109 protein-coding genes, 1 tRNA gene and 1 other RNA gene (2 of these 111 running past the window's edge) are annotated in these 115,343 nt (G+C 43.8%); 30 read left to right on the top strand and 81 right to left on the bottom strand.

All coding sequences use genetic code 11. The features are described 5' to 3' along the window. Positions 1-1,107, bottom strand: partial view of an ISAs1 family transposase gene (locus tag EQU50_RS04965; protein ID WP_130153184.1) — the 5' portion only. It extends 42 nt beyond the left edge of the window; 1,107 of the gene's 1,149 nt are visible here — the first part of the coding sequence; its start codon is at positions 1,105-1,107; its stop codon lies beyond the left edge, outside the window. Positions 1,108-1,444: 337 nt separating this feature from the next. Here EQU50_RS04965 and EQU50_RS04960 point away from each other — a divergent pair, with 337 nt between their 5' ends. Beyond that, positions 1,445-2,260: an RMD1 family protein gene (locus EQU50_RS04960; protein ID WP_130154038.1), complete on the top strand. Its 816-nt coding sequence runs from the start codon at positions 1,445-1,447 to the stop codon at positions 2,258-2,260. Between the two features lie 41 nt (positions 2,261-2,301). On the opposite strand, the gene EQU50_RS04955 is transcribed toward EQU50_RS04960, so the two are convergent. Further along, positions 2,302-2,883: a hypothetical protein gene (locus EQU50_RS04955; RefSeq protein WP_130154037.1), complete on the bottom strand. Its 582-nt coding sequence runs from the start codon at positions 2,881-2,883 to the stop codon at positions 2,302-2,304. A 366-nt stretch (positions 2,884-3,249) separates the two neighbouring features. On the opposite strand from EQU50_RS04955, the gene EQU50_RS04950 reads away from it, so the two are divergent. Further along, positions 3,250-4,656 carry an ABC-F family ATP-binding cassette domain-containing protein gene (locus EQU50_RS04950; protein WP_130154036.1) on the top strand — a complete coding sequence of 469 codons (1,407 nt, stop codon included), beginning with the start codon at positions 3,250-3,252 and terminating at the stop codon, positions 4,654-4,656. Here the strand turns inward: EQU50_RS04950 and EQU50_RS04945 are convergent. Then, complete coding sequence (locus EQU50_RS04945) at positions 4,653-5,705, bottom strand: glycosyltransferase family 32 protein (RefSeq protein ID WP_130154035.1); 1,053 nt, start codon at positions 5,703-5,705, stop codon at positions 4,653-4,655. The genes EQU50_RS04950 and EQU50_RS04945 overlap by 4 nt on opposite strands. Positions 5,706-5,948: 243 nt before the next feature. Next, positions 5,949-7,739, bottom strand: a complete 1,791-nt coding sequence (locus tag EQU50_RS04940; protein ID WP_130154034.1) for a PHA/PHB synthase family protein — start codon at positions 7,737-7,739, stop codon at positions 5,949-5,951. 207 nt (positions 7,740-7,946) lie between these two features. On the opposite strand from EQU50_RS04940, the gene EQU50_RS04935 reads away from it, so the two are divergent. After that, positions 7,947-8,144: a hypothetical protein gene (locus EQU50_RS04935; RefSeq protein WP_130154033.1), complete on the top strand. Its 198-nt coding sequence runs from the start codon at positions 7,947-7,949 to the stop codon at positions 8,142-8,144. A 77-nt stretch (positions 8,145-8,221) separates the two neighbouring features. Further along, positions 8,222-8,485: a hypothetical protein gene (locus EQU50_RS04930; RefSeq protein ID WP_130154032.1), complete on the top strand. Its 264-nt coding sequence runs from the start codon at positions 8,222-8,224 to the stop codon at positions 8,483-8,485. 350 nt (positions 8,486-8,835) lie between these two features. On the opposite strand, the gene EQU50_RS04925 is transcribed toward EQU50_RS04930, so the two are convergent. After that, positions 8,836-9,411 carry a transglycosylase SLT domain-containing protein gene (locus EQU50_RS04925; RefSeq protein ID WP_130154031.1) on the bottom strand — a complete coding sequence of 192 codons (576 nt, stop codon included), beginning with the start codon at positions 9,409-9,411 and terminating at the stop codon, positions 8,836-8,838. Then, on the bottom strand, positions 9,404-9,961 hold the full coding sequence (locus EQU50_RS08600; protein WP_130154030.1) for a NifU family protein: 558 nt from the start codon (positions 9,959-9,961) through the stop codon (positions 9,404-9,406). The genes EQU50_RS04925 and EQU50_RS08600 overlap by 8 nt, the downstream gene beginning before the upstream one ends. A 336-nt stretch (positions 9,962-10,297) precedes the next feature. On the opposite strand from EQU50_RS08600, the gene EQU50_RS04915 reads away from it, so the two are divergent. Continuing rightward, the gene (locus EQU50_RS04915; RefSeq protein ID WP_130154029.1) at positions 10,298-11,404 is read left to right on the top strand and encodes a hypothetical protein; all 1,107 of its coding nucleotides are present in this window, start codon (positions 10,298-10,300) and stop codon (positions 11,402-11,404) included. A gap of 332 nt (positions 11,405-11,736) precedes the next feature. Continuing rightward, positions 11,737-13,191 (top strand): hypothetical protein, encoded by a 1,455-nt coding sequence (locus EQU50_RS04910; protein WP_165380342.1) that lies wholly within the window; start codon positions 11,737-11,739, stop codon positions 13,189-13,191. Between the two features lie 11 nt (positions 13,192-13,202). Here the strand turns inward: EQU50_RS04910 and priA are convergent, their stop codons facing one another. Next, the gene (gene priA, locus EQU50_RS04905; protein ID WP_130154027.1) at positions 13,203-15,206 is read right to left on the bottom strand and encodes a replication restart helicase PriA; all 2,004 of its coding nucleotides are present in this window, start codon (positions 15,204-15,206) and stop codon (positions 13,203-13,205) included. 23 nt (positions 15,207-15,229) lie between these two features. Between priA and fsa the strand changes: the two genes are divergently transcribed. After that, complete coding sequence (gene fsa / locus EQU50_RS04900) at positions 15,230-15,883, top strand: fructose-6-phosphate aldolase (RefSeq protein WP_130154026.1); 654 nt, start codon at positions 15,230-15,232, stop codon at positions 15,881-15,883. Position 15,884: 1 nt separating this feature from the next. Then, entirely contained in the window at positions 15,885-18,443 is a 2,559-nt protein-coding gene (gene acnA, locus EQU50_RS04895; protein WP_130154025.1) for an aconitate hydratase AcnA, read from the top strand. A gap of 14 nt (positions 18,444-18,457) precedes the next feature. On the opposite strand, the gene EQU50_RS04890 is transcribed toward acnA, so the two are convergent. The 46 genes from EQU50_RS04890 to EQU50_RS04665 all read right to left on the bottom strand — a co-directional run bounded on the left by EQU50_RS04890 (position 18,458) and on the right by EQU50_RS04665 (position 58,551). After that, positions 18,458-20,383, bottom strand: coding sequence for a hypothetical protein (locus tag EQU50_RS04890; protein WP_130154024.1), 1,926 nt, complete (start codon positions 20,381-20,383; stop codon positions 18,458-18,460). A gap of 33 nt (positions 20,384-20,416) precedes the next feature. Further along, on the bottom strand, positions 20,417-25,108 hold the full coding sequence (locus tag EQU50_RS04885; protein WP_130154023.1) for an inverse autotransporter beta domain-containing protein: 4,692 nt from the start codon (positions 25,106-25,108) through the stop codon (positions 20,417-20,419). A gap of 332 nt (positions 25,109-25,440) precedes the next feature. After that, positions 25,441-25,833 (bottom strand): 50S ribosomal protein L17, encoded by a 393-nt coding sequence (gene rplQ / locus EQU50_RS04880; protein WP_130154022.1) that lies wholly within the window; start codon positions 25,831-25,833, stop codon positions 25,441-25,443. Positions 25,834-25,867: 34 nt separating this feature from the next. Then, positions 25,868-26,887, bottom strand: a complete 1,020-nt coding sequence (locus EQU50_RS04875) for a DNA-directed RNA polymerase subunit alpha (protein ID WP_130154021.1) — start codon at positions 26,885-26,887, stop codon at positions 25,868-25,870. Between the two features lie 44 nt (positions 26,888-26,931). Further along, complete coding sequence (rpsK, locus tag EQU50_RS04870; RefSeq protein ID WP_130154020.1) at positions 26,932-27,324, bottom strand: 30S ribosomal protein S11; 393 nt, start codon at positions 27,322-27,324, stop codon at positions 26,932-26,934. Positions 27,325-27,343: 19 nt separating this feature from the next. Next, positions 27,344-27,721 carry a 30S ribosomal protein S13 gene (gene rpsM / locus EQU50_RS04865; RefSeq protein ID WP_130154019.1) on the bottom strand — a complete coding sequence of 126 codons (378 nt, stop codon included), beginning with the start codon at positions 27,719-27,721 and terminating at the stop codon, positions 27,344-27,346. Positions 27,722-27,743: 22 nt separating this feature from the next. After that, positions 27,744-28,391, bottom strand: a complete 648-nt coding sequence (locus tag EQU50_RS04860) for an adenylate kinase (RefSeq protein WP_130154018.1) — start codon at positions 28,389-28,391, stop codon at positions 27,744-27,746. A 5-nt stretch (positions 28,392-28,396) separates the two neighbouring features. Then, entirely contained in the window at positions 28,397-29,737 is a 1,341-nt protein-coding gene (gene secY, locus EQU50_RS04855) for a preprotein translocase subunit SecY (RefSeq protein ID WP_130154017.1), read from the bottom strand. Between the two features lie 25 nt (positions 29,738-29,762). Next, a complete protein-coding gene (gene rplO / locus EQU50_RS04850; protein ID WP_130154016.1) occupies positions 29,763-30,224 on the bottom strand; it encodes a 50S ribosomal protein L15 in 462 nt (153 codons plus the stop codon). Between the two features lie 24 nt (positions 30,225-30,248). Beyond that, positions 30,249-30,461, bottom strand: a complete 213-nt coding sequence (gene rpmD / locus EQU50_RS04845) for a 50S ribosomal protein L30 (RefSeq protein WP_130154015.1) — start codon at positions 30,459-30,461, stop codon at positions 30,249-30,251. 30 nt (positions 30,462-30,491) lie between these two features. Then, positions 30,492-31,067, bottom strand: coding sequence for a 30S ribosomal protein S5 (rpsE, locus tag EQU50_RS04840; protein WP_130154014.1), 576 nt, complete (start codon positions 31,065-31,067; stop codon positions 30,492-30,494). 13 nt (positions 31,068-31,080) lie between these two features. Then, positions 31,081-31,440 (bottom strand): 50S ribosomal protein L18, encoded by a 360-nt coding sequence (rplR, locus tag EQU50_RS04835; RefSeq protein ID WP_130154013.1) that lies wholly within the window; start codon positions 31,438-31,440, stop codon positions 31,081-31,083. 1 nt (position 31,441) lies between these two features. Then, on the bottom strand, positions 31,442-31,975 hold the full coding sequence (gene rplF / locus EQU50_RS04830) for a 50S ribosomal protein L6 (RefSeq protein ID WP_130154012.1): 534 nt from the start codon (positions 31,973-31,975) through the stop codon (positions 31,442-31,444). A 9-nt stretch (positions 31,976-31,984) separates the two neighbouring features. Continuing rightward, positions 31,985-32,383, bottom strand: coding sequence for a 30S ribosomal protein S8 (gene rpsH, locus EQU50_RS04825; protein WP_130154011.1), 399 nt, complete (start codon positions 32,381-32,383; stop codon positions 31,985-31,987). Between the two features lie 4 nt (positions 32,384-32,387). After that, positions 32,388-32,693, bottom strand: coding sequence for a 30S ribosomal protein S14 (gene rpsN, locus EQU50_RS04820; protein ID WP_130154010.1), 306 nt, complete (start codon positions 32,691-32,693; stop codon positions 32,388-32,390). Positions 32,694-32,706: 13 nt separating this feature from the next. Beyond that, a complete protein-coding gene (rplE, locus tag EQU50_RS04815; RefSeq protein ID WP_130154048.1) occupies positions 32,707-33,246 on the bottom strand; it encodes a 50S ribosomal protein L5 in 540 nt (179 codons plus the stop codon). A gap of 15 nt (positions 33,247-33,261) precedes the next feature. Beyond that, entirely contained in the window at positions 33,262-33,597 is a 336-nt protein-coding gene (rplX, locus tag EQU50_RS04810; RefSeq protein WP_130154009.1) for a 50S ribosomal protein L24, read from the bottom strand. 1 nt (position 33,598) lies between these two features. Next, positions 33,599-33,967: a 50S ribosomal protein L14 gene (rplN, locus tag EQU50_RS04805; RefSeq protein ID WP_130154008.1), complete on the bottom strand. Its 369-nt coding sequence runs from the start codon at positions 33,965-33,967 to the stop codon at positions 33,599-33,601. Positions 33,968-33,997: 30 nt separating this feature from the next. Next, on the bottom strand, positions 33,998-34,234 hold the full coding sequence (gene rpsQ, locus EQU50_RS04800) for a 30S ribosomal protein S17 (protein WP_130154007.1): 237 nt from the start codon (positions 34,232-34,234) through the stop codon (positions 33,998-34,000). A gap of 10 nt (positions 34,235-34,244) precedes the next feature. After that, complete coding sequence (gene rpmC / locus EQU50_RS04795; RefSeq protein ID WP_130154006.1) at positions 34,245-34,436, bottom strand: 50S ribosomal protein L29; 192 nt, start codon at positions 34,434-34,436, stop codon at positions 34,245-34,247. 20 nt (positions 34,437-34,456) lie between these two features. Next, positions 34,457-34,867: a 50S ribosomal protein L16 gene (rplP, locus tag EQU50_RS04790; RefSeq protein ID WP_130154005.1), complete on the bottom strand. Its 411-nt coding sequence runs from the start codon at positions 34,865-34,867 to the stop codon at positions 34,457-34,459. Positions 34,868-34,883: 16 nt separating this feature from the next. Then, the gene (gene rpsC, locus EQU50_RS04785; protein ID WP_130154004.1) at positions 34,884-35,561 is read right to left on the bottom strand and encodes a 30S ribosomal protein S3; all 678 of its coding nucleotides are present in this window, start codon (positions 35,559-35,561) and stop codon (positions 34,884-34,886) included. A gap of 4 nt (positions 35,562-35,565) precedes the next feature. Continuing rightward, the gene (rplV, locus tag EQU50_RS04780; RefSeq protein ID WP_130154003.1) at positions 35,566-35,913 is read right to left on the bottom strand and encodes a 50S ribosomal protein L22; all 348 of its coding nucleotides are present in this window, start codon (positions 35,911-35,913) and stop codon (positions 35,566-35,568) included. A 15-nt stretch (positions 35,914-35,928) separates the two neighbouring features. After that, positions 35,929-36,204, bottom strand: a complete 276-nt coding sequence (rpsS, locus tag EQU50_RS04775) for a 30S ribosomal protein S19 (RefSeq protein WP_130154002.1) — start codon at positions 36,202-36,204, stop codon at positions 35,929-35,931. A 12-nt stretch (positions 36,205-36,216) separates the two neighbouring features. Beyond that, positions 36,217-37,038 carry a 50S ribosomal protein L2 gene (gene rplB / locus EQU50_RS04770; protein WP_130154001.1) on the bottom strand — a complete coding sequence of 274 codons (822 nt, stop codon included), beginning with the start codon at positions 37,036-37,038 and terminating at the stop codon, positions 36,217-36,219. Between the two features lie 4 nt (positions 37,039-37,042). Beyond that, complete coding sequence (locus tag EQU50_RS04765; RefSeq protein WP_130154000.1) at positions 37,043-37,351, bottom strand: 50S ribosomal protein L23; 309 nt, start codon at positions 37,349-37,351, stop codon at positions 37,043-37,045. Continuing rightward, a complete protein-coding gene (rplD, locus tag EQU50_RS04760) occupies positions 37,348-37,968 on the bottom strand; it encodes a 50S ribosomal protein L4 (protein WP_130153999.1) in 621 nt (206 codons plus the stop codon). Before rplD ends, EQU50_RS04765 begins: the two co-directional genes overlap by 4 nt. Before the next feature lie 20 nt (positions 37,969-37,988). Further along, positions 37,989-38,633 (bottom strand): 50S ribosomal protein L3, encoded by a 645-nt coding sequence (gene rplC, locus EQU50_RS04755; RefSeq protein ID WP_130153998.1) that lies wholly within the window; start codon positions 38,631-38,633, stop codon positions 37,989-37,991. Between the two features lie 11 nt (positions 38,634-38,644). After that, a complete protein-coding gene (rpsJ, locus tag EQU50_RS04750; RefSeq protein ID WP_130153997.1) occupies positions 38,645-38,953 on the bottom strand; it encodes a 30S ribosomal protein S10 in 309 nt (102 codons plus the stop codon). 11 nt (positions 38,954-38,964) lie between these two features. Then, positions 38,965-40,155 (bottom strand): elongation factor Tu, encoded by a 1,191-nt coding sequence (gene tuf, locus EQU50_RS04745; RefSeq protein WP_130153525.1) that lies wholly within the window; start codon positions 40,153-40,155, stop codon positions 38,965-38,967. Between the two features lie 20 nt (positions 40,156-40,175). After that, complete coding sequence (gene fusA / locus EQU50_RS04740; RefSeq protein ID WP_130153996.1) at positions 40,176-42,251, bottom strand: elongation factor G; 2,076 nt, start codon at positions 42,249-42,251, stop codon at positions 40,176-40,178. 17 nt (positions 42,252-42,268) lie between these two features. Then, on the bottom strand, positions 42,269-42,739 hold the full coding sequence (rpsG, locus tag EQU50_RS04735; protein WP_130153995.1) for a 30S ribosomal protein S7: 471 nt from the start codon (positions 42,737-42,739) through the stop codon (positions 42,269-42,271). Between the two features lie 37 nt (positions 42,740-42,776). Next, positions 42,777-43,148 (bottom strand): 30S ribosomal protein S12, encoded by a 372-nt coding sequence (rpsL, locus tag EQU50_RS04730; RefSeq protein ID WP_130153994.1) that lies wholly within the window; start codon positions 43,146-43,148, stop codon positions 42,777-42,779. Positions 43,149-43,316: 168 nt separating this feature from the next. Then, positions 43,317-47,471: a DNA-directed RNA polymerase subunit beta' gene (gene rpoC, locus EQU50_RS04725; RefSeq protein WP_130153993.1), complete on the bottom strand. Its 4,155-nt coding sequence runs from the start codon at positions 47,469-47,471 to the stop codon at positions 43,317-43,319. A 37-nt stretch (positions 47,472-47,508) separates the two neighbouring features. Continuing rightward, positions 47,509-51,678, bottom strand: coding sequence for a DNA-directed RNA polymerase subunit beta (gene rpoB, locus EQU50_RS04720; protein ID WP_130153992.1), 4,170 nt, complete (start codon positions 51,676-51,678; stop codon positions 47,509-47,511). Positions 51,679-51,950: 272 nt separating this feature from the next. After that, positions 51,951-52,322 carry a 50S ribosomal protein L7/L12 gene (rplL, locus tag EQU50_RS04715; RefSeq protein ID WP_130153991.1) on the bottom strand — a complete coding sequence of 124 codons (372 nt, stop codon included), beginning with the start codon at positions 52,320-52,322 and terminating at the stop codon, positions 51,951-51,953. Positions 52,323-52,367: 45 nt separating this feature from the next. Further along, positions 52,368-52,874: a 50S ribosomal protein L10 gene (rplJ, locus tag EQU50_RS04710; protein ID WP_130153990.1), complete on the bottom strand. Its 507-nt coding sequence runs from the start codon at positions 52,872-52,874 to the stop codon at positions 52,368-52,370. A gap of 285 nt (positions 52,875-53,159) precedes the next feature. After that, entirely contained in the window at positions 53,160-53,846 is a 687-nt protein-coding gene (gene rplA, locus EQU50_RS04705; RefSeq protein ID WP_130153989.1) for a 50S ribosomal protein L1, read from the bottom strand. A gap of 6 nt (positions 53,847-53,852) precedes the next feature. Then, on the bottom strand, positions 53,853-54,281 hold the full coding sequence (rplK, locus tag EQU50_RS04700) for a 50S ribosomal protein L11 (protein WP_130153988.1): 429 nt from the start codon (positions 54,279-54,281) through the stop codon (positions 53,853-53,855). Between the two features lie 97 nt (positions 54,282-54,378). Further along, positions 54,379-54,918 (bottom strand): transcription termination/antitermination protein NusG, encoded by a 540-nt coding sequence (gene nusG, locus EQU50_RS04695; RefSeq protein ID WP_130153987.1) that lies wholly within the window; start codon positions 54,916-54,918, stop codon positions 54,379-54,381. A gap of 37 nt (positions 54,919-54,955) precedes the next feature. After that, positions 54,956-55,252, bottom strand: a complete 297-nt coding sequence (secE, locus tag EQU50_RS04690) for a preprotein translocase subunit SecE (RefSeq protein ID WP_130153986.1) — start codon at positions 55,250-55,252, stop codon at positions 54,956-54,958. Continuing rightward, a tRNA-Trp gene (locus EQU50_RS04685) sits at positions 55,225-55,301 on the bottom strand. The genes secE and EQU50_RS04685 overlap by 28 nt, the downstream gene beginning before the upstream one ends. A gap of 94 nt (positions 55,302-55,395) precedes the next feature. Beyond that, positions 55,396-56,166, bottom strand: a complete 771-nt coding sequence (locus tag EQU50_RS04680) for a hypothetical protein (protein ID WP_130153985.1) — start codon at positions 56,164-56,166, stop codon at positions 55,396-55,398. A gap of 115 nt (positions 56,167-56,281) precedes the next feature. Then, complete coding sequence (greA, locus tag EQU50_RS04675; RefSeq protein ID WP_130153984.1) at positions 56,282-56,758, bottom strand: transcription elongation factor GreA; 477 nt, start codon at positions 56,756-56,758, stop codon at positions 56,282-56,284. 95 nt (positions 56,759-56,853) lie between these two features. Beyond that, entirely contained in the window at positions 56,854-57,627 is a 774-nt protein-coding gene (locus EQU50_RS04670) for an NAD kinase (protein WP_130153983.1), read from the bottom strand. Beyond that, entirely contained in the window at positions 57,628-58,551 is a 924-nt protein-coding gene (locus tag EQU50_RS04665; RefSeq protein WP_165380341.1) for a zinc ABC transporter substrate-binding protein, read from the bottom strand. It abuts the gene before it with no gap. A 67-nt stretch (positions 58,552-58,618) separates the two neighbouring features. Here EQU50_RS04665 and EQU50_RS04660 point away from each other — a divergent pair, with 67 nt between their 5' ends. Then, positions 58,619-59,878, top strand: coding sequence for a M16 family metallopeptidase (locus EQU50_RS04660; protein WP_130153981.1), 1,260 nt, complete (start codon positions 58,619-58,621; stop codon positions 59,876-59,878). Then, positions 59,857-60,840, top strand: coding sequence for a septal ring lytic transglycosylase RlpA family protein (locus EQU50_RS04655; protein ID WP_130153980.1), 984 nt, complete (start codon positions 59,857-59,859; stop codon positions 60,838-60,840). Before EQU50_RS04660 ends, EQU50_RS04655 begins: the two co-directional genes overlap by 22 nt. Before the next feature lie 41 nt (positions 60,841-60,881). Here EQU50_RS04655 and EQU50_RS04650 read toward each other — a convergent pair whose 3' ends face one another. Continuing rightward, positions 60,882-61,427, bottom strand: a complete 546-nt coding sequence (locus EQU50_RS04650; protein ID WP_130153979.1) for a hypothetical protein — start codon at positions 61,425-61,427, stop codon at positions 60,882-60,884. A 210-nt stretch (positions 61,428-61,637) separates the two neighbouring features. Here EQU50_RS04650 and EQU50_RS04645 point away from each other — a divergent pair, with 210 nt between their 5' ends. Both EQU50_RS04645 and EQU50_RS04640 read left to right on the top strand, forming a co-directional pair. Continuing rightward, entirely contained in the window at positions 61,638-62,912 is a 1,275-nt protein-coding gene (locus EQU50_RS04645) for a D-alanyl-D-alanine carboxypeptidase family protein (protein ID WP_130153978.1), read from the top strand. After that, positions 62,912-63,793: a TIGR01459 family HAD-type hydrolase gene (locus tag EQU50_RS04640; protein WP_130153977.1), complete on the top strand. Its 882-nt coding sequence runs from the start codon at positions 62,912-62,914 to the stop codon at positions 63,791-63,793. The genes EQU50_RS04645 and EQU50_RS04640 overlap by 1 nt, the downstream gene beginning before the upstream one ends. A 5-nt stretch (positions 63,794-63,798) precedes the next feature. On the opposite strand, the gene EQU50_RS04635 is transcribed toward EQU50_RS04640, so the two are convergent. Then, the gene (locus EQU50_RS04635) at positions 63,799-65,172 is read right to left on the bottom strand and encodes a hypothetical protein (RefSeq protein WP_130153976.1); all 1,374 of its coding nucleotides are present in this window, start codon (positions 65,170-65,172) and stop codon (positions 63,799-63,801) included. 187 nt (positions 65,173-65,359) lie between these two features. On the opposite strand from EQU50_RS04635, the gene murJ reads away from it, so the two are divergent. The 3 genes from murJ (at position 65,360) to tsaD (ending at position 68,279) form a co-directional block, all read left to right on the top strand. Continuing rightward, positions 65,360-66,898, top strand: coding sequence for a murein biosynthesis integral membrane protein MurJ (gene murJ / locus EQU50_RS04630; protein ID WP_130153975.1), 1,539 nt, complete (start codon positions 65,360-65,362; stop codon positions 66,896-66,898). A gap of 91 nt (positions 66,899-66,989) precedes the next feature. Next, entirely contained in the window at positions 66,990-67,214 is a 225-nt protein-coding gene (locus EQU50_RS04625; protein ID WP_130153974.1) for a hypothetical protein, read from the top strand. A gap of 42 nt (positions 67,215-67,256) precedes the next feature. After that, positions 67,257-68,279 carry a tRNA (adenosine(37)-N6)-threonylcarbamoyltransferase complex transferase subunit TsaD gene (tsaD, locus tag EQU50_RS04620; protein WP_130153973.1) on the top strand — a complete coding sequence of 341 codons (1,023 nt, stop codon included), beginning with the start codon at positions 67,257-67,259 and terminating at the stop codon, positions 68,277-68,279. A 19-nt stretch (positions 68,280-68,298) separates the two neighbouring features. Here tsaD and EQU50_RS04615 read toward each other — a convergent pair whose 3' ends face one another. Together EQU50_RS04615 and EQU50_RS04610 are read right to left on the bottom strand one after the other, a co-directional pair. Beyond that, positions 68,299-69,063 carry an ABC transporter ATP-binding protein gene (locus EQU50_RS04615; protein WP_130153972.1) on the bottom strand — a complete coding sequence of 255 codons (765 nt, stop codon included), beginning with the start codon at positions 69,061-69,063 and terminating at the stop codon, positions 68,299-68,301. A gap of 2 nt (positions 69,064-69,065) precedes the next feature. Continuing rightward, positions 69,066-69,842: an MlaE family ABC transporter permease gene (locus tag EQU50_RS04610; RefSeq protein WP_130153971.1), complete on the bottom strand. Its 777-nt coding sequence runs from the start codon at positions 69,840-69,842 to the stop codon at positions 69,066-69,068. 432 nt (positions 69,843-70,274) lie between these two features. On the opposite strand from EQU50_RS04610, the gene EQU50_RS08515 reads away from it, so the two are divergent. After that, positions 70,275-71,132 (top strand): hypothetical protein, encoded by an 858-nt coding sequence (locus tag EQU50_RS08515; protein ID WP_242508822.1) that lies wholly within the window; start codon positions 70,275-70,277, stop codon positions 71,130-71,132. Next, the gene (locus tag EQU50_RS08445) at positions 71,027-72,115 is read left to right on the top strand and encodes a CBM20 domain-containing protein (protein ID WP_420886600.1); all 1,089 of its coding nucleotides are present in this window, start codon (positions 71,027-71,029) and stop codon (positions 72,113-72,115) included. Before EQU50_RS08515 ends, EQU50_RS08445 begins: the two co-directional genes overlap by 106 nt. Before the next feature lie 20 nt (positions 72,116-72,135). Here the strand turns inward: EQU50_RS08445 and EQU50_RS04595 are convergent, their stop codons facing one another. Together EQU50_RS04595 and EQU50_RS04590 are read right to left on the bottom strand one after the other, a co-directional pair. Beyond that, positions 72,136-72,723, bottom strand: coding sequence for a lysophospholipid acyltransferase family protein (locus tag EQU50_RS04595; RefSeq protein WP_165380340.1), 588 nt, complete (start codon positions 72,721-72,723; stop codon positions 72,136-72,138). A 139-nt stretch (positions 72,724-72,862) separates the two neighbouring features. Next, positions 72,863-73,651 (bottom strand): PhzF family phenazine biosynthesis protein, encoded by a 789-nt coding sequence (locus EQU50_RS04590; RefSeq protein WP_130153969.1) that lies wholly within the window; start codon positions 73,649-73,651, stop codon positions 72,863-72,865. 327 nt (positions 73,652-73,978) lie between these two features. Here EQU50_RS04590 and ffs point away from each other — a divergent pair. The 3 genes from ffs to EQU50_RS04575 all read left to right on the top strand — a co-directional run bounded on the left by ffs (position 73,979) and on the right by EQU50_RS04575 (position 76,076). Next, an RNA gene (gene ffs, locus EQU50_RS04585) (signal recognition particle sRNA small type) lies at positions 73,979-74,076 on the top strand. Positions 74,077-74,102: 26 nt separating this feature from the next. Then, complete coding sequence (dnaX, locus tag EQU50_RS04580; RefSeq protein WP_130153968.1) at positions 74,103-75,731, top strand: DNA polymerase III subunit gamma/tau; 1,629 nt, start codon at positions 74,103-74,105, stop codon at positions 75,729-75,731. Positions 75,732-75,752: 21 nt separating this feature from the next. Then, positions 75,753-76,076 carry a YbaB/EbfC family nucleoid-associated protein gene (locus tag EQU50_RS04575; protein ID WP_130153967.1) on the top strand — a complete coding sequence of 108 codons (324 nt, stop codon included), beginning with the start codon at positions 75,753-75,755 and terminating at the stop codon, positions 76,074-76,076. A gap of 19 nt (positions 76,077-76,095) precedes the next feature. Here the strand turns inward: EQU50_RS04575 and EQU50_RS04570 are convergent, their stop codons facing one another. Both EQU50_RS04570 and hflX read right to left on the bottom strand, forming a co-directional pair. After that, the gene (locus EQU50_RS04570; protein ID WP_130153966.1) at positions 76,096-78,147 is read right to left on the bottom strand and encodes a hypothetical protein; all 2,052 of its coding nucleotides are present in this window, start codon (positions 78,145-78,147) and stop codon (positions 76,096-76,098) included. Between the two features lie 87 nt (positions 78,148-78,234). Beyond that, on the bottom strand, positions 78,235-79,602 hold the full coding sequence (gene hflX / locus EQU50_RS04565) for a GTPase HflX (RefSeq protein WP_207216310.1): 1,368 nt from the start codon (positions 79,600-79,602) through the stop codon (positions 78,235-78,237). A gap of 88 nt (positions 79,603-79,690) precedes the next feature. Here hflX and EQU50_RS04560 point away from each other — a divergent pair, with 88 nt between their 5' ends. Continuing rightward, a complete protein-coding gene (locus tag EQU50_RS04560) occupies positions 79,691-80,635 on the top strand; it encodes a serine/threonine-protein kinase (protein WP_130153965.1) in 945 nt (314 codons plus the stop codon). A 41-nt stretch (positions 80,636-80,676) separates the two neighbouring features. Here EQU50_RS04560 and EQU50_RS04555 read toward each other — a convergent pair whose 3' ends face one another. The 6 genes from EQU50_RS04555 to rpmH form a co-directional block, all read right to left on the bottom strand. After that, positions 80,677-84,339 carry a tetratricopeptide repeat protein gene (locus EQU50_RS04555; RefSeq protein ID WP_130153964.1) on the bottom strand — a complete coding sequence of 1,221 codons (3,663 nt, stop codon included), beginning with the start codon at positions 84,337-84,339 and terminating at the stop codon, positions 80,677-80,679. A 354-nt stretch (positions 84,340-84,693) separates the two neighbouring features. Then, positions 84,694-85,344, bottom strand: a complete 651-nt coding sequence (gene yihA / locus EQU50_RS04550; protein WP_130153963.1) for a ribosome biogenesis GTP-binding protein YihA/YsxC — start codon at positions 85,342-85,344, stop codon at positions 84,694-84,696. Next, positions 85,344-87,080: a membrane protein insertase YidC gene (gene yidC, locus EQU50_RS04545; RefSeq protein WP_130153962.1), complete on the bottom strand. Its 1,737-nt coding sequence runs from the start codon at positions 87,078-87,080 to the stop codon at positions 85,344-85,346. Before yidC ends, yihA begins: the two co-directional genes overlap by 1 nt. Positions 87,081-87,123: 43 nt before the next feature. After that, the gene (gene yidD / locus EQU50_RS04540) at positions 87,124-87,429 is read right to left on the bottom strand and encodes a membrane protein insertion efficiency factor YidD (RefSeq protein WP_130153961.1); all 306 of its coding nucleotides are present in this window, start codon (positions 87,427-87,429) and stop codon (positions 87,124-87,126) included. After that, positions 87,410-87,856 carry a ribonuclease P protein component gene (gene rnpA / locus EQU50_RS04535; RefSeq protein WP_130153960.1) on the bottom strand — a complete coding sequence of 149 codons (447 nt, stop codon included), beginning with the start codon at positions 87,854-87,856 and terminating at the stop codon, positions 87,410-87,412. The genes yidD and rnpA overlap by 20 nt, the downstream gene beginning before the upstream one ends. An 18-nt stretch (positions 87,857-87,874) precedes the next feature. Further along, positions 87,875-88,009, bottom strand: coding sequence for a 50S ribosomal protein L34 (gene rpmH, locus EQU50_RS04530; protein WP_130153959.1), 135 nt, complete (start codon positions 88,007-88,009; stop codon positions 87,875-87,877). A gap of 213 nt (positions 88,010-88,222) precedes the next feature. Between rpmH and lepA the strand changes: the two genes are divergently transcribed. Beyond that, positions 88,223-90,031, top strand: a complete 1,809-nt coding sequence (gene lepA, locus EQU50_RS04525; RefSeq protein WP_130153958.1) for a translation elongation factor 4 — start codon at positions 88,223-88,225, stop codon at positions 90,029-90,031. Between the two features lie 26 nt (positions 90,032-90,057). Here lepA and EQU50_RS04520 read toward each other — a convergent pair whose 3' ends face one another. Genes EQU50_RS04520 through EQU50_RS04510 form a run of 3 tightly spaced genes read right to left on the bottom strand, consistent with a single transcriptional unit; the run spans position 90,058 to position 92,877 of the window. Further along, a complete protein-coding gene (locus EQU50_RS04520; protein ID WP_130153957.1) occupies positions 90,058-91,017 on the bottom strand; it encodes an efflux RND transporter periplasmic adaptor subunit in 960 nt (319 codons plus the stop codon). Positions 91,018-91,020: 3 nt separating this feature from the next. After that, positions 91,021-91,713 (bottom strand): ABC transporter ATP-binding protein, encoded by a 693-nt coding sequence (locus EQU50_RS04515; protein ID WP_130153956.1) that lies wholly within the window; start codon positions 91,711-91,713, stop codon positions 91,021-91,023. 9 nt (positions 91,714-91,722) lie between these two features. Beyond that, on the bottom strand, positions 91,723-92,877 hold the full coding sequence (locus EQU50_RS04510; RefSeq protein WP_130153955.1) for an FtsX-like permease family protein: 1,155 nt from the start codon (positions 92,875-92,877) through the stop codon (positions 91,723-91,725). A gap of 105 nt (positions 92,878-92,982) precedes the next feature. Here EQU50_RS04510 and EQU50_RS04505 point away from each other — a divergent pair, with 105 nt between their 5' ends. Both EQU50_RS04505 and EQU50_RS04500 read left to right on the top strand, forming a co-directional pair. Next, positions 92,983-94,068 (top strand): methionine ABC transporter ATP-binding protein, encoded by a 1,086-nt coding sequence (locus tag EQU50_RS04505; RefSeq protein ID WP_130153954.1) that lies wholly within the window; start codon positions 92,983-92,985, stop codon positions 94,066-94,068. Next, the gene (locus EQU50_RS04500; RefSeq protein ID WP_130153953.1) at positions 94,062-94,703 is read left to right on the top strand and encodes a methionine ABC transporter permease; all 642 of its coding nucleotides are present in this window, start codon (positions 94,062-94,064) and stop codon (positions 94,701-94,703) included. The genes EQU50_RS04505 and EQU50_RS04500 overlap by 7 nt, the downstream gene beginning before the upstream one ends. Before the next feature lie 9 nt (positions 94,704-94,712). Here EQU50_RS04500 and EQU50_RS04495 read toward each other — a convergent pair whose 3' ends face one another. Then, positions 94,713-96,041: an MFS transporter gene (locus tag EQU50_RS04495; protein ID WP_130153952.1), complete on the bottom strand. Its 1,329-nt coding sequence runs from the start codon at positions 96,039-96,041 to the stop codon at positions 94,713-94,715. A 446-nt stretch (positions 96,042-96,487) separates the two neighbouring features. Here EQU50_RS04495 and dksA point away from each other — a divergent pair, with 446 nt between their 5' ends. After that, complete coding sequence (gene dksA / locus EQU50_RS04490; protein WP_130153951.1) at positions 96,488-96,916, top strand: RNA polymerase-binding protein DksA; 429 nt, start codon at positions 96,488-96,490, stop codon at positions 96,914-96,916. A gap of 18 nt (positions 96,917-96,934) precedes the next feature. Here the strand turns inward: dksA and thrS are convergent, their stop codons facing one another. From thrS to cmk, 6 genes are all read right to left on the bottom strand, one after another. Continuing rightward, the gene (gene thrS / locus EQU50_RS04485; RefSeq protein ID WP_130153950.1) at positions 96,935-98,845 is read right to left on the bottom strand and encodes a threonine--tRNA ligase; all 1,911 of its coding nucleotides are present in this window, start codon (positions 98,843-98,845) and stop codon (positions 96,935-96,937) included. Positions 98,846-99,008: 163 nt separating this feature from the next. Further along, positions 99,009-99,740, bottom strand: coding sequence for a 4-hydroxy-tetrahydrodipicolinate reductase (dapB, locus tag EQU50_RS04480; protein ID WP_130153949.1), 732 nt, complete (start codon positions 99,738-99,740; stop codon positions 99,009-99,011). Then, a complete protein-coding gene (locus tag EQU50_RS04475) occupies positions 99,727-100,485 on the bottom strand; it encodes a class I SAM-dependent methyltransferase (protein ID WP_130153948.1) in 759 nt (252 codons plus the stop codon). The genes dapB and EQU50_RS04475 overlap by 14 nt, the downstream gene beginning before the upstream one ends. Continuing rightward, on the bottom strand, positions 100,425-101,054 hold the full coding sequence (locus EQU50_RS04470; protein ID WP_130153947.1) for a class I SAM-dependent methyltransferase: 630 nt from the start codon (positions 101,052-101,054) through the stop codon (positions 100,425-100,427). The genes EQU50_RS04475 and EQU50_RS04470 overlap by 61 nt, the downstream gene beginning before the upstream one ends. A 123-nt stretch (positions 101,055-101,177) precedes the next feature. Then, positions 101,178-101,684 carry a hypothetical protein gene (locus tag EQU50_RS04465; protein ID WP_130153946.1) on the bottom strand — a complete coding sequence of 169 codons (507 nt, stop codon included), beginning with the start codon at positions 101,682-101,684 and terminating at the stop codon, positions 101,178-101,180. Positions 101,685-101,902: 218 nt separating this feature from the next. Further along, on the bottom strand, positions 101,903-102,595 hold the full coding sequence (gene cmk / locus EQU50_RS04460) for a (d)CMP kinase (RefSeq protein ID WP_130153945.1): 693 nt from the start codon (positions 102,593-102,595) through the stop codon (positions 101,903-101,905). A gap of 160 nt (positions 102,596-102,755) precedes the next feature. Between cmk and plsY the strand changes: the two genes are divergently transcribed. Further along, the gene (gene plsY / locus EQU50_RS04455; RefSeq protein ID WP_130153944.1) at positions 102,756-103,358 is read left to right on the top strand and encodes a glycerol-3-phosphate 1-O-acyltransferase PlsY; all 603 of its coding nucleotides are present in this window, start codon (positions 102,756-102,758) and stop codon (positions 103,356-103,358) included. Between the two features lie 10 nt (positions 103,359-103,368). After that, complete coding sequence (locus EQU50_RS04450) at positions 103,369-104,607, top strand: multidrug effflux MFS transporter (RefSeq protein WP_130153943.1); 1,239 nt, start codon at positions 103,369-103,371, stop codon at positions 104,605-104,607. Positions 104,608-104,626: 19 nt separating this feature from the next. Here the strand turns inward: EQU50_RS04450 and EQU50_RS04445 are convergent, their stop codons facing one another. From EQU50_RS04445 to EQU50_RS04435, 3 genes are all read right to left on the bottom strand, one after another. Then, positions 104,627-105,157: a CBM20 domain-containing protein gene (locus EQU50_RS04445; RefSeq protein ID WP_130153942.1), complete on the bottom strand. Its 531-nt coding sequence runs from the start codon at positions 105,155-105,157 to the stop codon at positions 104,627-104,629. 45 nt (positions 105,158-105,202) lie between these two features. Continuing rightward, complete coding sequence (locus tag EQU50_RS04440) at positions 105,203-106,963, bottom strand: alpha-amylase family glycosyl hydrolase (protein ID WP_130153941.1); 1,761 nt, start codon at positions 106,961-106,963, stop codon at positions 105,203-105,205. Positions 106,964-107,070: 107 nt separating this feature from the next. Next, positions 107,071-107,661 (bottom strand): superoxide dismutase, encoded by a 591-nt coding sequence (locus EQU50_RS04435; protein ID WP_130153940.1) that lies wholly within the window; start codon positions 107,659-107,661, stop codon positions 107,071-107,073. 500 nt (positions 107,662-108,161) lie between these two features. On the opposite strand from EQU50_RS04435, the gene EQU50_RS04430 reads away from it, so the two are divergent. Continuing rightward, a complete protein-coding gene (locus EQU50_RS04430; protein WP_165380339.1) occupies positions 108,162-109,253 on the top strand; it encodes a hybrid sensor histidine kinase/response regulator in 1,092 nt (363 codons plus the stop codon). A gap of 18 nt (positions 109,254-109,271) precedes the next feature. Here EQU50_RS04430 and secA read toward each other — a convergent pair whose 3' ends face one another. After that, the gene (gene secA / locus EQU50_RS04425; RefSeq protein WP_130153938.1) at positions 109,272-112,007 is read right to left on the bottom strand and encodes a preprotein translocase subunit SecA; all 2,736 of its coding nucleotides are present in this window, start codon (positions 112,005-112,007) and stop codon (positions 109,272-109,274) included. Positions 112,008-112,226: 219 nt separating this feature from the next. Between secA and EQU50_RS04420 the strand changes: the two genes are divergently transcribed. Both EQU50_RS04420 and EQU50_RS04415 read left to right on the top strand, forming a co-directional pair. Beyond that, complete coding sequence (locus EQU50_RS04420; RefSeq protein WP_130153937.1) at positions 112,227-114,194, top strand: peptidylprolyl isomerase; 1,968 nt, start codon at positions 112,227-112,229, stop codon at positions 114,192-114,194. A 79-nt stretch (positions 114,195-114,273) separates the two neighbouring features. Beyond that, positions 114,274-115,343 carry the start of an NADP-dependent malic enzyme gene (locus tag EQU50_RS04415; protein ID WP_130153936.1) on the top strand. Its footprint extends 1,216 nt past the window's final position, so only the first 1,070 of its 2,286 coding nucleotides appear in the window; its start codon is at positions 114,274-114,276; its stop codon lies beyond the right edge, outside the window.

The following is a 115,343-nucleotide window of genomic DNA, read 5'->3' as shown; positions in this document are numbered from 1 at the left end:
TAAGTATTTGTTGTCCCAGCCTGCTACCTTCCGTCGACAGCTCACCCCTCGTTTATTCGTTTTTTCTTGCTTGAGTAGATTCAAAGCAATACGTCTCATGACAGCCAAATTCTTGGCCGCGTGGCCAACATGCACCTGGTTATGGTCTTCCCTAAAACCTACATCCAAAGACCAGTGCAGGTTAATTTCTATGTTCCAGTGTTTTCTGACAGCAACCATAAACTGATCAATATTTTCATAGGCTAAACTTGTTAGAAAGTAGCGGGTACTACGCTCAACCTGATTATTAGTTGTGCGTGTTGTTTCAAGCATGCCAACACCCTTTAACCCAGGCCAACGAAGTTGAAATACTGCCGGATCGCGTGCTGATACTAATGTATAGCGACGTGTTTCTATGCGACCATGATCATGGATCTTCTCTACTTTCCGTCGATTAAGCATCTTCTTGTACTGACGTGATTCTCCTATATGGAAAATTGCCTTGACCATTTCATGAAGCTTCGGTTGATTATCTTTTAGAGCTAATACGTAGTCTGCACCTTGAATTAAGATCTCTTCAGCAATTGACTGCTGACAACCCATGGCGTCAATGGTGACTGTACTACCAGTAACATCAATCATCTTGAGTAATTTTGGAATGGCTGTAATTTCATTGGATTTTTCATCCGTTTTAACTTGCCCTAAAAGAAGACTTTGATTGCTTGCCCAGGCACTTACAATGTGTAGGGCTTTTTTCTCTTTTCTTCTGTTGCCAGAACCCCGTAGCGTTTTTCCATCAATAGCAATAATCTCAGAATTAACATCGATAGAGAGTGACTTGATCCATGCATAAAAGCAGGATTCAAATTGCTCTGGGTCAAGTATGGAAAACACACGGCCAAAAGTATCATGAGATGGCACACCATTAGGCAGCTCGAGAAATGTTGATAACCAATCGTATTTGGCTTTGCCAAATTCACTAATATCAACCCAGTTATCAGCGCCACAAATTGTGGCCAATATTGTTATTACCAAGATATCGTGCAATTTGTGAAGCTTGTTGTGGTTATCAATACGAGGATCGGCAAGAGGTTCAAAATGTTTGAGGAAAGTATCTGATAACTGCATCCCTGTTTCCTTTTTCTTTATTGAGAAAAAAGAATAATAACAACGGATAGAACAGCAGAAAAGCCGAATAAAAAATTAGGAAATAATTTTTAGAATACTAAACTAATTTTCAGTGCAATCGCCATGACTAAATCTCCTACACACAACCTTATATATTGCCTATCCTTAATTTTTTCAAGTTGAATTTTCATTTTCACAGAATATTCCGGAAATAATACATAGAATTTTTTAAGTAAATTTTAGGAAAATCTTTTTTTCATCACATCCCCTTGCTTTTTCCCCCCATAGTTCACCATAATAGAGCCAAAGAAAAACCAATTCCATAGACAGGCTGGTTATGCGCTGTTCCTCTTACTGTACAGCAGAGAATTACAACATTGATGACTTTTCCAGGTACCTACGGACCGAGGGACTGGACCCAAAATTCTACGATAATGTTATTCATGTTCACAAAGACCACGACACAGAAGATGGTTCAAAGTCGACCGGAGAGATTTTTTATTTCACGTATGGTTGCATCGTATTTTGGAATTTCAGCGAAGAAGAAGAGCTTCAATATGTCCAAGATCTAAAGCCCTATGAACAAAATCCCCTGCCCGATTATATCTATGAGGCGTCGCATTTTGTTTATGGTTCCGAGACAACCATTAATGAAGAAGACGATGAAATTGTGTTAGACAGCGACGATGTATTAATTAAATTATCCATGGCCCATGGTTTATCGCAGTCTGTAAAACTTGATGTTTTTGAAAACTCCATTGAAGCCACCATTCAGAATACCCGCAATCTGCCAGCCGAATTGGCTGCAAAGGGAAAGATCTCTTTATCGCGCAAGAAAATATCGCAAAAAATTGGCGCCCTGTTTGCTGAACGCAATTCGATTAACCTGCACAGCGATATCTTGGATACCCCTGAATTTTTTTGGCGCCGCCCCCGGTACGAGCCCTATTATCACATGGCCTCGCAGTATATGGACATCACGACACGGCTTGATATTTTGAATCGTCGTTTGGACGTCATTCACGAATTATATGACATCTTGTCGAATGAACTGAAACATGCCCACTCCTCACGGTTGGAGTGGGTCATTATCCTTTTGATCGTCAGCGAAGTCGTCATGCACATTTTGAAAGACTTCTTAAAGTGGTTTTAGGGTAGGCGCCCCCTTAACCCCCTCATCCCCCTGGTCGAACTTCATAAGGGAGAATGAGGTGTGGGGGCTCCCTCGGCCTTGGGTAATTCTAAACGTGTTTCGACACCTGATGCCTGAACCTGTGGGAAATCTTTAATGGGCTCATCTAACGCTTCTGCAAAACAACTCGTCCCGAAAGCATTTTCAGTAAATTTTATAATATAAATTTTACCATAACTAAGATTGTTGGCTGTCCCCAAAGGTCCGCCAACGTCAGCCTCCCCCGTCACTGAAAACAGATTAACATCACGTCCCAAGATTTTTTTCTCAACGACAATCTGGATGAATGAATTTGGTGGCAATTTCAGGCTCATAAAGCCAGCTCTTCTTACATCTGTAATCCGATTATTTGAGTTTACCGAAGGATCGTCCTCGATTAACTGGGGTTTAAAGAGAACAACAATAGGGGTTTTATTTTCATTACGAACATACAGCAAAGCTGTTTCAGAATTGAGTTTGATAACGGGGTTAGAAGAAGGTGTTGGTTGGGATGGGCCCATCGATGTTGAATATGCCCCACCAACAGCGGCGCTGCTTATTTGCAATGCCAGCAATAAAGAGAGGCCTAAAGTAGTTTTCTTCATGATATTCTCCTGGTATTTAAGATCGACCAAACCCTACCTAAAATAGACAAATTTAGATATGCGTAAAAAAAATATATTTCTTATTTAAATTTTAGAAAAACTGAAGTTCCGCTTTTTTTAAAAGCCTTGTTTTTGAATGTTTGAGATACTGTAAGGCCTTTCCCACGCAAACCACTATCCTACATCCCATTCTATTCGAAACGTTCTAAAATGTGGAAATTTGCAGTCCGATGCAGTACAATCAGAATTTTTTCAAGTCATAATATTAGGTTTATAGGTATCATGAAAATTATCTCTCAATAACGCCCTGATTCAAAGGGCGACACGTTTTTCAAACTCCCTTTTGATTATTTTGAGAGAATATTTATGACCCATAAACTGATTGAATTCGTCAACGTTGGCCTTTCCTTTCCCCACAAAACCTGTTTTGAAAACTTCAATACGACCATAGTCTATGGCAGCCGCATTGGCATTATCGGCCAAAATGGCAGTGGTAAATCAACCTTGCTGAAAATGCTGCAACGGTTCACAGAACCGACCGATGGTCATATCAAGGTTCCGGATGACGTGCGGACCGGTTACGTAGCTCAGGTCATCGAGGATTATGAATCCCTTAGCGGGGGGCAACGTCTCAATGCGGCCTTAACCCAGGCGCTGGCAATTGACCCCACACTGTTGCTTTTGGATGAACCCACAAATCATCTGGATCGCAAAAATCGGCAATCATTGATGCGCATGCTGCGTTCGTTTCCAGGTACGTTGGTTGTTGTCTCTCATGATACAGAATTGCTTCACCGTTGTGTTGATGCGCTGTGGCATATCGATAATGGTCGGGTTCATATTTTTTCGGGCAATTACGAGGACTACAGACGTGAAATCAGTATTAAGCGGGGAGCTATTGAAAAAGAATTATCGTCTCTCGATCGCCAAAAGAAGGAAGCGCATCAGGACTTGATGAAAGAACAGGAACGGACAAAGAAAAGTAACCAACGGGGGGAAAAGTCTATTCAAGATCGGAAATGGCCTACGATTGTTTCTGATGAAAAGGCTCGACGGGCGATTGAAACGTCTGGAAAGAAAAAAAACGCCATTCGAGATAAAAAACAAGGTCTGACCGACAGGCTTTCTGAACTGCGTCTGCCGGAGATTCTGAAACCAAAGTTTTCTTTAACTGCGGCAGATATAGGGGATCGAACCATCGTATCGATTAACGAGGGAAGTGTGGGTTATGATGCGCCCATTGTTGATAACATCACCGTGTCCCTTTTTGCCGGAGACCGGCTGGCTATTGTGGGCGATAATGGCAGCGGCAAATCAACCCTGATTAGGGCCATTTTGGGGGATGCGCGGGTTACGAAATCTGGACAATGGCATATTCCCAAACGTGATGATATCGGTATTCTTGATCAGCATTATGAGACTCTTGACCCTCAAAAGACAGTATTGGGTATGATCCATGATTTGGCGCCAACCTGGTCTCATGCCGATATCCGCCGTCATTTAAACGATTTTTTATTTCGCAAGAATGAGGAAGTAAATGCTTTGGTTTCAAGCTTGTCGGGTGGCGAGAAAGCAAGGCTTAGCCTGGCTCAGATCGGGGCCAAAACACCAAAACTGTTAATTTTAGATGAAATGACCAACAACATAGATCTGGAGACACGTGACCATGTTGTTCAGATATTGAAGGGGTATCCCGGCACCCTGATTGCTATCTCTCACGACGATGACTTTTTGAAGGCCATCGGCGTGGAGGCGTATTATTGTTTGAATTAAGCTGCCACTTTCAGCTCCATGATGTCTAAAGTTGATTCAGTAAGTGGTTTGTTGCCACTTTTTTCTCTGCCTAACCAAGAGCCTGCGTGGTTAATTTGAACGATGCTTTTTGAACCTTCTGGCACCAAAAGGAATCTATCTTTGGGTGTGCTAAACACATCAAACAACGTCATAAAATGGGCACCGGAACCCCATATTTGAGATTTCCAGTCCTGCTTGCTTGTTAGGTTTTTAATTTGTTTTGGCATTTTGGGTAAACGCTTTAAATTATTAAAAAATATTTCGGCTATAGTATCAAATTGACGGTAACCAAAAAATGTTTGATCTATGTAAAGGCCATTGTACCAAAATATATACGTATACTTATTTAAAAAAGGTTCCAGATCCGTTAAAAAATCTGCGCCTAGGTCTGAATAAAGCCCCCCATATAAATAAATGACTTCTTGCCTTGCTATATCGCTGGCCAGGCAGAACTGTTTATCTTCATAATAGGCATCAAATATGTGTTTCACCTTCATTTTTGCATAAATTTCTTCTAACTCATGAATGACTATCGGGACCTCAGATGCCTGTAAAGTTTGAATGGTTTGGGGAATTTTGTTTTTATTTATGCACCAAAAATGATGAGTCCACGCCTTAGATTGAAGTTTTTTAAGGCTTTTAAGATAAATGCCCAACCTTTCTGTGGAAGCCTCAACGGGACTGTCCGCGGATGTTATCCATATACGATGAGTTATGAGGGGGATCCCCTCCTCTATCTCTGGTTCAGGGGAATGAAACGCCTGCTTCATTTTTTGGCTTATGGAGGCTCTTTTTGCTTCGCACTCTTCTTCTGAAACACCATACAGTTCATTGGCAAGAACCAGAGAAAAGTTATTGTTTCTATCGTTAAAACCATACGTGTCGACTGAAGCGCCGCTGTTATGCTCGTTGCCTTTTACAATCGTGTAGGGTCGTTCTACAATCCAAGAAAAATCTTGGCATTTTGTTGAAGATGACGGTGCCGCAGAAGTTGAGCTGGAAGCTTCAGATTCAACATCATGTCCCATATTTGATGCATGAAGTATAGAACACGATTTTAGCAGTATTAAAAATAAATAGATTTTTTTCATAAGAATCTCGCATTTTTAGAGGACGTTTGATATTTTAGAAGAAGATATTTGATTCAAAGATCTAAGAAACCTAAAAATCGAATACATAGTAAAATTTATTTAAAATTAAATCAATTTTTAGGCAAATACAAGGTATTCGTTTAGAGAGTTTTTATGCAAAGGCAGCGTCGGTTAAATAGACTAGCTTTTCACAGGCGCATAAAAATCCCAAAATCCGGCTATGGGATTCACCTTCAAGTCAGGCGCCTTTTGCAGGGCATAACGACCCGGAGCGTCTTCTAAAGAAGGGCTTTTGATGTCTTTTGGCAACAACGTTCTCTGACCCAAATACGGTGTTAACCATTCTTGCCATTCTTTCCACCATGATCCTGCGTGTTTTGTCGCCGTGTGCAGCCATTCCTCGGCACTGATGGTGTGTGGGGTTTCATTCGTCCAATAACCATATTTTTGGCCGGAAGGGGGGTTAATAATGCCCACAATGTGGCCAGAGCCACCCAATATGAAACGACTGTTTCGTAGTTTTTGAAATGCAGGGAAAGCAGCCTTCCACGGCACAATATGATCTCTTTGGGTTGCGACAATAAAGAATGGATTAGTGATGGTTTCAATATCGATACCGACTTTCCCCAAATGGTATTCATTCGACTTCATCAAGGCATTGCCTAAAAAGAACTCTTTCAAATATTCCAAATGCATTTTAGCTGGCAGGTTAGTCGTGTCGCTGTTCCAGAAAAGAAAATCTAGGGGTGTTGGTTTTTTCCCCAACAGGTAGCTGTTGATATAATTTGGCCAAATCAGCTCATTCGCTCGCAAGCTTCTAAAGATTTGCATCATGGCTTCGCCGGCCAGTCCACCTTGTTTTTTTAAGGTTTTCTCTAAAATCTGGATTTGCTCTTTGCTGACGAATAAGGATAAGTCCCCCATTTCGCGAAAATCAGTCGGCGATGCCAAAAGAGTCGCACTGGCAATGGATGTATTTCCCTTTTTTTGGTAATAGCCCATCAGGGTCAATAAGGCCACGCCCCCGACACAAAATCCAACAGCATTAACCTTCGGAACATGAGTCGTGCTTTTGATTTTCTCTATCGCTTTATCAATTCCCTTTAGCAGATAATCTTTTAGCCCAACAGAGGCATAAGAAGCATCAGGATTAACCCATGAAATGACGTAGACAACATGACCTGCATCAACGTTCCATCTAATAAAAGATTTCTCCGGTTGCAAATCAAAAATATAAAATTTATTGATCCATGGGGGAATAATAAGGACGGGGGTTTCATAATAAGGCGTCTTAGGCGGCAGGTATTGAATCAGCTGAAATATTTCATTTTCAAAAATCACCTTACCTGGTGTGGTCGCCAAACTCTCGCCAACTTTAAAAGCACTTAAATCAGTCAAGGCTGGCAAAGCAGGGCCTTGATGCTTTTGCTGATCCTTCAAGTAATTTTGAAATCCTTTGACCAGATTTTCTCCCTTTTGCTTGACTGTTTCCCTTACCACCTCGGGGTTGGTAAAGGGAAAGTTACTGGGCGAAAGGGCGTCCAAAAAATTCTTTATATAGAATTGCAGCTTTTTACGGCTTTCGGCGTCTAAGTCTTCATGTTCAAAAAGGTTTTGTACATAATCGCTGTACAGAAGATAACTTTCCTTAAGGTAATAAAACATAGGATTGGTTTGCCATTCAGGGTCCTGAAAGCGCCTGTCCAATGGCGGCGTTTCCGGCGGCAGAGGGTTATCGTTTTGGAAAAATCCCCCCATCGTTTTCGTGAATATTGTTTCAAGATTTTCAAAATATTGCTTTTGAATATCGTTCCAACAGATATCCTTCTGCGTGGCTGTTTTGGTGTCTTCTTGACATGCATTTGTTATGGTGTCCCATAAGGATGTGCAGGAACCTTTTTGCTGTTGTTCCAGAAATGTTTTCCAAATCTGATTATGAAATGCTTGGATGTCCTTAAGGTGTTTTTTCATAATAACGCTATTTATGGATAAACTTTAGAAGTATTATACTAAATTTTTACCTTAAAGGGGGAGCTAATTTCGTCAGATTGTTTCTTTATCATTTTTCATAGGTGCAATTTGAACGTGTTTCTATAGTCGGCTGATAAGTCGCTTAACATAATATTAATAAAGACATAATAAAATTATATATAATGTTAATGAAAAAGAAGCGTCATTATGAATTCAATTTATAGAATCATGGGTATTATGATATTCTGTGCAACGGCAGGGGCGCATGCGTCCACCGTCTCGATAGAAGGTGTGGACTATGATGTCTTAGATGTTAGTGGTGGGTTCCCCACCGGAAAAAATGGAGGCGTTATCATTACATTAGCCCGCCCAGCTCGGAATGGGGATTCTCAGGAGGGTATCTGACGCTTCTGAAGGACGATCACACACAATCGGGGTGGCAATTATTTACCACCGGCGGACCGAATTATATATTTCCCCGGATGTCTAGCGGTAATTACACGCACGTTATCGCGCCTCAGGCGGCGAATCGGGCCCTCTATGCCAATTTGGAACGAAGTACAATTTTAGGTTCTATGCCGAATGACGCAGAACGGCCAGTGACCACATTAACTGCGGGAGAATTGCATTTTTCTCCGACCTGCCCTCGAAACCCCTATGAGGCCGTAGCACGGGCATTATTTGTTAGCAGGCTTAGCGACTGGGATACCGAAAACCACCTTAAAGAACAAGGTCTGGGCAACTGAATGGCAAGCATTGTGGGCGACATACCTCAACTATTTGTCGAGTTACCCTCCCTATAGTTATATGGGGGATGCAAGCCGCCCAGGTTATTTTCCTGCTCCGCCAGTGGGGGCGATAACGCGAGAGATACTATCTGCCGTTCCTGAGCGCTACCTAACGCCAGAGGGATTCAGAAGCCAACAAAGGAAAGGGCTTGTCCCGCCTAGTATATGCACACAACTTTTTGATAAATGAGGGAATCTGCGTAAATATCTTGAAATGGCATGACCATTGATGCATGCAGGAATAATGAAGAGGCTTAAAGCAAAAGACAAATTGCGATCCTAATAGCCCCTTTATTGATTGTAACGACTTAATTACAAGCCTGCTCCCAGGCTTTAAAAACTTTCCGTTGGTAAGGCAGATTGTGGTACGAAGACCCTGAATGGTAAAAACGAATCGCCTCGGCCCATGACCCATAACGGTCGTAGAGATGTTTTATAAGCTTAGCGGCATAAGCAATGTTGTGGTAAGGCGTTAGAACATCTTCCAACTTTTTAAATTTTCGCCCATGGGACTGAAGATTAATCTGCATATATCCCACATTAATATTTTTGACCCCTTGATCTTTTAAGGTCTGAATAAACTGAAGGGCTTTTTCTTTTGTCCGAAAATGATGGGCGCGGCCCCGTGCATTAACCGCCCACGGTGCTTTTCCTGATTCGACTCTGGCTATTGCCGACAATAACTTTCCAGGTATACCGTGCTTTTTCTCAAAGAATGCCACAATTTCCTGGCAATTATGCGAATGAATCAAAGTGTCTTCAGCCGTGGGGTTTTTGTGTGCGGTCTTCAGAGTTGGACCATGGATGGCTGAGTATCCCTGGTTGCTGATAGAAAATAATCCTATCAAACCGATACTAAAGCGTAAAAAAAATGTCTTAGTCACTCACTTGCCTCACTTCCAAAACTTCGGGCACATAATATTTCAACATGTTTTCAATTCCTGATTTGAGGGTGGCCGATGAACTGGGACACCCGGAACAGGCACCTTTCATCCGTAAATAAACAACACCTTCTTCAAACCCTTCAAACGTAATGTCGCCACCATCTTGGGCGACGGCCGGCCGTATGCGGGTCTCTAATAATTCGCAGATTTGGACAACCAATGGGTCGTCAGAGACGACAGCTGAGGTGGAGGACGCTTCAAATGTTTGATGGATAGGCAAGCCATTGACGAACGCCTCCATCAATGTGCCCAAGATTAAAGGTTTTAAAACGAACCAATCTTCGCTGTCTTGCTTGCTAAGGGTAATAAAATCAGACCCAAAAAAAACGTCTTGCAATCCATTTATCTGCAACAGCCTTTCAGCTAAAGGGGAGGTTTTGCAATCATCGCCCTTTTTAAAAGACAAGGGTGGTTGTTCCCCCATTACTTCCCGACCCGGTATAAACTTTAAACTGTTGGGGTTCGGTGTTTCTTCAGTTTGGATAAACAGAACAAATCCTCCTTAGTTAATTCGGACACATAAAAATCCTAGACCATTTTATTTTTTTTGTCAAATTTGGCCCCTTTCACGAACGCAGTATATGGTTTTCGGTCAGCCCTGGAATATCGCATCTCCAAAGACCGCAGTCTGTTGCCATCGATAATCCACCCCCCAGGACGCCCAAAGATCATGATTTTTGAAATCTTAGGTATCTTTTCTCTACAACGCATAAGGCTCCTCATCTCTTCGTTTTTTCAAATACTTTAGATGTAGAATCAATATTGACATTATTAACGAACTTAATTATGAATCTTATATAATCAAAAAATGGAACAGATCTAACAAATGGAAAATAAAATATCTACATTGTCATTTTTTTTACTCTCTGCCTTTTCAATCTCTACTGTTTTAGCTTCAAGTGGTGATATAGGGGGCGATGGCAAGAAGGTTACCACTTCTACATCATCATCATCATCTTCTTCTGCTATTAAATTTGAAGAGCCAGCTTCACGCTTTTCCACCCCGAAGGAAATGCATGATTACGGACAGCATCTTCATAATTTAGTGACGCGCTCTACAACTAGACAAGATTTCCAAAAGGTCATTAGATTTGCTGATGTGGATCCTGTTGTGAATACGAGTTGTACTTACTATATATCTGACATAGAAGCCTATGCGTTTAATCGCACATTTGCTTTAACAAGTTCGCATCTAAGACTTTCTCAAATGGAAGAGAATTTTTTAGTGCAAGTTACTATGTTGAATAACGCCCTCTCCTATGCGTGGGGGTATTGCTGTCATCAACTAACTAATATTTGGTTTGTATCAGGCCAAGAAGGAGAACCCGATGAGAGCATAAAAGTAAGCTTTTTGATCGGGAACGCCATAAAGACAGGTTTTCAGACGTCGGTTCCTACGGCAAAAGACCGTATTACTTCTCATCACGTTGCAATTACCTCTCTCCAGGGACAGATCTATTATGCCATTGGAGAACTTCTTATTCAGACTAGAACATCGGAAGAATTAACAGCTTTTTTCGAAAAAAATTCTTACTTGAAAAATCTACGCGGGTTCGTTCGGTTTATGGGGCCAGGAGTTTCTGAAGGTGCTCCCATTGCCTCAGAGGAGGGGCATGCCATACAGCGCCTCTTATTTGACAAAGCTATCGAGTCTTTCAGAGAGAGCATCCGATTTGCAGAAAAACCCCTTGTCAGCAACGATGGTAATGTTAGGTTTGCTGCAATTGGTGCACTCAAGGAAGAGGCGCAAAAAGATCTGGTTACAACATTGTTCAACCAAGTAGAAGTGTTAAGGCATATAAAGGGTGGAGAGGAAGTTAATCAGTACATGGAGCAAGCTGAAAAATTCTGTACGCAGTTAAGACAGTCCAACTCAAAGCATGCTCAATATGCACAAAGGTTATATGAATACCAGCTCTCTAAAATGAAATAGTACGCACTCAAAAGTGAGGGTTCGAATTGCTTAAATCGTTTTAGATAAACGAGCTTTAAAGAGAAACATGTAACGAATCAGCTTGAACCCCACTTTTCTCCAACTCCCCTCCGCACGGTCCTGGTATACAACCTTAACGCAAAAGTCGACTTCCCTCCCCCAAGGACGCCCAAAGATCATGATTTTGAAATCTTAAGCATCTGTTCTCTACAATCCATAAGAATCCCTTTAATTAATCTTTTTTTAAATCTTTTATGTAATAATTCAAATTGTAAAGTTTTTTTTCCAAAAGGTTTGGTATGCATTTTTTGTGTTTTTGTATGGTGATATGTGTGTTTTCGACTACCTATGCAGGCAGCGTGGAATTGGGATTTGTTGAAAATCAGTCTATTCATGACGCCCTTAAAGTTGCAAAAGCCGCCGGCGATAGAACACCATCCTTAACTCTTTCAACAGACACCCAAACCGAAGAAAAAAGCAGTGATCTATCCTCTTTTACATCGCTTACGATTCTTGGGCAAAAACCCGATGGCACCGTCATAAGACCAGTCAATACGTCAGATGTTCTTGGCAGGCGTGCTTTCAGCATTCTATCTTCTTTAACCTTTTCCACTCTTGCACTTTCTCACATAAAATTAAGGGGTTTTATAATTAATTCCGAATCAGATGCGGACTTTAACTCACCTTCCTTAACCGTGTCTATTGATGGCCCTGTAACGTTTAGAGAAAATGAGGGTTACCTTTGCGGAGCCATTCATTCTAAATCCCCATTGTCCCTTTCTGGGATTGGTCCTGCCACATTTACACAGAATAAAGCAAGTCTAGGAGGCGCCATTTATTCTGGGGGTTCCTTGACTATTTCCTGCCCTGCAGATTTTAATTGGAACAGCGCTAAACAAGTCGGCGGAGCCATTCGGGCTGAATCCGTCACCTTTTCCGGCAACCATCCCGTGAGTTTCACAAGAAACAATAGCATTAATAATCATGGGGGAGCCATTTATGCTGAATCAATAGACTTTTCAGGAACTAGGTTTGTGACTTTTACAGGGAATATGTCCATCTCTGGAAATGGTGGAGCAATTTGTGCCAATGCATTGATACTGAAAGATGCCCAGTTTTCAGAAAACAAGGCAACCAAAGGGGGAGCTGTATTTATTTGTGGTGGTTCATTAATTTACACAACCAGCTCCCTAACCAGACTCAATCCAACAGAATTACCACCTGTTATTGGCGATAACGATTTGGCCTGTGAGTCATTATTGAACTTAGTCTCCATTTTTACAAAAAATGGACCAAGTTCCCTGGTCTTAAACACAAACAACAGCGAATGGAACGGACACACTGTCATCCAAGAAGGACATTTCATTGTAGGCGATACAATAGATTGTGATGGTGCGGTATGGGGTGCAAATGGCGCAAATACTATTACCATAAAAGGAGACGCCAGAATGGGAGGCTTTGGGACCATTAATGCCAACAAAGTCACTTTTGAAAACGGGAGTGTTTGGTGTTTATTTTTTGGAGGAGATAAGGTTGGGAAACTGAACGTTCAGGGAGCCTTTACACTTCCGACTGGCATAGACGTGAAAGAAACGAAGGAAGAAACTTTTCCAACCGATGGCGTCATCGTCGCAACTTATGGAACTTTGGCTGGTGATTTAAACTTCCTTAATATGCAGCTTATTGATGCAAATCTGATTCTAGAGAGTCAGGTTATTGACTCGCAGTCAAAGCGGCTGGTCTTAAAACAGTTCTGTGTACCTCCGACCACCACCATTAATTCCTAAAACGAACTTTCTCACATAAAAGAATAAGGGTCTATATCCACACTCACACGAACACTGCCTGTTGCTTTTTTAAGAGACGGATGACTGAGCCACAGCTTCAGAAAAGGTTGTAAAGCCATAGCCTGCGAGGATTTCAGCAGGAATCGCCAGCGGTAACGACTTTTCACACGAGCAAGGGGAGCTGGAACGGGGCCCAAAACGGTCACATTATCGGCGTTTGGGGCCAGTCGAGCGAGAGTTTTAGCGTATCGTTCAACTGTCATTTCGTCTAGACCTGAAACGACAATTGCGGCCAGGTAACCATAGGGCGGGAACTGTTGGGCTTGACGCTGGTGCAGCTCACACGCATAAAAATCGTCCCGCCTGTGGTTTTGAACCGAAAGAAACAAGGGATGATCTGGATGATAGGTTTGTAAAACAACACGACCCTGCTTTTGTTCACGACCAGCACGACCAGAAACCTGATGCAACAGCTGATACGTTTTTTCACTGGCCCTTAAATCCCCCCCATTTAAACCCAAATCAGCATCAAGAATGCCAACCAACGTTAGTAAAGGGAAATGGTGCCCCTTGGCCAAAACTTGCGTGCCAATCAAAATATCAATTTTAAAGTTTTTGATATCATCAATAATAGTTTGGATCGCCTTGGGGGTCGATAACTGGTCACTGGTCACAACTTGGATGCGGGCCGATGGGAAAGTTTTTCTAACCGCCTCCTCTATCCGTTCCACACCTGGCCCACACGCCACAAACGAATCCTCCGTCTGGCAAGTTGGACACACAGGCGGCAGATTTTGTGTAAAACCACAATGATGACAACTCAGTTGGCCTTTATGCTTATGCTGCACCAACCACACCGAACACCCCGGGCACAAAAACCGATGACCACACCCCCGACAAAGGGTTAAGGGGGCATACCCCCGTCGATTCAAAAACAAAAGAACCTGTTCCTGATTGGAAAGACACTGCCTGATGTTGGTGACAAGCGGAGCCGACAACCACTGGTTACGGGATTGGCCCCGCATATCAACAATCTCAACCAGAGGCAGGGTCGCCTCTGCAAAGCGCCCCTTCAAAATCAAAGGGTGATATTTGCCTTTATCGATATTAGACATGGTCTCTAACGCTGGCGTAGCGGACGCTAACACGATGGGAATTTCTGATAACCGCGCCCTGACCACCGCCATATCACGCGCATGATAATGATTTTGTTCTTGCTGTTTGTAAGAATCGTCATGCTCTTCATCAACAATAATGAGTTGAAGATTTTGAAAGGGCAAAAAAAGAGCCGACCGGGCACCAACCACCACCACAGGTTGATCCTTTAAAACCTGCTGCCACGTCTGGCGTTTGTTTTTAACCGTCACGTTTGAATGCCAAAGCTGTGGCTCAAACCCAAAACGCCGTTTGAACCTTTCCAACCACTCGTTGGTCAAGGCAATTTCAGGTAACAAGACCAAAGCCTGACCTTGGTTCTTTAACACGTGTTCGATGGCGTTCAGATAAACCTCAGTTTTCCCTGACCCAGTCACCCCATCTAAAACAAAGGGAATAAACGTTTTCGCGCCTTGAATGATCGCATAACTGGCTTGTTGTTGTTCAACAGACAACGTCACGGTGTGGTCAAAACTATAAGCCGGGGTTGGTAACTCTTCTGGTTTTTTAAGGACTTTTAGAAACTCAGCAGGTGGCAGGGCCAATACCATCTTTAAAACTGACCCTAAGGGAATCAAAGTATAATTCGCCACCCAATAAATAAAATCCAAACTGGTTTCCGGCAATTGAAAGGGCAAAATGGTTCCAATATCTTTGACCGTCCCTTCAAAGGTGGAATTTTCCGAGATCGACCAAACCACGCCCAAAATTTCCCGCCGACCAAAGGGAACCATCACGACTTGCCCCCGCGTAACCCCTGCCCCCTCTGTGGAATAGGTGAAAGTTTGATCAAAGGGGCCCGTTGTTAAAACTTGGACTTGCATTTTTGTCGAAAATTGGTTGCTATCTGTTAATAACATACAAGGAAAAAGGCCAACAAACGATGAAGTTTTTTTTAGACACCGCCCACATAGAAGACGTAAAAGAATTGCTGCCCACTGGTTGGGTCGACGGCATTACCACCAACCCATCCCTGATTGCCGCCAGTGGACGCAAATTTTTGGATGTGATTGCTGAGATGTGCGATCTGATCGAAGGCCCGGTCAGTGCAGAGGTGGCTGCCACCGATTACGCAATGATGCTGACTGAAGGACGCCACTTGGCAAAAATTTCAGGGAATGTGGCGGTGAAACTGCCGTTAACAATGGATGGATTAAAGGCATGTTACGCGCTGACACAGGAAGGAACCATGGTCAACGTCACCTTATGCTTTTCAGCAGCCCAGGCCCTTTTAGCAGCGAAGGCCGGCGCAACCTTTGTTTCCCCCTTTGTTGGGCGCCTGGATGACGTCGGGCACGATGGTATGGCCCTTATTCAAGAGATATGCCAGATTTATGCCATGCATTCGTTTGATACTGAGGTCTTGGCCGCCTCCATTCGCCACCCTCAACATGTCATACAGGCTGCCCAACGAGGCGCCGACGTTGCCACCATTCCCCCAAAGGTTATTCACCAACTGTTGCATCATCCCTTGACCGACAAAGGTGTGGAACTTTTTACGAGTGATTGGAAAAAAACGGGTCAGAGTATTTTGTAAAATGTCAGACCAAAGCTTTACCCTAAACAACAAAACGTACACGTATTACGCTTTAACAGACGCAGCGCCGATCGATAAAGTCCGGGAACTGCCGGTCTCTCTCAAAATCCTGTTAGAGAATTTATATCGTCATGGCCATAAGGATATAGAGGCACTGATTGATGGGCTTTCCAACAAAATTAAGTCTGACATCTCGTTCTATCCCAGCCGCGTCTTGATGCAGGATTTCACAGGCGTGCCGGCCATCGTTGACCTGGCGGCGCTGCGTGATGCCGCAAAAAAACAAGACCTTGATCCCCATAAAATCAACCCCCAGATCCCCGTCGATTTGATTATTGACCATTCGGTCACCGTTGAAGATTTTGGAAATGATCAGTCATTTGGACGGAATGTCACGCGGGAGTATCAACAAAACCTTGAACGATACCGTTTTTTGAAGTGGGGTCAGGCAAGCTTTGAAAACTTTCGTGTGGTTCCCCCAGGTACCGGCATTTGCCACCAAGTGAATCTGGAATATTTGGCCCAAGTTGTGTGGCAAAAGCCTCAGCCTGATGGCACGATTCTTCTCTACCCCGATACCTTGGTTGGAACGGACAGTCATACCACCATGGTCAACGGCTTATCCGTTTTGGGATGGGGTGTGGGTGGGATCGAGGCCGAGGCTGCTATGCTGGGTCTGCCGCTTTCTTTACTGATGCCAACTGTCGTGGGTGTTCACCTGAAGGGGCAGCTGCCCCCCGGATCCACAGCCACCGATTTGGTTTTAACCCTGACCCAGCTTTTGCGCCAAAAGGGTGTAGTTGGGAAATTCGTTGAATTTTATGGTCCAGGGCTGAATCATTTAACCCTGCCCGATCGAGCCACGATTGCCAATATGTCGCCAGAGTTCGGCGCCACGTGTGCCTTTTTCCCAATCGATGATGAGACGTTAAACTACCTAGCCTTAACGGGACGCAATCAAGAGCATATCGCCATAGTCGAGGCCTATACTAAGGCCCAAGGATTGTGGCACGACCCTGAATGCGAACCCTTATTTGATGAGACCTTGGAAGTTAATCTGGCGGACATAGAACCCAGTGTGTCAGGACCCAAACGTCCCCAAGATCGTGTGCCTTTAAGCCAGGTTCCGGTCATAGCGCAACAAATGACACCCCCCTCTTCTGCCGAATCCCCCCTCAAAAACCACGATGTCGTCATCGCCGCCATCACCAGTTGCACCAACACCTCTAACCCCGTTGCCATGATTGGGGCTGGTCTGATGGCCCGAAAAGCAAGGGCTTTGGGTTTGACGCCTAAACCTTGGGTTAAGACATCCCTGGCGCCCGGTTCAAAAGCCGTCAGCGATTATCTGCAACAAGCCGGCTCGATGCCTGACCTGGAGGCCCTGGGTTTTTATCTGGTTGGATACGGCTGCACCACCTGCATTGGTAACTCTGGCCCCTTAAGTCCAGACATTACGAAAACCATCGAAGAAAACGATCTTACCGTCAGCAGTGTGCTTTCGGGCAATCGCAATTTTGAAGGGCGCATCCATCCGTTGGTGAAGGCCAATTACCTGGCGTCACCCATGCTGGTGGTTGCCTATGCCTTGGCCGGCACGACGTTGGTTGATCTAACGCGCGACCCGTTGGCAGATGGCGTTTATCTAAAGGATATTTGGCCCACCTCACAAGAGATTCAAACCCTTGTCGACCAGTGCCTAACCCCCGAGTTATTCAAAAGAAACTATGAAAACGTTTTCAACGGCGACGATGTTTGGCAGGCAATATCCATTCAAAACTCAGTGACGTATCCGTGGGATGACAACAGCACCTATATCAAGCGCCCACCTTTTTTGGACGCCCCATTGCCCACAAGGGAAGATATTCATGGTGCGCGCATCTTAGGCATATTTGGCGACAGCATCACAACCGACCATATATCACCGGCCGGCAGCATTCGCCCCCACAGTCCAGCAGCAGAATACCTGTCAGGGCGAGGCGTCGCGGAATCTGATTTCAATTCCTATGGATCGCGTCGAGGGCACGATGAAGTGATGGCCCGTGGGACCTTTTCCAACGTTCGCCTGCAAAATGAAATGGTACCTGGCAAGACCGGTGGGTTCACGGTCTATGACGGCCAGGTTGTCACGATCTTTGAGGCGGCCCGTCGTTATAAGATGACCAACACACCATTGGTGATTATCGCCGGCCGTGAATATGGCAGCGGATCGTCGCGCGATTGGGCGGCCAAAGGGCCCGCTTTGTTGGGGGTCAGAGCCGTCATAGCAGAAAGTTTCGAGCGGATTCACCGGTCCAATTTGGTGGGTATGGGAATTCTGCCCTTAGAATTTGCAGAAGGTTTAACCAGGCACAGATTGAATTTGGACGGGACTGAGTCGATATCGATCGAGGGTGTTGGAGCCCTGACTGTGGGTGCGCTTTTGCAGATTAGCGTGCACCACGAAAACGGCAACGAGAGAATCTTTACAGTAAAATGCCGCATTGATACCTCAGATGAACTGAGTTGTTTTAACCAGTGCGGCATTCTTTGTAGTGTGTTGGGGCAGTTAAAAGAATAGCTGCCCTTTGGGGGTTACATGATGGCGCAGTTACTACCGCCTGTAAGCTGTTTCCTCGGCGCACTCGATAAAGTAGGTTGAGCTTGCGGAATTGCGAACAACGACCTATCAGCCCATGCTCCAAAAGCTTGGCTCACAGTATTTCGTCCTTTCTTTTTAATTCTAACAATTACCATACTTTCGTCAGTTGTTAATTCAAGACGCGGATCTGGTAGATTAAAATCTTTAAAGTAGTAATCCATACTTTCTATCATGTCTCTTGAGTCAATTAACGCTTCATCGAGAATTTTAGTTATGAAAGGATTTTTCTTTTTTTCTATTTGACATTTAATATGTATAGTATAGGCAACGTTGAGTGTTTCAAAAAGAGAAGCGTTTACCGCATTCAGATTTTCTAAATGAGCCTTAGCATCTTCAACCGGAGTCTCCGAATTTGAATCGGTCACAGTTTGTGGAGTGCGATAAGTAGGTTTCAATATAGTTGAAAACACATTTTTTTTAGTTAGAGATTCAGCATAAATCTTCATTTTAGCTTCCTCTGTTTCAGTTAATGAAACCGCCCTTAAAATGTTACCAAATAGGATCTGATTTCTTTTATAAAATTGCAGTAAAGCAGATAAATTTTGACTGGTGACAATTGAGTCCCAAACACTCTCCTTTAAATAATCCCGTAATTGTATGAACCTTATAACCGTTGTTGACCCTCCACCCATTGTAACATTAAAGTTCCCAACAAACTTAGTGAACTTGATTTGGTCGTTAGTCTGGCTGCCACCCAAGTTTAATTGGACTCCCCTGAACTGAGTAATTTCATCCATGTTTGGAACTAAAAAGTAAAAAATACCTCGTTCTGAGCCCGGGTAAATAAGCAACGGGTCAGCATGTCCAATAATCAATTTATCATTGAAATTCTGTAAAGCATCTTGGACAACCCCTTTTTGAACCATCAACTGCGCAAGATCATTATATGTCGGCGCTCTCAATAAAGATTCAAGAAGGCTTTGATTCAATTTCTGAATATCACTCAGCAATTTTTGATCAATAGTAATGATTTTCATACTTCCATCTATGGTAGCAACAATCATTTCTTTTTTAATTATCTCTTCAATCTTAGCTGTGACGAATTTTTTTTCTTCAATAGCTTTTTGAATCTTCGCCTCAGCCACACTTCTAATATTTTCCACATCATTAATTGTCTCTTTTACTGTTTCATCAACAATTTGATTAACAACTTCAGCTGTAAGAAAATTTTGTAATTCCTCAGGTTTAATGATTATTTTTACCGTATCCTTCACAACTGCTTTTTTAATCGCTGCCGGGCTCTTTGAAGGATATAAAGCCTGAGTTTGGTCAATTTTGTGTTTTATGTACTCTTCATCAAAGGTCCCCTTATCCAGAACCTGATCCCGTATTACTTGCAATATTTTATGATTGAAATCGCCTCTTTCAAGGACTCCTTGGACCAAAGCTTTGGCGTGAGGATCCTCAAATGTGTCCTTTCTTTGCACTGCGTTTGTTAATTGGGTTTTTAAGGCTTTACGAGCTTGTGATATAAAAGCCCTTGGAAAATGCTCTTTATGAAGAGCATTCATGGGTCCTTCTAGTCTCATGACCTGTGCACCTGAAGGTACACATACCGCATCTGTTCGAGAATCAGATTCTACTCGTCCATTAGTAGACCACACAACAACCTGTCCATCATTGTGATTATAATTGTTTTCCTTGTCCATTTCATCGTCAACAGAAGCATGACTGGATGATGACGCTCTTGAATGTGAACCCGTCATTTTTTTTTGCGGGCTTCCATTTAAACCAGATGCCCTCCTCTTAGTAGGAGAAAGAGAAGTTTTTTCATTCAAAACACCCCCATCTGAGGCGTTTAATTCAACACAAGAAAATAAATGAGACGCGCTTAAGAAATAGAATAATAATTTTTTCATAACATTCACCTTTAAATAATATTAATTTTTCTTTTATTGTTTGAAGCCAATCAATCCTGCCACTTTGCCAAAAAATCCTTTTCGTTGAGAAGGGACCCTAACTTCTGTTTTTTCTTCCTGCTGCTTTGCAAGGTTTATGGAATTGTGCGTTTGCTGTTCTAAAGTATTTTCTAAAAAACTTGTAGGGACACGCGGAAGGCTATTTACCTTTTGTTCATCTGATCCATCAGAACCATGAGGCACAACTATATCTTCATCATCATCAACAACTGAAATTTGCACACCTTGATCTCGATCTTGATCCAACCCCTGCTGAGCCATGACATTCTGCAGGGAACTCGTCGGAACACGAGGAGGCCCCTTTTGTTCTGTAGCCCCAGGACTCCTTGGAACCACTATGTCGTCGTCTTCTGAGTCATTATCACTTCCTGAATCTTCATCGTCATGATCACTATCCGAATCATCATCTGAACCAGCAGCCTTTTTAGCTTCTTGCAATGCTGCGGCTGCCCGGTGTGAATCATCCGCTATAGGTTGGTGATGGCTAGAACTAGCGCTCCCCGCGCCATCAGAAGAGTCACTATCCACCGCATCTTCCAGTTCAGCCAACTCCGCCTCACGTTCTTTACTCTCTCTGTCTAAACGGATTCTTTCTTGTTCAGCAGCTTGCTGCCTATGAAGGGTTTCTTCCCTCTCTGCAGCCTGGCGTGTTTCGTCTAGTTTTAGCTCGGCTTGTTTACGAGCATCCTCTTCACGAGCCTGCTTCAGCGTTCTCTCCTCAGTTTCCTTCTTTGCCGCCGCTAAGCGAGCCTGATCAGCAGCCTTATTCTTAATCGCTTCCTCAGTTTGTTGATTTGCCAACTCAACTATGCGAGCCGCCGCTGCTTCCTGTGCGACCTTTTTTTCATTTTCCAGTCGAATCGCTTCCCTAGCTTTAGCGTTCTGGGCGGCTGCGATCACCGCCTTATCGGTGTCTGTATGATCGACTTCCATCTTATTTAAAGCTGTTACAGCAGTCTCAGCCGGGTCCCCAAAAACCAACTTTCTTCTATGTGGCTCTTGCATTTGTCTGACAGGCGGCGGGTTGTTTTCTTGATCAACTTCTGGACTGTCGCCTTGCCCATCAGATGCATTCATATTTGCAAACACACCATGTACGGATGCTGGAAGGTGAGTACCTCTTGGCGATTTGACGGGTGAGCTACTAACGGCAGGGGACAAGGCCCCCCTTTTGGGAGTACGGGGCTTTTGACTGACAGAAGACTTCGGCAGCGTGTCCCCGCCATTAACAATCGCGTTCAACCCTTGATCAGCAATGTGCGCATTTTGGACCACTGTCAGCTCCCTGACACGATCTTCGGGTCCAACAAACGGGGCGGAGTTGGGAAGCTGGGAAGATCTAACCTTGTAAATGCCCTTGACTTTTTTCTGGGAATCGGTTTGAGCCATGCCCTCAACAACTGTGACTAGTTTCCTTTTTACCTCAGGCGTATTGGGTGCAGATTTGGAAGCGTGTTTCTTTTTTTCTCTCTCGGATTTATTACGAAGAGCACTTGTAACTTTCTCCTTCTCAGCAGCTTCAGCCGCAACACGATTCGATTCAAGGGCATCCCTCTGATTGTCAGATGCCAATGCCGCCGCTAATGCCTCTTGTTCCATTCTCTCACGAACTTCCGCCTCAGTCCTATCAACTCCAAGAACCCGAGCTTCCTCAGCTACATCGCGTAACTGACTCGCATCCCTTGCATCCTCAAGTGCAACCCGAGTCTGCTCCTCCGCATCCCTCTTCCTGCTAGATGCCATCGCATCTTCATAGGCACCACGGGTCAACTCTTCAGCATCTCTCCGCTCGCTCGCAGCTAGAGCAGCTTGATGTGCTTGGTCTCGTAGAGCATTCTCAGCTTCTGCCGCCTTCAACTCAGCCAACTCTTGACGTGCTTGATGTCCTCTTACCGCCGTCTGAATCGTCGTCGCTGCTGCACCTTGAAGTGCCTGCTCCTTCCGAACCTTGTATCCTTTAAACACACTCTGAATCGTCGTCGCTGCCTCTGCCTGACGAGCCGCCTCTTCTTGTGCAAGCCTTATACCTTCTAAACGCTTCGCTTCTTTCAAGGTCGCCAACTCTTGCTTCGCTGCCGCAATCGCCTTCGATCCCTTCCAACCCTTCACCAGCTGACCAGCAACCTCTAACTTCTTCGCTGCATCCGCCTGACGTGCCGCTTCCTCTGCCGCAATACGACTAGCTTCTTCTCGTACTGTCTTCTCTGCTGCTACTCTCGCAGCTTCTTCAGCTATCCGAGCCGCTTCAAACTTCTCTTTCTCAATCTGAGCCACACGAATCTTTTCTTGTTCTGCTTTTCTGGCGCGGGCAGCCTTTTTCTTAATGTTCTTCTGACGAATTTTCTCTTTCTTCTTTTCTTCAGCAGCCTTCTGTTCAGCCTCTAGCTTTTGACGAGCCGCTTCTTCCTGCTGACGAACTTCCTCCACCTGACGAGCCAACTCAGCTAAACGTACCTGTTCAGCTTCAACTCGTGCAGCTTCTTCTCGTTTTGCTTTCTCTTGAGCCGCTACCCGAAGAGCCAATTCTTCCGCTTCTCGTTTCAGACGTTCTTCTGTCTCTTTACGTTCGCGTTCCAACTTCTCTTTCTCAAGCTGAGCTACACGTGCTGCTTCTTTCTCACGAGCCTCAGTCTCTAAACGAACCCGGGCTTGCTCAGCCGCAATACGAAGAGCCAAAGCTTCAGCTTCCAGCTTCTCTTTCTCAACTCTCTCTGCCACAATACGAGCAGCCGCTACTCGAGCCACCTCGGCTAACTGAGCCTTAGCAACTTTATTCCCCGCGACAGAAGCTAGTTCAGCATCACGATCTTCCTTCTGTTTCGCAACGAAAGCCGCTTCCTGATCTTCTCTTCGTTGCTTCTCCGCTTTCAAAACGGCAAGTTTCGCCTTAGCGTCTGCAACTGCCTGCACACCTTCACGAACCTTCTTGAGTTTTTCAATCGCCTCTGCCTGACGAGCCACTTCTGCTAAACGAATGACCTCTTTACGATCTGCTTCTGCCCTCTCTTCAGCAGCCTTCTTCTCAGCTGCAACTCGAGCCGCTTCCACCCTTGCAGCCTCTGTCGCTACACGAGCCTCTTCCTCCAAGCGAACTTTCTCAGCTGCCACTCGTGCTTCGGCAGCCTCTTTTTCTTTTGCTACCCGAGCTGCTTCCACTCTCGCAGCCTCTTTTACCCGCTCTGCTTCTTCTCGTTTTGCTCTCTCTTCAGCCGCAATACGAGCTACTTCTGCTCTCTCATCAGCCGCCTTCTTCACTGCTGCTACCCGAGCCGCTTGTTCAGCCACCAGTATGTCTTTCTCAATCTCAACTGCGCGAGCGGCCTCAGCCGCAGCACGAGCGGTTGCTTCTCGTGATGTCTTCTCTGCTGCTACCCGATCTTCCTCTGCCGATACGCGAGCTACTTTTTCTTTCTCATCAGCATCCGTCGCTTCAGATTTAAATCTCTTCAGCTCTCTCAATAATTCAGGCACTGACGGGCGGCTTTTTTCAGCTCTCTCCTCTAATACAACACCCTCTCCATCGGCTGGTTTACTAAGAAGGCTTTTTTCTAAATCATTGCGATGTTTCTCATATTGAAAATCATAAGGATGTTCGTAGGTACCATCTGCCATAGGTGGGGCACTTCCAGCACCCCCTTCGGGGATTTTACGCTTACGTCTGGAAACTGGGTCAGACTTAATCTCCCGCAAGCTATCCCCTACAAACAACAACCCCGCTTCGTCTTGTACGAATACAAGATCATCTTTGAGAACATCTTCCCTCTTCTCTATCACTTCATGACTGGAACTTTTAGTACTGGTCACGATGTCAATATCGCGCATGGGCTGCTCGGTCATGCGTCGATCAAGATCTGACAAAGGGGGTGCTTTTGTGTCTTTCTCTCCCAAAGGGATTCTGAATGATACACCAATAAAGCCAGCACTTTTTCTGGTTTTATCGTGACTTCCTTCCAACTGAAATGAGACGTACTTGTTTAAATCCAAATTTGCACGAGCCCTGAATCCATTAATCGACGGCGCGCCCGCCCTTCCCTGAAAGTGGTAATAGGCGCCATAAAGGCGAAGGGCCTTGAATCCCGGCATTGAACGACCAATTTCAAGGTCAAGTCCTTTTAAGGCAACCTCTCGCTTTTTGGTGATTGTCAAAGTCTTATCAACAACAAGAAACTGAGTATGGCCCCTAAAATACGTACTGCGAGATTCCGTATTCACTTCCCGGCTCTTTTCAACCTCTTTAACCGTATTCTCTGGCAAGTAAGCATTGATGCGATAGTCCCAGGTCTCGCTCATCGCTTCTAAACCAAAGGTCAGCTGGTTAACCTTATTGGACAGCTCTGTATGACGAAAGTCATAAAAACCATAAAAACCCAGGATGAACTGATTATTCTCGCTGAACCAACGCTTGCCCAAACCAAAGTTGCCTTCTTTCGCCGATCTGGAATCGGCAACAAAACGCAAATCAAGATAAATTAAATCCGTCAGGCTTTGAGCGACAGGAGAGAACAAAGAAATCTGACCTATACGGCGTTGATTACCATACTTCCCGCCTAAATGCAGAGCAGGTTGCCATTTCTTAGCAGCAGCCTCGGCAGAAATTCCGTCATCCGCAGAGAACGCGATTGTGGCTACCGTTAAAAGACACAGTTTTTTAAAGTCGCTGACCAAGGGGTTTTTATTCCTTATTTTAGAAACGCATCTAGTTTTACAAAATCTCAAACAACATTTTAAACAAAATTTACTATAAAGGTCTATAAATTTAAGTTTTATTTCAATTGCAAACTAAAATAATCCTATCTGCTGGGAAAAATCAATTATTATTATTAAAAAATTTACCCTTAATTATGAGAAAAAAAAGTTTTTCCCCCCATCAAAGCGCATAAAATAATTCTCGTGAAGACCATGGTCTCCATAAGTCACCTAAATTAGGGATAACATAAAAAAAAGGATGCCCTCAAAGCATCCTTTCTCTGTAACAAATGTAATTATTAGTATTGAAATTAAACTTCTAATTCCTTCGAAACTTGAACTGTCGGATCGAAATCAACAAACTCAATCACAGCCATTGGTGCATTATCACCATAACGAAAGCCAGATTTCATAATGCGTGTATATCCCCCTGCTCGATCTGCAAACCTTTTTGAAAGGGAATCTATCAGTTTAGAAACGCAGACCTTATCTTGAATTTGCGATATTGCCTGGCGGCGTGATGCTAATGTTCCCTTTTTACCCAGGGTTATCAACCTTTCCACGATAGGCCTTAATTCTTTAGCCTTAGGAAGGGTTGTTTTAATTTGTTCATGTTGAATAAGAGCCTGGGCCATATTCATGAAAAGGGCTTTGCGGTGCGAACTTGTCCGATTCAGCTTACGGCCCGAAATCTTATGTCTCATTTTGTATCCTACTTTTTCTTCTTAATAATTCATTTTAATTAAAGGGATCTTCAAGGGTTTTGGCCAATTCATCAATGTTCTCTGGCGGCCATGTCGGTATGTTCATTCCGAAACCAAGACCCATTTGACCAAGAACTTCTTTAATTTCATTCAAAGACTTACGCCCAAAGTTTGGAGTCTTCAACATATCGTTTTCAGACTTTTGCACCAAATCTCCGATGTAGAAAATATTCTCATTCTTCAAACAGTTGGCTGAACGAACTGACAACTCTAATTCATCGACCTTTTTCAACAAATTGTGGTTAAACGGCAATTCGTCTTTTGCCTCACGCTTTTCATGAATCTTAGGTTCATCAAAATTAATGAACTGCTGAAATTGATCTTGTAAAATTCTTGCTGCATAACCTATTGCATCATCTGGCTTAATTGAACCATCTGTTTTAATACGCATTGTCAATTTATCATAGTCTGTCCGTTGACCAACACGGGTTTGCTCAACCTTATAAACAACTTGCTTCACTGGACTGAAAATCGAATCAATAGGAATAAGTCCAATCGGTTTGTCTTCATAAATATGCTGGGATGCCAGCACATAAGATTTCCCGTTTTGAATGACCAATTCCATATTCAATTGAGCATCTTTTTCAAGTGTGCATATCACAGCTTCTGGATCCAAAAGCTCAACATCAGCCGTTGCCTGTATGTCTTTAGCTCTAACGATTTTAGGACCAACAACAGAAATGCGAACTTTTTTTGGCAATTCTGAGTGAAGCTTCACACCAATAGTTTTTAAGTTTAAAACTATATCTGTTACATCCTCAAGGACACCCGGGATAGCTGAGAACTCATGCAAAACACCCTCTATCTTAACAGATGTAATTGCAGACCCCTGCAAGGAAGATAACAAAACTCGTCTTAAAGCGTTACCCAAAGTCATTGCAAAACCTCTTTCCAAAGGTTCAACAATAATTTCGGCTTCTCTTAGATTGGCATCTAAATACTTTACGTTTAATTTGTCGGATTTAATCAACGTCTGCCAATTCATTTCAATCACATTAGCACCTCATAGTTAAGCTTTATAGTGGGACTCGTGTTTTCTTACACGCGTCGGCGCTTTGGAGGGCGGCAACCATTATGCGGAACTGGGGTTACATCACGAACTGAGGTTATATTAAAACCAACTGATTGTAACGCTCTCAATGCCGTTTCACGTCCTGATCCTGGACCCTTAACAATTACGCTAACAGTTTTAACACCATGTTCTGCTGCCTTTTTTCCAGCTTCTTCCGCTGCTATCTGGGCAGCGTAGGGTGTTGATTTCCGCGACCCTTTAAATCCCATCATTCCTGATGAACACCATGAAATCGCGTTTCCTTGTTCATCACTAATCGTAACAAGTGTATTGTTAAATGTTGCATTGATATGCGCAACCGCAGTTACAATATTTTTTCTTTCTCTACGCTTTATGCGTCCTGCAGACTTTTGTGCCATAAATCATTAACTTCCTTGTTTATTTCCCAACCATCTTTTTGCCAGCAATTGGAACTGCCTTACCTTTACGTGTTCTTGCGTTCGTATGCGTTCTTTGACCTCTAACAGGAAGGCCTCGACTATGACGCATTCCGCGATAGCAACGCAGGTCCTTCAAGCGCTTTATGTTCATCGAAACTTCTCGTCTCAAATCACCTTCAACTTGAAAACCGCGATCGATGACTTCTCTAATCTTGATGACCTCTTGATCAGTCAGCTCATTGACTCGCTTCTCGATATTCACATTTGCTTCGGCCATAATTTGTTGAGCGCGATAATTGCCAATACCAAAAATATAGGTCAAAGAAATGACCGCTTTTTTCTGGGTTGGTATGTTTACACCTGCAATACGTGCCACGTTTTTTCTCCTTAAATGTGACTTAAAACCGGTTAATGACTGACACTATTTGACTCTTCACATTGTCTAAATTTTGCGATGAATCAATTTCAATCAATAGACCCTTTTCTTTATAATAATTGATAAGCGGATAGGTGCTTTCGTAATAAATCTTTAAACGCTTTTCGAGACTTTCCTTACTATCATCCTCACGTGATACAAATCGCTTACCACCGCAGGTATCACAAATTCCTTCTACCTGAGGCTTGTTGTTTTTTTCGTGATACACCCGCCCACAGTCAACACAATTAAATCGACCTGTTATTCTATCCACAAGTGCATCCTCTGCAATTGAAAAACTAACAACACAATCAATTTTTAAATTCTGCTCATCAAGAACATTATCTAATGCCTTGGCCTGAACCAGGGAACGCGGAAATCCATCAAATAGTACATCCCTTGTCTCTGCTTGTTCAAGGCTTTTTTTGATAATATCCAATATTATTTGGTCATTAACAAAAAGGCCGTTGTTGATTGTCGAAGCTATCTGCAAACCAAGTTGACTTTGGGAATGCACTTCTGTGCGGAGGAGATCGCCTGTCGACAAATGACAAAAACCATGGGTATCTTTTAAGAATTGAGACTGGGTGCCCTTCCCACATCCCGGGGGGCCCAAAAAAACCAAGATCATAAAGTTTACTTACCTTTGAGCTTTGATTTTTTAATAAGACCTTCATATTGGTGCGCAACCAAATGGGATTGAACCTGAGAGATCGTATCAATTGTAACACTTACCACGATAAGCAAACTAGTCCCACCAAAATAAAAGGGTAAAGAGACCCGCGAGAGTATTAGTTCAGGCAACACACAAATTGAAGCCAGATACAAAGCACCCACAGCCGTCAATCTTGTCAAAACGTAATCCAAATAATCTACTGTCTGTTGACCAGGCCTAACACCAGGAACGTAGGTACCCATCTTTCTTAAATTCTCCGCTGTTTCTGCAGGATTAAACATGAGGGCGGTATAAAAGAAAGCGAAGAAGATAATTAATGATACGAATAAGGCGATGTAGAGAGGATGTCCATGACTAAATACCCTAGCAAAGACTGCCCACCATGAATCGGGGTCTGGACTAGAAAATCCAACAATTGTAGCAGGCAAAAGCAATAAAGATGATGCAAAAATCGGTGGAATAACACCCGCACTATTCAGCTTTAAAGGCAAATGGGTACTCTGCGAAACAGCCGGCATATTAGCCGACACTTGACGCTTTGGGTATTGTATAGGAATTCTTCTTTGCGCCTTTTCCATAAAGACGATATAGCCGATAACTAATGCAATCATAGATAAAATTGAAATGATGACGATAGCGGAGAGCGCCCCTTGGCGACCCAATTCAAATGTATTAAAGACGGCTTGGGGCAAGTTTGCTACGATACCTGAATAAATGATAAGCGAAGTTCCATTCCCAATACCACGTGAGGTTATTTGTTCACCCAACCACATTATGAAAAGAGTACCACCTGTTAATGTAACAACGGTAGTCAATCGAAATATAAATCCAGGATCGATAACAGCTGGGCCTGTGTGACCGGTAATTTTTTCCAAACCGGCAGCAATACCAAATGCTTGAATGCAGGCTAACAAAACTGTCCCGTATCGTGTGTATTGATTCAATTTACGCTTTCCGCTCTCACCCTCTTTCTTTAGGGCTTCCATGTGAGGGGAAACAGATGTTAACAACTGCACGATGATGCTGGCAGAAATGTAAGGCATGATGTTCAGTGAGAAAATTGTCATACGACCAATCGCACCGCCGGAAAACATATCAAGAATTCCCAATATGCCGCCAGAATTGTTACGAGCAAACTCAGCAATAATTAAAGGGTTAATACCGGGAAGTGGAACGTAAGTACCAATACGATAGATAACCAAAGCGGCCAGTGTAAACCAAATTCGTTTTTTTAAATCTTCGGCCTTTTTGAAAGATGAGAGACTAATACTTGCCGCTAATTGTTCTATTGCAGAAGACATTACAAACCTGTTCTAAAAATATTTTTTACTCAATGACGAGAGAACCACCAGCTTTTTCAAGCAATTCTTGGGCATTTTTGCTGGCACGGGTGACGGCAACCTTAACTGGTGACTGCAGAACACCATTCGCTATCAACGAAACCCCTTCGATATGTTTCGGCATATAGCGATGCTGAATCAACAAGGCTCTATCAATCTGACCGCCTTCAGGCAAAAGACCCTTCGAGACGATGTGGTTGATCTTGTTAAAATCAATTTCATACATAGACATTCTGTGGATGTTAACGAAACCACGTTTCGGTAAACGTCTGTATATCGGTGTTTGCCCGCCTTCAAATCCATTAATGGCCACGCCGCTACGTGCAGTTTGTCCTTTACCACCTCTCCCGGAGGTCTTTCCAAGACCAGATCCAATACCGCGTCCTAAAACCTTTTTACCAACGCGGGCTCCAAGATTGTCTTTAATAGTATTTAATTGAAATTCCATTTTTTGATCCTTAACCAAAAAAAATTACTCTGAAACGATTCGTACCATGTGTGTAAGCTTAGACAATAACGCCCTAACGGTTTGATTATCCTCAAGCTCTCGTATAGAATTCACTCTGCCTAGGCCTAATGACTTTAAATAAAGCCGTTGACGTCCATCACGACGAATCGCACTTCCATACTGTTGTACTTTTAACATTGTTTTCACAATTTCAGTCGTCTTTTTTTTCGTTGCCATTATAAAAAACTCTATTCGTCTTGTTTATGATTAGCTGTTGGCGTCAGTAAGTTCTAATGACCCTGCACCTGCCTTAGGAGTATCACGACGCGCAACAATATCACTTAGCTTTTTCCCAAGTTTTGTTGATATTTGACGGGGTGAACAAACTGACTTCAAGGCCTCGATTGTCGCCCGCACCACATTGTGATAATTGGGCGTCCCAACCGACTTACTAACGACATCATGCAAGCCCAAAGCTTCAAAAACGGCACGCATCGCACCACCAGCAATAACACCAGTTCCTGCGGAAGCTGTCCTTAAAAACACACGACTGGCGCCAACACGCGCATGTACGTCATGGTGTAATGTTCTTCCTTCACGAAGTGGAACACGAATCATTGCTTTACGGGCCTTCTCAGAAGCTTTTCTAACTGCATCTGGAACTTCACGCGCCTTACCATTGGCATAGCCTACACGGCCACGCCCATCGCCAACAACTACAAGAGCTGAGAAACGCATGGTTTTACCACCCTTAACAACTTTTGTAACACGTCTTACGCTGACGAGTTTTTCAACGAGTTGTTGGTCTTCTTTTGAATTTTCGTTTGATGAAGGTCTTGCCATTTATTCGTTAATCCTAAAATTTTAATCCATGTTCGCGCGCTGCTTCTGCTAACGCTTGAATACGTCCATGATACAAAAAACCTGAACGGTCAAATGCGACTTCAGTTATACCCTTTTTTAGTGCTTCCTGGGCAATAAGTTTACCAACTAAAGTAGCAGCCTCTTTGTTAGATCGTGATTTGAGTTGCTTTGCTTCCTCACTTAAAGTTGAGGAACAAGCAAGTGTCTTAGATTGGTTATCATCGATTATCTGGGCATACATATTCTTATTAGTACGATGAACAGTTAAACGTAACTTATCAGGTGAAACTTTTTTTAGTTTTGTACGCTGACGATCTTTTCTTTTATTGCGTAATTCTGCAGATGTTGTCATCTTACTTCTTCTTTCCTTCTTTTCTTACGACAAACTCATTCTGTCGAATCATACCTTTGCCTTTATATGGCTCTGGAGGACGATGTGAACACAGAACAGCGCCAATTTGACCAACTCTCTGTTTAGAAGCACCCGTTATAGCAATACTAGTTGGCTTTTCACATTTAATTGTCAAATCAGAGGGTATATCAAACACAACATCATGGCTAAAACCAAGTTGCATCGTCAACTTGCTCCCGGCAACAGCCGCCTTATATCCTACACCAACCAAATCAATATTAAGTGTAAAACCGTTATCGATGCCTTTTACAATATTTTGAACATTGCGTTGTGTCGTGCCCCATATTCTTCTCGTAGAAGTCTGCTCATTTGCAGGGACTAACTTTATTCCATTATCAGTTTTTTCCAATAAAATAACTTCAGGAAGAGAATATTCTCCAGCACCTAACTTTCCCTTGAAGGAAAGAGTTTGCCCAGCCTGAGACCAGGTCACTGAGTTTGGAACAACGATTTCGCTTTTACCGACTCTTGACATCTTATAATCCTAAAATACAGAACAAATAACTTCGCCACTAACGGATAACTGACGTGCTTTAACATCAGACATCACACCCTGGGAAGTCGAAAGTATATTAATACCTAAACCATTATAAACATGTGGCAAATCTTTAATGGAAGAATAAACCCTTCTACCAGGTGTTGAAACACGCTTAATGTTACGAATTACAGGTGCACCTTCATGATATTTGAGCTCAACCTTTAAGGTTGGGTGCCCTCTGTCATCAATATCTTTGGTGTATCCTCGAATGTATCCTTCTTCGAGCAATACATCTAAAACTCTGGCGCGAGCCTTCGAAGCAGGAGAAAGCACAGATGTTTTACCTATCATGTGTGCATTTCTAATTCTTGTTAATAAGTCGCCAATGGGATCTAATATCGTCATTTTACTACCAACTTGATTTAACTAAACCGGGTATCAACCCTTGTGAACCTAACTCTCGTAAAGCTATACGAGACATTTTAAATTTTCTATAAAAACTACGTGGACGACCAGTAACCTCACAACGATTTCTCACACGTACAAGCGCTGTATTCCTTGGAAGCTGAGCTAGTTTATGAACAGCTTGTATGCGATCTTCAAATTCAGTTGCTTTGTCACTTATCACTTTTTTTAAACTCGTCCTCAACAGGCTCTTCCCTGCTGCCAACCGTCTTTTCTTATTATTGTTTTCTATAGCGCTTCTCTTAGCCATACAATCCTCTTATCTAATTGGCAAACGGAAAATTCATTGCTTTCAAAAGATGAAGCGCTTCTTCATCAGTCTGAGCAGTAGTACAAACAGTTATGTCCATTCCACGAATCTTATCAACTTTATCGTAGTTTATCTCTGGAAAGACTATCTGCTCTTTAATTCCCAAGGAATAGTTCCCCTTACCATCAAAACTGCGCCTAGACAATCCCCTAAAGTCACGAACACGAGGCAGACCTATATTTATCAAACGATCAAGAAAATCGTACATACGATCTTTTCTAAGAGTAACCTTAGCTCCAATGTTCATACCTTCTCTTAATTTAAAAGAAGCTATAGATTTTTTCGCCTTGGTCAATACAGGTTTCTGACCAGCAATAGCTGTCATATCATCAACAGCAAACTGAATTTTTTTGCTGTCCTGAGTTGCCTCACCCACGCTCATATTAATAACAATCTTAGTAACCCTGGGGGTACGAAATTCATTACTAATTTCTAAATCCTTCATAAGTTGGGATTTAATGTGAGTCTTATATTTTTCTTTTAAGCCAGTCATCATACTCTCAATTTATTAAGGCTTTAAATTATTATTCAAAACTGTTCCGGACTTTTTAAAGTATCGGACTTTTTGACCATCGTGAATCTTAAACCCAACCTTTGCTGGCTTTCCGTCAGACGGGTCTACCAAAGATAAGTTTGAGATATGAATGGGAAGATTTTTTTTTGTGGGACCCCCAGGATTCGTTGAGGAAGGCTTATAGTTTCTTGTAACTACATTAATACCCTCTACAGTTGCTTTTGCATCATCCAAAACAACCTTTAGTATATATCCCTGTTTCCCTTTATCTTTTCCTGCAACAACCTGAACAAGGTCACCACGCTTAACTTTAAATTTAGGTTGTGTCATCTTATATAACCTCTGGGGCTAAAGAAATAATTTTCATATAACCGGAAGATCTTAGCTCTCTCGTAACAGGGCCAAAAATACGACTTCCAATGGGCTCACCTTGCTTATTTATTAACACGGCTGCGTTTTGATCAAATTCTATGAAGGAACCATCTATTCTTTTAATCGCCTGCTTTGTTCGTACAATCACTGCGCGATGAACGTCCCCCTTTTTAACCTTACCACGTGGCATAGCATCCTTTATTGAAACAACTATAACATCACCTACTGATGCATATCTGCGCTTAGAACCACCCAAAACCTTGATACACAAGACCTCTTTGGCTCCTGAATTATCTGCCACATCTAAGCGACTTTCAACCTGTATCATCTCTTAAACTCTCTTTTATTCTTAAACTTATTAAGCAGGCTGCTCAGAAACAATCCATTTTTTTGTTTTTGAAATGGGCTTTGATTCAATGATGCTAATCATGTCTCCTGTTTTATACTTATTATCAGGATCATGGGTCGCATAGCGGCTGTGTTTTTTTATATTTTTCTTATACAGGGGGTGCATAACGTTTTTTTCTACACGAACGATAAGTGTTTTATCACCCTTATCACTAACAACAATTCCTTGCAAAATACGACGAGGCATGAATCTTCCCTTAAACGGTTTTAATATGTTTTATCTTTGTTTGAATACGGGCAAAGTCACGCCTACATTCGCGAATTCTAGCGGAATTTGTCAACTGACCAACCTTGGCCTGTATACGTAAATTCAGCATCTCTTTTTTAATATCCAAAGCTTTTTGATAAAGCTCAGATATTGTTTTATTTGCAAGTTCTTGAAATTTCACTTCTATAAACCTTAATACAACTAAGCCATTCGTTTCACAAATCGTGTTCCAATGGGCAACTTGGCAGCAGCTAACTCGAATGCCTTTTCTGCCACATCTGCTGCCACTCCGTCAAGCTCAAACATGACACGTCCTGGCTTTACACGACAAACCCAAAACTCAGGCGAACCTTTTCCACTTCCCATACGCACTTCTGCAGGCTTTCTGGAAACAGGAACGTCAGGAAAGATACGTATCCAGACTCTACCAACACGCTTTATATGACGTGTTATAGCTCTTCTTGCTGCCTCAATCTGGCGCGCTGTAATACGCGCAGGTTCGACAGCCTTTAAGCCGTAGGTTCCAAAGCTAACAGTTGTTCCTGACTTCGCCAGGCCGTGAATACGACCTTTAAAAGCTTTTCTAAATTTTGTTTTTTTAGGTAATAACATAATAATCTCAAAAAATCTAGCGATTTAATACGTAATCGTTTGTCTTCTTATCTTGGGCCATAGGGTCATGCTCTTTTATCTCACCCTTATAAACCCAAACCTTAATCCCACACGTTCCATAAGTGGTCTTGGCAGTACCAACACCATAATCTATATCAGAACGCAGTGTATGCAAGGGCACACGACCTTCACGGTACCATTCCATGCGCGCAATCTCGGCACCGCCTAATCGACCAGAGCAATTAACACGAATTCCAAGTGCGCCAAGCTTCATAGCTGATTGCATAGCTCTCTTCATGGCTCGTCGAAATGACACACGTCTTTCAATTTGCTGTGCAATTCCCTCAGCAATAAGGCGGGCATCCAACTCTGGCTTTCGTACTTCAATAATATTGATAACTACCTCAGCCTTTGTCATTGTTGACAGTTTCTGCTTGAGCTTTTCAATATCAGCACCTTTTTTACCGATCAGCACGCCTGGTCTCGCTGTATAGATATTAAGGCGAGCCTTTTTAGCTGACCTCTCTATAACGACCTTTGCAATACCTGCCTGGGACAAGGTGGTGTGAACATAATTCCTAATAGCCAAGTCTTGGTGCAATAGGTTGGCATAATCCTTACCTGCAAACCAACGTGAATCCCACGTTTTATTGATACCTAATCGCAGTCCAATGGCGTTAACCTTTTGACCCATAACCCTAAACCTCTTTTTCGGAAACTTTGATACTTAAATGACTAAAAACCTTATGGATAGATCCGGCTTTCCCTTTGGCTCTCGCTTGGAACCTTTTTAATTTGATACCAGGACCAACAAATGCCTCACGCACATACAACCGATCAATATCCATATTATGGTTATTTTCAGCATTCGCTATAGCTGAAAGCAAATTCTTTTTTACGTCTTTTGCAGAACGCTTAGGAGAGAAAGTTAAGTACGCAATTGCTTTGTCAACTTTCATACCACGAATTTTGGCCGCTAACAAATCTAACTTTCGCGGACTTACGCGAATTGACTTTAGAATAGCTTGCGCTGTCTTAGTTTCCATTATCTTAAACTCACTTTAACGTTTAGCTTTTTTGTCCGCACCGTGACCATTGTAAGTCCTAGTGGGGGCAAATTCACCTAATTTATGACCAACCATATTTTCTGATACCAAAACAGGTATAAACTTATGACCATTATGAACGCCGAAAGTAACACCCACAAATTGTGGAATTATTGTGGAACGCCTTGACCAGGTTTTAACCACATCTTTCCGTCCAGAGGCTAATACTGTCTCGGCTTTCTTTAACAAATATCGATCGAAAAAGGGACCTTTCCATACAGATCTTGGCACTTAACTCTCCGTTTATTTACGTCTTCTAATAATTGATTTATCTGTACGCTTATTATGGCGCGTCTTCTTACCTTTTGTGGGCTTACCCCATGGGGTCACAGGATGACGACCACCTGAAGTTTTACCCTCACCACCACCTAATGGGTGATCAACTGGGTTCATCGCAACACCACGAACAGTCGGTCTAATACCCAACCAACGCATGCGACCAGCCTTACCATAAGAGCGATTCTGGTGGTCAGGATTTGACACAGAACCGATCGTTGCAGTGCATTCACCTTTTAATAAGCGAACTTCTCCCGAAGACAACTTAACAATAATCTGACCAGCATCTCTGCCCATAATTTGCACATAGGAACCTGCAGAACGAGCTATCTGACCGCCCTTACCAAGTTTTAATTCAACGTTGTGAACAATGGTTCCCAAAGGGATATTCTTCAACATCATCGAATTACCAGGCTTAATATCAGCTTTTTCGGAGGCAATAATTTGATCACCAACTTGCAATTTTTGCGGCGCCAAAATGTAGCTAAAATCATCTTCTTGGTATTTAATCAAGGCAATAAAGGCGCTTCTGTTGGGATCATACTCGATTCGTTCAACAGTACCTACCATGTCCAATTTATTGCGTTTAAAATCAACCAAACGATAACGACGCTTATGTCCGCCACCTTTATGCCATATAGTTATACGACCTGCGTTGTTGTGTCCACTTTTTTCACTAATACCGACTGTCAAAGCTTTAAAAGGTTTCCCCTTCCAAAGCCCACTTCGGTCAATATTGACGAGCTGTCTTTGCGAAGCTGTAGTGGCTTTATATTTTTTTAGAGCCATTTCATTACACTCCTGAACTAATGTCTAACTTTTGACCGGGGGCCAGACTTACCATCGCTTTTTTAAGGTCATTCTGCACACCTTTGCGACCCTTAAAAACTCGGGTCTTACCTTTTCTAATCAGCGTGTTAACGGCAACAACTTTAACTTTAAACAAGTTCTCTACTGCCTGCTTAATTTCTGTTTTCGTCGCATCCAGCGCAACAGCAAAAAAGTACTGTGACTTTTCTGTTAACATATTGGACTTTTCAGTCAACAAAGGATAGCGAATAACATCATAGTCGCGGAAGGTATTTTTTATCATAGGTTTCATTTCAATCTCGCTTCCAGGCTTTTAACTGCAGCCACTGTCAAGACAACCTTATCCTTGCGGAGTATGTCATAAACGTTAGCGCCGATCTGTGGCATGATGTCTAATTTATCTAAATTGGCAATCGCCTTTAACATGTTCCCATTAACCTGATCTGAATCTATCAGTAAAGCCGATGAACCATTCAAGTATGCAAAATGCTGCAACGCCAATTGAGTTTTCGTATTTTCGAGACTCAAGTCTTCAACAATAATTAAATTGCCACTTTTGACTTTTGCCGACAAGGCCATTTTTAAGCCCAGCTTACGAACCTTCTTTTGCAAATCATACCCATGATCGCGAACAACTGGCCCAAATATGATTCCACCGCCGCGAAACTGTGCACCACGCTTGCTTCCGTGACGTGCACCACCTGTACCTTTTTGGCGATACATTTTCTTGGTCGTACCACGGACATCGCCTCTTTCTTTAGTCTTGTGTGTTCCAGCTTGGCGTCTTGCCAACTGCCAGGTTACCACACGAGCCAAAATATCTTGGCGAGGCTCTAAACCAAAAACTGTTTCTTCAAGATCTATCTCTGAAGCAGAATTTTTATTATTTGTTACTACTGATAATTTCATTTCTTAAAACCACACACTGCTTAGATCGCTGATTGCTTCTTAATCGCGTCACGGATATAAAGGAGACCTTTTTTTGCCCCCGGGACACTTCCCTTTATGAAAAGCAAACCACGTTCGCTATCGATTGAATGGATGCTCAAGTTTAACTTTGTGACACGTCTTGCACCCATGTGTCCAGCCATTTTTTTGTTCTTGAACACTTTTCCTGGATCTTGGCGTTGACCGGTTGATCCATGACTACGGTGACTAACCGAAACACCATGGCTTGCTCTTAAACCGCCAAAGTGATGACGCTTCATAGCACCAGCAAACCCCTTACCAATGCTCACACCTGTAACATCCACAAACTGGTTTGCAGTAAAATGGTTCACATCAAGTTTCTCGCCAACCGCTAACAAGTTAGCTTCATCGACTCGAAACTCTTTCAGCAGCTTGCATGGTTCAATTTCTTTTTGGGCAAAGTACCCTCTCAGTGGCTTACTAACCTTGTTAGCTGGCACTGCACGGGCCCCAATCTGAACTGCATTATATCCATCTACTGATTCTTTTCTCTGCGCGATGACCGTGCAAGGCTCTACTTTCAACACGGTAACCGGAATTTGGGTGCCATTTTCTTCGAAAATCTGCATCATTCCGATTTTTTCTGCAATTAATCCTGTTCTCATTTCATTTGTTCCTACAATTTAATTTCAACATCTACCCCAGATGCCAGGTCTAACTTCATCAAGGCGTCTACAGTTTGCGGCAACCAGTCCACTATATCTATCAATCGCTTATGGGTACGAATTTCAAATTGCTCACGCGATTTTTTGTCAATATGCGGCGAACGGTTTACCGTAAACTTTTGGTTACGTGTGGGAATGGGAATTGGGCCTCTCACCCTTGCTCCGGTCCGCTTTGCCGTATTAACAATTTCCTTCACCGATTGATCAAGCAATCGATGATCATAGGCTTGCAACTTAATTCTTATGTTTTGAGTTTCCATTATACTTTCTCTTATTTCACGATTTGAGAGACGACGCCCGCACCAACAGTACGACCACCTTCACGAATGGCAAAGCGTAAGCCTTCATCCATCGCAATCGGGGCAATCAATTCAACAGTCATCGCAATGTTATCACCAGGCATTACCATTTCAACACCTTCTGGCAAATATACCATGCCCGTTACATCCGTTGTCCTGAAGTAAAACTGCGGACGATAGTTCGTAAAGAATGGTGTATGACGACCACCCTCTTCTTTTGTCAAAATATATGCCTCGGCCTTAAAGTTCGTGTGCGGCGTGATCGATCCAGGCGCTGCCAAAACTTGACCCCGTTCCACATCTTCACGTTTCGTACCGCGTAACAAAGCACCAATGTTGTCTCCAGCTTCACCCTGATCCAACAGTTTACGGAACATCTCAACGCCAGTCACAACCGTCTTCACTGTCGGCTTCATGCCAACAATCTCAGCTTCTTCACCAACCTTAATCACGCCCCGTTCAACACGACCTGTCACAACAGTCCCACGACCAGAAATCGAAAAAACATCTTCAATCGGCATCAAGAATGGACGATCCTTCGCCCGTTCTGGCTGCGGAATAAATGAATCCACTGCTTCCATCAATTTCAATATCGCTTCACGACCCATCTCGGGATTCCGATCTTCCAAAGCACACAACGCTGATCCACGAATCACAGGAATGTCGTCACCAGGGAACCCATAGCTTGTCAATAGTTCACGAATTTCAAGCTCAACCAAGTCGGCTAATTCTGCATCATCAACCATGTCGATCTTGTTCATAAATACGACCAAAGCCGGAACACCAACCTGACGCGCTAACAAAATATGTTCACGTGTCTGAGGCATCGGACCATCAGCAGCGCTTACAACCAAAATCCCGCCGTCCATCTGAGCCGCACCAGTGATCATGTTCTTTACATAGTCAGCATGTCCAGGACAGTCAACGTGAGCATAGTGACGGTTCGCCGTCTCATATTCCACGTGAGCGGTGGAAATCGTAATACCTCGAGCCCGCTCTTCTGGAGCCTTATCGATCTGGTCGTATGCCGTAAAAGTGGCCCCACCAGTCTCTGCCAATATCTTTGTAATTGCTGCTGTCAAACTCGTCTTACCGTGGTCAACGTGCCCAACCGTCCCTATGTTGCAATGCGGCTTTGTCCGCTCAAACTTTGCCTTCGCCATATCTAAACCCCTTTAAAAAATTAGGAAACTTTTGCTTTTATTTCATCGGCCACATGTTGTGGAACTTGTTCATAATGATCAAATACCATCGAAAACTGTGCACGTCCTTGGCTCATCGAACGCAACGTATTAACATACCCAAACATGTTGGCCAAAGGAACCATAGCATTAATCACACGTGCATTCGCCCTTTGATCCATACCAGTAACCTGCCCTCGTCGACTATTCAAGTCTCCGATCACGTCTCCCATATAGTCTTCAGGCGTCACTACCTCAACCTTCATAATTGGCTCCAGCAACTTTGGCGCACATTTTCCAATACCTTCGCGAAACGCTGCCCTTGCTGCAATTTCGAAAGCAAGTGTGCTTGAGTCGACATCGTGGTAAGCACCATCTGTCAGCGTTGCCTTAAAGTCAATCATTGGAAAGCCAGCAACGACACCTGTTTCCAAAGCAGATTGTAAACCTTTAGTTACACCTGGGATGTATTCCTTTGGAACAGAACCACCTACGACCTTATTCTCAAAAACGAATCCTGAACCTGCTTCTAACGGTTCGAAAGTAATCTTGATACGAGCAAACTGACCAGCACCACCCGATTGTTTTTTGTGCGTATAATCAATTTCTGCCAGTTTCGTAATTGTTTCACGATAGGCAACTTGCGGGGCACCAATATTCGCATCAACCTTATATTCACGTTTTAGGATATCAACTTTAATTTCCAGATGAAGCTCACCCATACCTTTAATGACAGTCTGACCAGTTTCTTGATCACTAGTCACCCTAAAGGAAGGATCCTCAGATGCCAAACGCGCTAAAGCCACGCCCATTTTTTCTTGATCTGCTTTAGTTTTTGGCTCAATTGCAATTTCAATAACAGGCTCTGGGAATTCCATTCTTTCAAGAATAATTGGCTTAGTTGGCGAACACAACGTCTCACCTGTTGTGGTATTTTTTAATCCACACAAAGCAACAATGTCACCAGCTCCTGCTTCTTTAATATCTTCACGATTATTTGCGTGCATTAGCAACATACGACCGATACGCTCATTTTTATCGCGGATGGAGTTCAGCACAGTTGTACCTGCTTCCAGTTTGCCAGAATAAATTCGAACGAAGGTGATGGAGCCGACGAATGGGTCAGTCATGATCTTAAAGGCTAAGGCCGCAAGAGGCTCAGCATCATCATATTTGCGTACAATCTCATTCTCACTATCCACTTCCGTACCTGTCACACTTCCAATATCTGCAGGTGACGGCAGGTAAGCGACAATCCCATCCAACAAAGGCTGAACGCCTTTATTCTTAAACGCACTTCCACACAAAATTGGGACGAACAAACCCTTTAACACTCCCTTACGGATACAGCTTCTGATTTCTTCGGCTGTTGGCTCCTTGCCATCAAGGTACGATTCCATAATAGCGTCATCAGCTTCAACAGCCATATCAAGCAATTGAGCCCGGTATTCCTGTGCTTTTTCTTTTAGGTCTGCAGGAATTTCAACAACATCAAATTTGGCCCCCAGGCTCTCATCACGCCATATGCTGGCATTCATTTCAACCAGATTAATGACGCCAACAAATTCGCTTTCAGATCCAATGGGTAACTGAATAACAAGAGGCCGTGCCCCTAAACGATCGACGATCATATCAACGCAACGATAAAAATTTGCACCAACACGATCCATCTTGTTCACAAAACAAATACGCGGAACTGCATACTTATCAGCTTGACGCCAAACCGTTTCAGACTGAGGCTCAACACCAGCAACACCATCAAAGACAGCCACTGCACCGTCTAGGACTCGTAAACTACGCTCAACCTCGATGGTGAAATCAACGTGACCAGGGGTATCAATAATATTGATTCGATGATCATCCCAAAAACACGTTGTCGCAGCTGAAGTAATGGTAATACCGCGTTCCTGCTCTTGCTCCATCCAGTCCATGACGGCCGTGCCTTCATGAACTTCACCAATCTTATATGATTTACCCGTGTAATAGAGCACACGCTCAGTCGTGGTTGTTTTACCGGCATCAATGTGAGCCATAATACCAATGTTGCGATATTTATGGAGAGGCGTTGTTCTCGACATACTTAATAATTCCTATCTTACCAACGATAATGAGCGAAAGCGCGGTTGGCTTCTGCCATCTTATGCGTATCTTCACGTTTCTTTACGGCTGAACCACGGTTATTAGAGGCATCACTTAATTCAGAGGAAACACGTTCCTCCATTGTCTTCTCAGTCCGCTTACGTGCCGCATTGATCAACCAACGAATCGCCAAAGCCTGCGAACGATCAGGCCTTACTTCTGTCGGAACCTGGTAAGTTGCACCACCAACCCGTCGTGACCGAACCTCAAGGGCTGGACGAACGTTTGTCAATGCTTCGTGGAAAATATCAATGGCATTTCGACCGCCTCTACCGTGCACACGTTCCATGGCACCATAGATTATACGCTCTGCCACAGACTTTTTACCTTCATACATCAGGCTATTGATAAATTTCGTTAAAATAATATCGCCATATTTGGCATCAGGGAGAACTTCTCTCTTCGTGGCGGCGCGGCGTCTTGACATACTTTATCCTCTAACTCTACAAAAGATCATCGTTAACTTACTTAGGTTTCTTAGCACCATATTTGGAGCGGGCTTGCTTACGGTTTTTAACACCCTGGGTATCCAAGCTACCACGAACAATGTGGTAACGCACACCCGGCAAGTCCTTAACGCGTCCACCGCGAATCAAAACGACAGAGTGCTCTTGAAGGTTGTGACCTTCACCAGGAATATAGCCCGTGACCTCAAATCCATTAGTTAGTCTAATACGAGCAACTTTACGTAACGCCGAGTTTGGTTTTTTTGGCGTCGTCGTAAATACACGCGTACAAACACCCCGCTTTTGAGGGCAACTTTCTAACGCTGGAACCTTGTTACGGACCGGCTTCGACTCGCGGGCTCCGCGAATCAACTGATTAATTGTTGGCATTCATTTCTCTCTAGAACCTAAAAATTTAAAACACGCCCAACATACTTCGAGATATTGATTCGAAATACGAAGGATATAACTTTCTATGGCAAACTAACTCACTGCATCAAAGGCGATTCTAGTTTCCCACCAGAATCAAGTCAAGTTTTTCCTGTGGCAAACGTTATTCTAACCAATTTCACCCCCCTCTAACAACTGAGGTTTCGCATTATCTATGATTTGTTTATCCCGCGATAAGGCGACAGCCCTTAATTTGCTAACAATACTGCCTGTACCAGCTGGAATTAACCGTCCCACTATCACATTCTCTTTCAATCCAACCAGATCATCAAGTTTACCTGAAACAGCCGCCTCTGTTAGAACACGTGTTGTTTCTTGGAATGAAGCTGCCGATATAAACGACTTCGTATGCAACGAAGCTTTGGTAATCCCCTGCAAAACAGGAATACCGGTAGCTGCCCGCTTACCTTCGGCCTCTATGGCCTTATTAACACTCTCGAACCGTGAACGATCAACATTCTCTCCAACGATCAGCTGGGTATCTCCTGAATCCTGAATCTCGTACTTCTGTAACATCTGGCGAACAATAACTTCAATGTGCTTGTCGTTGATAGGAACGCCCTGCAAACGATAAACCTGCTGAATTTCACTAACCAGATAAGTAGCCAAAGCCTCTACGCCCAAGATTCTTAAAATATCGTGCGGCACTGCATTTCCATCGACCAATAATTCACCGCACTTGACTGAATCACCTTCATGAACGGTAATATAACGCCCTTTGGGAATTAAGTATTCCATCGGTTGCATTGTCTCGTCGGCAGGCATAATAAGAATGCGTCGTTTTGTTTTGTAATCTTTTCCAAATTCAACACGACCGTCAAATTCCGCAATAATTGCTGCATCCTTAGGATGACGCGCCTCAAACAATTCTGAAACTCTTGGCAAACCACCGGTAATGTCGCGTGTTTTTGTCGTTTCCCGTGGGATACGAGCAATAATATCACCCGCTGCGGCAGTTGAACCATTCGCAAGGTTGATAATAGTATCAACAGGCAAAAAGTAGCGAGCCTCTAAACCATTCTCCAAAATTACAGGGTTTCCTTTTTCATCGCGTATGCTGATCATAGGACGTAAGTCACCACCCCGTGATTGCTGTTTCCAGTCAACAACGACTCTATTCGAAATACCCGTTGATTCATCAACAATTTCACGAATTGACTGACCTTCGACCAGATCCACATAATGAATGATTCCATTCTTTTCTGTCAAAACGGGAATTGTATAAGGATCCCATTCTACCAAACGATGTCCTGGATTGACCTCTTCATTTTCCCGAACCAGAACCTTGGCTCCATATGGGATACGGTGCCGACCTCGTTCACGACCAAGATCATCGGCCAAAACAATTTCGCCATTTCTAGAAATGACTACCATGTTTCCTTGACTGTTTTTAACAACGACAAGATTTTTATAGACAGCCTTTGCTTGATAGGCTGACTCTATGCTTGATTGCTCCGCCCCTCTTTGGGCCGCCCCACCAATATGGAAGGTACGCATTGTTAACTGGGTTCCAGGCTCACCAATTGATTGCGCTGCAATAACACCCACAGCCTCGCCAATGCTAACCATAGTTCCGCGAGCAAGGTCGCGCCCATAGCATTTGCCACAAATTCCAACAGCACTTTCACAGGTTAAGACTGATCGTATCTTCACTTCGTCAATGCCAACGGCTGCAACTTCGTCCAAAATATCTTCGTTAATCAACTGGCCATTCGCAATAATGACACGACCCGTTTGTGGTTCAACGATATCTTCAGCCATGCAACGACCCAAGATTCGGTCATTCAAACTGACCAAGGTATTGGCCCCTTCCACAACAGAACGCATCATCAGCCCACGTTCTGTTCCACAATCCTCTTCTGTGATGATGCAATCTTGCGCCACATCAACCAAGCGTCTTGTCAAGTAACCAGAGTTTGCTGTCTTCAGGGCTGTATCGGTTAATCCTTTTCGCGTTCCATTGGTAGAAATAAAGTATTCTAGGACGTTTAGTCCTTCTTTAAAGTTAGAAATAATCGGCGTTTCAATAATGTCACCTGATGGTTTTGCCATCAAACCACGCATACCAGCCAACTGTTTCATCTGCGCGACAGATCCACGTGCCTTGGAGTGTGTCATCATGTAAACCGAGTTGATCGGCTCGCCGTCTTTTGGTTTTGACATGGCTTGCATCATCGCTTCAGCAACCTTGTCTGTGCAACGATCCCATGCATCGACAACTTTGTTATATTTCTCACCCTGCGTGATCAAACCATCCAGATACTGCTGTTCATACTCGGAAACCATCACTTTTGTTTGGTTGATAAGCATATCTTTTTCAACAGGAATAACTAGATCGTCTTTTCCGAACGAAATTGCACCCTTTGTCATATAGGTGAAACCAAGCCCCATAATGCGGTCAACGAATATGACGGTTTCCTTCTGACCGCAATGGCGGAAAATTATATCAACTAGATTGCTTATCTCGTTGGATGTAAGAACTTGATTTACCAAATCAAAGGGGACCTTAGGATGCTTTGGTAACAGCTGCCCCAGTAACAAACGTCCTGGTGTCGTTTCAACGCGCTTGTTATGAACAGCACCGTCCTCTGTATAGTAGGCGACCCTACCATGAACCTTTGTATGTAGCTCGACAACTTTTTCTTGCAAGGCGTATTCAACTTCTGCCGTATTAGCAAAAACAGCCCCTTCGCCTTTCAAACCATCACGCTGAATCGTCAAATAGTAAATTCCCAAAACAATATCTTTGGATGGAACGATGATAGGACGACCATTGGAAGGGCTTAGTATGTTGTTTGTAGACATCATAAGAACGCGCACTTCAAGCTGCGATTCCAAAGACAAAGGAACGTGAACCGCCATCTGATCACCGTCGAAGTCCGCATTAAATGCCGCGCAAACCAATGGATGAAGCTGAATCGCTTTCCCTTCGATAAGAATAGGTTCAAATGCCTGAATACCCAAACGGTGCAACGTAGGTGCCCGGTTCAACATAACGGGATGTTCACGAATTACTTCTTCCAAGACATCCCAAACCTCGGGGCGCTCCTTCTCAACCATGCGCTTGGCAGCCTTAAGTGTACTTGCCAGACCATACCGTTCCAGGCGTGAGTAAATAAATGGTCTAAATAACTCCAACGCCATCTTCTTTGGCAAACCACATTGATGCAGCTTCAACTCTGGCCCAACGACAATTACAGAACGACCAGAATAGTCGACACGTTTTCCTAAAAGGTTTTGACGGAAACGACCTTGCTTACCCTTTAACATGTCCGCCAACGACTTCAAAGGACGCTTATTGGCACCCGTAATGGCCCTGCCTCTGCGACCGTTGTCAAACAGGGCATCGACCGATTCCTGTAGCATACGCTTTTCGTTACGTACGATAATATCGGGAGCCCGCAATTCAATAAGTCGTTTTAAGCGGTTGTTACGATTGATGACGCGGCGATATAAATCGTTCAAATCACTGGTCGCAAATCGACCACCATCCAAAGGAACCAATGGACGCAATTCAGGTGGAATAACAGGAATTACATCAAGAATTAGATGTTCCGGCTTTGTTTTTGATTGCAGAAATGCTTCAATCAACTTAAGACGCTTCACCATCTTTTTACGACGAATGTCAGACGTTGTCTCAACCAACTCGTCGCGCAGTTTTTCACTTTCCTGCTCTGGCTTTATCCGCGCCAACATTTCTTTCAAAGCTTCAGCGCCTATATTGGCGCAAAATGCCTCTTCCCCATACTCATCCTGGGCGTTCATGAAATCTTCTTCAGACAACAACTGATGCATCTTAAAAGGTGTTACCCCAGGATCCGTAACCACATAACTTTCAAAATAAAGAACTTTTTCAATGTCCTTTAAAGCCATATCCAACAGCATGCCGATGCGGCTTGGCAAAGACTTGGTAAACCAAATGTGGGCGACAGGAGAAGCCAATTCAATGTGCCCCATCCGATCGCGACGAACTTTACTTAAGGTCACCTCAACGCCGCACTTTTCACATACGACGCCACGGTATTTCATACGCTTGTATTTACCGCACAAGCATTCATAATCCTTAATGGGACCAAATATACGGGCGCAAAACAATCCATCGCGCTCAGGTTTAAAAGTACGATAGTTAATTGTTTCTGGCTTTTTCACTTCACCAAAAGACCAAGCACGAATCTGATCTGGATTCGCGATCGAAATCCGAATTCCATCAAACCCAGGGGCAATTTCAGGGGCTGCAAACCTTTTTTGAATATTACGATTCATATATTAACTCTTTCTCCTGAGTGCATTAATTGGGTAATTAGCTTTTCAACTCAAAACTTAAGTTCAAACCAAGCGAACGCAATTCCTTAACAAGAACGTTAAATGATTCGGGAATACCAGCTTCCATATTGTCATCACCACGCACGATCGCTTCATAAACTTTCATACGACCCGACACATCGTCTGATTTAACGGTCAACATTTCCTGCAAAGTATATGCAGCACCATATGCTTCCAATGCCCACACTTCCATTTCACCAAAACGCTGCCCACCAAACTGGGCTTTACCACCCAAAGGTTGCTGGGTCACCAAACTATAAGGTCCAATTGAACGCGCATGTATCTTGTCATCAACCAGGTGGTGTAATTTCAGCATATAGATGTAACCAACTGTCGCTTTACGATCAAACGCCTCACCTGAACGACCATCATACAAAGTAACCTGGCCACTTGTATCCAATCCAGCTTTTTTAAGCTGATTTTCAATATCTTCCAAACCAGCTCCGTCAAAAACTGGCGTTGCCATGGGCACACCTTTGCGCAAATTCGTGGCCAATTCAACCAAGTCATCCTCATTCAGTTTCTTGATGTCAGACCTATCTTTTTCATCCTCGTAAGCATCGCCAATTGTCTTCCTTAAGTCTTCCAGTTTGGCATTCTGATTGCGATAATCAGTTAACATCGAATCTATACGTTTGCCAAAACCTGCAGCTGCCGCACCCAAATGGGTCTCTAAAATTTGACCCACGTTCATACGAGACGGCACACCCAAAGGGTTCAAAACAATGTCTACTGGCGTTCCGTCTTCAAGATACGGCATATCTTCCAAAGGAACAATTTTTGACACCACACCTTTGTTCCCATGACGTCCAGCCATTTTGTCACCGGGCTGCAATTTTCTTTTCACAGCAATGAAGACCTTAACCATTTTCAAAACACCAGGCGGAAGCTCATCGCCCCGTCTTAGTTTGTCAACTTTGTCTTCAAATACGGCGACCAAACGAGAGATACTCGCATCAAACTGCTTCTTAATAGCCTCCAGCTCAGTCATGATGGTTTCATCATCAATAACAATTTGACGCCATTGAGAATGGCCAAATTCTGCCAGCAAATTCGCATCAATTATCGAACCAGACTTCATTCCCTTAGGTCCTGCGACAACTTTGCGTCCAAAAAGTTTTTCTTGAAGACGTTGATGAAAACCCCGCTCTAATATGGCTCGCTCTGCGTCTCTGTCCTTAGCCAAACGCTCAATTTCTTGGCGTTCAATTGCAATGGAACGTTCATCACGATCAACACCGCGTCTTGAAAAGATTCTAACTTCAACAACGGTCCCTGAAACGCCAGGTGGAACCCGTAACGAGCTATCGCGGACATCTGAGGCTTTTTCGCCGAATATTGCGCGCAATAACTTTTCTTCCGGTGTCATTGGCACTTCGCCTTTTGGCGTTACCTTACCAACCAGAATATCCCCAGGCCCAACTTCAGCACCGACGTAAACTACACCGGCCTCATCAAGATTTCTAAGGGCTTCTTCACCGACGTTAGGAATATCACGGGTGATGTCTTCATTACCAAGTTTCGTATCTCGCGCCATGGTCTCGAATCCATCAATATGAATCGATGTAAAGACGTCATCATGGGCAATGCGTTCAGAAATAAGGATTGAGTCCTCAAAGTTATATCCTTGCCAAGACATAAATGCGACTAGGGTGTTACGACCTAAGGCTAATTCACCAAGATCAGTAGCAGGTCCGTCTGCAATTACGTCCCCTTTTTTAACGATGTCACCCTTCTTAACCAAAGGCTTCTGGTTAATACAGGTACTCATGTTAGAACCTTGGAACTTCATCAGGTTATAGATATCAACACCAGCGTTCCCTTGTTGAACTTCACCCTCATCGGTGACGTGGACGACAATACGCCTTCCATCAACCTGCTCAACAACACCAGAATGCTTGGCTATAACACTTGCGCCAGAATCTTGGGCTACAATGTGTTCCATGCCTGTTCCGATTAAGGGCGCCTCTGTCTTTATCAAAGGTACGGCTTGGCGTTGCATGTTCGATCCCATTAAGGCACGGCTGGCGTCGTCATTTTCCAAAAAAGGAATCAGCGATGCCGCAACAGACACCAACTGTTTTGGAGAAACGTCAATTAAGTTAACCTCTGACCGTGAAACAATGCCAAATTCACCAGAACGCCTGCAGGTGACGAACTCATCAAGGATATTACCTTGCTTATCCATCTTAAGACTTGCCTGAGCAATCGTGTGACGAACTTCTTCCATAGCCGTTAAATAAACAACCTCCCTAGAAGCTTTGCCATCGGCAACTTTGCGGTAAGGGCTTTCAATAAACCCGTATTGATTCACGCGTGCATACGTAGCCAAAGAGTTGATCAGACCAATATTCGGTCCTTCAGGCGTCTCGATAGGGCAAATTCTTCCATAGTGGGTTGGATGAACATCTCGCACTTCAAAGCTTGCTCTATCTCTTGACAAACCACCTGGCCCTAATGCTGACAAACGACGCTTATGGGTAATTTCCGACAAAGGATTTGTCTGATCCATAAATTGCGATAACTGCGAAGATCCAAAAAATTCACGTATAGCTGCAGCTGCTGGCTTAGCATTGATCAAGTCATGAGGCATTACTGTGTCAATATCAACAGCCCCCATTCTTTCACGAATGGCACGTTCCATTCGGACAACACCAACACGGTACTGATTTTCTAATAACTCACCAACAGATCGAACCCGACGGTTCCCAAGGTTGTCGATATCATCAATCTCACCACGTCCGTCTTTTAGCTCAAGCAAGATCTTAATAATTTCAACTACGTCTTCTTTTCTCAAAGTCCGAACAGCATCGGAAGTCTTTAGTCCTAAACGCGCGTTCATCTTAACGCGTCCTACTGCTGATAAATCATAGCGCTCAGGGTCAAAAAACAATCCTTTGAACAGAATCTCACCACCTTCAATGGTCGGTGGTTCACCCGGGCGCAAGGCACGGTAAATGTCCATCAAAGCTTCTTCGCGGTTATGATTACGATCCGCCATCAATGTGTTTAGCAAGTAGGCACCGACATTAATATGGTCGATTGCTAAAACAGGCAATTCAGTAATGCCAATTTCTTCAATAGCGATCAAATTATCTTTTGTAATTTCGTCGCCGGCTTCTAAATAGATTTCACCTGTTTTTTCGTTGATGTAATCATTGGCAATATAATGACCTACAATTTCTTCGGGAGAAATTTTGATTTTTTCTAGGCCTTCCGAAGAAAGTTTTTTTGTAAGGCGGGGGGTCATTTTGGTGCCAACCTCGGCTACAACTGCTCCGGTATTAGCATCAATCAAATCTGTTGTTAACTTAACGCCCTTCCACTGCTCAGGCTTGAAATCAGTCACCCAACCTGTTTTTGTTTTAGCATAAGTGATAATGCCATAAAACGTGTTCAGAATTTCTTCACGTGACATTCCAACGGCAGAAGGACCTGAACCCAAAGCTTTGGATTTCTTATCAGCTAGTTTTGCACTATGCTCGCCCTCTAAGGCCATCAGAAAAGTTGTCACAGGCAATTTACGCCTACGATCAACTCGAACGTACATCGTATCTTTTGGATCAAATTCAAAATCTAGCCATGAACCACGATAAGGTACAATTCGTGCTGCAAATAAAATCTTGCCTGAAGAATGTGTTTTTCCACGGTCATGGTCGAAAAACACCCCAGGACTGCGATGCATTTGGGAAACGATAACGCGTTCAATCCCATTAACAATAAATGTGCCCCGATCTGTCATAAGGGGGATATCACCCATGTAAACATCTTGTTCTTTAATGTCGCGAATGGACTTGGAACCGGTATCAGTGTCTACATCCCAGACTACCAATCGAAATGTAACCTTCAGTGGTGCTGCAAAGGTTAAACCCCGTTGACGACATTCTTCCTCGTCGTATTTAGGAACATCAAAACCATATCGGAAAAATTCCAACTGAGATTTCCCAGCATAATCTTTAATCGGGAAAACCGACTTAAAAACTTCCTGCAGACCCACATTATGGCGTGCCTCTGCCGGAACATCCCTTTGCAAAAAATTTTCATATGAAGACTTTTGCAAAGCTATCAAATTGGGTAAAGGTGCTACCTCTTCAATTCGCCCAAATGACTTGCGAAATCTTTTTCGTCCCGTATACGATCTTGACATCGATACATTCTCCCAGTGCGCTTATATTTAAAATGATAAAAGCTTCCCAGATATTAGGAAGCAGTAAGGCCATTCTGTTGACCACAACTCTTGGTTCTTTGCTCTTTGAATCTGAATATTGGGCATAGTCTCCAAGGCGCGTCAAAACATCATATTATTAATATTTCCTAGATACTAGACGGCTTACGGACAGACAACAACAACAAAGTGTTGACAAAATTGATATTATTGCCTGTCTCTTTTTAATTCACCCAAAAGTGAGGTGTAATAACTTATTTTACAGAAGCTTTAGCGCCTTCTTTTTCTAACTGAGCTTTAATTTTATCAGCTTCATCTTTTGATACGGCTTGCTTAACAACTTTTGGCGCACCTTCTACCAAATCTTTGGCTTCTTTCAGACCCAAACCGGTAATAACGCGAACTTCTTTAATCACGTTAATTTTGTTAGGGCCCGCTTCGTCCAAATAAACGTCAAACTCTGTTTTAACTTCCGCAGCTTCAGCAGCAGCGGCAGGGGCTGCAACAGCAACGGCAGCAGCCGCACTAACACCCCAGGTTTCTTCCAACAACTTTGAAAGCTCAGCAGCTTCCATAACTGTTAATTTTGACAATTCTTCTACAATTTTCTCTAATTTATTAGCCATTTAAAACTCCAATTTTATCAAATTTAATAACGTACAAATTCTGAATCACACTGCGCCCTTGGCTGACAGAACACGAGCAAGCCTTGCGGCAGGCTCCTTGGCAAGAATGGCAAGTTTGGTAGCAGGGGCCATAACCAATGCTATCAACGTGCTACGTAGTTCGTCCAAAGAAGGCAAAGTTGCTAAAGCTTTAACGGCAGCTGGCGACAAAAGCTGTCCGTCCATAAATCCACCGATAATCACTAACTTATCGTTTTTTTCAGCAAACTTAGCTGCTGCCTTAGCAGCTCCAACTGGGTCTTGCGAAAACGCAATTGCCGTTGGCCCTTTAAACAAAGAACTCATCCCTTCCAGGGGTGTGTCTTTAACAGCTATCTGAGCCAGAGTATTTTTCAAAACCTTAAATTCAGCCTGTGCTTCTCGCATTTGACGACGCAGGGTCGTTGCTTCTGCCACGCTTAAGCCAAGCTGCTGTGTGACCACAACAACCTTAGCCTGCTGCAGGGCTTCTCGCATGTGAGATACCAGCTCTGTTTTCTGAGAACGGTCCATTTTACTCTTCTCCTTTAACAATATAAGCAAGCCGAAACTTACTTCGAGGAGGTCATCCCCTCTTTATCGTCACAGAAGGAACGAATTGGCTTTTTAAATGGATAATAAATAATCGCACCCAAAAATACTTTTCCCCTTCTGTCTGTGCAGGCAGTGAAGCTTTACAAACTTCCTATTAAACTGCTTGATAGCAGAACCTACAGTCTTTGACACAGTTGCCTTGTGCCATACAGGCAAAAAGCAACCGAAGCAGCGGGGCATTAACCCCGCTGAATTTCTAAATCTTTAACCTTCTAACTGAAAGCTAACACCAGGCCCCATAGTCGAGCTAAGCGTCATCTTTTTAATATATGTTCCTTTGGCTCCAGCTGGGCGGGCTTTCGTTACAACATCAACAAACGCTTGAATATTTTCAATCAGAGCTTTGTCATCAAAGCTGGCACGACCAACACCTGAATGCACAAGCCCAGCCTTCTCAGTGCGGTACTCAACCTGACCACCTTTAACTGCCTTGATCGCCGTTGCCAAATCCAGGGTTACTGTACCCAATTTGGGATTTGGCATTAAACCACGTGGCCCTAGTATCTTACCGACGCGACCAACCAACCCCATCAAGTCTGGCGTTGCGATACAACGATCAAACGGCATATTGCCTGCTTGAATCATTTCCATCAAGTCTTCAGCACCAACGATATCGGCACCAGCTTTCGTTGCCTCTTCGGCTTTTGGCCCTTTGGCAAAAACAGCAACCCGATAGGTTTTTCCTGTTCCATGAGGCAACTGAACAACGCCGCGAATGTTTTGATCTGCTTTTTTCGCATCCACATTCAAATTCATGGCAACCTCGATGGTCTCATCAAATTTTGCCTTGGCATTTGCGCGAACCAGCTTAACAGCTTCACTTAAATTATATGTCTTCTCGCGGTCAAAGGTTTTGTATGCCTCTTTTAATCTTTTAACAATCTTAGCCATGTTTTATTACCCCACCACTTCCAGGCCCATCGATCGGGCTGAACCAATAATCATCTCGCACGCGGAATCCAAATCATTTGCATTCAAATCTGCCATTTTCGTTTTGGCGATCTCTCTGATTTGATCCATTGTTACTTTACCAACGGTACCACGACCAGGGGTTTGGATACCCTTTTGAATGCCCGCAGCCTTTTTTAGAAAGTGCGTATTGGGTGGTGTTTTTGTTACAAATGAAAACGTCCTGTCTGCATAAACTGAGATTACGACCGGAATCGGCGTCCCCGGCTCAATGCTTTGAGTTTGCGCGTTAAACGCTTTGCAAAATTCCATAATGTTCAATCCGCGTTGACCCAAAGCCGGACCAATCGGTGGTGATGGGTTGGCCTTACCGGCAGCAACCTGTAACTTAATGTAACCTGTAATTTTCTTTGCCATTTAAATCCCCAGACAACTTGTTAAAACTGAGTTTGTGGTACGGTGTGGTGCACCTCCCACAGTTTATTAAAGTGAGGACTTCTCCTCACCGCGACCATTATTGCTTTTCGACCTGACCAAATTCCAGTTCAACTGGTGTTGGGCGACCAAAAATCATAACGGAAACTTTTAGACGACCTTTTTCGCCGTCAATTTCTTCAACTAAACCTGTAAATGAGGTGAATGGCCCTTCACATACACGAACCTGCTCACCAACCTCGAACCGCATTGTATGTCGTGGTTTCTCGGTGGAATCTTGCACCTGCTTCATGATGCGATTTACTTCTGCCTGACTAATAGGCATAGGCTTACCGTTGGCACCTAAAAAGCTGGAAACCTTGTTTATGCTACGCACCAAATGCCAGGTCTCATCATCCAAAACCATTTTAACCAAAAGGTAGCCCGGCAAATAGTTTCTTTCTGAACTGACTTTGGCCCCGCGCTTAATCTCGACAACCTCTTCAGACGGAACCAGCAGCTCTTCGAAACGATCACTTATGCCTTTTTTAGCGGCCTGTTCCTCGATGGCTTGGACAACTTTCTTTTCAAAACCAGAGTAAACATTAACCACATACCATCTTGCTGAGCCCGCCGTCATACTATTACCCTTAATACCGTTCTCTTGCATTTTCTGTTCAACCAATAATCCAATGCAAAGCACGATAGATAATCTGGTCGACAATCATAAAATAGATAGCAGCAATAATAGCAAACACAAAGACAATTGTTGTTGTCAAAGAGGTTTCTTTACGACTGGGCCATGTGACCTTGCTGGCTTCTTCGCGAACTTCACCAATAAATTGCGGAGCTTTTTTCAGAAAATTCTTGTTTTTTGCGGTCGTTTTCAAGGTCACCTCTATTTTTTTATTTCTAGCCGTCTGAATATTAGCGCACAAAATTACTTTGGCAGGAGTGGAGGGGGTCGAACCCACAACCTTCGGTTTTGGAGACCGACGCTCTAGCCAATTGAGCTACACTCCTAAAGTCCTAGACCATAATACTTAGCGCATTTATGGTAAATCTGTCCAGACAAATTAACATTAGAACGCACAGGTGCTTGGAAAAAGCACGGGCATCATTTCAGTCGATAAGGAACTGGACTTGAACTTTTAATGAAACATTTTTCCCCAAAGCCATTCCAGCTCGTTGCTTTTATTTCAACATGGAACTTTTTACCTTTAAAACTCGACTTCATTCGTCCAATCACTTCCAGGTCTTCTATCACCCGTCCCCCGGAATAGGACACGGGCAAGGGCCAAGGAAAATAATACGTCTTAGTGCTCCATACCTCTTTAACACAACTGGCTGCTGTGCTTGAATCAGATGAGCTGCTACATGAACTAAGCTTAGCCCTGTGTGATTCCACCTCATTTCCCCCTGAAATCTTTAGGTCACGGTACTCAATATTATTATCATCATCAATCAGTTCGTAATGCTTAACTAGAATCTCAACAGAGAAATCGTTGGAAAGTGTTTTTGCTTTTTCGGACCAGCTCTCAAAATCGGGTTGATTAAGAACCCCAGAGAATTGATTCATAACGCGTTCTAAGCCATGCGAACACAGACCTGCAGGTGGACGTGTGTCAGGCAAAGGAACATGAGACCCATAACCCAAAGCACTTCGAACCGATTTGATACACAACGGCACTAAGTTACTACAAACCGCCAGTGAACCGGCACATACAAGCAATTTGGGCAGACTGAAGAACTGCCTTGAAGAACCTCTACTCGGCTCTTGCATGTCAGGCCGATTATCCCTACTGTAGCATGGACTTGTTGAAGCAATCAAAAAACTCAGCAAAATGCATAAAAAACTTTTTTTTCTATAAATCAAACGAACAAACATACGCTACTCTTACGCTTTTTCCTCGATGAGGGCTTTAAATATGATTCAAAACATTACCAAATATGACCTGAGCCCCTTTGACAAAGGAGTAAACTCGTAGCCAAAAAAGGTAAAACTAGAGGTATTGAACTTTTTGAATGTGATAGGCCTTACCACCATTCGGCGTTGCCACCTCGACACTCTCCCCTTTTTTCTTCCCAATAAGGGCACGAGCCAACGGAGACGTAATGGACAACAATTGTTTGCGAATATCAGCCTCGTCACTGCCCACAATTTGGTAGTTGACGGTTTCGTCCGTATCTTCATCTTTCAATGTCACAGTGGCCCCAAATTTGATTTCATCACCCGAAATCTGACTGACGTCAATAATTTCAGCGTGACCAACCTTACTTTCCAATTCCCCCAATCGACCCTCGATGAATCCCTGGCGTTCCTTAGCAGCATGGTACTCCGCATTTTCCGATAAATCCCCGTGTTCACGAGCCTCAGAAATCGCTTTAATAACAGCTGGGCGTTCAACATTCTTCAAATGCTGAATTTCATTTTGTAACATTTCAAACCCACGAAGGGTCATGGGGATTCTTTTTTCCATTTTTTGTCCATTTGTTGCAAGCTTGACTTACACTAAGCGATTCTTAATCATATTCAAAATAAGAATTTATTGCCAAATATCTTTTAGAAAGTGGTTCAAGGGCTCTTGAATTGTTCTTTCAAGATTCTTTCTTCTAAATTATGACCACGGTCGAATAACAGTAGGTAGTTTAATCCTAAATCTTGACAAATATCAACCCTATTTACCTTAGACACAGTTTGGTCGTCCGCCGTCGCACTAACAAACCGTCTATCTGACTCTAAAATTTCCAGGCAAACTTGTACCGTCTGAGGCAATAAAGCCCCCCGCCATAGACGGGGACGAAAGGCGCAAAGCGGCGTCATGGCAATCAGAGAAGACCCCAACGGCAAAATAGGCCCCTGAGCCGAAAGATTATAAGCCGTGCTGCCGGCAGGCGTGGCAACGATAAGACCGTCCCCAACAAATAACGGCAACCGCTCTACATTGTTAATAATAATCCGAATTTTGGCCGCCTGGTGGGTTTCCCTTAATAACGAAACTTCATTGATAGCGTGATGGATAAAAACCCCTTCAGCCGAATAAGCCGTCATTTTTAAAGGATGCAGAGGCGTTGACACAGCCTGCTCCACGCGTTTCAATAGTTGATGGGGACTTGAAGGTTGATCATTCATCAGAAAACCGACGGTTCCGCAATTAATACCATAGGCTGGTTTATTTAAAGGCTGATAAGTATGCAAGGTACGCAGCATAAAGCCATCCCCTCCCAATACCACTAGAATATCCGCATCCTCGGGTTTTGCATTATTACACAGGGGACTTGTGGCTAAGAGGGCTCCCAGTGCCTGAGCCTTCGGTGTCGGGGCGACAATGAAAGCCAGCTTTTTCATTTACGACAACCCTTTTAAAAGATCGGCAGCCAATTGACGCATCATAACAAAATAAGCCCCCGGTCCATCAGATGTTCCATACCCGATATAATCGACACTTTCATATTTTAACCCAAAGGTTGTTGCTAAGTTTTTGGCCAAATCTGGATCAAATCCCGGTTCGGTAAAGACACACCCAGGACGTTGTTCTGGCGAAGTTGTCGTTAGCCATGCTTTTAGACGCAAAAAATCCTGTGCATTGGGTGGCGAGTCAGGTTCAGCCACAAGGCTAGCGGCCATCTTCACACCAAAATACTTGTCAAAATATTGCAATCCATCGTGATAAATTAAATATTCCCTGCCCTGTATAGGGGCAAGCAACAGCTTAAGGTCGCTTTCTAATGCTGTAAGTTGGACAAGAAATTCTGATAAGTTTTTTTCGTAAATAGCTTTGTTAGAGGGATCAAGCTGAATGATAACCTGCGCAATTGTTTGGGCAATTACCTTGGCATTGTCTGGATCTAACCAAATGTGGCCATCTGTCAAGGAATGACTATGCCCTTCATGGTCATGATTATGAGAAAGTCCCTGACAGCGATAGGGGTAAAGCGTCAAACCAGGACTTTGACTTAAAGTCACTGTTTTCTTTGAGTCGACCTGCTGCTGTAAAGAATTCTGCCAATGAGATTCATACTCTGGTCCAGTCCAAATCATCAAGTCAGCCTGTTGCAAAGCTTGCAGCTGCTGCGGCGTTAAGGACTGGGTGTGCGGGGATTCTTGCCCCTTCATTAACAGGCCAGGCTCTAACACGCCCTGACAAATAAAAGCTGCAATGCTGTGGATAGGCTTTATAGAGACTTGTATATTAAGCTTTCCGGCCGCTTTAGCCGATAAAGGCCACAAAAAAAACCCCATTAGAATTAAATATAAAAAACGCTTTAGCATAAAAACCATTTTATGTATTGTTAAGTGTTCGTGTCACGCATCTTATCTTTAACATCAGGTTTTTTTTATGTCGATCCAATTAACCACTCTTGAGAATGGCCTTCGCGTTATCAGTGATTTTATTCCCCAGGTGGAGACGGTTTCTTTGGGCGCATGGCTTAATGTTGGAACACGCCATGAAATAGCACCTATAAATGGCATCGCTCATATGCTGGAACATATGGCTTTTAAGGGAACAACGCGTCGCACAGCTGTTCAAATTGCGACCGAGATTGAGGCCGTCGGCGGCTATTTAAACGCCTACACCTCCCGCGAAACCACGGCCTATTACGCCCGTATTTTAAAAAATGATGTGAATTTGGCGGTGGATGTCTTGGGCGATATTTTGCAAAACTCGACCTTTGATGCCGTGGAATTTGCCCGTGAACAATCGGTTGTTTTGCAAGAAATTGGCCAGGCGAATGATACCCCCGACGACATTGTTTTTGATTACTTTCAAGAGACTTGTTACCCAAACCAGCCGATGGGCCGACCCACTTTGGGCAAGGCAGAGATTGTTCAAAACTTAACGCCAGAGCTTGTTCACGACTATATGAAACGACACTATGGCACCCAGCAGATGGTCTTCGCCGCGGCTGGTAATATTGACCATAACCACCTGGTTGATCAGGTGCGCACGCACTTTTCATCGTTAAAGCCGAACGGACTGATTGATATGGAAGCGGCCACCTATAAAGGGGGCGATTATCGCCTAGATAAAGATTTGGAACAGGTCCATTTGGTTTTGGGTTTTGAGGGCCTTCCCTATCAACACCCCGATTATTACACGCTGTCCGTCTTATCGACATTGTTGGGTGGAGGCATGTCATCTCGCCTGTTCCAAGAAATTCGGGAAAAACGGGGCCTTGTTTATTCAATTTATGCGGCCACCTCAAGTTACTGGGACAGCGGCCAATTCACCATTTATGCGGGCACTGGCGAAGACGAAGTCAAAGATTTATTGCCGGTCATGTGCGAAGAACTATGCAAGGCGCCGAAAACACTGACCAGTGTTGAGATTGATCGGGCGAAAGCCCAACTAAAAGCTTCCCTTATGATGGGGCTGGAGAGCACTTCAAACCGCTGCGAACGATTGGCCAACCAATTGCTGATCCATGGTCGGACGTTGTCCCCTCAAGAAATTGTTCAGTCCATTGATGCGGTCGGTATGGAGGACCTAAGCCGCGTTGCGACGAAGATTTTCCGATCAGCCCCGACGCTTACAACCCTAGGCCCCATTAAACACGTTTTACCTTTTGATGCGCTATGCAACCAACTGCAGTATTAAGCCTTTTGGTCCTTTGCCTGGCGTTATCAGGTTGTGGCGGCAATAATATCGGCCATAAACATCCCGTCACAGGCATTTGTAAGTCATGTAAGCCTTATTTTGTAAGGGGATCTTGGCATCACCCCCAAGCCCACTATCATTATGACGAAATTGGGTTGGCTTCTTGGTATGGACCTGGATTTCACGGAAAACCCAAACCTTATGGCGAATTGTTTAACCAACACTCCATGACCGCGGCCCACAAAACCTTGCCCCTGCCCACGATCGTGCTGGTCACCAACCTAGAGACAGGCAAAACCATCAAAGTGTTGGTCGACGACCGTGGCCCCTTTGTTTATGAAGGGCGCATCATCGATTTGTCCATGGGATCCGCCAAGGCTTTGGGTTGTTACAACAAAGGCATAGGAAAAGTGCGCGTTCAGGCTCTGGTCGAGGAAAGCAAAGCCCTATCCAGTTACTTAACCCGTTATGGCCCATCGGGGCGTGACCCATCGGGACGCACTTGGTGGGAAATCTATGAACAGGAAATTGATGGTCGCCATGGTGATGAGGTCGCCAGCGGCCCCTCCCCCATTCCCCCACCAGAAGCCATTCCGCCCAAGGCACAAAGTGTTGCAACGCCAGCGTCCCCCCCACCGACTTTACCGGCCAAACTAGCCCCTTCTCTTGACAACCTTTTAAAGGATACGGCCCCATATGCACCCGCCAAGCAGAAAAAATCTGCATCCGCAACAACCCAAACTTACGTTCAGGTTGGGGGAGATTTTGTACAAAGAAAAAATGCCGAGGCGCTTTTGGAATCCGTCATCCTCCATTATCCTGCAAAAGTCATAGAAATTCACCTAAAGGGCCAAAAATTCTATGCTGTTCAGGCTGGTCCATTTCCTGACCAAAAAACCGCGCAGGAGGCTTTAAAAAAGTTGGATGAGAAAAGCCAGCTACACTCGATCGTGACTGGGTAAAGCGCCCTCCCATTTGAGAGAAGGGGGGCTAAAAACCAACCTTAAAACGTAATGCCATTTTCCAACATGATTTTCTTGGCGAATTCACAGTCTTTCTTAAGCCCGAAAGCCCCCAACCAGGCCCCGGCTACCACCAGATAATAATAGGCGTATTCGTCATGTTCTTTGGCGAACCTAAGCGCTGCAGATACATCTTTATCAAAGGAAAAATGACCCGTCATCATCCCCTCTATTTTTTTCAAAATGGCCCACGAAGCTTCCGTTTCCTGTGACTGCTCAATCATATTTCTAGCCGCAGCGTCACCATTTTTTGTTAGCAAAGCCGATAATTTTTTGTCTAGCTCCAACCAACAGTCTTCGGCCATTGATGTTTCATTCAGACCCCTCAAAATTTCTCCCCATTTTCGATTCAACGCAAGGGCTGTTGACCATTCTGATGTAAAGGCAAAAGTAACCGTTCGTCTTAAGGCTTGGGGGTAAGGGTTGCTATGAGGGGTGTTATTTTGGCCAGAATTTATATCAGCACCATTTGCTGAGGTCCACGGAACTGAGAGCAAAAATAGCAAAATACATGCTAAGGATTTCATGGTAAAAACCAAGCGTTCATAAAAAATAGACCTTTGTGCCGAAACACGCCTCATGTCATCAGATGGAAATAACTATCATCAACAGATTAGTGCGAAAAACATAAAGAAACCGTTAAAGCCCCTTACTCAAAATCTTGCTTTCTTATTCCCTCCCGCCTTCTTATCAGCTAAATTGAAGCCATAAAAGTTTGTGTCTTTCGGTTTTGTTGAATGAAAAAATGTTTCAAGTTTACTTTCCTTTCTGTTCTGTTAGCCTTATGGGCGACTGATCTTTTGGCAGCCCCTCAAAACAAGCCTGCCAAAACGTCCAAAACCACAAAAAACTCACCATCCCCAAAACAACCAATCGTGAAGGAAGAGGTTGGCAAGGCAGATTTCCCAAGCACCATAGGGCTTCCCGAAATTGAGGTGAAAGCCAAACAAGCCATTTTGATTGATGACCAAACGGGCACTGTCCTGATGGAAAAAAATGCCGACGATTTGATGCCGCCTGCTTCAATGACCAAGATCATGACAGCCTATTTGGTAGTTGAAAAAATCAAGGCTGGCGTTATTCAACCAGAAACCCTTATGACCGTCGGCAAAGAAGGCTGGCGCACCGAAGGGTCATCGATGTTCTTGAACATTAACGATCAGGTCTCGGTATTGGATCTTTTGAAGGGCGTTATCATTCAATCTGGAAACGACGCCAGCATTGTCTTGGCCCAGGGCCTTAGCGGATCAGAGGAAACCTTTGCTGCCGAGATGACCCAACGTGCCCATGCCTTAGGGGCGACCCACACCACCTTTAAAAACACAACAGGTTTACCACACCCAGACCATAATACAACGGCCCGTGATTTAATCATCTTGGCTCAACACGCCATTCATGATCACCCCGATTATTACAGTTTGTATGGTGAAAAAAGTTTTACCTATGGCAAAATCACCCAAGGCAATCGAAACCCTTTGCTGTACAAAAATATTGGCTGTGATGGCATTAAAACAGGTCATACAGATGCATCAGGATACGGCATGGTGGCATCTTGCGTGCACGACGGGCGCCGTTATATCCTCGTTGTGAATGGGCTGCCGTCAATGCAGGCCCGCGCTGACGAGGCGACCAAACTGATGAACTGGGCCTTTCATACTTTTGCCAGTGTCACTATTTTTAAAGCCCAAGACCTGGTTGAACAAATTCCCGTTTGGTATGGTCAAGAAAATACGTTGCCCCTGACCGTGGAAAAAGACGCTGTCGTCTTGATTCCCCATCTGGCTAAAAAAGATTTAAAAATCAAAGTATCCTATCAAACGCCGCTAGAGGCCCCTATTCAAAGAGGGACCGTAATGGGCAAAATAACTATCACCTCCGCCGCCTTGCCAAAACCGATGGAATTCCCCCTTGTGGCCGCCATCACCATTGAAAGAGCCGGGTTCTTTAAACGCATCAAAGATTCAATGACATATTTGATCTGGGGTATCCCCAAACAAGAAGGGAAAATCTGATGACGACACAACTTTCAAACTTTAACGGCCTTGCCGACACGTATGATCTGTTCCTGTTTGATTTATGGGGTGTTGTTCATAACGGCAAGGAACCGTTTTTGAACACCTTGGCATGTTTAAAAGATTTGAAAGACCAGGGAAAATCTGCGTTTTTATTGTCTAACAGTCCCCGTTTGGCGCAGCCAACGGCTGATCGGTTAACCCAAATGGGTATCCCCGCTGATTATTACCAAGGGGTCCATACCTCTGGCACAGACTGCCATAAAGCCCTGAGGGATCGCCCCGATGAGTTTTATAAATCCTTAGGAGAAAAGCTTTTCCATATAGGGCCTGGGACCTATACGCCCATTTTTGACACTCTCGATTACGTTTCCGTCCCTATCCTTGATCAGGTGGATTTTGTTTTAATCAGCGGCACGGTGGATTGGGTTGAGACTTTGGAAGAGTATGACCCCTTGCTGAATGCCGCCTTGGCCCGCAACCTGCCGATGGTATGCGCCAACGCGGATAAACAGGCCATTCATGGCAACGATCGGGTTTTGTGCGCCGGCCTGTTGGCGGAGATGTATGCCGAAGGCGGAGGCACCGTTCGAATCCATGGTAAGCCAAACCCAATAATGTATGAAAGGGCCCATGATCTGGCTCAACAGCAGTTGGGAAAAACTATTAAGAAGGACAAGATCCTTATGATTGGAGATTCATTAGCAACGGACATTAAAGGCGCCAACGCATACGGCATCGACAGTTTGATGGTTTTGACGGGCGTTCACGGGGCAGCGCTATTGCCGCATTGGAATCAGAAAGATACCTTTCAATCGCACCTGTCGGCCTTAACCACCACCTATCAGACAACGCCAACTTATGTGGTGGCCCAGCTTTAGGGGGTTTACATCCAACATTTGTAAGAGGCTGAATTCACATCCAAACGGTTCTTTTCCTCATGGGCTTTGGCCCTGATGTATTCAAACAAACTGGCTATTGAGTTGTCTCTTAGAACCAACCGGGTCACATGACGGTTTGCGGATAATAAAAAGGTGCTGCGTCCATGGGCATAAGACACATGTGATTGAGAAGACGCAAGAGTCAAAACTCCAGGCTTATCATGTTTGTAAAAAGCATAAATATTCAATGAATTAAGATAGGCTATAAGGTCAGCATAAGTAAGCCATTCTCCACCAAAGTTTGTTTTGAAAAGAAATTTATTAGTTTCTCTGCTAACTATTTCTTTCGCAGACGAAGAGGTTAATGTTTTTTTTAACGATTCCTTTAACTCTTTTAATTTTACGTCTGAAGTACGACTTTTAGAACTTTCAATTCCTAATTCTATTAAATATTTACTACAGTCCGGCGCACTATTTATGACTGAGCAAGCAATATCTCGTTCCGGCAATAACCATACATAGAAATCATAAGCGATGGAACTTTTCACTAAATCATCCAGCCTTGGATCACTATCCATGTTATCAACAATCTGTTCACCAAAATCGCTTCGGCCAAAATAACCATAAGGTCCTTGGCATCCATAAAATTGGCACGCACCATCAGGACTGATGGCATAGGCATCAAAGATATAATTTCCTGGTTTTAAAAAGGCGGACGCCTCAAAAGGGATGCCTTTAACAGTGTTCGAGCGAAAAGCTGCGTCTATGTGCTCTTGTGTTATCGTAACAGTAAACTGGGGGCGCTTTGGCTCTCCAGCTCTTTCCGCTTTACGGGTTTCAACCAAAGCAAATTTTTCTACCGCCAGATACGGGCGGACGTAAGCAACCCAATCGATTTGACGTAAATTTTTCTGAAAAATATCTTTCATCCAGGCAGGCATATGACGACTATTGGCGTCTCTGCCCAACAGCACAGAGATATCTGTTTGATCAAAAACGGGATTCTCTGCCAGCAATTGTGACGTGCGGGCTAAACAAAAAATCCAGCCATAATGAATTTGTTCTCTTTCTGACAGACTGCTCGGCAATCCATAAGCTGTTCTGCTGAATTTAAAATCGTAGGCACCGTCGATCAACATGGCCGCTGTTTCGGTGTTCACGATGGCTTCAATAATCTGCGCCCTTTCCTCAGCCGTCGCGTCTCTTTCAAGGGGACGTCCACTTAAACTGTGACGAAGCTGTCCAACTTCCCCCACAGCGTTGCTAACGCTTCTAACACTTTTCAACTGCTGACTTTTAACATGCAGCTCTTGAACTACAGTCTGTGCATTGACAAAATTTATATTAAAGAGAAAAAGAATGATTAAAATAAAAGCCATTTTCAAAAACCTATAACGAAGTATGCTTTACATATGGCTGATATTTTTTCGTTGTCAAGAAGAACGTATACGTTTGACTGTTCTAAAACTGATAGGCAGCAAGAAAAATACATTCCCCCATCACAATCCACTTGATTCCTTTTGAAACTGGATTATCCTGGGGTCCTTAGACTTAAGGAAACTCGTCATGAATCTGATACGGGCGGCAGCCACAGTGGGCAGCTACACAGCGATAAGCCGCGTTTTTGGCCTAATACGAGAGATTTTATTGTCTCATATCTTGGGTGCAGGCACCCTTGCCGATGCCTTTGTTGTTGCCTTTAAATTCCCCAATTTCTTTCGTCGTTTCTTTGCCGAAGGTGCCTTTAATGCCGCCTTTGTCCCGCAAATAGCAAGACGTTTGGCCAATAACGATGAGCAACTAGGACGGGCTTCGGCGAAAGATTTGGCACAAAAAGTCTTCTCATGCCTGGCATGGTTTTTATTCGTTTTTGTTTTGGTGGTGGAGCTGACAACACCCTACCTGATCCCGCTGTTAGCACCAGGTTTTGCAACCACCCCCGAACGCCTAGATCTGGCCATACAGTTCACCCGCATCACTTTTCCCTACATTTTATTTATTTCATTGTCCGCTTTGTTGGCGGGGGTTTTGAACTCCCTTCATCATTTTGCAGCCGCAGCGGCGGCACCCATTTTATTAAATTTGATGATGATTTCAGCCTTAATCCTGTACCCATACACCAATCTTGAACCAGGGACTGCGCTTTGTTGGTCTGTTTTTCTGTCGGGTTTAGTTCAATTCGGATGGCTTTATTGGATATGCCAGAAATTGGATTTTAAGTTTTGGCTTCAGTGGCCCCAGATAACCGACGATGTTAAAAAAGTTTTAAAGCTGATGGTCCCCGGCACCATTGGCGCTGGCGTCATGCAAATTAACTTGTTTATCGATATGATGCTGGCATCCTTATTGCCGACCGGATCGTTATCGTACCTTTATTATGCTGATCGCCTAAATCACCTGCCGTTATCGATTTTTGGCGTGGCAATTGGCACAGCCCTGTTACCATCCCTTTCAAAATGCTGGCGTCAAGGTGACGTTAAAAGGGCTTACCACCAACAAAACACGGCCTTGAACTTTGCCCTACAATTAACCATTCCGTCCACCATCGGCTTGATTGTGTTGTCTTACCCGTTGATTGATTTGATTTTCGGCCATGGCCATTTTTTGGTCTATGATGTTCAACAAACAGCCCCTGCCCTAGCCGCGTTCGCCTTTGGCTTGCCAGCCTACGTCATGGGTAAGGTTTTTGTGACCACCTATTTTGCGTGCGAGGATACCTCCACCCCTGTTAAAATAGGCCTGATTTGTGTAATAACTAATTTAACCTTAAACCTAATGTTCATGCCATTTTTTAAACATGTAGGGATGGCGATGGCAACTTCTTTGGCAGCCTGGGTCAACACCTTTTTGTTGGCCTTTTTCCTGAGAAGACGAAATTTATTCAGTTTTCCCAAGATCTTATTCTTGAACACACTAAAAACGACGGCCGTATCACTTTTGATGGGCGCCCTTTTGTTTTACAGCCAACATTGGGAACTCACCAACGCTTTAAAATCCATCTCTCGCATTTTAGAAATAGGGGTTTTGGTGGGCGTTGGGGCAGGCTTCTACTTGGCGATCGGCTACAGCGTTGGCATTCGACCTTTGAATAGTCTGAAATCTTAGTTCGCTTCCTCTTTTGTAATTGTGAAAAAAGGTTGGTGAGGAAAGTCTTTACACAGTATCCTTGTATCTGTTAACCAATCAAGGTTTTGCCATGAACACACATTTCGATATTCCGAAACCGTTAATAAACGCTTTAACTGAAGTATCACAACGTCTACACAAAACTGAAACAAAGGTTTTGATTGCAGCGTTAAAAGAGTATTTAGAAGATCAGGAAGAAGCCTTTGACAGATGGGTAAAAAGTGGGAAGAAGACCATTTCTTTTGAAGAAGTAATGAAAGACTGCGGACTTGATGCAAAAGACCTGGACGCTTAGCTTTACGCCAATTATTGCATGGAACGAAAGTTTTAGACTCTTATGAAAATTTTAGGTATCGAGACAAGTTGCGATGAAACGGCCGTGGCTATTGTACAGGCTCACGCCGATCCGGCCCAGCGTATTTTAGCCAACGTGGTCTTTTCCCAAATTGAGCAACACCAAGACTATGGAGGCGTGGTCCCAGAACTGGCGGCCAGGGCACACCTGGAATACCTGTCGCCCACGTTGCAGCAGGCCTTGAAACATGCCCATTTAAGTTTAGAAGATATGGATGCCATCGCAGTCACGGCCGGACCAGGCCTGATTGGCGGTGTCTTGGTTGGATTAATGACGGCAAAGGCGCTTGCCATGGCCCTTCGTAAACCTTTTCTGGCCATTAATCACCTGGAAGGCCACGCATTAACGCCGCGCCTCAGCCATGACGTCCCCTTCCCTTATTTACTGTTGTTGGTCTCTGGGGGGCATTGCCAGTTTGTCGAGGTTCAAAGTCTAGGCCGTTATCGCGTTTTAGGCTCCACCATTGATGATGCGGCGGGCGAAGCCTTTGACAAAGTGGCGCAATTGATGAATTTTGACTACCCCGGAGGACCCGCCCTAGAGAAAGCCGCCCAACAGGGCAATCCCAAACGATTTGACTTACCCCGCCCCTTAAAAGGTCGCCCGGGGTGCGATTTGTCATTCTCCGGCCTTAAAACGGCAGCTCGCATGGTATTTCAAAATTTTCCCCATCCGACACCGCAAGACATAAATGACATTGCCGCCACCTTTCAGCTGGCCGTTGTGGACAGCCTTATAAACCGAGCCGAACACGCGATCCAGATGCTTTCAGCCCCTGTCGATCATTTCGTGGTAGCAGGTGGTGTGGCGGCCAATCAAACTTTACGGGGTCAGCTTTCGACTTTATGCGGACGACAAGGCTTAACCTTTGTGGCCCCGCCCATTTCTTTATGCACCGATAACGCCGCTATGATTGCCTGGGCGGGACTTGAAAGATTTTCTTTAGGGTATACCAGTGATTTGGGAATCGGCCCAAGGCCCCGTTGGCCGCTGACGGATTTGTAATTACCCTCTTAAAGACCGGTTAACCATCCGTAAAGGGGCCATGGGGCAGGCCGTGGATGAATTGATTCACATAAGGGTTATCGGTCGCATCCATTTCAGCCACAGTTCCTGTCCAAACCAATTTACCCTGGAATAAAAGACCTACACGATCCGCAATTTTGCGAAGACTGTTCATATCATGGGTAATCGTGACCGCGCTGGCCCCTAATTTGCGGACACAGCGGACGATTAGATCGTTGATTGTGCTGCTGACAATCGGATCAAGGCCCGTTGTGGGCTCGTCAAAGAAAATAACATCAGGGTTGGTCGCAATCGCACGGGCAAGGGCCACCCGCTTTTGCATACCCCCCGATAATTCGGCCGGGAAAATATCAGCAACGTCTGGCGATAGATCAACAGCCTCTAATTTTTCCAGAGCAATTTTCCGGGCCTGGGATTTTTTCATGCCCCCACCCTGCACCAACCCAAAGGCCACATTCTCAGCCACGGTCATGCTGTCAAACAAGGCACCGCCTTGAAACAACATACCGATGTGGGTCAATAATTCCTGGCGCTGGGACGCTGATAACCGACTGATGTCTTGCCCTTTTAAATAAATTTTTCCACTGTCAGGTGACAAAAGCCCAAGAATGCATTTAATCAAAACCGATTTACCGCTGCCCGATCCCCCAATAACAACAAAGGATTCACCAGGGGAAATGTCCAAATCGATGCCGTCAAGGACGACTTTCGATCCAAAACTTTTTTTTAGGTTTTCAACGCGAATTAAAGAATTAGAAGTCATAATTAATGATCAAACAAAAAAATTGTGAGGGCATAGTTAAAAAACAAAATCAAGATCGACGCTGACACAACCGCATTGGTGGTTGCCCGTCCCACACCTTCAGCTCCGCGATTTGAATAATAGCCGTGGTAACAGCCCATCAAGCTGATAATCAACCCAAAGCAAGAGGCCTTGATCAACCCTGATTGCACATCATCCCATTCCAAAAATTTCCAGGTTTGGTCTATATAATTAGCCGAGTTGAAGCCAAGCTTGTAAACACCCACGATATACCCCCCCATGACGCCGATGATATCGGCTATAAGCACTAAAATGGGTAACATCGTCATGCCCGCAATCAGGCGGGGAAGAACCAGATATTTTAGGGGGTTCGTTGACAAGGTTGTTAAAGCATCAATTTGTTCCGTCACACGCATAGTTCCAATTTCGGCCGCCATCGCCGCACCAATGCGCCCTGCAACCATTAATCCCGCCAAAACAGGTCCCAATTCCCGCGTCATGGATAAAACAACAACCGTGGCAACTGCCCCCTCCGCTGAAAAACGTGAGAAACCGGTGTAGCTTTGCAACGCCAAGACCATGCCGGTGAAAATAGCCGTCATGCCCACCACAGGAAGTGAGAAATATCCGATATTGATCAGTTGGTTGATAAACTGACGCCCATACCAAGGAAAGCTGAATCCCTGACGCAAAGCCCGCAGGAAAAACAACGTGATATGACCACACAGATAAAGCATCGCAAGGGTGGCTTGTCCAATAGATATTAAAGCGGTTAGCACAGAAGGAACTTTTCTAAGGTTAAAATATCAACCCTACTATAAACGCAGCAACACCATTTCTTAAAGGAGAAAAAACTGCTGCAGCAATTCGCGGAGCAAATTAGATGCTGTGAAATTAAAAATATGGGTGCATAGGCGTTTTCTCAATCGACAGTTAAGATCAGGGAAGTAAATCAGAGAAACCTCTCACCTTTTGGGATTTCAAACCAATTTTGTTTTCCCCATCCCATTTTATTATCATTAATCATTTTCCAGATATGGCCGTTTCCCTGCGATTTTTGGCTGTCCGAGAGTTGCTGAAACTGCTGCCTCCCTTAGCCCTTAAATGTTAAAAAAAAGCTTAATTTTTATTAAATTTTTTTATATTAATCTTTTATTAAAAAACATTTGGTAATATAAATATATAAAATCAATTTTTTAGGAGTTTTTGATATGAAATTGTCTTATATTTGTCTAGGCCTTTATGCAGGAATAGGCGTTCTTACACAAGGTCATGCAGCAGGCACTGTGATCTTGGATGATGAAGCCTCTAGGTATACAAGCATTAGTGCTGCACTGGCTAAAGCTAAAACGAAAACACCCACCCTAAAACTTACGGTCGATCATAAGGAAGCCGGAAACATCGATCTTTCCACCTTTAGCCGAGTAACTATTGTTTCTGACTCCACCACAAACAGAACCATAACTCCTTCAGGAAAAGGGCTTCCTCTTTTTAAAGATGCCGACACCTACCCATTGACTCTGACACTTTCTGATGTGACCGTAACTGAATTTTCAGATGCTCGTGAAGGTTATGGAGGGGATATTGATGCCGGCACTGTCAATATAACCGTCGGCCCTGGGGCCGTAGCCTTTACAAAAAATACAGTTTCTAACGTAGACTATGCGGCAGCATTAGGCGGTGCCATAAACGGGGGAGACGTAATCCTTTCAGGCGATTCCAACCTTAACTTCATGGGCAACACCGTCAACGGTTCAGGTGGATGTGGGGGGGCTGTTAATGCGGACGGTTCTTTAATCTTTTCGGGCAGCAAAACCCAAACCGTCACCTTTGACGGAAATACTGTGAATGGTATTGGTGTCGCCGGAGGAGCCATTAGCGCCGGCAGAATAACAGGTACGGCCAAACACAACTTGTTTTTGTTGACAATACCATTACGGGCCGTGGCGCAGGAGGGGGTGCTATCTATGCTAATACGCTTACTCTTTCCAACCCAGCAACCTTTAGAAATAACAAGGCTACGGGGATTGGTTCCACAGGGGGCGCTATTTATTCTAATCGTGCCGTGACGCTGACCAACACTCAATTTACCGGAAATTCGGCAAGCCTAGGGGGGGCGGTGTTCATACAGGATCCTAAAGTTGCCTTCACTTATACTGTCAGCGATGCAAACCCAGTTATACTGAACCCAGCAAAATTGCCTGCCCAAAAAGGTGACAACGACTTGGCTTGTGCCGATGCTTCCGTCCAGTTCATCAAAAATGGATCCGGAACGTTGGTTGTGAATACTAACAACACAGGTTGGAAGGGAAGCACGACCATCTACGCCGGCACATTTTTTGTTGGTCAAGGCACATCAACTGCCGGAACCCGTTATCCCAATCCCACATGGGGGAATGCAGGCTCAAAGGCCCTCTTTTCGGTTGAAACCGGCGCTACTTTCGGAGGATATGGCACCATTAACGCGGCTAGATTGACTTTTAACCCCAACAGCACGTGGGATTTGTCTGCGACAAACCCTTCCAGCTTTTTGACCGTAAATGGGGGGCTTACCCTTGACTCCGCCATGAATTTTGACCCACTAACACCACTCAGCTCCTTTCCGCCTGCTGGTTATACCGTGGCAAGTTATTATGACCTAATTGTTGGCACCACACGCACCACAAGCCCCCAAGTCTTAACAACATTCAACGGAAAATTGGGAACTGGCCTCCAGCTGAGTCATACTGGTACATCAGCACCCTATAAGCTCGTCCTTAAAAAAATCACCACTGTTAGCTTTACGGTACAAAATGCTGAAACCGCTTTGGGACAAAACCTCTACCTGGTTGGTTCTACGCCAGAATTGGGAAGCTGGAATCCTGCCAACGCGCTTTTGATGTCACCCAGTTCTTACCCAACATGGACAATATCCGTTCCTATTTCAGGAGACCTTTCTCAATCAAGCTATAAATTTATTAAACAATACGGTAAGACAGATAAAAATCCACAATGGTTGGGTGGAGATAACCTGACGCTTGGATCCACGATGTCAAGTCATAACTGGCAATAACGAAAAGAGGACCCCTTCCTTTAAATCAATTTCTCACATGCCGATTCTATATCATTTTTCAGGCGTGCCATAAATTCCTCCCTCTTTAACCCAGGGAGGATAGGGGGCAAGAATTCGATGGTCACTTGCCCCGATCTTTTAATCCAAGACCGACGTCCCCACAACAATCCTGAATTCAAGGCAACGGGTAAAACAGGAATATTTAAATCGGAATAAAGAAGGCCGACACCCGGTTGATAGGTACCAGGTACACCTGGAGAAGTTCGAGTCCCCTCTGGGAAAATTAGAATTGACTGATTCTGTTGAACAGCCTGTCGAGCTTGAGTCAACAAAGTCTTAATACTTTGCCGTCCCGCTTGGCGGTCAATAAAAATCATATTTGATTTCTTAAGGTATAAACCAAATAACGGAACCTTCCTCAGTTCACTTTTCAAAACAATTGTAAAGGAATCAAAAAAAGTCCCCAACGCTATGGTCTCCCAAGCTGATTGATGTTTACAGGCCACAAGACAAGGCCCCAGTTTTAAGGCTGCCTGCAAATGTTCCGCCCCTTTCACTTGATGGGTTAATCCAACAATATTCTTTACAAGGAAAAGAAGTAATTCCATTTGCCCCTTTAAAATTTTCACCCCAAAACGCCTTGGATTTATGAAAAGAAAGGGCAGACAAAGTGACAAATAAATAATGCTGCAACCATAAAGTGCGGCATCAAAACAAAGAGATCGTAACCGTTGCATAAAAATCCTTTTATATCCTGAGGAATCCTTCAGAAACCGTAACAGCCTGCCCGCCAATAAGGACCCGATCGCCCACCAAAGAAACCTTTAACACCCCACTACGCGGGGAAGCCTGATGTGCAAGCAACGTATTTTTGTTCAAGATTTCCGACCAAAAAGGAATCAACCGACAATGGGCCGATCCGCAAACGGGATCCTCTGGAATGCCAACTCTTGGTGCAAAATAGCGGGACACGAAATCATAAGGCGCGTTCCCCAAGGCCGTCACAATCACAGCTCGACAGTCTATTTGTTCTATTATCGATAAATTAGGTTTTAACCTTATAACGTCCTTCGCCTCGCGCAACACCACCAAATAAACCGTCTCGTCCCTATGAACAGATTGAATGGTTATTCCCTGCAAAGCTTCTTGAAGCATATCAGGCAAGGAGCAAGGCGTCACTGGGCGAAGGGGAAAATCCAAATAAATCCACCCATCAGATTTCTTTTCTGCCTTTAAAATCCCACCCAAAGAATCAAAAGTTAAAGTTTGTGAATCCGTTCGTCCTTCTTTCCATAAAGTATGGGCCGCCGCCAAAGTGGCATGGCCGCAAAGGGGAGCCTCGTCCCGGGGGGAAAACCAACGAATATGAAAATGATCATCCGCCTTTTGCGTCACAAAAGCAGTCTGAGACCAATTCATCTCGGCCGCAATGGCTTGCATCAATTGGGTTTTTGGAAAATGGTCGACAAGACAAATTCCAGCTGGGTTCCCTTGAAAAGCTATTGCCGTAAAGGCATCAACAAGCCAGATTTTCATAAATAAAACAAGTAACGAATTGCACAAATACTGATTCAAAATTCGTATCATAGCCGGTGTTTCCAGGCTATCTTTTTTATCAAGTAAATACTGTACCCCTTTCAAACGATTTTGCCGGTTTTTCTGTTTGATCTTTTCCCCATAAACGGCGGCCCAAAAGACTTAAATAGAATGGCTATTCCAGGCTTTCTCGCCTTGTTTCTGGAAAAAACCTCTTTCATAAAAATCCCGCAAAATCATTCGAATTGGGTATATCGGCAGCCAATGTTTTTTTGCACAACAAACAGAAAAACTCGCAAAACCATTAGAAAGTGGTATAGTGCCTTTGGAAGATTGGTCATAGACAAGGGCGTTGTGAACCCGGTCAGGTTCGGAAGAAAGCAGCCGCAGCAATTCCCCCTTGGGTTGTGATTCAGTCTTCCACTCACTTTTAACTGTATACTATTTTTTCATGATTGCTGGTTACCGTGTTCTTGCCCGAAAGTATCGCCCCACAGTCTTAGGTGACTTGGTAGGCCAGGATCTGCTTGTTCAAACCCTGGGCCAAGCCATCCATCACAACCGATTGCCACATGCGTTTTTGTTGCATGGCATCCGTGGGGTTGGCAAAACAACCACAGCCCGCATTATGGCCCGGGTTCTGAATTGCCTGAACAATCACACCGAAACGGGTAAATCAATTGATGCCTGTGGACAATGTGCATCATGCAAAAGCTTGACCGATGACCGTCATTTGGACGTCATAGAAATTGACGCAGCCAGTCGTACCGGCGTTGATGATGTGCGCGAAATTATCGATTCAAGCCGTTACAAGGCGGTAACGGGCCAGTACAAAATATTTATCATTGATGAAGTTCACATGTTGTCGAAAAGTGCCTTCAACGCACTCTTGAAAACTCTGGAGGAGCCCCCGCCTCACGTTAAGTTTATTTTCGCCACCACAGAAATTCGAAAAATTCCCGATACAATTTTGTCCCGGTGCATGCGGTTTGACTTAAAGCGAATTGAACCCAAATTGTTGGTTGATTATTTGAAGAAAATCGCTGGTCTAGAGGGGTTTGTTTTGGAGGAGGAAGCGGCTTTCTCGCTTGCGCGAGCCGCCGATGGGTCCATGCGCGATGGGCTGTCATTATTGGACCAGGCGATTGCCTTAAGTTTTACAGACAATCGATCTGATCGCATATCGGCTCAAACAGTCTATAACATGTTGGGCCTTGCTGACCGCCAGCGTTTATTTAAATTGTTGGGGGCAGTCTTAGAGGGGCAGCCGGATGTCACGTTACAGCACACAGCCGATTTGTTGCATGATGGGGCCGATGCCCAATTATTGCTGCAAGATATTTTGGATATTCTGTATGGTTTGATTTGTTTGAAGACCGTGCCCCAGTTTCAAAAAGAGAGTTTTTGGTCGCAGGCTGACCGAGAGGCCGGGTCGCAGTTGACTGCACCGTTGGCCGTTTCTACGCTCTTATCATTATGGCAGGCCCTGTTGAATGCTTTACAGGAAGTTAAGATCGCACCCGTTCCATCCCAGGCTTTGGAATTGGCGTTGCTTCGGGCCTGTTACCTAAGTGATTTGCCACCTTTGGAGAATTTGATTCAATCTTTAAAGGGAGGTAGGTCCAGGGATTCGACGCTGCCGGTCACTTCCCAGGCCTTGCATCACCTTGTGGGGCAAGCTCCCGTTGTTGCTCAGACGCAACATGCAATCAACAAACCCGCAGTCAGCTTGCCAACCTCCTTCACAGACTTGGCCAAGCTTGTATCCAACGCGCGGGAACCTATGCTCTACACACAACTTCTCCATGACGTCGATTGTATACAGTATCAACCGGGCGAGATGACGCTTTATGTGAAACCCACCGTGCCAGCGACTTTTCTGGCGACTTTGAAACAAGTTTTACAAACGGTAACGCAGCATACGTGGATTATTCATTTGGCTAAACAACCAGGTCAAGGAAGTTTGGAGGATCAAAAAAAGGCCCTCCAGCGTCAAGCTTACGAAGAGGTTTTATCGCACCTCAATATTCAGGCGATTCAAAACGCCTTTCCCGGGTCAACCCTTGAAATTATAAACTAAACTTATTAAGCGAGTAAATTTATGAAAAATTTAAATCAAATGTTAAAGCAAGCCCAACAGTTGCAGGCCCAAATGGGCGAAATGCAAAAACGCATGGAAGAGGTCGAAGTTTCCGGCAATGCTGGCGGTGGTATGATTCAGGTGACCGTGAATGGTAAGGGTGATCTGAAACGGATTAAAATTGACCCTGCATTGATTGACCCCAAAGAGGTGGAAATTTTGGAAGATTTGATTGTTGCGGCTTGCCACGATGCAAAAACCAAGGCCGAGGCACAAACCCAAGAGGAAATGTCAAAACTGACGGGTGGCCTTAATCTTCCAGGCGGAATGAAACTGCCTTTTTAAAGGACAGTTTCATAAAAATCTAAACCACTTTTGCATTAACAGCGGCGTTCAATTTCTCATCACCTCGGATAGCGCTGGCAATTGCCGTGCGATACTGTTCTGGGTCAGCCTGGGACTTCCTCAATTCTTTCAGAACCAAATCGACCAAATACTTCATGGCAAAAGAACTGGTTGGGCCCGTTGGCACCTGATCAAGAACAGCTGATGCAATGGTTTGGAACACACCAGTATAATGCCGAGAAACCTTCATTTTCGCTATGGTGATTGAATGGTCGATAAGGTCCCTTTTAGACCGTTCTGGAATGGAACCTTTAAGGGCAGCTAACTTGCTGTTTAAAAGGATCGTTGTTTGTTCTTTGGCCCCGCTTAAGATCATCTCGAAGGATAAGGATGGATTGGCTTCAATCCAGGTTTGCAAATCTCTTAACAGCCCCTCCTCCCAATTATTCACATAATCTTGTACCGATCGAAGAGGTGTTACCTTATTAAGGTCTTCTTCAAAATATCCTTCGAAGTAGCATCCTATTTCTTGTTCAACCATGGCCATGGTTACATCAGGGTAGGTTGTTCCAACTTCGGTTTTCAAAGAATCCAGCAGGTACTGGGAAGTTTTTTGTTTCAGCACATCCAGGGTGCTAAACAAATCGGGCTCTTCTTCATACCTTTGGGCAAGAAACTTTACAGCCTGATTGCGCAAGAATTGGGTCCTTGCCATCAGCTCAATATTCTTTTTGTTTCCTTCACCCACAGCCAGCACAACATCCGGGTCAATACAATTAAGCCCATCGATCAGGCGATTATAGCTTCCCCCAATGCAGGACTCACCAGCGGTCATCAGCGCATCCTCTTTGGAAACTGCTTCTAGTAATATGCATTTGGTTTTAAATCGACCACCCAAATTATCTAATAGATAGGCTAGCTGAGCATCCATGGGGCCAGCCCTTAACCAACCTGCGATGCGGTCATCAACATCTTTATCGTTAAAAGCTGCTTCAAGGCCAAAGCTTTTAGAAACGGCTTTATCACCTAAGGCGTGCCAAGAAAGGTTCAAGTATTGTGTAACCTTGCCATGCCGATCCGCTGAGAGTCTTTCAATTCCAGAACTGAAAAAGTAACGAACAACCTGCGCCTCTGTTTCTGAAAGTAGTTTTTTGGACTCCAGGTCCTCAATCTTCTCTAAATGCGCGCATAGCAGCGTTTCCAAATCTTGTGCAAAACGAGAATAGCGGGCCGACAACTTTACAACAGCTTCATCAATCGACGATTCGTAGGCTTTATCATGAACGGTCTGATTACGTAGGCCAAAAATATTCTGATTACCATATTCCCCCTGCATTTCATCCAAAACCTCCCTGAACCCCCGCATGGTATCTATCCAACTTTCGATTGAAGTGCGTATAAGATCTAATCTTTGGTTTGCGTCCGTGGTACCGCTGTTCAAAATTGAATCAACAAACGGTGCGCGAACAAGGGAATCAAGACGGGCAAGAGCCTGAATAATATTCAAAACTTCTACATAATTTGTATCGTCAGGTGTCACAAGGCGCAACGTTTGCGCAATGAATTCATCCCGTTCAGGGGACAGAACATTATGCAAAACAGACATAATGGTAAATTGTTGCACCAGCGTCATTGTTGGTCTGGTCAACTGAAGAACTTTATCCACAAAAAGGGATCGATGATCAGTTTGTAGTTTGGTAATAATTTGGAAAGATTTCGCCAAAGGTTTGCTGGCCGTTGAGTCTGCATCCATCAACCGTAAATACTGATTCACGGCATCTTCTCTTTCATGGAACTGGGTTTTGCAAAGAATATCCAGAGTTTCTAATCCCACAGAACCTTCCGGGCTTCTTTGGTTTAGTTTTAAAACTTGTTCAATGAAATGGCGACGTTCGCTTTTTGGAAGTCTGTTAACGATGCGGTTGGCCGTCTTCACCTTGGATTCTGTCAGACGCGTAGCAAGAACTCTCAAGGGCTCCTCAAAATCCTCGTTGATTGTGACCGAGGCCAGTACCTGACTTGTAATAACCACCGTCCCTATAACCAATAATTTAACGAATAATATAATCATATTACACCCATCCATTTAGTTATTACACAAACCATAATGGATAATGATTAATTATTCGTTAATTTCTTAAGAGGAATGAATTTATATTTAAAAAATAATCTTCCGCAAATAATCTAATTGCGAGGCTGTTAAAAAAAGTTTCAAGTCGATTTGGCCAGTTGTTTCATCATCATAACGCTCTAACACCAAACCTTGTTGATAGCACCACGCCAGGGCCGCCCCTTCGTCATTTTTTAAAACAAGGGTTTGCACAAATGCCCCTTTGTTTTGAAAACGGTTATAAATCCATTGAAGAAGGGTTTCAATACCCTCGCCGTTTTGCGCTGAGATAGCCACTGCATTGGGGCGTCGACTAACCTGATTCAACAGAACAAAACGCTCTTCTGCTGATAACAAATCTATCTTGTTGTAAACGTCAACTATCAAAGGGGCGTCATCGGGTTGCCGATCAACAATATTCAGCTCATGCAGAATTTTTTCCACATCTTGGGCCTGAGCTTTCGCGTCTGGATGAGCTGCATCCCTTACATGAAGAATAAGATCAGCTGTACAAACCTCCTCCAACGTGGCTCGAAAAGCCGCAATAAGTTGGGTCGGCAGATTAGAGATGAACCCCACCGTGTCGGAAAAAATAACCTCCTGTTTGCCCTTTGTTGCAGGATTAATAATTTCGCACCGCCGCATGGTTGGGTCAAGGGTGGCAAATAACAGATTTTCGGCAAAGACATTCGATTGGGTCAACCGATTAAAAAGGGTGGATTTTCCGGCGTTTGTATACCCCACCAAAGCAATCACAGGTATTGATTGACGCTGACGTGCCTTTCGATGCAACCCACGCATCTTGGTGACATTAATAAGTTCTTTTTCCAATTTCATGATTCGTTGATCAATCATACGCCGATCAAGTTCAAGTTGAGTCTCTCCAGGGCCCCCTATAAAACCGAACCCACCCCGCTGGCGTTCCAGGTGTGTCCATGACCGAACCAGGCGGCTTCGTTGGTGCTTCAGGGCTGCTAATTCTACCTGCAATCCCCCTTCTGAAGTGCGCGCACGGGCGCCAAAAATTTCTAAAATTAACCCCGTTCGATCAATAACTTTGCATTTCCATGCCTGCTCCAGGTTGCGTTGTTGAACGGGTGACAACGTCCCATCCATAACGACCAATTTGACGGCCAAGGCCTGTATAATTTGTTGAATATTCTCAACATTCCCTTTGCCCAATAACGTCGCTGGTGAGATTTTATTAAGGGCAAAACTTTGCCTATAAACAACTTTTAGATTAATCGCCTCGGCCAGACCAACAGCTTCTTCCAAAGCTGCCTCTTGGGTGCGATCAGGTTGACCCATGGATGGCCTGTGGCGAAGGCCAATGTGAATGACAACCGTTTCGATATTTTCTGTTATGGCAACTGATTTTGGTGTGGGTTGCCCCGGTAAAGATTGATCAAACGTCATTTATCTCTTTCAAAGAGTTTCTGTATTTTTTATGGGCCCTAAATCCTATAATATAGCCTTACATCATTTCACTAAAGGAGTTTTAAAGTTGTTCAAATATTTTATGATCGTCCTCATTTTTTTGTCGTCGCAGGTGATAGCTTCAGATGCTGGTCATTTGGAACCACCTGCTACTTCTTCAAAGTTAAAGGTTCAAGTTTTAAGTAAACATGAAGCCTTGGTGGAGGTTCCAGAAAATCCAGGAATTAAAGAAGAACAACCGCATAAGGTCAAAAACGAAGCGATTCAAAACGCTATCAATAAACTTAGAAAGACTTTCAAAGAAAGTACTGATTACAAAGATTTTCCTTTGGTATGTGAGGCCTACGAGGATGAAGATGGAAATAGGAGTTATAGATCTTTTATTTTGAGGCTTCAACAAGATGAAATAAATGCTGGCAAAACAATCGAGGATGTTTTAAAGACTCCTGGTGTTCAGGATAGATTCGACATAGCTGTTCCTTTTGATTCTGACGCAGTCCCCCAAGCATATAAATTTAAAGTGGCTGAATGGGTTCTTAAAAATAAATCTGAACCTTACAATCTAAATGGTAAGAATTACGTTATTGAAAAACTTCTTCCCCGACAAGGGTCTTACGGTTGGGTCTTTTTAGCAAAGGAAGCTGGGACTGAGGAGAAAAGACTCATTAAGATCCTCTCAACCCCATCAGACAGAGAGGCCGACATGTACGAAAAATTACAAGGTGCCGACGGAAAAGGCCATCTCAATTTCCCCAAATATTATGGTGTTGGGAAAAAGTGGGGATATGAATGGCTTATTATGGAATACATAGATGGGGAAATCTTAGGACAGTATCTTAAGTCTGGCAAGAACCTGACAGATCAGCTGAATCAACAAATTAAGGACGCTACAAGGTATATGGCTGAGTGTGGAGTCGACACAGAACGAGAAAATGATCAAGAAAATATACTGATTACCAACGATTACAAGCGTGCTGTTTTGATTGATTTTGGTACATTAGCGCAAAGATAAGAGCTTGAGCGAGAGGATATGTTGATACCAACTTGCTCATTCTACCCTATTTTATGTTCATAAGGGATTCTACTCAACTTAGATTTGATTCTTCGTAAATGATCTGTTGAATTCTTTACAGTAAGGGTATTTAAAATTTCCAAGGCTTGCTTTAATAAACTAACTGCCCGTTCATTGAATTCTTCCTTTTCATTTTTTTTATCCGTACTTTCACTTTTTTTAAGGAAAAGATCGGCTTGGTCTTCCAGAACAGAGTATCTCTCCACATATTTATACGACTGAAAAATCGCCCAAGCTTTTCCAAGATAATTTTCAGCCTTTTCTAGGTTTCCCTGCATCAGATGCACTCGACCCAAGCATTTTAAGGCGTGTCCTGTTCTAAGATGATATTGACCATAGCGTTTCTCAAAAATGGAAAGAGTCTCTTCAAGAAAATGTTGCGTTTTTTCGTAAACCCCCAAGTCCCAATATACATTGGCTAAGCGGATAAAACTTGTACCAACATAAACATGGTCTTTGGGAAGACATTTTTCATAGGCTACCAGGCTTCGTTCAAGCAGATCTATTGCCTTTTGATGATCGCCTAATTTCCTGTAAGTATTTCCCAGGTGCCCGAGAAGCCACCCCAAGTTAGGGTTATGCACAGGTAAACACTTCTGGCAGATGAACAATGCTTTTTCGAAACACTCCTTCGATTTATCAAGGTCCCCCATCTTGCCATGAATATTCCCTAAATGGCCCAAAAGCCAGGCGTTAGACTGATTGTTTTCAAGAAGGCAATTTTTATAGATCAACAAGGCTCTTTCAAGAAACTCTTTCGCTTTTTCATATTGTCCCATTTCGCGATAGAGAATACCCAGGTTACCAACATGGGATGCAAGAGTGCTGCTGTCTGTTGGAAGGTATTTCTCGCAAATCTCCAGGGATTTCTCAAACAGTTCTATGGCTTTTTCATAACGTCCTATATCCCTGTAAAGTTTACCCAAATGTAAGGATACGGCACAAAACTTAAAATAATTTTTTGGAATTTTCTGTTTGCAAATGATCATCGCTTCTTCAAATAAATTTTCAGCTTTTTGGTAATCATTCAAATTTCTATAGGTATCCCCCAGCTGTGCTAATGCCCAAACGACGCTTGGGTAATCTTCAGAAAAATGTTCTCTATAGATGGACAAAGCTTCCTCTAGACGATCTCTGGCTTTTTCATAACAGCCGATCAGTCTGTAAACACGCCCCAAAGACACTAAGGTTGAAGCAATTTTCGAGGGTTTGTCAGGACAGTATTTTTTGTAAATCAGCAGGCTTTGTTCAAGGAATGATTCTGGCTTTTCATGGTCGCCTATATCCGTATGGGCTTCACCCAGGCGGACAAGAACTTCGGCGATACCCTCATAGTTATTGGGGTAATATTTATTTAAGTTATCATAACTCTTTGAGAGAAATTCCTGAGCTTTCAAGCAATTGCTAAGATACGAATAAATAACACCTAATTTCCCTTGAACGACCCCAGAGCTTGCGCCTGTTAACAAAGAATCGTGGCTTAAAAATTTTTCGCAATGGTTTGCCAAAAGCCTAACCCTTGGGATATCGTCTTTTTCCATCGCTTCAGCAGCGTATTGAGCGATAGTGTTGGCAATTCTTAGCATCAATTGGGGATTGTTTTCTAAATTCAAATCGCTTAAAAAATAGTCCAAAATACTTTCTTGAGTGCTTCGATGGATTGATAACGTTGAAACAGAAGAAAAGATATCAGGTTGATTAGCGATCAAAGAATGCTTTTTCAAATGGTGAATAAAATTGTCGATGACAGCTGTGCTTTTAAAACTTTCTAATAAATCCCTTGGAATGTTTTGTGAATCCAGCAAACTAATGAGCAGCAATAAGTCAGCAAAATCTTTATGTGTTTCAATAAGTTTTTTTAAGGATAATGTAATAATCTCGTGGCGTGTTTTTGTATAATCGCTCACTTCTTTTAAAATAGCCTCTTGGGTGCTTGTGAAATCTTTATTACGCCCTTTCAAACAATCCAGATACTTGTCATAAGACAAGTTAGTTGTTTTTAAATAATAGGCAGTCACAGACACATCCAGCGGAAAGGGGGGGATATGCGCCAAGAATTTATCCGCGGCATTCTTTTGCTCTTCACTTGCCTTGGAAGGGCTGACATCTTTCATGATTTTCATGAAAAGGTGCAATTTCTCTGCTGGTGTTAATTCTCCTACCTGGATGGCTCCATTAATATGCACATTGTTTTGTAAATTGCTATCTCTTGTTGTGACAATAACCCTTCCATTGCCCCAACTGGTTGGATCACAAGGAAACCATTTTTGTATATTTGCAAATTTCTCCACGTTATCGTAAATCAAAAGCCAATTATTAAGGGCCTTCAATTTATCTTTCACAAACAAAAGAATCCTCTCATCTCTTATGGCAGGATTTTTGATCTTTTGATTTTCTTCTAAAGCCACTTGATCTTCTTGAGTTTTACAAAGGGTTTGGGCAAGTAGTTCGAAAGAACTGACAAGTCCCTCTTTTGTTTCTGCATTAATTTCCCAAACTAAATATGCTTTTTTTTGTTTGGCATAAAGCCTAGCAAGGGTTGTTTTTCCAGCCCCACCAATGCTGACTAAGGCCACTGCCTGAATGCCTTCTTTTCCTTGTAACTTATTATCTATTTGCAACAACAAGTCCGAACGATTTAAAAGAACTGATTCAACCGGAACCAGCAAATCAGCTTTCGCCCCTTGAACTATTGGAGCTTTCTTACTTTTCGGTAATTTATCAATAATAGTGAAGGTGATGACAACACCAAAAATCGCAGCAAAGCCTATGGGGTACTTTTTTGTTCTCAGAATATTTTTCCAGTCGAAACCCAAAGTTTCTTTTTGTGTTGCTAAAAGGTTTTGTGGCCATTGCTGGTGGTCAGATTCAAGGATCGATTTTTTTTGAAATTCTAGGAGAGTTTTGTCAAAATTTTTATCCCAGAAAATTCTTTTCAATACAGCGGAAAACAACTCTTGGAAATTCAACATTGTTTTTCGCAAGATGCATTTATTAAATTCGCAGGGAAGTTGTTCAGAAATCTGATCGATTAATAGTAATGTGAAAAGGTTTTCATTTTTTAAAAACTTACTTTTCTGAGACTCAAAAAAATCTTTTTGCTTTTTCTTAAAGTGCTGCTCTTCCACTTTTGATATCAGGTAAATAACATGCTCATTTGATTCTGGTGCAACAGACTTCTCATACCCGTCGTGAACAATTACCTGAATGCCACAAAGTTTAAGATGAATGGTAAGGTCATCCGCAAAATTCACATCGTTTTTATTTTTAGATGAGACGTGAACAATATGGCACGTGATGGATTTACCGTATGCTACTAGAGAGTTAAGTTTTTTCCCAAAATCGAATTGTGCAAGTAAACTTTGGTAGTGTTTGTTAAGGACAAAAGAGTAAGAAGTTTTTTCTACAAAATCGACGATTCCTTCTCGCGAGTTACAGCTTATCTTGCGCATAATGTTTAAAATATGCGTCTCACATGTCCTGGGCGAGATGGATAAGAGTGAAGCCATTTTACTGCTGCCACGCACGTTAACAATGCATGCAATAATATCAACTTCACGATTGGTGAATTTTATGCCTTCAATAACAAAAGGTAATTGACCGACGTCATGATTTGTTTGCAAATCTGCAGCACTATTTTGCATGATTATTAGGCCTTTTGGTTCTTAATCAATTCAGAGAACTAACGTGGATAATATATGTCAAATGTTTATCTCGCAACAATCTAGTTTGTTACCTCAGAAATAAATACGTATTGTTTACCTAATAGGTGTACATAGGGATTTTTCCCGGATAGGAATTCATAATTTTTACCATTACATTCCGATTTACACCAATCAGCACATGCGCCACGAAATATAAGATTGTCAAAATGTTCAAATTTAAAGAGAGAGACTGTAATCTTCCCAATTATAGCCGGTAACAGTCCCCTTTATTCACAAACCATCCTGCCTTGCACCTCATTCCTCCCATAAAGCAAGGCTCTCCCCCGTCGTACTTTACGATGGGGGAGAATTTACAAACTCAATGATCGCCAACCTCAGTTGTTCAATCCCTCGCTTATCCTCAGAGCTAGTCATAATAATGTGGGGGTAAGCAGCCGTATAATCCTTAATCTTTTCTTTCGTCTGTTCATAAACAGCTGCTGCTTGCTTTAAAGGGATCTTGTCTGCCTTTGTCAGAACAATTTGATAAGACACCGCCATCTGATCCAATATACGCATCATCTCGTCATCATTCGGCTTTAAGCCATGCCGGCTGTCGACTAAGACATAAACCCGTTTCAAATTTATACGGGTCTGCAGATAATCACAGATAAGCTGCGTCCAGTTAACAACCAACTGCTTGGGCGCCTGGGCATAACCATACCCCGGCATATCAACCAAAATTAGTTGATTATTCAGGTTAAAGAAATTCAGCTGTTGTGTGCGGCCGGGAGTATTTGAGGTTCTGGCAAGACGATGGCGGGTGGTCAGGCTGTTAATCAAGCTTGACTTACCAACATTTGACCTGCCAATAAAGCCAACTTCTGGCAAGTTATACGCAGGCAAGTCACTTGCCTTTTCAACACCTCTTAAAAATTCACAGTCTTGCTTGAACAGCCAATTAGCTTTTTCAAGACTGGTTTTTTCAATATCATTCGTATCCATCAAAGCTTACTTTTTGGTGCTTTGCGCTTCGGTGGGATAACCTCCACCAAAGATTGCTGTTCTGCCCTTCGGGTAATGAACATTTGCTGCGCAATTGTCAAAAGGTTGCTCCAGGCCCAATAAATAACCAAACCAGCCGGGAAGGATGCAAACAAATAGGTAAACATAACGGGCATAAGCAGCATCATCTTGGCCTGAACCGGATCAGCAGGCTGCGGATTAAGGCGTTGCTGCAATACCATGGTGGCGCCCATCAACAACGGCCACAAACCAATCATCAACATAGATGGCGGCGTCCAGGGAATTAAGCCAAACAAATTGAACACGGATGTAGGGTCGGGTGCCGATAAGTCGTGAATCCATCCATAAAAAGGCGCATGACGCATTTCAATGGTGACAAAGAAAACCTTGTATAGACAAAAGAAGATTGGTGCTTGAATCAACATAGGCAAACACCCCGATACAGGATTCACCTTTTCGCGACGATAAAAGTCCATCAATTCCTGATTCATGCGCACTTTGTCATTGGCATAACGTTGTTTGATCAATTCCATCTTGGGGCCCAAAATTTTCATGCGAGCCATCGATTTGAAAGATTTATTTGCCAAAGGGAAGAACAGAACTTTGACCAGCACTGTCAGGAACAAAATAGCTAAACCTAAGTTCCCAAGCAACTGGTGGAAAAATTCCAAAACATAGAATAAGGGCTTTGTTAAGAAGTAAAACCAACCAAAATCTACAGCCAAATCGAAACGATTAAATCCAAGCTTCGCTTCGTAACCATCAAGCAAACTTAGAACTTTGGCGCCTGCAAAGGCATATTGGGTTTGTTCTAAAGTTTGCCCAGGCTTCAGTGTTTGACCATCGTATTCAATGCGACACTGGAACAGCGCATCTTTTTCTTGGCCGCTAAACGTTGTGTGAGCCACAGTTTTCTGATTGGGGATCAAAGCGACCAACCAATATTTATCCGTAAATCCTAACCAGCCACCTGTTGTGGTTTGTTGAATGGCTTTCTCTTTGATCAGTTTGTCATAGTCGACTTCGTTCAACTTGCTGTTGATGATGCCAATAGCACCTTCATGAAGAATGTAATAGCCGCTTGTCACGGGCTTTCCAACGCGCGTGGTTTGACTGAAAGCTTTCAACTGAATACCAGCCGCCGCATTACTGATCACTCGATCTGTGACTGTAAACAGATAATTTTCATCAACGCTGATTGTCCTCTCAAATTTCAATCCCTCGTCGTTTTTCCAAGTCAGTGTAAGCGGTTGAGTAGGCGTTAACTCCGATTGCTGCCCTTGAACGGTCCAAATACTTTTAGCATCAGGGAATTTAGCCGTTCCCAACCAACCAAATTCAACAAAATAAGCTCCTTTGGACTGCTCAGGACTTAAAAGGGTAATCGCTGGGCTTTTAGGATCAGCACTCTCACGATAAAGATTTAAGCCTAAATCATCCAGTCGAGCCCCGACCAAATTAATGGACCCTGTCAGTTTGGGGGTTTTAATCAAAACTCTTTTGTGCTGGGCTAAGGCTTGTTCGCGGGTTAAAATCTGTGCAGGGACTAAAACATCCGGGGTAGCTTGCGAAGATGCAGTTGCAGACGCCTGGGGCGTTGGATCTTTAACCACAATAACGGGTTTTGGCTTAGATCCTTCATAAAAATATTGAAACCCAAACAAAATGGCCAATGACAAACCGATGGCAAGAACGACGTTCCTATTTTCTGACATATCTTTAAAAATCCCGGATTTTTCTTAATTTTAGTTGAGTGGGCTAGATCTTGGAGTGCAAACCCATTTTTGCGGTTTGTGCGGGTGACATCTGGACCGGTTGGTTGGCAATCTTTTCAGGGACCGGGTCATACCCCCATGGGGCACCAATTCGCCTGGAAACTGTTTCGTAAGGATGGCAACGCAGCAAACGTTTTGCAACCAACCACAACCCTTTTAAAAGGCCATGGCATTCAATGGCATGAATAGCATAGCGCGAGCAGGTGGGTTCAAACCGGCACCGAGGGGGCAAGAAGGGTGAAATGGCCCAACGGTAAGCATGAATTAATCTAACAAGAAAGTTTGACATCTGTCTTTTCCTCTTGTGGTTCAAAAGCAATGGGACGGGGTTGAAATCTTGATAAACACCATCGCACCCCCTTTATAAAATCTTTAGAAAGCTGGGGAAAGTCTGCGTTAACCGTTCCCGGAATAGCTATAAAAACAAACTCAAAACTATCTCCCGTTGATGGGTCAATCGTCTCAAGAACTTTTTTTTCCAAATGCATATCTGCCAGGGCCCTAAGCCGTCTTTTGGCCCGGTTACGTTTGACCGCATTACCCACCCGACGACTTGCAGTAAAACCCACCCTTAGATGCTTTGGCTGGATTTGTTCAGCCAAAGCCACATCAATAGCGGGAGTGCACTGAATAAGCATAGTCGACGTTTTCGCCACTACTTTTGTTTTTGCTACTCTTAAAAAATCAGCACGCTTCTTAAGACGACTTAAGGCCACGATTTCCTAAACCTGTATCTAGGCAGACAGCTTCGTCCTGCCTTTTGCGCGACGCGCTGCAATAACACGTCTTCCGCCAACTGTCGCCATACGCGCACGAAAGCCGTGGCGGCGTTTTCTTACCAATTGACTGGGTTGGTATGTTCTTTTCACGTTATTATCCTTTAGTTAAGGTCTTCTGATAATTTTCCAAACCCTACCATAGCTTCAGGCATATTCGCAAATAAAAATGCTGTGATGGATTTTTAGTTGCATCCCTTTGTTTTTTTGTTAGCAGGGCAAAAGCGACGGGAATAACTATCACCCGAAAACTTTTCGTTGTATAAATTAGTCTGAATTTTCAACAACAGGCCTCAGAACATCTTTATGAAGAACATCCGTAACTTTTCCATCATCGCCCACATTGACCATGGCAAATCCACATTAGCGGATCGCTTAATCGAAGCCTGTGGGGCTATTGAATCACGCGATATGAAGCAGCAGATGCTGGATTCGATGGATATTGAACGCGAACGGGGCATCACTATCAAGGCGCAAACGGTTCGACTTCGATACAAGGCCAAAGACGGCGAGACGTACATTCTGAACCTGATGGACACACCAGGCCACGTGGATTTTGCCTACGAAGTCAGCAGGTCCTTGGCCGCGTGCGAAGGATCGTTGTTGGTGGTGGACGCCAGCCAAGGGGTGGAGGCGCAAACGCTGGCCAACGTATACCAGGCTATTGAAGCTAACCATGAAATTGTGCCCATCCTGAATAAAATTGATCTCCCGGCCGCAGAACCTGACCGTGTTAAGGCGCAAATCGAGGAAGTGATCGGGATTGATGCCCAAAATGCCGTTCCTATCTCTGCCAAAACAGGTATTGGAATTGGCGACGTATTAGAGGCGATCGTGACCCGTTTACCCCCACCCACCAGTGAATTTGGCGATCAAGCCGCCAGCGCCCCTTTAAAGGCGATGTTGGTGGACAGCTGGTACGATGCCTATCTGGGCGTGATGATTTTGGTACGCGTGGTCGAGGGGACATTAAAGGCGGGCATGAAGATCCGCATGGTCAACACCGTCGCGACGTATGAAGTGGATCGGGTGGGATATTTCACCCCCAAGAAGGAAATTGTCGACCAGCTATCACCCGGTGAAATTGGCTTTATCACGGCCAGCATTAAACATGTGGCCGATTGTAAAGTTGGTGACACGATTACCGAGGAAAAACGCCAAACAGCTAAGCCATTTCCTGGATTCAAACCATCTGTGCCTGTGGTTTTTTGTGGGTTGTTCCCAAGCGATGCGGCGGAGTTTGAACATTTGCGGGAAAGTCTTGCGAAACTCCATTTGAATGATGCCAGTTTCCATTTTGAGCCCGAAAGTTCTGCGGCCTTAGGGTATGGCTTTCGATGTGGATTCCTTGGGTTGCTGCATTTGGAAATTGTCCAAGAACGCCTGGAACGCGAATTTAACCTGGACTTAATCACAACAGCACCCAGCGTTGTCTATAAAGTTCATTTAAACAACGGCAATGTTGTGGAGTTGCATAATCCAAGCGACATGCCCGATGTGGTGAAAATAGACTTCATCGAGGAGCCCTGGATTCGGGCCACCATTTTGGTTCCTGATGAGTATTTGGGGTCGATTTTGACGCTTTGTACCGATCGGCGGGGTGAACAAATTGATTTAACGTACGCTGGCAGCCGCGCCATGGTCGTTTACAGGCTTCCCTTAAACGAAGTCGTGTTTGATTTTTATGACCGCCTAAAATCAATCAGCCGCGGCTACGCATCGTTTGATTATCAGTTGGACAGCTATCGAGAGGGCGATTTGTCAAAGGTCAATATTTTGGTGAATGCGGAACCCGTTGATGCCCTGGCGATTATGGTTCACCGAAGCCAAGCTGAAACACGAGGCCGTTCATTATGTATGCGCTTGAAAGAACTAATCCCCCAACAATTGTTCAAGATTGCCATTCAAGCCGCCATCGGTGGCAAAGTCGTGGCGCGCGAAACCATATCGGCCCTGCGCAAGGATGTTTTGGCCAAATGTTACGGGGGCGACATCAGCCGTAAACGTAAATTATTGGATAAGCAAAAAGCCGGTAAAAAGCGAATGAGGCAGTTTGGGAATGTAGAAATTCCTCAAAGTGCCTTCATTGCGGCGTTGAAAATGGGTGATGATTAAAATCAACTTAAAGTCCCCACAATTGACTACTCTTGCTGAGCTTCAATAAAAACATCAACTTGTTGACCAATCAGCAAACTGGGAAAATCGCCTTCAATTTTATAAATGATTTCTACGATCCGGGTGTCGATCAGCTCACGGCTATCACCACTGAGGTTTTGTTTCGGCTGGGCATACGGCTCAAGTCTTATAAATGTTAGGGGAAAAGTCGTCGCTTGGTTGCTTCTTAAAACAGCAATCACTTTAGCTTTAGGATCTAAACGCCAGGTATCATTTTCATCAATCTGCACCCGCACATGCAAGGGATATGGGTTGCCAATTGTTAAGGGTGATAAGGTTTGGGTTGTCTGATTAATATACTCGCCAGGCCGTATCCGAACTTTTAGGACCAACCCATCAATTGGGGATTTTACTGTCAGTTTTTCAAGGCTAATGCGTGACAGCGAAACTTTCTCTTGGGCGCTTTGAAGCTTAGCATCCTCCAAATTCAATTGAGCCTGCGTTCTTTGAACAGAAAATTCCCTTTTCTTAAGTTCTTCCAGGCTTACCACACCGGTCCTTAGGTTTTTGGCGCGGCCATACTGATCATTAGCTTCCGCAAAATCAGCCTTAGCAACATCCACGCTGTATTTGGCGCTTTCTAAATCTTTTTGATCTAAAGCCAACTGTGTTGTTTCCGTTCGCTGATCCAAACAAAACAAAAAGTCACCTTTCTTAACCCGATCCCCTTCCTTCACCATGACTTGGTCGACTACTCCTGGAACAAATGATCCTATATTAATGTTTTGGGTGTTGGCTTCTATTAGCCCTTTTGCGGCAATATTGTGCGTGAAGGGGGATGAAGGTGGAATCGTTAATTGATTGGGAGGCATCACAGCGGGGCGGCCCAGGGTAAAGGTATATACAATGGCCCCAATCAACCCAAGTAGGCCAAAAACTGCAATTAGGTTGGTTCTAAAAAACATTATCAGTTCTTTAACGTTCATTCTTCAAGCTCCATTGTGGGTTATGTCCGTTATCATCCCATCATCCATATGGGCTATGCGATCTGCATATTGGTAAATACGTGCATCGTGGGTGACAACCACACACGTAGTTTTCATGTCTTTATTAATGGAACGCATCAGTTCTAAAATTTTAACGCCTGTGGAGTGATCAAGCGAGCTTGTCGGTTCATCACAAATAAGAATTGATGGGTTATGAACCAACGCACGGGCAATGGCGATTCTTTGTTGTTGTCCTCCAGACAGCTGGTTTGGCGCACTGTCCAACCGATCGCCCAATCCAACTTTTTCAACCATCTGGGCGGCCTGTTTAATTGCGTCGTGACGTTCAATGCGATTAATAATCAAAGGGATGGCAACGTTTTCTACAACACTTAAAGTAGGAATTAAGTTAAATGATTGAAAGATGAAGCCAACATTTTTGGCCCTAAAATCCAACAGCTCATTATGGGTCATTTGGTTGTAACATTGGCCTTGCACTGTACAATTTCCCGCGTCTTGGTGCAAAATCCCTGCCATTATAGAAATCAATGTGGTTTTTCCACAGCCTGATGGGCCAACCAACATAAGGAATTCGCCCTTAATAACATCCAGTTCAATCCCCCTTAAGGCAAGGGTTTCAACCTCTTTTGTTTTAAATGATTTTGTAATGTTTGAACAAGTGATCGCTGATGTCATTTCGTTATATCATCCCCGAAATACGACAGCTGGATCAACGTTTATAACCCGACGAATACCCGCCATGGCCGCAATTGCAATAATCACCATGACTCCCCCACCAGAGTATAATAATAAGATTGGTGGCATACGGAATGCCAATACAGAATCATGAAACTTTAACCCAAACAACGTCGCCAGCCCAACCCCGATCCCATAGCCTATAAAACCCACGACTAAAGCTTGTAATATGACCATTTTGGCTAATAAAAGGCTACGAAGGCCCATAGCCTTTAGAGCAGCGTAGTGCTTTACATTTTCTTGAACAAAACTAAAAAAAGTTTGCCCAGCGATGGCTGCCCCCACAATAAATCCTAACAATACTGAGATACCAAAGTTAATGGGAATGCCTGTGTTTTTCATCCAATAACCCAAGTTTACGTCTTTAAAATCATCTGCTGAATAGGCTTTAAGGCCCGTCTTAGCCTCAATCTTTTGGCAAATATGCCGAAGGTTTTGCCCCTCTTTGGCTTTTACCAAAACATACGTCAATTGCCGTCTGCCAGGTGCACTGTAAGATAAAGCCTGACTATATGTTGTGTAAACCTGAGGTTGCAGCACAAAGTTACGTGTTGCCTTTATGAATCCAACCACGACTGCTCGCTTGTCATTAATTTCAAGGGTATCACCAACTTCCAAAGGGCGAGTCACACCTGGTGAAACATTAATCCGCAAGCGGTTTTGGGCCGCCTCGAAATCAACAAAAATTGCATCAGCCCGTTTAAAATCAGAAAGTTTCCCTTTTAAAATGCGAAAAGGGGCACCCACTAATGTGCTATCATCCAGTCCTGTCATATCAATAGTTTTCGATAGTCCATCTGGCATTTTTGCAGACATCAAACTTTTATATAAAGGTGTTGCCCAAGCAACGCCGCTTACTCCACGAATTTTATTGAGTTCCACGTCCCGAACGGGTTTGTGTTCTTCAACATATTGAACCCCCGGGTCCATCACCCAAATATCGGGTAAAGAAACATCTTGGATAAAGCTGTATGTTCGCGATAATAACCCAACCAAGATGGCTGGTTGTTGGGTCATGATAAGGGCGGCGAAAGAAACACCAACCACCATGGCTATATATTTGCCCCGATCGCCGAATAACATTTTTAACGCTATGTAGTACATAATTCCCCCGCACAAGACTAATTATAGTCACACATAAACCTTTCAAACAACAGAAATGGGAGAAATATCAGACAGAAAAACCGCAAAATAATTTCAAATGGGTGTATGTTAGGAATACTAAACCCCCTTAACTGCATTGACTTTATGGTGCCGTCGGAACCGTTATTAATTATTGAATCCTTATGCAAAAGCTTTCCAAAGTCCAAAGGGGCGGAACGTATCTTAAATGATATCAACATGACCCTTTATAAGGGCAGCATCGTTGGAATTATTGGCCGAAGTGGTGCGGGAAAAAGTACGCTTTTAAGGTGCCTGAATGGCCTTGAGAAACCTGATACGGGTCGCATTATCTTTGGTGATGACGATCTATGCCAATTGAACCAGGCTGATCTGCGCAAGCGTCGGCAGAAAATTGGCGTTGTTTTTCAAACGTATAACCTGCTGCAATCAAAAACTGTTTTTGACAATATTGCGCTGCCTTTGACTCTTGCCGAAATGAAAACGACGGAACGCGTTAAGGCGGTGGCCGATTTGGTGGGGCTGTCCCATAAATTATCATCTTACCCCCATGAATTAAGCGGTGGGCAATGTCAACGGGTGGGAATCGCCCGGGCTTTGGCCATCGAGACAGAGGTGCTGCTGTGTGACGAATTCACGTCAGCCCTGGACCCTGAAACGACCATGGATATTTTGAATCTACTTTTAAGTCTGCGCCAGAAATTGGGAGTCACAGTCGTTTTGGTAACCCACGACATGAATGTCATTAAGCATTGTGCTGATTTTGTGTATGTTCTGGACGGCGGCCAGGTGGTTGAACAAGGGGCAACCCTTGACATTTTAACCAAGGCCCAGCATCCCGTGACCCAGTCGCTGCTGCATGATTTTTTAAAAGATCAGCTGCCAAGTTTTATCCAAGAGAAACTGCACCCATCACCCCATGATAACGATGACGTGGTTTTAAAGCTGATGTTCCATGATCGCACCTCGACCAAGCCGTTAATCTCAACCTTGGTTCATGAATGGCACGTGCCGGTGAACATTATTGGTGGCAACTTGCACCACAGTGGCGATTACACGTTTGGCCATTTGATGGTTTCAATAAAACATGATTCAAAAACAGTAACGTCCATAACAAAGTATTTAACGGAAAATGGCGTTTCTGTGGAATTTTTGGGGTATTTGCAATGGTAACTCTTCTTGCTTACAGCTTATTTGAAACGCTTTTGATGGTGGCCACCTCTTTGACAGTGGGTGTGGTAGGGGGATATTATTTAGGGACCCTGTTATACCGCATTGGTGACCAAGGGCTTCAGCCAAAACCACGCTTATACAGGGCGTTAAGTTTTGGGGTGAACTCTGTCAGGTCCGTCCCTTATATCATTTTGATTGTTTTATTGATCCCCTTTACCCGGTTATTAGTAGGCAGTTCCATTGGGACGCTGGCGGCAATTGTGCCCTTATCGTTGGCAGCAATTTTGCTTATCGCCCGTGCAACGGAAGATACTTTTAAGATTATTCCTAAGGGCTTGATCGAGATGGGACTATCTCTCGGCGCTTCTCGTCACCAAATTGTCGCGAAAATCATCTTCCCCGAGGCCCTGCCATCCCTGATTGATCAGATCAGCAGTATCACCATTACGCTGATTGGCTTTTCAGCTATGGCAGGCACCGTGGGCGGGGGCGGCCTTGGTGATTTGGCCATACGGTATGGGTATCAACGATACGATATTGCATTTATGGTCATCATCGTATTCGTTCTTTTGGCTTTGGTCCAAATCGTCCAGTTGATCGGCAACCGTTGTGCCCGGCATTATCGGTACAAATAGAAGCTCTCCTTAGGCTGCTTCGATGTATCCCCCGCCTAGGTCAGGGTTGGAGGATTTATTGGGTCGCAGACCTTCTAGTTTTTCAAAGTGATTCAAAGCCCAGAAAAAAGCCCCTATTATTGGTAAGCCAATAAACCAAATTCCGTAATATCCAAACCATTCTGTTAGATAAACAAGACCAAACGCAGAAATGATATGCATTATGGCGCGCGAAGACGCATAAGCAAATGTTGTACTCATAAATCTTCTAGACGTTGGGAAACTCTTAAAAAAAATAGCATCCCCGGGTGTTCCGCCTATCGGACATAGGAATATAAGCGCCTGAATAATAAAGATATGCCACGCAGAGGTTGAATACATAATACAGGCTGGCAACGCCAGAATAAAAAAAACAGCGCAAATAGCTTTAAATCTTAATATTTTTAAAGGATGAAATTTTGTAACAAAATAAAGAAGGAATACCGTAAACAAAAGTTCAGAAATGGTAACAAGAAAATTATGAAAAATAATATTAGCTGAAGAGAGCCCAAGAGTTTTCAGTAAAGGATTGAAATAAATATAAGCCAGATAAAAAACCATGGGGCACGTGCATTCTATAAAAAAGTAGGCTATAAGATTTTTTTTTGATATTTTTTCAGGCGCCGTTTTTTTTCGATTTTCGTGCTTATAATCATTTTCCTCGTTCTGTTTTTTCCTTCTTTTCATTTCTAAAAATTCAGGGGTTTCTCGTAATCTGGTGCGAGCGAGAGTTCCGACAACAGCAACACACGCACCAATCCAAAAAGCAACCCGCCAATTAAAATCAAAGTGAGTCACAAGCGAAGCAATACCAACAGCCGTCATTCCGCCCAAGGCAAGAGAAAAAACGATCAAGGTAACAGCAAAATATTGAGTTGGCGGCTTCGTAATTTCGGTTATATAGATTTGCGCCCCCATGACTTCGCCCATCGATGACAGACCTTGGGCAATTCTACAAATTGTTATAATCCAGGCTGCCGAAATCCCAATTTCCGCATACGTTGGCAAGTTGGCCATCACAATACAAGAAAGCGCCATCATCATGGTTGTCATAATCACTGTTGATTTACGACCGATGTTATCTCCAATCAAGCCAAACAATATGGCTCCAAATGGTCTTAGGATAAACGTTGAACAAAAAGCAAAGGCTGAAACAACTGCGGTCGTATGCGGGTCAGCTTCAGGGAAGAAGAGTTCATTGAGAAGGACAGCCATATGGACATATAGCATAAGGTCAAAGTATTCAAGGAAAGTGCCAATCTGCAAAAGCCCGATCGACTCCTTTTGTTGCCTGCTTAGGCCTTTAAAAACACGAATCATAGTAAATTAACTCCGTGGGCCTATTTACCTAAGCTTCTAACACCAATACACACTTTGTGTATATGATTTTTTTGGTTCAGTCACAAATTTTGAAAATATATTCCATTTGAATATTTTTGCGGGATTCCTATCGTCCCTTGAAACCCCGTATTTTCACCCACGCGCCCCTTTTGTCACCCCCGTGAATGCCGGGGTCCAGTCGTATTGTTGTCTGGATTCCCGTCTGCACAGGAATAACATTTAAGGTATTAAAACGACGAGAAAAAACAGGGAAAATCATTTGAATGGGGTTTAATTCATTAATAAAAAATTCGACTCAAAACGCCCCTTACCCCTCAGCAGTGCTTAAATGTATCGCCCCAGGCAAAAATTTTGCATTAATCTCTTGAACTTTTTAGAAAAATTTAGTTTAATTTAGAGGTACAGAAAAACCCGGAGTAACAACCATGCCGATAACAAATTTGACAGATGAAATGTATGTTCCTGATGAGAATGAACCCTTCATGAATCCTCAGCAGTTAGCATATTTTAGGAAAAAGTTGGTCACTTGGCGTGATCAATTGGTGCGTGAATGTAACCAAGCCCTGAACGATATGCCAGGCAAATTTGTTAATGAACCTGATGTGATTGATTTGGCCTGCAATGAGGTGAATCAAACAATCGAATTGAAGGCACGGGATCGCGAACGCAGATTGATTAATAAAATTACTGAGGCCATTCGACGTATTGACGACGGCAGTTATGGTTTTTGCGAAGAAACTGGCGAGCCCATAGGATTAAGGCGCCTAGAAGCCAGACCCATCGCCACCCTTAGTATAGAGGCGCAGGAGCTTCTTGAGCGTCGGGAAAGAATCTATCGCGAAGAGGTTTTGTAGAAAAGTGGTCCTGGGTATTCAACCCAGGTTACGACTTTCATTTAACAAACGGGCAATGATTTCCTCTTGCCCCATCATCTCTTGCTGTTCCCCACCCAATATGCGCACGGCCACGGTTTTCTGTTCCGCCTCGCGTTTACCAACCACCAATAAATAGGGAATCTTTTGCAGGCTGTGTTCGCGCACCTTATAACTGATTTTTTCATTGCGGGTATCGATTTCAACCCGAATGCCCAACTGTTTCAACCGATCATACAATTCCTTTGCATACCCCTCGCCCTCGCTGGTGATCGTTGCGACAACTGCCTGAACTGGCGCTAACCACAGGGGGAATTTACCAGCATATTGTTCAATTAAAACACCAATAAACCGTTCAAAAGATCCCAAAATGGCCCGATGCAACATAACGGGGCGATGACGTTTGCCATCTTCACCCACATAAACCGCATCAAGGCGTTCAGGCAGAACAAAGTCAACCTGTAACGTGCCACATTGCCATTCACGACCGATGGTATCCTTTAAAACAAATTCCAACTTGGGTCCGTAAAAGGCCCCCTCGCCTGGATTCAAGGTAAAGTCAAGGCCTGCTGCCGTGGCAGCCTCCATCAACGATTTTTCAGCCAAATCCCAAACCTCATCCCCGCCAGCGCGTGTTGCCGGCCGGTCAGAGAATTTTACGCGTACATCAGTGAAACCCAAATCACGATACATGTCCTTCAAAAGGTCACAAAAGTCTTTGGTTTCTGAAACGATTTGTTCGGGTGTACAAAAAATGTGGGCATCGTCTTGCACAAAGGCACGCACGCGCATCAGGCCATGCAGGGCGCCGGAGGGTTCATTGCGATGACAGGATCCAAACTCCGCCATCCGCAATGGTAAATCACGATAGCTTTTCAAGCCTTGTTTGAAAATTTGAACATGGCAGGGACAATTCATGGGTTTAATAGCCAGGGTTTTTTCTTCGGATGCAACTGTAAACATATGCTCGCCAAATTTTTCCCAATGGCCGGAAGCTTCCCACAAACTACGATCAACCAGCTGGGGTGTTTTGACCTCTACGTACCCTGTTTTTTCTAGGCGACTGCGAACGAAATTTTCTAGGTTCCGATATAGTTGCCAACCTTTGGGGTGCCAAAAAACGCTGCCGGCGGCCTCTTCTTGAAAGTGAAACAACCCCAGTTCAGCCCCAAGGCGGCGGTGGTCGCGTTTCTCGGCTTCTTCCAACTGGGTCAAGTAATCTTGCAGCTGTTGTTCAGTAGCCCAAGCTGTGCCGTAAATACGTTGCAGCATGGGATTTCGATGGTCGCCCCGCCAATAGGCACCCGCCAGTTTCATTAATTTAAAGGCTTTGCCAATACGCCCTGTGGATGGTAAATGCGGCCCGCGACAAAGGTCAATGAATCCGCCTTGGCGATAAAGAGTTAACGGCTCGTTACTGGGGATGCTGGCAATCAATTCGGCCTTAAAATGTTCCCCCTGGCTTTTAAAAAATTCGACCGCGTCATCGCGCTGCCATTCTTCGCGGGAAATCTTCTCATCTCGCTTAATAATTTCGTGCATGCGGGCTTCGATAAGGATTAAGTCATCAGGGGTGAACTTGGTTTCACGATGAAAGTCATAATAAAACCCGTTCTCAATAGAAGGTCCAATGGTGATCTGGGTTTCGGGGTACAGGTCCTTGACGGCTTCGGCTGTAACGTGAGCTGTGTCATGGCGAATAACTTCTAACCCGTCAGGATCATTGCGGGTGATGATATCGATTTGCGCCTGATCAGGCATCAGCCGATTCATGTCCCACAATTGACCATTGACTCGGACGGCAACCGCCTCTTTCGCAAGACGCGGCGATAAAGAACGCGCGACCTCTTCACCGGTGACGGCCTTGTCAAAGTCACGTTTTGAACCGTCTTTTAAAACCACTTGAAACACAAAAAAACCTCTGGGATTGAATACTCTTCCTTAATAATTTATAACACCCCCCAGCGAAGGATGGCAGAGAAAAGTTCTATCGGAATTTTATCGGCTATTTATTGGACACTTATTCGACATTTATTGACATTTTCCCTGCGTTTTTAATTTTAAGGAAAATCCATCAAAAACCCAAAACATCCGCCATCCCATAAAGGCCGGGTGGCTGATGAATGACCCACTGCGCTGCTTTTAGAGCCCCCTTCACAAACAACTGGCGTGAGAAACTGCGGTGGGTGATCTCGATGCTTTCTTCATCGCTTAAAAAACTTACGGTATGCTCACCCGGATACTGGCCCCCTCGGCGCACACTAAACCCAATCTCTCCCGGTACACGGGCCCCCACGTGGCCATGGCGCTCAAAACGGGCAACATCCTTTAAATCTACCCCTCGAGCAGAAGCAACAGCCTCGGCCAGCATTAAGCATGTCCCCGACGGCGCATCAACTTTATGACGATGATGTGTTTCACTAAGCTCTACATCAAAATCATCCCCCAAAGCTTTCGTCAATTGTTTAACCACGGCTTGCATCAAGGTTATGCCAATACTGGTATTACGGGCATAGACAACAGGTACGGTCTTGGCTATTTTTTCCATCTGATGAACCTGATCGTCTGTTAAACCAGTGGTGCCAATGACTAAGGGTTTGTTGAAATCAAGGGCCCGATCTAACAGAGGTTGCGTCCCCTGTGGTTGGCTAAAATCAATAATTACATCTGACTGTTCGAATAACGGCCGCAGATCCCCTCTTGAAGCCACGGCACCTATAACAAACGGGCCGTCTTCCCGAAGGTATTCAATAATGCCGTTGCCCATACGACCAGTGCCAAGCAATCCTAATTTAATTTTTTTCATGGGATCGTAAAACCTTTAATGATTGTTTTTTAAGGCGTTTTAATTGATGCAGACCTTGATGTTTCAACCGATTCATTGGCGATCGTTTTTGACGCGATTCGTGACTGGCTGGTTTCCAATACTTCCAAACAGCTGCGGGGGGAAAGTTTAAAAGAACGTGGCCCAACCGTTTTTGGCGCAACCCCAACTTTCGGGATGGTAACGGTGACAACGGGCCATAGGTAAACTGTAATAAACTTCCCAAGGGAGTTAAAATTTTAAAACACGACTGAATGATCTGGTGTTGATCATGAAAGGATAAATTCACCATAGGGATACCAGAGACGATCACGTCAGCTTGGGTCCATGTTTCAGGTAACAAATCTGACAGTTGATTGGCATTGCCGTTAACAATGTAAATGTCGGGGAAGTTTTTTTGCAAAAACGCACACATGGCGGGGTCAATTTCCACAACGCATAAATTTTCCGAAGGAAGGCCATTCTTTAAGAGGGCCTGGGTAAACCGCCCTGTTCCAGCGCCAATCTCTATAATGCGGGGGTTCTGTGTCAAATCAATATGCCGGCACATAAAATCAGCCAGAACGATGGAGCTTGGAACCAAAGCCCCCAATGACTTGGGGTTTTTCACCAATTGTTTTAAGAATAACAAGCTTTCATCACGCTTGCGAATCTTAGAGATTGGCTTCATAAGAGGGATGCCATCTGTTGATAATGCCAAACAAAACCAGGCGGCAGATTCAGCCACACTTGGCCCCGGCGGTGTTGATGGAGGTTGGACATAAACCCAAGGGGGGAACGCGGACTGTATGTCACATGAATCACAATGCCACCCGGCTTTAATACTTGAAAGGCTGCTTCAATAATAGCCTGCCTAACCGCGGGAGGGAGATACATCAAGGGAATAACAGAAAAGACAACTTCCACTTGGCCAATATAATGTGCAGGCAAAAGGTCAGGCAGCTGTGCTGCATCCCCTTGAATAACAAAAGGTGACGGCTGGTTGTCTTTCAAAACGGATGGCAACGTTTGATTTAAAAACCCACAAAAGAAGGGATCTAATTCGACCAGAGCTAAATTTTCTGGCTTAATGCCTTGCTGCAATAACGCCCGGCTCAAACGTCCCGTGCCAGCGCCAATTTCTACATACAAACCATTTGGGTTTTGAACATAAGAGGCGGCCAAATGCGCCAATTTAGGCGTAATAGGAGCCAGCGTACCCATCTGCAAGGGATGCTTTAACCAACGCCTAAAAAACAACGCGTTCTCTTGGCGTCTTATTTTTTTCTCAGCACAAGAAGCATCAGGAATAGACATAGAAACGACGGATGAGTAAAGCTTTAAGAGTTACTATATCTGCCTTCGCAGAATTTTGCACAGTTTTTCTGTTTGTGATTTTCAGGGGGCGCAAAGAAAAGAGCCCCCCTTTAAGTCCAGATATCATGTGTTTTTCTCTCCCGGAGTGATCTGATATGATGTAGACAATCCATTAAGGGTTATATGTCCCTGGGCAATCCAGCCTTTGTTAGCCTTATCAGTGGCAATATCTGTTCCCTTATACTCTTTGGTTACCCATAGTTGCCATGCGTACTTACCGTTATCCAACGTTATAGTTTTCAACCAAGGAGCTTCAGAAGGATCGGATACCTTGTTACAATCCAACGGAAGGTTTGTAACCCCTCCGCTAAAAAAGTTTCCGCCAGTACCTGGCGAACCATACCGAACCAAAAGACCTTGCCCATATTTTGTAAGGAATTTCTGTGTGCTTGGATCCTTTAAGGGTACCTGAAAGATCATCAAGGCGGTCGAACTCTCTTTCAAAGGAAGCGCATGAGACGATGAACCAGTTTCGCTTAGCATAAAGTTTTGCAAATCCACCACATCCGCCCCATACGCACACGTCAACGCCGACAGGCTGACGCCTAATAAAAATAAACCAAAACGCATCACAAATCTCCAAAATAAAATTATTATTTTTTATGTTATACTTACAGATTTTTATTAAGGAATAGTTAATTGAGGCGGATTTATTTCACAGAATAAATGGATGACTAAATCGCACGCGCTTCTCGCCATAACAGAGAGAGATATCAGGCACAGTAACCAGGGGGGTTGCTTTTAGCATTTATCGCTATCATCACCTTCACCCTGACAACCCCCCCCTCTTAAAAGGGTAAAACCTGTTCCAACAGGCTGCCTGCTTGTTCGCATGCCTGTTCAATCGACAAGTTGGTCGTGTCAATCAAATGGGCATCGCCCGCCATCACCAACGGTGCTGCAGCACGATTTTGATCGCGTTGATCGCGTTCATTAATTTTGGATAAGCTGTCTTGCTCTTCAAAAGCACTGCCTTTGGCCACCATTTCGTGATTTCGTCTTTGGGCCCGCACTTTTGGGTCCGCTGTTACAAACAGTTTCAGGTGGGCATCGGGGCAAACAACCGTCCCGATATCACGACCATCTAAAACGGCTCCTTGATAAGGGGGGGCGATGTCTTGGCAAAAACGACGCATCATGCTGGTTAAAAACTGGCGGATCTCTGGAAATACGCTAATCTGGGAGGCCAAGTTCCCTACCGATTCGTCACGCAATCTAGGGTCTTGCAAATCATTGAAATCCAAGGTGGCGGCAACGTGCATCAAGGCCTGTAAGTTGTCAAAAGGAACGTTTTTTTCGTTGGCCTTGTATCCAAGCAATCGATACAAAAGGCCGGTGTCTAAATGCTTCAACCGATAATACGTTGCCAGATACTTGGCCACGGTCCCCTTACCAGCACCGGCCGGACCATCAATCGCAACTATATACTCTTCGCCTTTCAAAATCTGCTCTCCGAAAATCGCGGGATCTCGCGTCCTCATGTAGCCCATCTACATTCCGGGTGCTCGACCCTTATTTTCGAATTCAGATTCTGAAATCCATTGGGTATCAGTCTTGACATACCAAATAATCAAAGTGGGTTGACGTTAATGCCGTTCTTACCCTAGTTTCTTCTTGATGTCCAATAAATAGAGTATATAGATGGGGTTACAGTCTGCGTTATGGGTGTTGGCCGGTTATGGCGCAGGTTCGGTGCCCTTCGGATTAATTTTTAGCCATCTGTTTTCTTTGGGTGACATACGCAGCATCGGATCGGGCAATATCGGGGCTACAAATGTTTTGAGAACGGGCAATAAAACTGCGGCTATTTTAACCTTGCTGACTGATGCCTTAAAAGGGTTTTTGATGGTATGGATCAGTCTAAAATATACTCACAGCCTTTTTACAAGCTATGGCGTTGGCTTGGCAGCAATTATGGGGCATATTTGGCCCGTTTGGTTGGGTTTTCGGGGTGGTAAGGGGGTTGCCACCAGCTTAGGTGTTTATTTAGCATGGAACCCTTTTTTAGGGATCATTACCTTGATTCTGTGGCTAGGGACAACTAAAATTTTTCGAGTTTCCTCCTTGTCGGCCTTGGTAGCGATAGGTCTTTCGCCATTGGTTGCGTATGGCATGTGGGGAATGGATTTTGCGGATGTTCCCCTGATCGTTTTTACTGGCCTGATCGCCATCTTAAATTTTTATACCCATCGCGATAATCTTAAAAGGATTATTGCTGGACGAGAGAGCCCAATCAAATTATGAGTACCAGATTATGAGCCGTATAGTCGTTCCATTATGGCTTATCATTGCTATTGTTTGTCTGTCGCCGTTTGGTGAAGGCCTTTATGCGCCATCGCTTCCCAATATAACCCTCAGCCTTAAAATCACCGAGAACACAGCCGAACATACCATGACATTTTTCCTGGTTGGGTTTGCTATTGGGATTTGTTTTTGGGGGATGATTTCAGACCGTATTGGGCGCAGGCAGACTCTTATTATTAGTTTAGGGTTGTATGTCCTTGGGTGTATTGGATGTTTGCTAAGCGAAACCATTACCAGCTTAATGATGTGTCGTTTTGTGCAAGCTCTGGGCGGGAGCGCTTGCACAGGTATTGGCCAGGCTATTGCGCGCGATGTCTATGGCAGTATGGCTCGAAATCGTCTTTTCTCTATTGCTGGAATTGCGGTTTCCTTGGCCGCGGGCATAGGACCCATCATGGGTGGTATTATGGTTGAACACTACAGGTGGTCAAGCATCTTTGGCATTTTGCTGATTGCTAGTTTCAGTCTGTGGGGCTATATCATCCTTTCCTTGCAAGAGACCAATCCGTTTTTGAAACGAACATCAAATCCCTATACACTCAAACAAGGTTTCGGGACGCTTTTAAAAGATAAGGCCTTATTAAATCTGGTAATTTTGATGGGAACTGCCAATGGTTTGATTTATTGCTTTTACAGTGAAGGATCATTTTTTCTGATCGAATCGTTGGGCCTGAAGCCCAGTCAATATGGGTGGTTATATTTTATAGTTTGCCTTGGCTATACAGGTGGCAGCTTGTATTCAAAGGGCCTTCACGAGCGTGGTTTGTCTTACCAAAGGATTTTGAATCGTGCGTGCATTGTTTTGTTGGGATCGACGATACCATGGGCATTTTTAACAGTATCTGGTTTTATCAACCTTCACCATCCAACCGAATCAATCATTTTATCAACTATATTTTTGACGGGTTCTTTTTTTAGTATTGGTATTATGATTCCAAACGCCCTAGCGAACGCGCTTGAAAATTATCGCGAACACGCTGGGACTATGGCTTCTGTTTTTTGTTCAAGTTATTTTTTGATTGCGGCTTTCATTAATTTTATGATTAGCGTTCTGCACAATGGCACACTATTAGTTATGCCACTTTATTACACAGCTTTAGCTATGATTGTGTGGAGCGTTCATCAAAACAACCTAGACAATACATACGCCTCTCTCGAAACCGATTCCAGCCAATCCAAAGCCAGTTAGAAGAGAGGCCTAGTTGTTTCTACTTATCCGTATTGTTGTTCGTCCCTGTATTATTTGTATCAGAACTTGATTCTGTGACAGGCCATAATGATGCTGGCTCTACCGGGGCTGTCCCGTCACTAAGCACCGTATAAGCTCGATTCAGTAACTTCTTTTGCGGTTGCGCTTGAGTATGGACCACATCCGTTTGAGACTTGGTCTTCTTTTTCTTTTCAGGCACTGTGAAGTCTGTTCCACTTTCCCAGGTTTTGATCTTTTTATCCGTACCTGCATAGGCAATAACATACTTGTACTCTAAGGAGGTTCCGGCCGGAAATCGCAAAGGAAGGGATGTCCATTTCGGGAAAAGGCCCGCAGGATCCGAGCCAAACTGGGTGCATAACAAGCCATTCAAACAGTCAGCGCGTGGGCTCCAATCTCCCAATAAAGGATGATTCCCAACAACGAAGATCAAATCTCCAAGGCCTGTTGCACTGCAAGATGTTGTAAACGTTACGTCAAATGCAGCTTGGCCCGCTGTATTCCTTAAAACAAGAAATTTTGCGTCCATCGGGTCAACGGAGAAAAGCGTGTTGAAACCCGTGCTAGAGAGAGTTTAGGACTGACTGCTGTTGTATGTTTGGATGGTTGAGCCTAAACCTGACAATTCGTCATAGACAACCCCCTCCGTGCTGTTTAAGCCGGGAAGATACGCGGCAAAATTATTGTTAGCTTTGACAAGGCTTTGCAGATTATCCCCTGTTACATTGTGAGCCTGCTTCCCTCTGTTGATCAAAACAAATCCATATTGGCGCGCTATCAACAAAACATCGTGCCCCAAATCCACTATGTATTCGTGAGGTGCCGTTTGTCGTTCCATCAATACCCGAAAAGCCAGCGAACGCTGAATTAATTTCTTATGATCTCTTTCATCCTCAAAACGCAAGATATGGGGATTACCATCTCGTTTTGCACATAAATAGACCATACTCAATTGAGACAGAATTGTATCGGCGACATTTTCAGGATCTTTGCTCTCGCTGTAAAATCCTCTCAAATTAGCTGTCCCCGTCGAAACCTGTGGATATTGATCGTGGTTTACTGAAAATGTAGCGCTTGTAAAATTACCAAGGCCTTTGGGAGCAATAAGCGTACTAACACTGGGAAGTTCTGTTTGATCGAGCTCTCCCCAACCATCTGGTTTAAGCGTCAAACACTTGGTCAATGAAAAATGCAGGGGGTGATCATGTGCTGGCATCAAAGCCCCATATCTCGCCAAATCCTCTAACGGTTGATCAAGTTCCGCATAGCCAAAGGAATAAGGTGGCGGAAACATTCCCGCTGCCTTTGCCTTTGTCATAATACTTCTGGTGGCATCAGGACCCAAACCATACAATAAGTCAAAACGCATACCACAAAGACCAACATCACTCAACAGCTGCATATAACCCACGATCATCTTTTGGACATCGGGGTTATCAACAGCTAAATCAGGACCAAAGACCCAAGAGTCTGGTGCAAATTTTATGGAATCAGGTTGATCTTCAAACTCACGGAAGGGAGTATAAAAGTCGGTCAAATCAACACTTTTATCCCATGTGTAGGTAGCTGGAGTCGATCCATCTTGGGGAACATAAGTGAAAGGATGAAATTTCGTATAGTTATCCTCTGCATCAGCTCCTGAATAATTGGTATTATAACCAGACGTATGATTAAAAACGCCATCAGCAATAATATTCAAGCCCATCGCTTTTGCGTTGTTAATAAGGGTTACAAGGTCAGCCATAGAACCATAACGATCACACCCTAAGCGGTACCCAACGACTTTCCCATTGACAGTCACCCCATATTGAGAGACATGTTTTTTACTGCTTCCGTCCGTATGTTTCCCGAAAACAGCGTCCAATTCCGCTTGATATGTCGAATCCAAAACACAAAGCAACGGTTGGTAAGCAAATTCCCAAGCATTATATGATTTAGAAGGCACTGGTATTGCTGGTACAGGCGCCCCTTGTTTTAGGCCTTGGTAAACTTGTGGTTGCAGTTTTTTTGGATCTATCGGTCCTGGCAACATATGTGTTGAGGGGGTTGAAAGAGAAGGTGGTGAAATTTGTATGTCGGTGTAACCAGCCCGGGCAATAGCAGCCAAATTATCATTAATGGGGGCTGTCACTTTCTCACTGGCAAAAGTCGGCCCAATTCCTGTTAGTTTTGCATAAGGTAAATCAAACGCATGGAGAATCCGGTGCCCGAAGTTCTGTTTGTGGTTAAACAGAAGGGTGCCATCCAACGCAGCAGATGTGACAGCATGAACTGATAGGGAAAACGTAGAAAGCAGCAGCACTGACAATAATTTTTTTGCATGGGGTCTAAACATTTAAAAACCAGGGATAAATAATTTTTCTTATAATTATTTATACCGATAAAAAGTTAACCGACCCTTAATGCTCCTGTCTTTGTCTTTCCCAAGAAACGTTCAACAACCTATAACTGGGCGTTCGCAAAGTCCCAGTTAACCAGATGGTCCAAAAAAATATCAACGTAATCAGCACGACGATTTTGGTAATCAAGATAATAGGCGTGTTCCCAAACATCACATGTCAAAACAGCTTTTTGTCCATGAATCATAGGTAAATCAGCATTGCCAGTTTTAATGATTTTTAAATGGTTGTCTTCCAAAACAAGCCAGGCCCAGCCACTGCCAAATTGGGTTGTGGCAGCTTGCTTAAAGTCTGTTCGAAATTTATCATATCCGCCAAGGTCACGATCAATTAATTGCGCAATGTCTCCATTGGGCTGTCCGCCCCCTTTAGATTTCATGCAATTCCAGTAAAAAGTATGATTCCAAACTTGTGCGGCATTATTAAAGATACCAGCATAGTCAGGTTGGGAAGATGCATGAACAATAATCTCTTCTAACGATTGTTGGGCAAAAGAGGTGTTTGGAATTAAATTATTTAAATTTGTTACATACGTTTGATGATGCTTGCCATGATGAAAAGACAGCGTATTGGCAGAAATATAAGGCTCCAAGGCATCGATGGCATAAGGTAGAGGGGGTAAAATGTGGGTCATATAAAAGGCTACTCTTCATTGAGAAAACTAACTAAGAATTAACAGATTCCTAGACCTCTGTGAATCTAATCTTTTTACCGTGTTCGTGGCATTTATACCGTTTTCAGATCGCAAACATTTAGAAGATATTAAAGACCTTCTTTAACTATTTATTAAACATTGAGAACCATATTATAAGATGCTTGGAATTTAAATAGGATTATTTTGCCATGAAGAAGCTATTTATTATTTTATTCATTTTGACAGGGTCCGATATTTTAAAGGCAGCTACTCTTCCTTTAGCTGAAGAGAAAGATTTACAAAATGCACTTTCGGAAAACCCCTCAGCTTTACATTCTACCTTAAGCAAACTTGGGACTTTTATTGAATCTGCTGATTTCAACCGAGACAGTCCCATTCCTGACATCGTGGCTCAACTTGATTTAAATTTTCCCCCTGATAAACCCCATGACGATAACATTAAGGGCTTATTGCATGATGCAAGACACTGCTTAAACGATATGGAATTTGCTTTTAGCTGTTTAAAAACAAACAGCCATGATCCTTTAGCTATCTCAGGTCTTCAGAACAATTTCAACGACTTGAAAGACATGCTTGAAAAGGCATTTAAAATGCCCGACGGATCTATCAGGCAAACAAAAGAATCATTAGGAGACCTATTTAATTTAACAGAATCTTCCTTAACGTGTTGCTCTCTTTTAGCAAAGCTATTTGAGATTGATTTTACTTATATTCTGCCTGAAAAATTAAAAAAGTTTGTCTTAACGCAAGAAACACACTCTTCAATGATTAAAAGGATTCTCTACAATCTCATGAAAAACGCCATGCTTTATTCGGCAGAAAGCAAAAGCCCTAAAGTAAGCCTTGAAATTGAAACAGATCAGAAAAACGACCAATGGAGGGCAAAATTTTCAGTCACAGATACAGGGATTGGTATGTCACCCCAATTCATACAAGGGTCATTATTCAAAGAAGGCTCTCGCGAAAAAACCACGAAACAGAGTGGGTCAGGGATTGGGCTGAACAGTTGTAAAACACTGGTTGAAAGCATGGGGGGAGAAATAAGTGGTTGTAGTGAAGGCCTTGGAAAAGGCTCAACATTCTGGTTTACAGTCCCCGTCACATTCACGGAAAGTGTTTCTGTTTCCACAAGTCCGATTGTTAAACTGCGCGCTGATAAACAGCATATGCAGGTACTGATTGTAGACGACGATCCAATTGGACGTAAAATGCTTCAGCGTCAATGCAAAGGATTGGGCCTAGAACATGTGGAAAGTGTGGCGACTGCCGAAGAAGCGCTTAATTTTACCGGAAAGATCCCTTGTTCTTTAATTTTTATGGATACGAATTTAGGCGGCAAAAAAGATAAAAAAGATGAGATTGACGGCATAGAACTGACAAAAAAAATCCTTGCTAGAACACCACCTCAAACCAATGCTCCTCGCACTATTTCAATATCAGGCACCCCTCAAACCCCTGCAGAGACTGGAATGGATGGCGTTTTATCCAAACCATTCGATGTGAAGAGGCTTGAAATGCTACTAGAGAAGCATTTTGAGTTCAGCACAAAAAATCATTTGCCTTCTTCGTAAAGTTAAGAGAAAAACTCTCTAGCCCCCAATTATTCCATGGCAATGCTTGTATTTTTTATCTGAGCCACAGGGGCAAGCTGCATTTCGCTGAATACGCCCCCACGTATCTGGGTTTTGGGAGTCAATATCCGCTACATTCCGTGTCTTCCTTGGGAGCCGTTGGACCGCAGCCTCTTCTGGGCTGCTCCCGCCCCCTGCCCAGTCCTCAGGCGTCATCTCCTCCAGCGCATCAAAATTAATTGACGGCTCTAAGATGCTGTCCAAACTGGTATTATCAGACAATTTCAAATCGAAATGCGACAAAACAACGACGAAATCACTTTTTAGTTTTGCCATCATGTATTGAAACAAGTTAAATGCTTCGCGTTTATATTCGTTCAACGGATTGCTTTGCGCATAAGCCCTAAGGTTGATGCCTTGACGCAAATGATCCAAGCTCAACAAGTGATCCTTCCAGGACTGATCCAATATCCTTAGCAGTAATGTTTTCTCAGCCGATCGCATCATCTCAGGACCATAAGCCTCGACTTTGGCATCCATTTTTTCTTTTAGTTTTTGATGGATCCTTTTTTCAATCTCAGCGGGGTTAACAGTCTCTTCATCAATCCATGACTGCAAAGGTAAATCCAAACCAAACAAACGGGTGATCTCTGCATGGAAACCTTTCAAATCCCATTGATCTGGCAAAACTTCAGCCGGCGCATGGAATTGAACCGTCTCAGCAATAACTTCGTCTGTAATAGCCTTGGTCATTTCCTCGATAGAATCCAATTTCATAAGATCGCGGCGCTGTTCATAAATAATTTTACGCTGATCATTCATGACATCGTCATATTTCAACAAATGTTTACGAATATCAAAGTTACGCGCTTCCACCTTATGTTGGGCCCGTTCCAAAGCTTTCGTAATCCAGGTATGAGAGATGGCTTCGTTTTCTTTGACACCCAACTTGCGCAGCATTGGGTCAAGCCGTTCAGACCCAAAAATACGCATCAAATCATCTTCTAAGGAAATGAAGAATTTAGAACCACCTGGATCACCTTGACGCCCAGAACGACCACGCAATTGATTATCGATACGCCGGCTCTCATGGCGTTCCGTTCCAATCACATATAATCCGCCAGCTTTTTTGACGCGCTCTTCATCCATATCAATCTCTGCCTTGATAGCAGCAATTCTCTGGTCACGTTCTGGGCCCCATGGCATATCCTTTAGTTCACGCTCTACGCGCATTTCCAAATTACCACCCAGTTTAATATCGGTACCGCGACCTGCCATGTTTGTGGCAATGGTCACAGCCCCTGAACAACCGGCATCAGCGATGATCAAAGCCTCTTGATCATGATACCGGGCGTTCAAAACCTGATGAGGAATTTTGTGCTCTTTTAAAAGGCCTGACAAAAATTCAGATCGTTCAATACTGGTGGTACCAACCAAAACCGGCTGCTTGCGACCTTGGCAATCTTTGATTTGCTCAATGACGGCAGCATATTTCTCCCTGGCCGTCAAATAAACCTCGTCATCATGGTCAAGGCGGGCAACCCGAACATTCGGTGGAATTTCGATGGCTTGCAGGTTATAAATTTCTTCAAACTCGTCAGCTTCGGTCACCGCCGTACCCGCCATCCCAGACAATTTGGGATACAGTCGGAAAAAGTTTTGGTACGTAATCGATGCCAACGTTTGGTTTTCCATCTCGACCGTAACTTTTTCTTTGGCCTCTAACGCCTGGTGCAAGCCTTCTGAGAATCGCCGACCTTCCATCATACGACCGGTAAATTCATCAATGATGATAACTTGATCATTTTTAACGATGTAATCAACATCCCGGCTATAAAGCTTGTGGGCTCTTAGAGCCGAGTTCACATGGTGAACAACGCTCATATTCTGAACATCGTAAAGTCCATTACCTTTTATAAGATTTTTTTGGAATAACAACTGTTCCAGTTTCTCAACGCCAGCTTCTGTTAAGGTTACAGATCTTTGCTTTTCATCTTTTTCGTAATCGGTTTCAATTAAAGTTGGAATTAATTCATCAATTTTTTGGTAAAGATCGGATGAATCCTCGGCAGGGCCTGAAATGATCAGCGGGGTACGGGCTTCATCGATCAAAATACTGTCAACTTCGTCAACGATTGCATAATTGAAGGGACGCATCACCATTTCACCCAATCGGAACTTCATGTTATCCCGCAAATAGTCAAATCCAAATTCATGGTTCGTACCATAGGTGACATCAGCCCCATAGGCCCGGCGGCGCTGGTCATCACTTAATCCATGAACAACACAGCCAACTGTTAAACCCAAAAATTCATAAATTTTGCCCATCCAGGCGGCATCACGTTGGGCCAGATAGTCATTTACGGTTACCAAGTGAACGCCCTTACCACTAAGGGCATTCAGGTATACAGGCAAGGTGGCCATTAAAGTCTTACCTTCACCCGTCTTCATTTCAGCAATCGTGCCATTATGTAAAACCATACCACCCACCAACTGCACATCGAAAGGGCGCATTCCTAAAACACGCTTGGCCGCTTCGCGAACCGTTGCAAAGGCCTCTGGCATAAGGGAGTCAAGCGTCTCACCATTAGCAACACGTTCTTTAAAGACGCGTGTTCGATCTTGTAATTCCTGATCGGTGAGGTTAATTACTGAGGATTCTAACAATCCAATTTGCTTGGCGATTTTATCATATTTTTTAACGATACGATCGTTAGCTGAGCCAAAAACTTTTTTCAAAACAGACGCAAGCATTCAAGAATCCTAGAACCAAAAATTAATGTTGAGGGGGAAAATGGATATAATCCACCACTATGTTAATAAGATTATAGGAAAAAGAATGACAATTCCATATTTTTGATTGTTGTAATTTTTCTAGATGCTGCGCATATAATAGGGGTAGTGTAAAGTGAGCTTGATAAAATTCTTATTTTATCGTACTCAAACAGTATTAATTAACATCAAGGACCCGTTATGAAATCTAAAATGACTTTAGGCGTAGTGGTATTAGTAGCTGCGCTGGTCGGATGGTTTTTCTTTTTTAAGCAACCAAAACCGACCACTGAAACGCCAACTCCAGCCCCTGTCCCTGAAAAGCAAGAAGCTCCTAAAAAGGAACAGGTGCCTCCCGCGCCCGTAACGACTGAGGCTCCAAAGCCTGAAGTCGTATCAACACCAGAGGCTGCGCCTGCACCAAAAGAGGATGAATCAACGGATCCCGATGCGAAAAAAATTGTTGCTGAATTTTCTAGCGGTGAAAAAATTACGTTGAAAGATGTGAAAAAAGTTTTTTCAAGTCTTCCAACCCAATTACAAGAAACCGGTTTAGAGAAAATCTATGAGCCCTTGTTGAATCGTTTGGTTGACACAAGAATATTGTTAGATGCTGCTCGTAAAGCTGGCATTGATAAAAATCTTGAAGTTTTAAAGCGCATTGCTGAGGCTCAAGAAGCCCTGATTCAAAAATCTTATTTGGATAAAGAAATTGAGAAATTAGTCACCGATGCTGTCCTTCAAGAAAAGTATCAAGAATTGCTGAAGATGATTCCAAAAGACCAAATGGAAATCAAGCTCAGTCATATTCTAATCAAAACAAAGGAAGAAGCAGCCGACATTCTAAAGCAGTTGAAAGCCGGCACCAAGTTCGAGACGCTTTTGGAAAAATCACTGGATACTGAATCAAAAGAAAAAGGTGGTGATCTTGGGTATGTCCGCAAAGAAGAGCTGCCAAAAGATTTTGCTGAATTGGCCTTTAAAGCAGAAAAAGGTTCGGTTGTTACAGAAGCTATGAAAATTGGTGAGGTTGGTTACAGTGTTATCCGTGTGGATGATAAACGTCCAGTAACGCCGCCTGAATTCAAGAAAGTTCGTGATGAAATCTTTAAGGCTGTCAGCCCTGAATATGCCGTTAAAGTCATTGAAAAGCTAAGAGCAGACAGTGGCGTAAAAAAGACTGGCCTTGATGGAAAACCATTGGTTGAAAAAACTCCTGAACAAAGAAAGGCAGAAGCCGAAGCTGAAGCTAAGGGAGAAAAGACATCAGATCAACCAAGCGTTGACCTGAAGACCCTTGAGGACAACATGGTCGTAGCTGAATTTAAAGATGGCGAAAAAGTTAAAATCGCGGATCTTAAGGAAAGCATGATCTCGTTGCCACCTCAACTGAAGGAAGTTCCTTTTGATAAAGTGTTCGAACCTTTATTGAATCGCGTTATTGATATGAAGTTGATTTCAGCAGAGGCTCGCAAGGCGGGTATGGATAAAGATCCAGCTGTGTTGAAAAAAATTGCGGATGCGAAAGAGGCTTTGACACAGAAGTTCTATCTGGAACAAGAAGTGGCCAAGTTAATCACACCAGACATGATCAACGCTAAGTATCAACAACTTTTGAAAATGATGCCAAAGAATGAAATGGAAATCCGCCTCCGTCATATTTTGGTTAAATCAAAAGAAGATGCCCTTAAAGTTATGAAAGCTTTGAAGTCAGGAGCCAGTTTCGAAGAAATGGTCAAGACTTACTCTGTCGACGACCAAAGCAAAGCCAATAACGGTGATCTAGGATACGTTCGTCGCAACGACTTACCAAAAGAATTCGCAGATAAGGTTTTCAAGGCTGCTAAAGCGACCTTGTTGCCTGAAGCCATTCAGGTCGGCGATGTGGGATACAGCATCGTTCGCGTTGAAGACAAACGGGCAATCGAACCGCCGAAACTTGAGGAAGCCAGAGCCGAACTCACAAAAGTCATCTCAGCTGAGCTAAGCGTTAAGGTATTAGCAGATCTTCGAAAGCAAGTGACAGTCAAAAAGTTTGATCTAAACGGTCAGCCTTTGGTTGAGAAAGCTGCTGCAGCTGCACCGACCGCTCCTGCTGCTGCTCCTAGCGCACAACCTGCTCCGGCAACAACAGAGCCAAAAGCCCCAACAGCAGCGCCTGCTGCTTAAGTTCTAAGCTTTTGAATAAGGGCGGTACCGGAAGTTTCCTGTGCCGCCTTTTTTTTATACCATTATGAGAGTGTTTTCTATGCCCCGTGATATTTATCAACAGTCCTTAGCCTATCACCGTCGCCGCCCCTATGGAAAATTGGCAATTGTTCCAATAAAACCCTTGGCGGACCGCCATGATTTAGCCTTGGCTTATTCACCAGGCGTAGCAGAGCCCTGTCGAGCAATCTTTAAGGACCCCAGCCAAGCGGCTGAACTGACGGCCCGTTCCAATTTAATTGCGGTGATTACGAATGGCACAGCCGTTTTGGGTTTGGGTAACATTGGTCCTTTGGCTTCAAAACCAGTCATGGAAGGCAAGGCGATTCTTTTTAAAAAGTTTGCTGACATAGATGCATTCGACATAGAAATTAATGAAGCAGACCCAGACAAATTAGTTGATATCATCGCAGCGTTGGAGCCAACTTTTGGTGGCATTAACCTAGAGGATATCAAGGCCCCCGAATGTTTTTATATTGAAAAGAAATTAAAAGAACGCCTGAAAATTCCCGTCTTTCATGATGATCAACATGGTACCGCGATTACGGTTGGGGCAGCCATTTTGAATGGCTTAGAACTTTTGGATAAGAAAATTGATCAAGTGCGTCTTGTAACATCTGGTGCCGGGGCCGCTGCCCTCGCTTGCCTAGACTTGTTACTTGACCTGGGTCTAAAGCGTGAGAACGTCACGATAACCGACAGTAAAGGCGTTGTATTTGAAGGACGAGAAGGCATAGAAGATGATTCGAAAGGACTCTACGCCCAAGACACCCATCATCGTCATTTATCAGACGCCATTGAAGGTGCCGATATCTTTTTAGGATTATCGGTTGCCAACGTCCTGACGCCCGAAATGGTGGCGACCATGGCCCCAAGGCCGTTGATTTTAGCATTAGCCAATCCTGACCCTGAGATTCTTCCACCCCTAGTCGCCCAGGTCAGAAACGATGCCATTGTGGCAACGGGGCGATCTGATTATCCCAACCAAGTCAATAACGCTGTCTGCTTTCCCTATATCTTTCGGGGGGCCTTGGACGTGGGTGCAACCACTATTAACCAAGAAATGAAAATTGCCTGCGTTAAAGCGATTGCTAAATTAGCCCAGGCCGA

Origin of the sequence: Candidatus Finniella inopinata (assembly GCF_004210305.1) — a bacterium.
Taxonomy (GTDB): Bacteria; Pseudomonadota; Alphaproteobacteria; order Paracaedibacterales; family CAIULA01; genus Finniella; species Finniella inopinata_A.
This window is presented reverse-complemented; position numbering and strand designations above follow the sequence as displayed.

Excerpts from the sequence above, each read along its gene's own strand:
- EQU50_RS04655 (WP_130153980.1), top strand. The coding sequence starts at position 59,857 with ATGCAACCAACTGCAGTATTAAGCCTTTTGGTCCTTTGCCTGGCGTTA.
- EQU50_RS04445 (WP_130153942.1), bottom strand. The coding sequence starts at position 105,157 with ATGGACGCAAAATTTCTTGTTTTAAGGAATACAGCGGGCCAAGCTGCA.
- EQU50_RS04515 (WP_130153956.1), bottom strand. The coding sequence starts at position 91,713 with ATGACATCAGCGATCACTTGTTCAAACATTACAAAATCATTTAAAACA.
- rplK (WP_130153988.1), bottom strand. The coding sequence starts at position 54,281 with ATGGCAAAGAAAATTACAGGTTACATTAAGTTACAGGTTGCTGCCGGT.
- priA (WP_130154027.1), bottom strand. The coding sequence starts at position 15,206 with ATGTTATTAACAGATAGCAACCAATTTTCGACAAAAATGCAAGTCCAA.
- EQU50_RS04450 (WP_130153943.1), top strand. The coding sequence starts at position 103,369 with ATGAGCCGTATAGTCGTTCCATTATGGCTTATCATTGCTATTGTTTGT.
- EQU50_RS04945 (WP_130154035.1), bottom strand. The coding sequence starts at position 5,705 with ATGGGACATGATGTTGAATCTGAAGCTTCCAGCTCAACTTCTGCGGCA.
- dnaX (WP_130153968.1), top strand. The coding sequence starts at position 74,103 with ATGATTGCTGGTTACCGTGTTCTTGCCCGAAAGTATCGCCCCACAGTC.
- EQU50_RS04495 (WP_130153952.1), bottom strand. The coding sequence starts at position 96,041 with ATGATTCGTGTTTTTAAAGGCCTAAGCAGGCAACAAAAGGAGTCGATC.
- rplL (WP_130153991.1), bottom strand. The coding sequence starts at position 52,322 with ATGGCTAATAAATTAGAGAAAATTGTAGAAGAATTGTCAAAATTAACA.
- EQU50_RS04955 (WP_130154037.1), bottom strand. The coding sequence starts at position 2,883 with ATGAAGAAAACTACTTTAGGCCTCTCTTTATTGCTGGCATTGCAAATA.
- EQU50_RS04645 (WP_130153978.1), top strand. The coding sequence starts at position 61,638 with ATGAAAAAATGTTTCAAGTTTACTTTCCTTTCTGTTCTGTTAGCCTTA.
- EQU50_RS04590 (WP_130153969.1), bottom strand. The coding sequence starts at position 73,651 with ATGAAAATCTGGCTTGTTGATGCCTTTACGGCAATAGCTTTTCAAGGG.
- EQU50_RS04670 (WP_130153983.1), bottom strand. The coding sequence starts at position 57,627 with ATGAAAAAGCTGGCTTTCATTGTCGCCCCGACACCGAAGGCTCAGGCA.
- rpsG (WP_130153995.1), bottom strand. The coding sequence starts at position 42,739 with ATGTCAAGACGCCGCGCCGCCACGAAGAGAGAAGTTCTCCCTGATGCC.
- EQU50_RS04915 (WP_130154029.1), top strand. The coding sequence starts at position 10,298 with ATGGAAAATAAAATATCTACATTGTCATTTTTTTTACTCTCTGCCTTT.
- tsaD (WP_130153973.1), top strand. The coding sequence starts at position 67,257 with ATGAAAATTTTAGGTATCGAGACAAGTTGCGATGAAACGGCCGTGGCT.
- EQU50_RS04470 (WP_130153947.1), bottom strand. The coding sequence starts at position 101,054 with ATGTCTATTCCTGATGCTTCTTGTGCTGAGAAAAAAATAAGACGCCAA.
- rpsC (WP_130154004.1), bottom strand. The coding sequence starts at position 35,561 with ATGGGTCAAAAGGTTAACGCCATTGGACTGCGATTAGGTATCAATAAA.
- EQU50_RS04440 (WP_130153941.1), bottom strand. The coding sequence starts at position 106,963 with ATGTTTAGACCCCATGCAAAAAAATTATTGTCAGTGCTGCTGCTTTCT.
- EQU50_RS04435 (WP_130153940.1), bottom strand. The coding sequence starts at position 107,661 with ATGACCCACATTTTACCCCCTCTACCTTATGCCATCGATGCCTTGGAG.
- EQU50_RS04625 (WP_130153974.1), top strand. The coding sequence starts at position 66,990 with ATGAACACACATTTCGATATTCCGAAACCGTTAATAAACGCTTTAACT.
- EQU50_RS04615 (WP_130153972.1), bottom strand. The coding sequence starts at position 69,063 with ATGACTTCTAATTCTTTAATTCGCGTTGAAAACCTAAAAAAAAGTTTT.
- EQU50_RS04660 (WP_130153981.1), top strand. The coding sequence starts at position 58,619 with ATGTCGATCCAATTAACCACTCTTGAGAATGGCCTTCGCGTTATCAGT.
- fsa (WP_130154026.1), top strand. The coding sequence starts at position 15,230 with ATGAAGTTTTTTTTAGACACCGCCCACATAGAAGACGTAAAAGAATTG.
- EQU50_RS04890 (WP_130154024.1), bottom strand. The coding sequence starts at position 20,383 with ATGAAAAAATTATTATTCTATTTCTTAAGCGCGTCTCATTTATTTTCT.
- rplQ (WP_130154022.1), bottom strand. The coding sequence starts at position 25,833 with ATGAGACATAAGATTTCGGGCCGTAAGCTGAATCGGACAAGTTCGCAC.
- EQU50_RS04510 (WP_130153955.1), bottom strand. The coding sequence starts at position 92,877 with ATGTACTACATAGCGTTAAAAATGTTATTCGGCGATCGGGGCAAATAT.
- rplJ (WP_130153990.1), bottom strand. The coding sequence starts at position 52,874 with ATGGACCGTTCTCAGAAAACAGAGCTGGTATCTCACATGCGAGAAGCC.
- EQU50_RS04860 (WP_130154018.1), bottom strand. The coding sequence starts at position 28,391 with ATGATCTTGGTTTTTTTGGGCCCCCCGGGATGTGGGAAGGGCACCCAG.
- murJ (WP_130153975.1), top strand. The coding sequence starts at position 65,360 with ATGAATCTGATACGGGCGGCAGCCACAGTGGGCAGCTACACAGCGATA.
- EQU50_RS04960 (WP_130154038.1), top strand. The coding sequence starts at position 1,445 with ATGCGCTGTTCCTCTTACTGTACAGCAGAGAATTACAACATTGATGAC.
- rplX (WP_130154009.1), bottom strand. The coding sequence starts at position 33,597 with ATGACACAACCTAAATTTAAAGTTAAGCGTGGTGACCTTGTTCAGGTT.
- secY (WP_130154017.1), bottom strand. The coding sequence starts at position 29,737 with ATGTCTTCTGCAATAGAACAATTAGCGGCAAGTATTAGTCTCTCATCT.
- EQU50_RS04950 (WP_130154036.1), top strand. The coding sequence starts at position 3,250 with ATGACCCATAAACTGATTGAATTCGTCAACGTTGGCCTTTCCTTTCCC.
- EQU50_RS04555 (WP_130153964.1), bottom strand. The coding sequence starts at position 84,339 with ATGCAAAATAGTGCTGCAGATTTGCAAACAAATCATGACGTCGGTCAA.
- fusA (WP_130153996.1), bottom strand. The coding sequence starts at position 42,251 with ATGTCGAGAACAACGCCTCTCCATAAATATCGCAACATTGGTATTATG.
- EQU50_RS04595 (WP_165380340.1), bottom strand. The coding sequence starts at position 72,723 with ATGGAATTACTTCTTTTCCTTGTAAAGAATATTGTTGGATTAACCCAT.
- dapB (WP_130153949.1), bottom strand. The coding sequence starts at position 99,740 with ATGAAAAAAATTAAATTAGGATTGCTTGGCACTGGTCGTATGGGCAAC.
- rplF (WP_130154012.1), bottom strand. The coding sequence starts at position 31,975 with ATGTCAAGAGTCGGTAAAAGCGAAATCGTTGTTCCAAACTCAGTGACC.
- rpmD (WP_130154015.1), bottom strand. The coding sequence starts at position 30,461 with ATGGCAACGAAAAAAAAGACGACTGAAATTGTGAAAACAATGTTAAAA.
- hflX (WP_207216310.1), bottom strand. The coding sequence starts at position 79,602 with ATGACGTTTGATCAATCTTTACCGGGGCAACCCACACCAAAATCAGTT.
- rpsE (WP_130154014.1), bottom strand. The coding sequence starts at position 31,067 with ATGGCAAGACCTTCATCAAACGAAAATTCAAAAGAAGACCAACAACTC.
- EQU50_RS04765 (WP_130154000.1), bottom strand. The coding sequence starts at position 37,351 with ATGAAACCTATGATAAAAAATACCTTCCGCGACTATGATGTTATTCGC.
- rpsJ (WP_130153997.1), bottom strand. The coding sequence starts at position 38,953 with ATGGAAACTCAAAACATAAGAATTAAGTTGCAAGCCTATGATCATCGA.
- EQU50_RS04505 (WP_130153954.1), top strand. The coding sequence starts at position 92,983 with ATGTTAGGAATACTAAACCCCCTTAACTGCATTGACTTTATGGTGCCG.
- EQU50_RS04430 (WP_165380339.1), top strand. The coding sequence starts at position 108,162 with ATGGAATTTGCTTTTAGCTGTTTAAAAACAAACAGCCATGATCCTTTA.
- secA (WP_130153938.1), bottom strand. The coding sequence starts at position 112,007 with ATGCTTGCGTCTGTTTTGAAAAAAGTTTTTGGCTCAGCTAACGATCGT.
- EQU50_RS04680 (WP_130153985.1), bottom strand. The coding sequence starts at position 56,166 with ATGTTTGTTCGTTTGATTTATAGAAAAAAAAGTTTTTTATGCATTTTG.
- rplO (WP_130154016.1), bottom strand. The coding sequence starts at position 30,224 with ATGGAATTTCAATTAAATACTATTAAAGACAATCTTGGAGCCCGCGTT.
- EQU50_RS04640 (WP_130153977.1), top strand. The coding sequence starts at position 62,912 with ATGACGACACAACTTTCAAACTTTAACGGCCTTGCCGACACGTATGAT.
- nusG (WP_130153987.1), bottom strand. The coding sequence starts at position 54,918 with ATGACGGCGGGCTCAGCAAGATGGTATGTGGTTAATGTTTACTCTGGT.
- rpsN (WP_130154010.1), bottom strand. The coding sequence starts at position 32,693 with ATGGCTAAGAGAAGCGCTATAGAAAACAATAATAAGAAAAGACGGTTG.
- rpoB (WP_130153992.1), bottom strand. The coding sequence starts at position 51,678 with ATGTCAAGATCGTATACGGGACGAAAAAGATTTCGCAAGTCATTTGGG.
- rplP (WP_130154005.1), bottom strand. The coding sequence starts at position 34,867 with ATGTTATTACCTAAAAAAACAAAATTTAGAAAAGCTTTTAAAGGTCGT.
- rplR (WP_130154013.1), bottom strand. The coding sequence starts at position 31,440 with ATGACAACATCTGCAGAATTACGCAATAAAAGAAAAGATCGTCAGCGT.
- rplC (WP_130153998.1), bottom strand. The coding sequence starts at position 38,633 with ATGAGAACAGGATTAATTGCAGAAAAAATCGGAATGATGCAGATTTTC.
- greA (WP_130153984.1), bottom strand. The coding sequence starts at position 56,758 with ATGGAAAAAAGAATCCCCATGACCCTTCGTGGGTTTGAAATGTTACAA.
- EQU50_RS04940 (WP_130154034.1), bottom strand. The coding sequence starts at position 7,739 with ATGAAAAAACACCTTAAGGACATCCAAGCATTTCATAATCAGATTTGG.
- rpsQ (WP_130154007.1), bottom strand. The coding sequence starts at position 34,234 with ATGCCTCGTCGTATTTTGCAAGGAATTGTTGTTAGTGATAAGGGTGAT.
- EQU50_RS04930 (WP_130154032.1), top strand. The coding sequence starts at position 8,222 with ATGTCTAGCGGTAATTACACGCACGTTATCGCGCCTCAGGCGGCGAAT.
- rplN (WP_130154008.1), bottom strand. The coding sequence starts at position 33,967 with ATGATACAGGTTGAAAGTCGCTTAGATGTGGCAGATAATTCAGGAGCC.
- rpsK (WP_130154020.1), bottom strand. The coding sequence starts at position 27,324 with ATGGCACAAAAGTCTGCAGGACGCATAAAGCGTAGAGAAAGAAAAAAT.
- EQU50_RS04635 (WP_130153976.1), bottom strand. The coding sequence starts at position 65,172 with ATGGCTTTTATTTTAATCATTCTTTTTCTCTTTAATATAAATTTTGTC.
- EQU50_RS08515 (WP_242508822.1), top strand. The coding sequence starts at position 70,275 with ATGAAATTGTCTTATATTTGTCTAGGCCTTTATGCAGGAATAGGCGTT.
- yidC (WP_130153962.1), bottom strand. The coding sequence starts at position 87,080 with ATGTCAGAAAATAGGAACGTCGTTCTTGCCATCGGTTTGTCATTGGCC.
- yihA (WP_130153963.1), bottom strand. The coding sequence starts at position 85,344 with ATGGATACGAATGATATTGAAAAAACCAGTCTTGAAAAAGCTAATTGG.
- EQU50_RS04575 (WP_130153967.1), top strand. The coding sequence starts at position 75,753 with ATGAAAAATTTAAATCAAATGTTAAAGCAAGCCCAACAGTTGCAGGCC.
- EQU50_RS04520 (WP_130153957.1), bottom strand. The coding sequence starts at position 91,017 with ATGAACGTTAAAGAACTGATAATGTTTTTTAGAACCAACCTAATTGCA.
- rplA (WP_130153989.1), bottom strand. The coding sequence starts at position 53,846 with ATGGCTAAGATTGTTAAAAGATTAAAAGAGGCATACAAAACCTTTGAC.
- rplB (WP_130154001.1), bottom strand. The coding sequence starts at position 37,038 with ATGGCTCTAAAAAAATATAAAGCCACTACAGCTTCGCAAAGACAGCTC.
- EQU50_RS04420 (WP_130153937.1), top strand. The coding sequence starts at position 112,227 with ATGAAATCTAAAATGACTTTAGGCGTAGTGGTATTAGTAGCTGCGCTG.
- rpsH (WP_130154011.1), bottom strand. The coding sequence starts at position 32,383 with ATGACGATATTAGATCCCATTGGCGACTTATTAACAAGAATTAGAAAT.
- EQU50_RS04465 (WP_130153946.1), bottom strand. The coding sequence starts at position 101,684 with ATGCGTTTTGGTTTATTTTTATTAGGCGTCAGCCTGTCGGCGTTGACG.
- tuf (WP_130153525.1), bottom strand. The coding sequence starts at position 40,155 with ATGGCGAAGGCAAAGTTTGAGCGGACAAAGCCGCATTGCAACATAGGG.
- rplV (WP_130154003.1), bottom strand. The coding sequence starts at position 35,913 with ATGGAAACTAAGACAGCGCAAGCTATTCTAAAGTCAATTCGCGTAAGT.
- EQU50_RS04650 (WP_130153979.1), bottom strand. The coding sequence starts at position 61,427 with ATGAAATCCTTAGCATGTATTTTGCTATTTTTGCTCTCAGTTCCGTGG.
- rplE (WP_130154048.1), bottom strand. The coding sequence starts at position 33,246 with ATGACTGGCTTAAAAGAAAAATATAAGACTCACATTAAATCCCAACTT.
- EQU50_RS04665 (WP_165380341.1), bottom strand. The coding sequence starts at position 58,551 with ATGCTAAAGCGTTTTTTATATTTAATTCTAATGGGGTTTTTTTTGTGG.
- plsY (WP_130153944.1), top strand. The coding sequence starts at position 102,756 with ATGGGGTTACAGTCTGCGTTATGGGTGTTGGCCGGTTATGGCGCAGGT.
- yidD (WP_130153961.1), bottom strand. The coding sequence starts at position 87,429 with ATGTCAAACTTTCTTGTTAGATTAATTCATGCTTACCGTTGGGCCATT.
- rpoC (WP_130153993.1), bottom strand. The coding sequence starts at position 47,471 with ATGAATCGTAATATTCAAAAAAGGTTTGCAGCCCCTGAAATTGCCCCT.
- acnA (WP_130154025.1), top strand. The coding sequence starts at position 15,885 with ATGTCAGACCAAAGCTTTACCCTAAACAACAAAACGTACACGTATTAC.
- rplD (WP_130153999.1), bottom strand. The coding sequence starts at position 37,968 with ATGAAATTATCAGTAGTAACAAATAATAAAAATTCTGCTTCAGAGATA.
- EQU50_RS04935 (WP_130154033.1), top strand. The coding sequence starts at position 7,947 with ATGAATTCAATTTATAGAATCATGGGTATTATGATATTCTGTGCAACG.
- EQU50_RS04570 (WP_130153966.1), bottom strand. The coding sequence starts at position 78,147 with ATGATTATATTATTCGTTAAATTATTGGTTATAGGGACGGTGGTTATT.
- lepA (WP_130153958.1), top strand. The coding sequence starts at position 88,223 with ATGAAGAACATCCGTAACTTTTCCATCATCGCCCACATTGACCATGGC.
- rpsL (WP_130153994.1), bottom strand. The coding sequence starts at position 43,148 with ATGCCAACAATTAATCAGTTGATTCGCGGAGCCCGCGAGTCGAAGCCG.
- dksA (WP_130153951.1), top strand. The coding sequence starts at position 96,488 with ATGCCGATAACAAATTTGACAGATGAAATGTATGTTCCTGATGAGAAT.
- EQU50_RS04500 (WP_130153953.1), top strand. The coding sequence starts at position 94,062 with ATGGTAACTCTTCTTGCTTACAGCTTATTTGAAACGCTTTTGATGGTG.
- cmk (WP_130153945.1), bottom strand. The coding sequence starts at position 102,595 with ATGAGGACGCGAGATCCCGCGATTTTCGGAGAGCAGATTTTGAAAGGC.